106 protein-coding genes, 1 pseudogene and 1 riboswitch (1 of these 108 cut by a window edge) are annotated in these 112,788 nt (G+C 67.2%); of the genes and pseudogenes, 63 read left to right on the top strand and 44 right to left on the bottom strand.

The window, feature by feature from the left end:
* Both AC5P9N_RS09770 and AC5P9N_RS09775 read left to right on the top strand, forming a co-directional pair.
* A protein-coding gene (locus AC5P9N_RS09770) for a UvrD-helicase domain-containing protein (RefSeq protein ID WP_043035302.1) crosses the window boundary here: on the top strand, positions 1–883 show its end. The gene continues 1,094 nt to the left of window position 1, outside the view; only the last 883 of its 1,977 coding nucleotides appear in the window; the start codon falls outside the window, past its left edge; it ends in the stop codon at positions 881–883.
* A 260-nt stretch (positions 884–1,143) separates the two neighbouring features.
* The gene (locus tag AC5P9N_RS09775; RefSeq protein ID WP_005407495.1) at positions 1,144–1,668 is read left to right on the top strand and encodes a GNAT family N-acetyltransferase; all 525 of its coding nucleotides are present in this window, start codon (positions 1,144–1,146) and stop codon (positions 1,666–1,668) included.
* A 78-nt stretch (positions 1,669–1,746) separates the two neighbouring features.
* Here the strand turns inward: AC5P9N_RS09775 and AC5P9N_RS09780 are convergent, their stop codons facing one another.
* Positions 1,747–2,400, bottom strand: a complete 654-nt coding sequence (locus AC5P9N_RS09780; protein WP_005407496.1) for a YceH family protein — start codon at positions 2,398–2,400, stop codon at positions 1,747–1,749.
* 101 nt (positions 2,401–2,501) lie between these two features.
* Here AC5P9N_RS09780 and AC5P9N_RS09785 point away from each other — a divergent pair, with 101 nt between their 5' ends.
* From AC5P9N_RS09785 to plsB, 4 genes are all read left to right on the top strand, one after another.
* Positions 2,502–3,425 (top strand): 5'-nucleotidase, lipoprotein e(P4) family, encoded by a 924-nt coding sequence (locus tag AC5P9N_RS09785; protein WP_099485044.1) that lies wholly within the window; start codon positions 2,502–2,504, stop codon positions 3,423–3,425.
* Positions 3,422–4,147: an orotidine-5'-phosphate decarboxylase gene (gene pyrF, locus AC5P9N_RS09790; protein WP_005411820.1), complete on the top strand. Its 726-nt coding sequence runs from the start codon at positions 3,422–3,424 to the stop codon at positions 4,145–4,147. The genes AC5P9N_RS09785 and pyrF overlap by 4 nt, the downstream gene beginning before the upstream one ends.
* Positions 4,148–4,571: 424 nt before the next feature.
* On the top strand, positions 4,572–5,525 hold the full coding sequence (locus AC5P9N_RS09795; protein WP_043035303.1) for a hypothetical protein: 954 nt from the start codon (positions 4,572–4,574) through the stop codon (positions 5,523–5,525).
* Positions 5,525–8,161 (top strand): glycerol-3-phosphate 1-O-acyltransferase PlsB, encoded by a 2,637-nt coding sequence (gene plsB / locus AC5P9N_RS09800; protein WP_099485045.1) that lies wholly within the window; start codon positions 5,525–5,527, stop codon positions 8,159–8,161. Before AC5P9N_RS09795 ends, plsB begins: the two co-directional genes overlap by 1 nt.
* Before the next feature lie 88 nt (positions 8,162–8,249).
* On the opposite strand, the gene AC5P9N_RS09805 is transcribed toward plsB, so the two are convergent.
* Positions 8,250–8,453, bottom strand: a complete 204-nt coding sequence (locus tag AC5P9N_RS09805; protein ID WP_005411823.1) for a YdcH family protein — start codon at positions 8,451–8,453, stop codon at positions 8,250–8,252.
* A gap of 90 nt (positions 8,454–8,543) precedes the next feature.
* Between AC5P9N_RS09805 and ttcA the strand changes: the two genes are divergently transcribed.
* Genes ttcA through AC5P9N_RS09820 form a run of 3 tightly spaced genes read left to right on the top strand, consistent with a single transcriptional unit; the run spans position 8,544 to position 11,245 of the window.
* Entirely contained in the window at positions 8,544–9,464 is a 921-nt protein-coding gene (ttcA, locus tag AC5P9N_RS09810; protein ID WP_171956739.1) for a tRNA 2-thiocytidine(32) synthetase TtcA, read from the top strand.
* A gap of 36 nt (positions 9,465–9,500) precedes the next feature.
* A complete protein-coding gene (locus AC5P9N_RS09815) occupies positions 9,501–10,406 on the top strand; it encodes a recombination-associated protein RdgC (RefSeq protein WP_005411825.1) in 906 nt (301 codons plus the stop codon).
* Positions 10,407–10,465: 59 nt separating this feature from the next.
* On the top strand, positions 10,466–11,245 hold the full coding sequence (locus AC5P9N_RS09820) for a M48 family metallopeptidase (RefSeq protein ID WP_032128692.1): 780 nt from the start codon (positions 10,466–10,468) through the stop codon (positions 11,243–11,245).
* A 412-nt stretch (positions 11,246–11,657) separates the two neighbouring features.
* Here AC5P9N_RS09820 and AC5P9N_RS09825 read toward each other — a convergent pair whose 3' ends face one another.
* Complete coding sequence (locus AC5P9N_RS09825) at positions 11,658–12,524, bottom strand: methylglyoxal synthase (RefSeq protein ID WP_099485046.1); 867 nt, start codon at positions 12,522–12,524, stop codon at positions 11,658–11,660.
* A gap of 167 nt (positions 12,525–12,691) precedes the next feature.
* Here AC5P9N_RS09825 and AC5P9N_RS09830 point away from each other — a divergent pair, with 167 nt between their 5' ends.
* Positions 12,692–15,100 (top strand): response regulator, encoded by a 2,409-nt coding sequence (locus AC5P9N_RS09830; RefSeq protein ID WP_148239692.1) that lies wholly within the window; start codon positions 12,692–12,694, stop codon positions 15,098–15,100.
* Here AC5P9N_RS09830 and AC5P9N_RS09835 read toward each other — a convergent pair.
* The 3 genes from AC5P9N_RS09835 to AC5P9N_RS09845 form a co-directional block, all read right to left on the bottom strand.
* Positions 15,086–16,531 carry an FAD-dependent oxidoreductase gene (locus tag AC5P9N_RS09835; RefSeq protein ID WP_005407507.1) on the bottom strand — a complete coding sequence of 482 codons (1,446 nt, stop codon included), beginning with the start codon at positions 16,529–16,531 and terminating at the stop codon, positions 15,086–15,088. The genes AC5P9N_RS09830 and AC5P9N_RS09835 overlap by 15 nt on opposite strands.
* An 84-nt stretch (positions 16,532–16,615) precedes the next feature.
* Positions 16,616–21,070 (bottom strand): glutamate synthase large subunit, encoded by a 4,455-nt coding sequence (gltB, locus tag AC5P9N_RS09840; RefSeq protein ID WP_154329118.1) that lies wholly within the window; start codon positions 21,068–21,070, stop codon positions 16,616–16,618.
* A 174-nt stretch (positions 21,071–21,244) separates the two neighbouring features.
* Positions 21,245–21,634, bottom strand: coding sequence for an I78 family peptidase inhibitor (locus tag AC5P9N_RS09845; RefSeq protein ID WP_005407509.1), 390 nt, complete (start codon positions 21,632–21,634; stop codon positions 21,245–21,247).
* A 111-nt stretch (positions 21,635–21,745) separates the two neighbouring features.
* On the opposite strand from AC5P9N_RS09845, the gene AC5P9N_RS09850 reads away from it, so the two are divergent.
* Entirely contained in the window at positions 21,746–22,801 is a 1,056-nt protein-coding gene (locus tag AC5P9N_RS09850; protein ID WP_005407510.1) for a DNA topoisomerase IB, read from the top strand.
* Here AC5P9N_RS09850 and AC5P9N_RS09855 read toward each other — a convergent pair.
* Entirely contained in the window at positions 22,779–23,087 is a 309-nt protein-coding gene (locus tag AC5P9N_RS09855) for a putative periplasmic lipoprotein (RefSeq protein ID WP_005407511.1), read from the bottom strand. The genes AC5P9N_RS09850 and AC5P9N_RS09855 overlap by 23 nt on opposite strands.
* 215 nt (positions 23,088–23,302) lie before the next feature.
* On the opposite strand from AC5P9N_RS09855, the gene AC5P9N_RS09860 reads away from it, so the two are divergent.
* Positions 23,303–24,421, top strand: coding sequence for an SDR family oxidoreductase (locus AC5P9N_RS09860; RefSeq protein WP_099485048.1), 1,119 nt, complete (start codon positions 23,303–23,305; stop codon positions 24,419–24,421).
* On the opposite strand, the gene AC5P9N_RS09865 is transcribed toward AC5P9N_RS09860, so the two are convergent.
* A complete protein-coding gene (locus AC5P9N_RS09865) occupies positions 24,378–25,037 on the bottom strand; it encodes a hypothetical protein (RefSeq protein ID WP_229298702.1) in 660 nt (219 codons plus the stop codon). The genes AC5P9N_RS09860 and AC5P9N_RS09865 overlap by 44 nt on opposite strands.
* A 176-nt stretch (positions 25,038–25,213) precedes the next feature.
* Here AC5P9N_RS09865 and AC5P9N_RS09870 point away from each other — a divergent pair, with 176 nt between their 5' ends.
* A complete protein-coding gene (locus tag AC5P9N_RS09870) occupies positions 25,214–25,960 on the top strand; it encodes an XVIPCD domain-containing protein (RefSeq protein ID WP_239500688.1) in 747 nt (248 codons plus the stop codon).
* A 165-nt stretch (positions 25,961–26,125) separates the two neighbouring features.
* A complete protein-coding gene (locus AC5P9N_RS09875; protein WP_223846457.1) occupies positions 26,126–26,776 on the top strand; it encodes a hypothetical protein in 651 nt (216 codons plus the stop codon).
* Here the strand turns inward: AC5P9N_RS09875 and AC5P9N_RS09880 are convergent.
* A complete protein-coding gene (locus AC5P9N_RS09880) occupies positions 26,735–27,832 on the bottom strand; it encodes a serine hydrolase domain-containing protein (protein WP_099485051.1) in 1,098 nt (365 codons plus the stop codon). The two genes, AC5P9N_RS09875 and AC5P9N_RS09880, sit on opposite strands and share 42 nt — an antisense overlap.
* 191 nt (positions 27,833–28,023) lie before the next feature.
* On the opposite strand from AC5P9N_RS09880, the gene AC5P9N_RS09885 reads away from it, so the two are divergent.
* The gene (locus AC5P9N_RS09885) at positions 28,024–28,410 is read left to right on the top strand and encodes a BlaI/MecI/CopY family transcriptional regulator (RefSeq protein WP_019661969.1); all 387 of its coding nucleotides are present in this window, start codon (positions 28,024–28,026) and stop codon (positions 28,408–28,410) included.
* Positions 28,411–28,413: 3 nt separating this feature from the next.
* Positions 28,414–30,402, top strand: coding sequence for a M56 family metallopeptidase (locus AC5P9N_RS09890; protein ID WP_099594704.1), 1,989 nt, complete (start codon positions 28,414–28,416; stop codon positions 30,400–30,402).
* Positions 30,403–30,467: 65 nt separating this feature from the next.
* Here the strand turns inward: AC5P9N_RS09890 and AC5P9N_RS09895 are convergent, their stop codons facing one another.
* From AC5P9N_RS09895 to AC5P9N_RS09905, 3 genes are all read right to left on the bottom strand, one after another.
* Positions 30,468–30,782, bottom strand: coding sequence for an I78 family peptidase inhibitor (locus tag AC5P9N_RS09895; RefSeq protein ID WP_005407518.1), 315 nt, complete (start codon positions 30,780–30,782; stop codon positions 30,468–30,470).
* A 66-nt stretch (positions 30,783–30,848) separates the two neighbouring features.
* Positions 30,849–31,871 (bottom strand): ribonuclease H-like domain-containing protein, encoded by a 1,023-nt coding sequence (locus AC5P9N_RS09900; RefSeq protein ID WP_060380950.1) that lies wholly within the window; start codon positions 31,869–31,871, stop codon positions 30,849–30,851.
* Entirely contained in the window at positions 31,868–34,357 is a 2,490-nt protein-coding gene (locus AC5P9N_RS09905) for a DEAD/DEAH box helicase (protein WP_049395469.1), read from the bottom strand. Before AC5P9N_RS09905 ends, AC5P9N_RS09900 begins: the two co-directional genes overlap by 4 nt.
* Before the next feature lie 211 nt (positions 34,358–34,568).
* On the opposite strand from AC5P9N_RS09905, the gene AC5P9N_RS09910 reads away from it, so the two are divergent.
* Together AC5P9N_RS09910 and AC5P9N_RS09915 are read left to right on the top strand one after the other, a co-directional pair.
* Positions 34,569–35,087 carry a hypothetical protein gene (locus AC5P9N_RS09910; protein ID WP_062606887.1) on the top strand — a complete coding sequence of 173 codons (519 nt, stop codon included), beginning with the start codon at positions 34,569–34,571 and terminating at the stop codon, positions 35,085–35,087.
* A 40-nt stretch (positions 35,088–35,127) separates the two neighbouring features.
* A complete protein-coding gene (locus tag AC5P9N_RS09915; protein ID WP_033834590.1) occupies positions 35,128–35,802 on the top strand; it encodes a hypothetical protein in 675 nt (224 codons plus the stop codon).
* Between the two features lie 59 nt (positions 35,803–35,861).
* Here the strand turns inward: AC5P9N_RS09915 and AC5P9N_RS09920 are convergent, their stop codons facing one another.
* From AC5P9N_RS09920 to AC5P9N_RS09960, 9 genes are read right to left on the bottom strand one after another with little or no spacing between them, the layout of a single operon-like run.
* Complete coding sequence (locus AC5P9N_RS09920; RefSeq protein WP_099484011.1) at positions 35,862–37,670, bottom strand: hypothetical protein; 1,809 nt, start codon at positions 37,668–37,670, stop codon at positions 35,862–35,864.
* Positions 37,667–39,832 (bottom strand): hypothetical protein, encoded by a 2,166-nt coding sequence (locus AC5P9N_RS09925; protein WP_099484012.1) that lies wholly within the window; start codon positions 39,830–39,832, stop codon positions 37,667–37,669. Before AC5P9N_RS09925 ends, AC5P9N_RS09920 begins: the two co-directional genes overlap by 4 nt.
* Complete coding sequence (locus tag AC5P9N_RS09930; RefSeq protein ID WP_208180499.1) at positions 39,829–40,950, bottom strand: BatA domain-containing protein; 1,122 nt, start codon at positions 40,948–40,950, stop codon at positions 39,829–39,831. The genes AC5P9N_RS09925 and AC5P9N_RS09930 overlap by 4 nt, the downstream gene beginning before the upstream one ends.
* A complete protein-coding gene (locus tag AC5P9N_RS09935; protein ID WP_099484013.1) occupies positions 40,947–41,843 on the bottom strand; it encodes a DUF58 domain-containing protein in 897 nt (298 codons plus the stop codon). The genes AC5P9N_RS09930 and AC5P9N_RS09935 overlap by 4 nt, the downstream gene beginning before the upstream one ends.
* A 7-nt stretch (positions 41,844–41,850) precedes the next feature.
* The gene (locus tag AC5P9N_RS09940) at positions 41,851–42,834 is read right to left on the bottom strand and encodes an AAA family ATPase (protein WP_005407527.1); all 984 of its coding nucleotides are present in this window, start codon (positions 42,832–42,834) and stop codon (positions 41,851–41,853) included.
* Positions 42,835–42,850: 16 nt separating this feature from the next.
* A complete protein-coding gene (locus AC5P9N_RS09945; RefSeq protein ID WP_099484014.1) occupies positions 42,851–43,558 on the bottom strand; it encodes a DUF4159 domain-containing protein in 708 nt (235 codons plus the stop codon).
* Positions 43,558–44,892 (bottom strand): TldD/PmbA family protein, encoded by a 1,335-nt coding sequence (locus tag AC5P9N_RS09950; RefSeq protein ID WP_005407529.1) that lies wholly within the window; start codon positions 44,890–44,892, stop codon positions 43,558–43,560. Before AC5P9N_RS09950 ends, AC5P9N_RS09945 begins: the two co-directional genes overlap by 1 nt.
* A gap of 21 nt (positions 44,893–44,913) precedes the next feature.
* Positions 44,914–46,548 (bottom strand): TldD/PmbA family protein, encoded by a 1,635-nt coding sequence (locus AC5P9N_RS09955; RefSeq protein WP_099484015.1) that lies wholly within the window; start codon positions 46,546–46,548, stop codon positions 44,914–44,916.
* A gap of 30 nt (positions 46,549–46,578) precedes the next feature.
* On the bottom strand, positions 46,579–48,210 hold the full coding sequence (locus tag AC5P9N_RS09960) for a TldD/PmbA family protein (protein ID WP_164094171.1): 1,632 nt from the start codon (positions 48,208–48,210) through the stop codon (positions 46,579–46,581).
* A gap of 692 nt (positions 48,211–48,902) precedes the next feature.
* Between AC5P9N_RS09960 and AC5P9N_RS09965 the strand changes: the two genes are divergently transcribed.
* Positions 48,903–49,517 (top strand): DUF938 domain-containing protein, encoded by a 615-nt coding sequence (locus AC5P9N_RS09965; RefSeq protein ID WP_099484017.1) that lies wholly within the window; start codon positions 48,903–48,905, stop codon positions 49,515–49,517.
* A gap of 73 nt (positions 49,518–49,590) precedes the next feature.
* Here AC5P9N_RS09965 and AC5P9N_RS09970 read toward each other — a convergent pair whose 3' ends face one another.
* Entirely contained in the window at positions 49,591–53,277 is a 3,687-nt protein-coding gene (locus AC5P9N_RS09970) for an indolepyruvate ferredoxin oxidoreductase family protein (RefSeq protein WP_099484018.1), read from the bottom strand.
* A 171-nt stretch (positions 53,278–53,448) separates the two neighbouring features.
* On the opposite strand from AC5P9N_RS09970, the gene AC5P9N_RS09975 reads away from it, so the two are divergent.
* Positions 53,449–54,084, top strand: a complete 636-nt coding sequence (locus AC5P9N_RS09975; protein ID WP_005407536.1) for a tetratricopeptide repeat protein — start codon at positions 53,449–53,451, stop codon at positions 54,082–54,084.
* 120 nt (positions 54,085–54,204) lie between these two features.
* Here the strand turns inward: AC5P9N_RS09975 and AC5P9N_RS09980 are convergent, their stop codons facing one another.
* The gene (locus tag AC5P9N_RS09980; protein WP_005411847.1) at positions 54,205–55,689 is read right to left on the bottom strand and encodes an AAA family ATPase; all 1,485 of its coding nucleotides are present in this window, start codon (positions 55,687–55,689) and stop codon (positions 54,205–54,207) included.
* Between the two features lie 123 nt (positions 55,690–55,812).
* On the opposite strand from AC5P9N_RS09980, the gene AC5P9N_RS09985 reads away from it, so the two are divergent.
* From AC5P9N_RS09985 to AC5P9N_RS10025, 9 genes are all read left to right on the top strand, one after another.
* Positions 55,813–56,442, top strand: a complete 630-nt coding sequence (locus AC5P9N_RS09985) for a nucleotide-binding protein (protein ID WP_049419310.1) — start codon at positions 55,813–55,815, stop codon at positions 56,440–56,442.
* A 49-nt stretch (positions 56,443–56,491) separates the two neighbouring features.
* Positions 56,492–56,968: a SixA phosphatase family protein gene (locus tag AC5P9N_RS09990; RefSeq protein WP_005407539.1), complete on the top strand. Its 477-nt coding sequence runs from the start codon at positions 56,492–56,494 to the stop codon at positions 56,966–56,968.
* Positions 56,969–56,972: 4 nt separating this feature from the next.
* The gene (locus AC5P9N_RS09995) at positions 56,973–57,590 is read left to right on the top strand and encodes a YceI family protein (protein ID WP_099484019.1); all 618 of its coding nucleotides are present in this window, start codon (positions 56,973–56,975) and stop codon (positions 57,588–57,590) included.
* Positions 57,587–59,635: a phospholipase D family protein gene (locus AC5P9N_RS10000; RefSeq protein WP_099484020.1), complete on the top strand. Its 2,049-nt coding sequence runs from the start codon at positions 57,587–57,589 to the stop codon at positions 59,633–59,635. Before AC5P9N_RS09995 ends, AC5P9N_RS10000 begins: the two co-directional genes overlap by 4 nt.
* 10 nt (positions 59,636–59,645) lie before the next feature.
* The gene (locus AC5P9N_RS10005; RefSeq protein ID WP_099484021.1) at positions 59,646–60,080 is read left to right on the top strand and encodes a hotdog fold thioesterase; all 435 of its coding nucleotides are present in this window, start codon (positions 59,646–59,648) and stop codon (positions 60,078–60,080) included.
* A gap of 120 nt (positions 60,081–60,200) precedes the next feature.
* Complete coding sequence (locus AC5P9N_RS10010; protein WP_099484022.1) at positions 60,201–60,992, top strand: lysophospholipid acyltransferase family protein; 792 nt, start codon at positions 60,201–60,203, stop codon at positions 60,990–60,992.
* A 52-nt stretch (positions 60,993–61,044) separates the two neighbouring features.
* Complete coding sequence (locus AC5P9N_RS10015) at positions 61,045–62,034, top strand: YheT family hydrolase (protein ID WP_024956257.1); 990 nt, start codon at positions 61,045–61,047, stop codon at positions 62,032–62,034.
* Positions 62,035–62,090: 56 nt separating this feature from the next.
* Positions 62,091–64,160 (top strand): tetratricopeptide repeat protein, encoded by a 2,070-nt coding sequence (locus AC5P9N_RS10020; RefSeq protein WP_049449730.1) that lies wholly within the window; start codon positions 62,091–62,093, stop codon positions 64,158–64,160.
* A 10-nt stretch (positions 64,161–64,170) separates the two neighbouring features.
* The gene (locus AC5P9N_RS10025; protein ID WP_005407546.1) at positions 64,171–64,782 is read left to right on the top strand and encodes a YbhB/YbcL family Raf kinase inhibitor-like protein; all 612 of its coding nucleotides are present in this window, start codon (positions 64,171–64,173) and stop codon (positions 64,780–64,782) included.
* Positions 64,783–64,867: 85 nt separating this feature from the next.
* Here AC5P9N_RS10025 and AC5P9N_RS10030 read toward each other — a convergent pair whose 3' ends face one another.
* The 3 genes from AC5P9N_RS10030 to AC5P9N_RS10040 all read right to left on the bottom strand — a co-directional run bounded on the left by AC5P9N_RS10030 (position 64,868) and on the right by AC5P9N_RS10040 (position 67,173).
* Positions 64,868–65,335, bottom strand: coding sequence for an META domain-containing protein (locus tag AC5P9N_RS10030; protein ID WP_099484024.1), 468 nt, complete (start codon positions 65,333–65,335; stop codon positions 64,868–64,870).
* A 142-nt stretch (positions 65,336–65,477) separates the two neighbouring features.
* Positions 65,478–66,305 (bottom strand): META and DUF4377 domain-containing protein, encoded by an 828-nt coding sequence (locus AC5P9N_RS10035; protein ID WP_005407548.1) that lies wholly within the window; start codon positions 66,303–66,305, stop codon positions 65,478–65,480.
* 73 nt (positions 66,306–66,378) lie between these two features.
* Entirely contained in the window at positions 66,379–67,173 is a 795-nt protein-coding gene (locus tag AC5P9N_RS10040; RefSeq protein WP_014645490.1) for an undecaprenyl-diphosphate phosphatase, read from the bottom strand.
* Between the two features lie 223 nt (positions 67,174–67,396).
* Here AC5P9N_RS10040 and glnA point away from each other — a divergent pair, with 223 nt between their 5' ends.
* From glnA to AC5P9N_RS10145, 21 genes are all read left to right on the top strand, one after another.
* Entirely contained in the window at positions 67,397–68,806 is a 1,410-nt protein-coding gene (gene glnA, locus AC5P9N_RS10045; protein WP_005407550.1) for a type I glutamate--ammonia ligase, read from the top strand.
* A gap of 323 nt (positions 68,807–69,129) precedes the next feature.
* Positions 69,130–69,468, top strand: coding sequence for a P-II family nitrogen regulator (locus tag AC5P9N_RS10050; protein ID WP_004134334.1), 339 nt, complete (start codon positions 69,130–69,132; stop codon positions 69,466–69,468).
* A gap of 21 nt (positions 69,469–69,489) precedes the next feature.
* Entirely contained in the window at positions 69,490–70,920 is a 1,431-nt protein-coding gene (locus tag AC5P9N_RS10055) for an ammonium transporter (RefSeq protein ID WP_099485236.1), read from the top strand.
* Between the two features lie 206 nt (positions 70,921–71,126).
* A complete protein-coding gene (locus AC5P9N_RS10060) occupies positions 71,127–71,591 on the top strand; it encodes a hypothetical protein (RefSeq protein WP_143569547.1) in 465 nt (154 codons plus the stop codon).
* Between the two features lie 138 nt (positions 71,592–71,729).
* Positions 71,730–71,897 (top strand): hypothetical protein, encoded by a 168-nt coding sequence (locus tag AC5P9N_RS10065; RefSeq protein WP_154329121.1) that lies wholly within the window; start codon positions 71,730–71,732, stop codon positions 71,895–71,897.
* A gap of 51 nt (positions 71,898–71,948) precedes the next feature.
* The gene (locus AC5P9N_RS10070) at positions 71,949–72,455 is read left to right on the top strand and encodes a hypothetical protein (RefSeq protein ID WP_164212626.1); all 507 of its coding nucleotides are present in this window, start codon (positions 71,949–71,951) and stop codon (positions 72,453–72,455) included.
* Positions 72,456–72,987: 532 nt separating this feature from the next.
* Entirely contained in the window at positions 72,988–73,194 is a 207-nt protein-coding gene (locus tag AC5P9N_RS10075) for a hypothetical protein (protein ID WP_229298704.1), read from the top strand.
* Between the two features lie 248 nt (positions 73,195–73,442).
* Positions 73,443–73,676 carry a hypothetical protein gene (locus tag AC5P9N_RS10080; RefSeq protein ID WP_049459037.1) on the top strand — a complete coding sequence of 78 codons (234 nt, stop codon included), beginning with the start codon at positions 73,443–73,445 and terminating at the stop codon, positions 73,674–73,676.
* Between the two features lie 1,095 nt (positions 73,677–74,771).
* Positions 74,772–75,746, top strand: coding sequence for a VENN motif pre-toxin domain-containing protein (locus AC5P9N_RS10085; protein ID WP_099485234.1), 975 nt, complete (start codon positions 74,772–74,774; stop codon positions 75,744–75,746).
* Entirely contained in the window at positions 75,736–76,281 is a 546-nt protein-coding gene (locus tag AC5P9N_RS10090; RefSeq protein ID WP_143569549.1) for a hypothetical protein, read from the top strand. Before AC5P9N_RS10085 ends, AC5P9N_RS10090 begins: the two co-directional genes overlap by 11 nt.
* Positions 76,282–76,587: 306 nt before the next feature.
* Entirely contained in the window at positions 76,588–76,932 is a 345-nt protein-coding gene (locus AC5P9N_RS10095) for a DUF596 domain-containing protein (RefSeq protein WP_158230130.1), read from the top strand.
* Positions 76,933–77,168: 236 nt separating this feature from the next.
* Complete coding sequence (locus AC5P9N_RS10100; RefSeq protein WP_143569550.1) at positions 77,169–77,627, top strand: hypothetical protein; 459 nt, start codon at positions 77,169–77,171, stop codon at positions 77,625–77,627.
* Between the two features lie 94 nt (positions 77,628–77,721).
* Positions 77,722–78,114, top strand: a complete 393-nt coding sequence (locus AC5P9N_RS10105) for a hypothetical protein (RefSeq protein ID WP_099485231.1) — start codon at positions 77,722–77,724, stop codon at positions 78,112–78,114.
* A 146-nt stretch (positions 78,115–78,260) separates the two neighbouring features.
* Entirely contained in the window at positions 78,261–79,007 is a 747-nt protein-coding gene (locus AC5P9N_RS10110) for an N-acetylmuramoyl-L-alanine amidase (RefSeq protein ID WP_099485239.1), read from the top strand.
* Between the two features lie 67 nt (positions 79,008–79,074).
* Entirely contained in the window at positions 79,075–80,241 is a 1,167-nt protein-coding gene (mltA, locus tag AC5P9N_RS10115) for a murein transglycosylase A (RefSeq protein ID WP_049459771.1), read from the top strand.
* A 109-nt stretch (positions 80,242–80,350) separates the two neighbouring features.
* Positions 80,351–80,665, top strand: a complete 315-nt coding sequence (locus tag AC5P9N_RS10120; RefSeq protein ID WP_005407555.1) for a hypothetical protein — start codon at positions 80,351–80,353, stop codon at positions 80,663–80,665.
* 107 nt (positions 80,666–80,772) lie between these two features.
* Entirely contained in the window at positions 80,773–82,818 is a 2,046-nt protein-coding gene (locus AC5P9N_RS10125; protein WP_150359389.1) for a TonB-dependent receptor, read from the top strand.
* Between the two features lie 169 nt (positions 82,819–82,987).
* Entirely contained in the window at positions 82,988–84,049 is a 1,062-nt protein-coding gene (locus AC5P9N_RS10130) for a two-component system sensor histidine kinase NtrB (RefSeq protein ID WP_049459769.1), read from the top strand.
* The gene (gene ntrC, locus AC5P9N_RS10135; protein ID WP_012478733.1) at positions 84,042–85,490 is read left to right on the top strand and encodes a nitrogen regulation protein NR(I); all 1,449 of its coding nucleotides are present in this window, start codon (positions 84,042–84,044) and stop codon (positions 85,488–85,490) included. Before AC5P9N_RS10130 ends, ntrC begins: the two co-directional genes overlap by 8 nt.
* 93 nt (positions 85,491–85,583) lie before the next feature.
* Entirely contained in the window at positions 85,584–86,153 is a 570-nt protein-coding gene (locus AC5P9N_RS10140; RefSeq protein ID WP_099485229.1) for a superoxide dismutase family protein, read from the top strand.
* A gap of 31 nt (positions 86,154–86,184) precedes the next feature.
* Entirely contained in the window at positions 86,185–86,811 is a 627-nt protein-coding gene (locus AC5P9N_RS10145; protein ID WP_005411864.1) for a superoxide dismutase family protein, read from the top strand.
* Between the two features lie 321 nt (positions 86,812–87,132).
* On the opposite strand, the gene AC5P9N_RS10150 is transcribed toward AC5P9N_RS10145, so the two are convergent.
* Entirely contained in the window at positions 87,133–88,020 is an 888-nt protein-coding gene (locus tag AC5P9N_RS10150) for a hypothetical protein (RefSeq protein WP_005407588.1), read from the bottom strand.
* A gap of 93 nt (positions 88,021–88,113) precedes the next feature.
* Here AC5P9N_RS10150 and AC5P9N_RS10155 point away from each other — a divergent pair, with 93 nt between their 5' ends.
* Entirely contained in the window at positions 88,114–89,409 is a 1,296-nt protein-coding gene (locus AC5P9N_RS10155; protein ID WP_099485228.1) for an acetyl-CoA C-acetyltransferase, read from the top strand.
* A gap of 119 nt (positions 89,410–89,528) precedes the next feature.
* Here AC5P9N_RS10155 and AC5P9N_RS10160 read toward each other — a convergent pair whose 3' ends face one another.
* The 3 genes from AC5P9N_RS10160 to AC5P9N_RS10170 form a co-directional block, all read right to left on the bottom strand.
* Entirely contained in the window at positions 89,529–90,824 is a 1,296-nt protein-coding gene (locus tag AC5P9N_RS10160) for a heme biosynthesis HemY N-terminal domain-containing protein (RefSeq protein ID WP_099485227.1), read from the bottom strand.
* 6 nt (positions 90,825–90,830) lie between these two features.
* Complete coding sequence (locus tag AC5P9N_RS10165) at positions 90,831–91,808, bottom strand: uroporphyrinogen-III C-methyltransferase (RefSeq protein ID WP_012478740.1); 978 nt, start codon at positions 91,806–91,808, stop codon at positions 90,831–90,833.
* Positions 91,809–91,912: 104 nt separating this feature from the next.
* Positions 91,913–92,722 (bottom strand): uroporphyrinogen-III synthase, encoded by an 810-nt coding sequence (locus tag AC5P9N_RS10170; protein ID WP_065183497.1) that lies wholly within the window; start codon positions 92,720–92,722, stop codon positions 91,913–91,915.
* A 35-nt stretch (positions 92,723–92,757) separates the two neighbouring features.
* On the opposite strand from AC5P9N_RS10170, the gene AC5P9N_RS10175 reads away from it, so the two are divergent.
* The 5 genes from AC5P9N_RS10175 (at position 92,758) to AC5P9N_RS10195 (ending at position 95,842) form a co-directional block, all read left to right on the top strand.
* Positions 92,758–93,225: a YiiD C-terminal domain-containing protein gene (locus AC5P9N_RS10175; protein WP_005407593.1), complete on the top strand. Its 468-nt coding sequence runs from the start codon at positions 92,758–92,760 to the stop codon at positions 93,223–93,225.
* Positions 93,226–93,257: 32 nt separating this feature from the next.
* Positions 93,258–93,683 carry a hypothetical protein gene (locus tag AC5P9N_RS10180; RefSeq protein WP_005407594.1) on the top strand — a complete coding sequence of 142 codons (426 nt, stop codon included), beginning with the start codon at positions 93,258–93,260 and terminating at the stop codon, positions 93,681–93,683.
* A 57-nt stretch (positions 93,684–93,740) separates the two neighbouring features.
* The gene (locus AC5P9N_RS10185) at positions 93,741–94,178 is read left to right on the top strand and encodes a rhodanese-like domain-containing protein (RefSeq protein WP_060380899.1); all 438 of its coding nucleotides are present in this window, start codon (positions 93,741–93,743) and stop codon (positions 94,176–94,178) included.
* A 99-nt stretch (positions 94,179–94,277) separates the two neighbouring features.
* Positions 94,278–94,796 (top strand): protein-export chaperone SecB, encoded by a 519-nt coding sequence (gene secB / locus AC5P9N_RS10190; protein ID WP_004153553.1) that lies wholly within the window; start codon positions 94,278–94,280, stop codon positions 94,794–94,796.
* 20 nt (positions 94,797–94,816) lie between these two features.
* Positions 94,817–95,842: an NAD(P)H-dependent glycerol-3-phosphate dehydrogenase gene (locus tag AC5P9N_RS10195; protein ID WP_005407597.1), complete on the top strand. Its 1,026-nt coding sequence runs from the start codon at positions 94,817–94,819 to the stop codon at positions 95,840–95,842.
* Between the two features lie 152 nt (positions 95,843–95,994).
* Here the strand turns inward: AC5P9N_RS10195 and AC5P9N_RS10200 are convergent, their stop codons facing one another.
* Entirely contained in the window at positions 95,995–96,450 is a 456-nt protein-coding gene (locus AC5P9N_RS10200) for a YybH family protein (RefSeq protein WP_005411871.1), read from the bottom strand.
* Positions 96,451–96,586: 136 nt separating this feature from the next.
* On the opposite strand from AC5P9N_RS10200, the gene AC5P9N_RS10205 reads away from it, so the two are divergent.
* A complete protein-coding gene (locus AC5P9N_RS10205; protein ID WP_099485226.1) occupies positions 96,587–97,261 on the top strand; it encodes an Ivy family c-type lysozyme inhibitor in 675 nt (224 codons plus the stop codon).
* 60 nt (positions 97,262–97,321) lie between these two features.
* On the opposite strand, the gene AC5P9N_RS10210 is transcribed toward AC5P9N_RS10205, so the two are convergent.
* The 5 genes and pseudogenes from AC5P9N_RS10210 to AC5P9N_RS10230 all read right to left on the bottom strand — a co-directional run bounded on the left by AC5P9N_RS10210 (position 97,322) and on the right by AC5P9N_RS10230 (position 100,508).
* Entirely contained in the window at positions 97,322–97,696 is a 375-nt protein-coding gene (locus tag AC5P9N_RS10210) for a hypothetical protein (RefSeq protein ID WP_099485225.1), read from the bottom strand.
* A 481-nt stretch (positions 97,697–98,177) separates the two neighbouring features.
* The gene (gene arsB / locus AC5P9N_RS10215; protein WP_164212628.1) at positions 98,178–99,209 is read right to left on the bottom strand and encodes an ACR3 family arsenite efflux transporter; all 1,032 of its coding nucleotides are present in this window, start codon (positions 99,207–99,209) and stop codon (positions 98,178–98,180) included.
* A gap of 8 nt (positions 99,210–99,217) precedes the next feature.
* Entirely contained in the window at positions 99,218–99,721 is a 504-nt protein-coding gene (locus AC5P9N_RS10220; RefSeq protein WP_239498909.1) for an arsenate reductase ArsC, read from the bottom strand.
* A gap of 36 nt (positions 99,722–99,757) precedes the next feature.
* Positions 99,758–100,177: pseudogene (locus tag AC5P9N_RS10225) on the bottom strand (GNAT family N-acetyltransferase); the annotation flags it as partial.
* Between the two features lies 1 nt (position 100,178).
* Positions 100,179–100,508 carry an ArsR/SmtB family transcription factor gene (locus AC5P9N_RS10230; protein WP_099485222.1) on the bottom strand — a complete coding sequence of 110 codons (330 nt, stop codon included), beginning with the start codon at positions 100,506–100,508 and terminating at the stop codon, positions 100,179–100,181.
* A gap of 17 nt (positions 100,509–100,525) precedes the next feature.
* Between AC5P9N_RS10230 and arsH the strand changes: the two genes are divergently transcribed.
* The gene (gene arsH / locus AC5P9N_RS10235) at positions 100,526–101,254 is read left to right on the top strand and encodes an arsenical resistance protein ArsH (RefSeq protein WP_099485221.1); all 729 of its coding nucleotides are present in this window, start codon (positions 100,526–100,528) and stop codon (positions 101,252–101,254) included.
* 27 nt (positions 101,255–101,281) lie between these two features.
* On the opposite strand, the gene AC5P9N_RS10240 is transcribed toward arsH, so the two are convergent.
* From AC5P9N_RS10240 to AC5P9N_RS10255, 4 genes are all read right to left on the bottom strand, one after another.
* A complete protein-coding gene (locus tag AC5P9N_RS10240; protein ID WP_231098211.1) occupies positions 101,282–101,641 on the bottom strand; it encodes a hypothetical protein in 360 nt (119 codons plus the stop codon).
* 174 nt (positions 101,642–101,815) lie between these two features.
* Complete coding sequence (locus AC5P9N_RS10245; protein ID WP_062606371.1) at positions 101,816–102,514, bottom strand: L,D-transpeptidase family protein; 699 nt, start codon at positions 102,512–102,514, stop codon at positions 101,816–101,818.
* A 157-nt stretch (positions 102,515–102,671) separates the two neighbouring features.
* The gene (locus tag AC5P9N_RS10250) at positions 102,672–102,944 is read right to left on the bottom strand and encodes a hypothetical protein (RefSeq protein ID WP_005407606.1); all 273 of its coding nucleotides are present in this window, start codon (positions 102,942–102,944) and stop codon (positions 102,672–102,674) included.
* A 214-nt stretch (positions 102,945–103,158) separates the two neighbouring features.
* A complete protein-coding gene (locus tag AC5P9N_RS10255; RefSeq protein WP_099485220.1) occupies positions 103,159–104,109 on the bottom strand; it encodes a DUF2268 domain-containing putative Zn-dependent protease in 951 nt (316 codons plus the stop codon).
* Positions 104,110–104,315: 206 nt separating this feature from the next.
* On the opposite strand from AC5P9N_RS10255, the gene AC5P9N_RS10260 reads away from it, so the two are divergent.
* The 5 genes from AC5P9N_RS10260 (at position 104,316) to AC5P9N_RS10280 (ending at position 107,817) form a co-directional block, all read left to right on the top strand.
* Positions 104,316–104,891, top strand: coding sequence for an OmpO family porin (locus AC5P9N_RS10260; protein WP_005411880.1), 576 nt, complete (start codon positions 104,316–104,318; stop codon positions 104,889–104,891).
* A gap of 123 nt (positions 104,892–105,014) precedes the next feature.
* The gene (locus AC5P9N_RS10265) at positions 105,015–105,782 is read left to right on the top strand and encodes a helix-turn-helix transcriptional regulator (protein WP_062606367.1); all 768 of its coding nucleotides are present in this window, start codon (positions 105,015–105,017) and stop codon (positions 105,780–105,782) included.
* A 67-nt stretch (positions 105,783–105,849) separates the two neighbouring features.
* Positions 105,850–106,218 carry a VOC family protein gene (locus AC5P9N_RS10270; protein ID WP_062606366.1) on the top strand — a complete coding sequence of 123 codons (369 nt, stop codon included), beginning with the start codon at positions 105,850–105,852 and terminating at the stop codon, positions 106,216–106,218.
* A gap of 123 nt (positions 106,219–106,341) precedes the next feature.
* Positions 106,342–107,316: a Dyp-type peroxidase gene (locus AC5P9N_RS10275; RefSeq protein ID WP_024957753.1), complete on the top strand. Its 975-nt coding sequence runs from the start codon at positions 106,342–106,344 to the stop codon at positions 107,314–107,316.
* Positions 107,317–107,400: 84 nt separating this feature from the next.
* The gene (locus tag AC5P9N_RS10280) at positions 107,401–107,817 is read left to right on the top strand and encodes a hypothetical protein (protein WP_005407613.1); all 417 of its coding nucleotides are present in this window, start codon (positions 107,401–107,403) and stop codon (positions 107,815–107,817) included.
* Between the two features lie 104 nt (positions 107,818–107,921).
* Here AC5P9N_RS10280 and pnuC read toward each other — a convergent pair whose 3' ends face one another.
* The 4 genes from pnuC to AC5P9N_RS10300 all read right to left on the bottom strand — a co-directional run bounded on the left by pnuC (position 107,922) and on the right by AC5P9N_RS10300 (position 112,637).
* Positions 107,922–108,491, bottom strand: a complete 570-nt coding sequence (gene pnuC / locus AC5P9N_RS10285; RefSeq protein WP_005411885.1) for a nicotinamide riboside transporter PnuC — start codon at positions 108,489–108,491, stop codon at positions 107,922–107,924.
* Between the two features lie 8 nt (positions 108,492–108,499).
* The gene (locus tag AC5P9N_RS10290) at positions 108,500–110,689 is read right to left on the bottom strand and encodes a TonB-dependent receptor (RefSeq protein ID WP_099485219.1); all 2,190 of its coding nucleotides are present in this window, start codon (positions 110,687–110,689) and stop codon (positions 108,500–108,502) included.
* A gap of 71 nt (positions 110,690–110,760) precedes the next feature.
* Positions 110,761–110,856: riboswitch (TPP riboswitch) on the bottom strand.
* A 123-nt stretch (positions 110,857–110,979) separates the two neighbouring features.
* Complete coding sequence (locus AC5P9N_RS10295) at positions 110,980–112,104, bottom strand: phosphotransferase enzyme family protein (RefSeq protein WP_099485218.1); 1,125 nt, start codon at positions 112,102–112,104, stop codon at positions 110,980–110,982.
* Positions 112,105–112,229: 125 nt separating this feature from the next.
* Positions 112,230–112,637: a glycine zipper 2TM domain-containing protein gene (locus tag AC5P9N_RS10300; RefSeq protein ID WP_014645533.1), complete on the bottom strand. Its 408-nt coding sequence runs from the start codon at positions 112,635–112,637 to the stop codon at positions 112,230–112,232.
* Between the last annotated feature and the right edge of the window lie 151 nt (positions 112,638–112,788).

A 112,788-nucleotide genomic window follows, 5' to 3' on the forward strand; every position in this document is an offset into this window, starting at 1 on the left:
CCCTTACCACCTGACCGGCGGCACCGTGTTCCTGGAGCGCCAGGAAGTGAAGGACACGCTGGCCTGGTTGCGGCTGCTGGTCAATCCAGACGACGACACCGCGTTCATGCGTGCGGTGCAGTCGCCCAAGCGCGACGTCGGTGCCGGCACGCTGGCCAGGCTGGCCGAGCTGGCGCAGGAAAAGGACATGCCGATGGCGCAGGCTGCCGAGGCGATCGGCGCCCTGCAGCAGCTGCCGCCTCGCGCCGCCAACAGCCTGGCCCGCTTCACCGACATCCTGCGCGACCTGCGCGCGCAGATGCGCCAGGTCACCTCGGGCGACATGATCCGCAAGGTCGCCAAGGAATCGGGCCTGCTCAGCGAACTGCGCCAGCAGGCCAAGGAAGAGGCCAGCTACCAGCGCCGCGCCAACAACATCGAGGAACTGGCGCAGTGGTTCGAGGGCGGCCCGCGCGGCGCCACTGCCGCTGACCTGGCCGGCCAGCTGGCGCTGCTGTCACGCAGCGACAAGGACGAGGGTGGCAACCAGGTGCGCATGATGACCATGCACGCCTCCAAGGGCCTGGAATTCCCGTACGTGTTCATCGTTGGCTGCGAGGATGGCGTGCTGCCCCACCAGGTCAGCCTGGACGAGGGCAACCTGCAGGAAGAGCGGCGGCTGCTGTACGTGGGCATCACCCGCGCCAAGATCCAGCTGTGGATGAGTTACAGCAAGCTGACGCGCAAGTTCGGTGAGCATGTGCGGCTGAAGCCGAGCCGGTTCTTCGATGAGATCCCGGCCGAGGAGATCCAGCGTGATGGCGCTGATCCGGTGGCCGATGCGGCGCGCAAGAAGGAACGGGCGAGTGCGGGGTTGGCGGCGATCGAGGCGTTGTTCGACTGATCGGCGAACGGCGCAGCCCCTCGTGGTTGGCGCCGTTCGCAATGCACTCGTGGGGGGCCGGGCGGGTGGGCCGGTCGGGACACGCCGTAAACCCATCCATGGGGGCTCGGCCGCGGCATCCATGCCGCGGACGGTCCCGCCCAGCCCACCCGCCCGGCCTCTGACAGTTCCCGTGCGCGCCAGCCACGGAAAAGAAAAAGAAAATCAAAAGCAGCAGCTGGGGTTGAGGCAGAATCGGGGTTTCGGCTGGAGGTCCACCTGTGCAACCGATCGAGAGTGAACGCCTGCGCCTGCGTGCCATCGAGCCTGATCGCGATGCGGCTCCGATGCTGGCGCTGTTGAATGATCCGGGCTTCGTGCGCTTCATTGGCGACCGCAATGTGCGCAGTGAGGAGCAGGCGCGGGACTACATCGCGCTGCGTGTGCTGCACAGCTATGCGTTGAATGGCTTTGGCATGTATGCCATCGAGCGGTTGTCCGATGGTGCCTGGCTGGGCAATGCCGGGCTGGTACGGCGTGATGGGCTGCCGGGTCCGGACATCGGCTATGCGGTGCTGTCGGAATTCGCCGGGCAGGGCTATGCCGGTGAGGCGGCGCGGGCAGTGTTCGCGCATGCGCGCGCTGGGCTGGGCCTGCAGGATCTGTATGGCATCACCGATCTGGACAACGTGGTGTCCGGGAAGATCCTGCTGGGGTTGGGCATGCAGGAGCGGGGGGTGATCCAGCTGCCGGGCGTGGACAGCCCGAGCCGGTTGTATGCCACGCCGGGTGCGGCGCAGGTCTGACCCCTGATGTTGGTAGGTGCCGACCGTTGGTCGGCACGATTCAGATGCAGTGCCGACCAACGGTCGGCACCCACCCCCTCAGCCGCGCAGTTCGGCCAGCTGCGCCTGCAGCTCGGCCACGGCCGCTTCCAGCTGGGCCACGCGCTCGGCCAGGCCCGGGTCGGCTGCATCGCTGCTGCCACCGCCGCTGCTGGCGTACTTGGCCGCCAGCGCCGCACCGTCCACTTCACCGCACAGCAGGTGCATGTAGCGGTCTTCGCGCTGCCCACTGGCGCGCGGCAGCACCACCAGCAGCGCGCGCTGCTGCAGGCGCTCGATGGCGTGGCGGGCTTCGTCGGCGTCGGCGAAGCGGTGCAGGCGCTCGCTGCGCGTGATCAGTTCGCCCAGCGTCTGCGGCCCACGCAGCAGCAGCAGCGCCAGCAGCACGGTCTGCTGCCGGGTCAGGTCCAGCGCGGCCTGCAGGCGGTGCTCGTAGCGGTCCGCGCGCGAGGAGAAGTGCTGGCGGGCCAGGCCCAACGCCTCCAGCTGGCGCAGCGCGTGCTGCACGCTGCCGGCATCGATGTTCATCACCGGCTCGCGGGCAGTCTTCTGGTTGGCAGCCGACTGGGCGGCATTGACCGTCAGTGGATAGGTGTCCGGCGTGGTCGCCTCCTTTTCCACCAGGCAGCCCAGCAGGCGGGCCTGCACGGCGTCGAGCAGGGGGACGTCGGGGGTCTGGACGGAATCGGTCATGGCGGCCTCCGGAAGGGCAACGGGTCAACCGCCAAGCATAGCCGTCCCGGGGCCGCCTTTGCCGGTAAAATGCGCCGGTATATCTGATTGCCGGTGAATCCATGCGTCGTCCCGTTTCCCTGTCCCTGACCCTGCTCGCCACTGCGGCGCTGGGCCTGTCCGCCTGCAAGCGCGTGGATGCGCCTGCTGCCGAAGCCGCTGCCCCGGAGGCCCCGGCCGCCGCTGCCAAGGCTGATGGCGCGCTTGATGCGACCGCCAATGACAATCTCAACGCCGTGCTGTGGATGCAGCGCGCGCAGGAGTACAAGGCAATCACCGAGCAGACCTACCGCGCCGCCGCCGACCACCTGGACGCCGCGCTGAAGGAAACGCACTGGGATGCGCTGGTGCCGGAGGAACGCGGCAACGAGGCCAAGGGCCTGAAGCCGGCCGTGGTGCTGGACGTGGATGAGACCGTGCTGGACAACTCGCCCTACCAGGCGCGCCTGGTGCGCGACGGCAAGGAATACGACGAGCTGAGCTGGGACCAGTGGGTGGCCGAAAAGAAGGCCAAGGCCATTCCGGGCGTGGTCGATTTCGCCAAGGCCGCCAACGCCAAGGGCGTAACCCTGCTGTACATCTCCAACCGCGCCGTGCACCTGAAGGACGCGACCCTGGCCAACCTGCGCGAGCAGGGCCTGCCGGTGGCCGATGACAGCGTGTTCCTGGGCCTGGGCACCGTGGTCGAAGGCTGCGAGCAGGCCGGCAGCGAGAAGAACTGCCGCCGCCGCCTGGCCGGGCAGAAGTACCGCGTGCTGATGCAGTTCGGCGACCAGCTGGGCGACTTCGTGGAAGTGACCGCCAACACCAACGAAGGCCGTGACGCCCTGCTGCAGCAGTACCACGACTGGTTCGGCGAGCGCTGGTGGATGCTGCCGAACCCGACCTACGGCGGTTTCGAGCCGGCGCAGTTCAACAATGACTACAGCCAGTCGCGCCAGGCCCGCCACGACGCCAAGCGCGCAGCCCTGGACTACGCGCCGTGAGCCGCGCGCCGCTGCCGCTGCGCGATGACGAGCGCCTGATCTTCGCGCTGGACGTGCCTGATCGCGCGCAGGCGCTGGAGTGGGTCGACCGCCTCGGCGACAGCGTGGCGTTCTACAAGATCGGCATGGAACTGCTGGCGTCGGGCGAGTACTTCCAGGTGCTGGACGAGCTGGCCCGCCGCGACAAGCGCGTGTTCGTCGACCTGAAGTTCTTCGATATCCCGGCCACTGCCGCGGCGGTGATCAAGCGCCTGTCGCAGTGGCCGGTCAGCTACGCCACCATCCACGGCTGGCACCCGGCGATGATGGAAGCCTGCGCCGCCGCCAACAGCAGCGACATGCGCCTGCTGGCGGTGACCGTGCTGACCTCGATGGGCCGCCCGGACCTGGCGCAGATGGGCATCGACCGTGAACCGGTGGACGTAGTGGTCGAACGCGCGCTGGCCGCGCAGGCGGCCGGTATCGATGGCGTGATCGCCTCGGGCCAGGAAGCCGGCCCGATCCGCGCCGCTACCGGCGCCGGGTTCTCGATCGTCTGCCCGGGCATCCGCCCCGGTGGCCCGGTCGGCGATGACCAGAAGCGTACCGTTGGCGTGGCCCAGGCCTTTGCCGATGGCGCCGATGCCATCGTGGTTGGTCGCCCGATCCGCCTGGCCACCGATCCGCAGGCCGCGGCGCGGGCCATCCAGCAGGAAATCGCGTCGGCGCTGGCTGCGCGCTGAGATTCCGTTGCGCAGGCTGCAGGCCCGAACGCCATCCCGACCCGTGCGGGATGGCGTTTCTGCATCCGTCCAGCAAGCGGTTGTGCCCGAATCGCCGCAAAACCTGCCGTAGATTTCATTGCTTTTACGCCCATCATCAGGTGGATCAATAAAATCAATGATTTATACGACGATAGGTGAAGTGTTGCCTTAACTTGAACGGCAGCGTAGGATCGCCGCCATCCGGTCCTCGGACCGGACATGTGCCACAACACTGTCCATCGGCCCTGCGCCGGTTTGAAGAGCCTGTGATCCCCGTGATCCCGGCTCTTTTTTTATTCCCATCAGTGACTTGCACAAGCAACAGCGGAAACCGTGACGTCCCGGCTTGCCGCTGTCACGTCACAGGCCGCAAGATGCGGACCGGTCCGGGGAGTCCGAGTGCATGAGCGTGGCAGTGCGAGGAAGGTCTGCGCGTGGATGGGGGCTGGCAGCCATGCTGCTGCTGGCCGTGGCGGCGTGTCGTGAATCGGCCCAGGACCCGGCCAAGCCGGCGGCCGAGCCGGTCGCGGCGGTGCAGGCCATGGCGCTGCGCCTGGCCGAGGACGATCTGGTCGGCTATGCAAAGCTGTCGGTGCCGCCCAGCCAGTACCAGCGCCTGCAACAGGCCTGGACCGAAGGCCACAGCCAGTGGCCGCTGACCGAACTGCCGCTGGGCGACCAGCTGCTGCCGATGCTGGCCGCACTGCGCAAGCCCAACGCCAGCGCCGAACTGCAGCGCAGCTTCGATCGCCAGCTGGCCGGACAGGCCGGCGCGGTTCGCCAGGCCGCGCAATCGATGGGCAACTTCGGTGTGCAGTACCTGCGCCACCAGAAGGGCTATACGCCTGGCCAACAGGCGCATTACATCGCCCTGGTCGAAACCCTGGCCAGCTGGGCGCAGGGTGCCCCGATCAGTGACCGGGCCCGCGCACGCAGCACCATCGCCGCGCTGGTCGGCGCCGCCAACAAGGTCGGTTTCGAGGACGAAGCCGGCCTGCAGGCCGCGGGCATGGAAGGCAGCCTGGCGCAGCTGGCGCCGTTCATCCACACCCTCAAGGCGGTGCTGGGCAGCTACGGGCTGGGCGTGGACGACGCGTTGCGCAGCGTGCGCGGCGAACTGCTGTCAGTGGAGGGTGACAACGCCCTGGTACGCCTGCACTACGACCTAGCCGGTCGCGAGATGAGCCTGCAGCTGCCGCTGAGCCGCCGCGAAGGCCATTGGTACCTGACCCGCACCCTGGCCGATACCGACGCCCTGCTGCGCAAGGCCGATGCGGCCCGCGCCGCTGCGTCGCCGTCACCGGCTGAAGCCCCCGCCGAGGGTGGGGAAGCGGCAACGCCGCCGCCTAAGCCATAATGGCGCCGATGTCGAAACAGAACCCGCTGCCGTTCCCCGGCGAAGAATCCCAGTCGACGCCCGCCGATACGGTGCCGGCGTCCCCCTCGACCGGTACCGGCCCGAACCCGGTACCGCCGCCCGCGCACGCGCGTCCGGCCGGCCGACGCCCACTGTGGGCACGGTTGCTGGGCCGCCTGGTCGAGCCGTGGCTGTCGCTGAAGATCGAGCCGGAAGACCCGGGCCAGTACAACGATGGCCGCCCGGTCATGTACGTGCTGGAAGACTACGGCCTGTCCAACGCGCTGATCCTGGACAAGGCCTGCCGCCAGGCCGGCCTGCCGTCGCCGCTGGTGCCGCTGGCCGGTGACCCGACCGGCCGCAAGCGCGCCTACCTGGCGCTGTCGCGGCGCAGCTCCAGCAACTCGCTGATCCCCGAGCAGCGTGGCGCAAAGACCCACTCCGATTCGCTGGCCAAGGTGCTGCAGGCCCATCGTGTGCGCGATGACCTGGACGTGCACCTGGTGCCGGTGTCGATCTTCGTCGGCCGCGCGCCGGACAAGCAGAGCGGCTGGTTCGCCGTGCTGTTCTCGGAAAACTGGGCGCTGGTCGGCCGCTTCCGCCGCCTGCTGGCGGTGCTGCTCAACGGCCGCAGTACCATCGTCCGCTTCGCGCCGCCGATCTCGCTGCGCAGCACCGTGGACGAAGGCCTGGAGCCGGAGCGCACGGTACGCAAGCTGCAGCGCGTGCTGCGTACGCATTTCCGCCGCATCCGTGAATCGGTGATCGGCCCTGACCTGTCGACGCGGCGCCTGCTGGTGGACCAGGTGCTGGCCGCCGAACCGGTGCGCGAAGCGATCGCCTCGCAGGCCAAGCGCGACAACTCGAAGCCGGCCGATGCCTGGAAGAAGGCACACGCCTACGCCTGGGAAATCGCCGCGGACTATTCCAGCCCGGTGGTGCGCTCGGCCAGCTTCATGCTCAGCCACGTGTGGAACCGCATCTATGCGGGCGTGCTGGTGCACCACCTGGACAAGTTCAAGGCCGCCGCGCCGGGCCACGAAGTGGTCTACGTGCCCAGCCACCGCAGCCACATGGACTACCTGCTCCTGTCCTACCTGCTGTACGACCGTGGCATCGTGCCGCCGCACATCGTGGCCGGCATCAACCTGAACCTGCCGGTGGTCGGTACCCTGCTGCGCAAGGGCGGTGCGTTCTTCATCCGCCGCTCGATCCGTGGCAACGCGCTGTACTCGGCGGTGCTCAGTGAGTACGTCGCGCAGCTGGTGGCCGGCGGCTACTCGCTGGAGTACTTCGTCGAAGGCGGCCGCTCGCGTACCGGCCGACTGCTGCAGCCCAAGGGCGGCATGATCTCGATGACGCTGCGTGCGTTCCTGCGCCAGCCGCGCAAACCGGTGCTGTTCCAGCCCATCTACATCGGCTACGAGAAGCTGATGGAGGGCGGCAGCTACCTGGACGAACTGTCCGGCCGGCCGAAGGAAAAGGAATCGATCTGGTCGCTGCTGTGGGGCATCCCCAAGGTGCTCAAGCAGAACTACGGCCAGGTGGTGGTGAACTTCGGCGAACCGATAGCACTGAACGACGTACTGGCCGAGAAGGCGCCGGAGTGGAAGGGCGAGGCGGTGTCCGAGGACGAAAAACCGGCGTGGCTGTCGACCACGGTGGACACGCTGGCCGAACGCATCCAGGTGCGCATCAACGGCGCTGCCGACGTCAACCCGATCAACCTGCTGGCGCTGGCCCTGCTGTCCACGCCGAAGCACGCGATGGGCGAGGCCGACCTGATCGCGCAGATCGAGCTGTGCAAGACGCTGCTGGTCGAGATGCCGTATTCGGACCGGGTGACGGTGACCCCGCACTCGCCGGAGCGGATCATCGCCCACGCCGAGGAAATCAACGTCCTCACCCGCATCAAGCACCCGCTGGGCGACGTGCTCAGCGTCAGCGGCGATACCGCCGTGCTGCTGAGCTACTTCCGCAACAACGTGCTGCACCTGTTCACCGCCTCGTCGTGGGTGGCCTGCTGCTTCCAGAACAACCGCCGCATGAGCCGTACCGGCCTGGTCCAGCTGGGCCGCACGGTGTACCCGTTCCTGCAGGCCGAGCTGTTCCTGCCGTGGAGCGAGGACGAATTCGCACAGCGCATCGACCAGACCATCAACGTGTTCGTGCGTGAGGGCCTGCTGCAGAACGTCAATGACGACGACGGCGGCATCCTGGCGCGCAACACCGGGCAGACCGACGAGGTGTTCCGCCTGCGTGCGATCGGCCACTCGCTGCAGCAGGCGTTCGAGCGCTACTACATCGCCATTTCGGTGCTGGTGAAGAACGGCCCGGGCGTGCTGGGCGCGGCCGAGCTGGAAAGCCTGTGCCAGCAGGCGGCGCAGCGTCTGAGCCTGCTCTATGCACCGGCCGCGCCGGAGTTCTTCGACCGCACCCTGTTCCGCGGCTTCATCCAGAAGCTGCGCGAACTGCGCCTGGTGTGGCCGGACGAGAACAGCAAGCTGCTGTTCGACGAGCGCCTGGATGCCTGGGCCAAGGACGCCAAGTTCATCCTTGGCCGCGAACTGCGCCACACCATCGAACGGGTCAGCCCGGAAGCGGCACGCCCGGACGAGCCGGCGCCGCAGGATTGAAGGCAGCGCCGGGTCCTGCGGTGGGTGTGGACCTTGGTCCACACCTTCCAGCCGTGCCAACCAGGGTTGGCACCCACCAGGACGGTCTTTAGGCCGGTTCGTCGGGAATCTGCAGGCTTTCCAGCCTGGCAATGCAGTCCTTCAACTGCAGCTTGCGCCGCTTCAGGCGCTTGGATTCCAGCTCGTCCTCGCCGTTGGCGGCCATGCGGGTGATCTGTTCATCCAGCAGGCGGTGCTCGGCGCGCAGGGCGGCGAGGCGTTCGACAATCTCGGCGGGGTCGTAGGTATCCACGGCTTCGAGGATACACAGCGATGATGACCGCCGGGAGAGGGGAATCCCGACCCCCGGCCGTGGCCGCTCCGAGCCGTTAGAATGGAGCCCATGAGTGCCGTGATTTCCCTCCCTGATCCCCAGCCGCGCGCCGCCCGCGATCCGCGCGTGGCCGAGCGCGAGCAGCACAAGCTGGCCAAGCGCCTGCGCCGCCAGGTCGGCGAGGCGATTGCCGACTTCGGCATGATCGAGGCCGGCGACAAGGTGATGGTCTGCCTGTCCGGCGGCAAGGACAGCTACACCCTGCTGGACGTGCTGCTGCAGCTGCAGAAGAAGGCGCCGGTGCCGTTCGAGCTGGTGGCGGTGAACCTGGACCAGAAGCAGCCGGACTTCCCCGAGCACGTGCTGCCGGAATACCTGGCAGGCCTGGGCGTGCCGTACCACATCATCGAGCAGGACACCTATTCGGTGGTCAGCCGGGTCATCCCGGAAGGCAAGACCATGTGTTCGCTGTGCTCGCGCCTGCGTCGTGGTGCGCTGTACAACTACGCCGAGACCCACGGCTTCACCAAGATCGCGCTGGGCCACCACCGCGACGACATGGTGGCCACGTTCTTCATGAACCTGTTCCACCACGCCAAGCTGTCGGGCATGCCGCCGAAGCTGCGCAGCGATGACGGCAAGCATGTGGTGATCCGGCCGCTGGCCTACGTGCGCGAGAGCGACATCGTCGACTACGCGCAGGCACGCCAGTTCCCGATCATTCCCTGCAACCTGTGCGGCAGCCAGGAGAACCTGCAGCGCCGCCAGGTCGGCCTGATGCTGAAGCAGTGGGAGAAGGACCACCCGGGCCGCATCGAGCAGATCGCGCGCGCCATGGGCGAAGTCCGGCCCTCGCAGCTGGCCGACACCACCCTGTTCGACTTCATGGCGCTGGGCCGTCGCGACGACGCGCCGCTGCCTGACGCCCATGCCTGGCTGGCCGGTTCCCCGGCCGACGCCGACGCAGATCCCGAGACGCCCACCGTTTAAGGTCGGTCGCCCTTCCTCTTTGCCATCCGGAATTCCATGTTCTTTCGCAACCTGACGTTCTTCCGTTTCCCGACCACCACCGATTTTTCCGAAGTCGATACGCTGCTGCCGCACGCCCTGCTGAAGCCGGTCGGCGCACTGGAAATGAATTCGCGCGGCTTCATCTCGCCGTTCGGCCGCGAGGAGAAGGAACTGCTCTCCCACCGCATCGCCGAACACCTGTGGCTGACCGTGGGCGGCGAGGACAAGATCCTGCCGGCGGCGGTGGTCAACGACCTGCTCGAGCGCAAGCTGGAGGAGATCGAGGAGAAGGAAGGCCGCCGCCCGGGTGGCCGCGAACGCAAGCGCATGAAGGACGACCTGCTGCATGAACTGCTGCCGCGCGCCTTCGTGAAGTCCTCGCGCAACGACGCTTTCATCGACCTGCAGCACGGTTACGTGGCGGTGGATACCTCCAGCCGCAAGACCGGCGAGTACTTCATGTCCGACATCCGCGGCCTGCTCGGCAGCTTCCCGGCGATGCCGCTGAACGCCGAAGTGGCGCCGCGTTCGATCCTGACCGGCTGGATCGCCGGCGAGCCGCTGCCGACCGGGCTGAGCCTGGGCGAAGAGTGCGAGATGAAGGACCCGGTGGAAGGCGGCGCGGTGGTCAAGTGCCAGCACCAGGAACTGCGCTGCGACGAGATCGACAAGCACCTGGACGCCGGCAAGCAGGTGACCAAGCTGGCGCTGATCTTCGAGGACAACCTGTCGTTCGTCATCGGCGACGACCTGATCGTGCGCAAGCTGAAGTTCCTCGACGGCGCCCTGGACCAGCTGGAGCATGCCGACGAAGACGGCCGCCGCGCCGAGTTCGACGCTCGCTTCGCCCTGCAGAGCGCCGAGATCCGCCGTCTGTTCCTGTTGCTGGAAGAAGCCTTCAAGCTCAGCAAGGCTGACTGAACAGGCAGCCCGACGGCCGCCGGTCATCCGGCGGCCCGAAGCGGCGCTATGCTGGGCGCATGAGCCGTCTGCTGCGCCGCCTGATCAGCCCGACCCCGCCCGCCACCGTACAGCGCGACACCGTTCGCCTGCGCCTGGAGGATGCCGAGATCGAGGTACTGCGCGTGCGCGATCCGCGTGCGCGCCGCATCAAGCTGAGCGTGGACGAACGCGGCGCGCGCCTGACCCTGCCGCCGCGCGCAAGCCTGGTGATGGGCGAACGCTTCCTGGAACAGCACCGCGACTGGCTGGCACTGCAGCTGCGCCAGTACCAGGGCCAGGGCCTGCCGGCACCGCTGCAGCCCGGCGAAGACGGCGTGCTGCCCCTGCGCGGCGAACTGTTGCCGCTGCGCTGGCAGGAAGGCCGCTACGCGCGCCTGGAGATCGACGCGCATGGTGCCTGCGTGCAGTGGCCGACACGTGGTGGTGACGCCACCCTGCGTCGCCTGCTGCGCGAGTTCTACGAAGCACAGACCCGCGCCGACGTCGGCCGCTGGCTGCCGAAGTACCTGCCCACACTGCCGCGCGCACCCAGCCGCCTGCGATTGAAGGTGATGTCCTCGCAATGGGGCTCGCTCGCCCCCGATGGCAGCATGGCACTGGACCTGGCCCTCGTGCTCGGTCGTTCGGAAGCGTTCGAGTACGTGCTGGTGCACGAGCTCTGCCACCTGATCCAGCCCAACCACTCGCCCGCGTTCTGGCACGAAGTGGAACAACGCTTCCCCGCCTGGCGCGAACAGCGCGACTACTTCCAGCTGGAAGGCCGCCGACTGAAGGCGATGCTGCGGCAACTGCTGTAGCGCCAGCGCTACAGCAGTTGCCCACGTATTCTTCCTCTACCCCCGCCTTCGGCGCGCCCCTTCAACAGAAGGGGCTTTCCTCCAGAGAGTGGGCCGGTCAGTCGGGCAGGCTCGACGCTGCACAGGGTCTGCGCAGAGGATGAGCATTCCCCGCCCTGGCAACGCGCCATGAGCGCGCGCAGCGCGCGACCCGCTCCTGCTCTTCTTTTCTTTCTTCCGTGGTGGGCACACCGGAATCTGTCCGTGGCCGGGCGGGGTGGGTTGCGCAGGGGCGTGAGCCGCATGGATGCGGCAACCGAGCTTACAAGGACGTACTTGCAGCGACCCCTGCGCAATCCACCCCGCCCGGGCAAGCACGGCTTTGCCTTCGGATACCACCCACCACGAGGGGCTCAGCCGTTGGCCGAAATCCTCACCTCGCCCGCAACGCCGCCGCCGCCGCCCAGCGCGCCGCCACCCGCGGCGCCGTAATGCACACCGCCTGGTCGGTCACCGTCGTCACCGCGCGCTCCAGCAGCTGGATATCCGCCTCATGCTGGCGCGCCACGTGCGGATCCTCGAAGAAGATCGCGCGCTGGCAGCGCCCTTCCAGTACCCGGTCGGCAATCTGCGCATCGCCGCCCATCGGGCCGCTCTGGTAGCGCGTCACCCAGAGCGTATCGCTGGGCCAGCCACGGCTCCACGCCAGCTCGTTCAAGCGCTGGCCGGTGGTTCCGGTTGCCACCCGCTCACCGAACCGCGCCAGCACATCGAAGTGCTCATCGGCGAAGGCCAGCATCGCCGGCTTCATCGCGTCGTGCGCGATCAGCGCCAGCGTCTGTCCTTCGAACGCATGCAGGTCGTCGGCGCCAGCATCGGCAGCCAGTCCGGCATGGATGCGTTCCACCTCGATCCAGTCGCGCGCGGTGGCCACGGTGGAAATGAAAGGCTTGCCGTGGATCACGCACTGCCGCTTCAGCGCCGTGGCTTCCGGAAACACCGAGGATGGATCGACCGGATCGATCAGGTAGACCGCGCCATCCAGTGTCCGATCCGGCCCCATGCCAACCACCTCGGCCACCAGCTTCATCAAGCCACCCTCGCGACCATAGGGGTAGCGATGCAGGCCCGCGTATCCGGTCAGGAAGCCCTGTCGCTGTATCGCGTCATGGGTGCGGCCGACCGCGTGCAGCGACACGCCCAGCTCGCGCAGGCCGGGTTCGCTGGCGCGCAGCCAGCGGAACAGGGCGGCGCGCGCGTCGTGGTGATGGAGACGGTTGGCAGCCAGGCCGATGCGCATCGAATGCTCCGCAGATACGGGTGAAAGCGGCAGTGTATGTCGCCATTCACCTATCTTGGTGTTTTTACAACTTTCTTCATTGCGCCTAGTCCACGCGCCGCTAGCGTAATAGGCAGCGGTACCGCTGCGCGGCCGTTCATTCCGCCCGCCAGAAGAGGATGCCCATCGTGAACGCCGCTGGCCTGCGTGCCGCCACCGCGGTCGTGGCCGGCCTGCTGTTGCCTGCCCTGGCCGCCGCTGCGGGTTGCAGGACGCCGCTGCGCATTGCCTGGCCCGCCGACCGCGCGCCGTTGTCCTCCAGCGAGCAGGGCCAGCCGCGCGGGCTCAGTGCGCAGTACCTGAAGCTGCTGGGCGCGCAGCGACCACTGCAGATGCAGCCATTGCCAACCGCCGCCATCGCCGAGGGAACGGTGCCGCCCGACGTCCAGGCACTGCTGGGCTGGTCGCGCTCGCAGTTGCCGACGGGGTGGGTGGCCAGTGCGCCCTACGTGCAGCTGCCACAGGTCATCGTGCGGCGCCGGGATGCATCGCCGGTGCTGGGCCTGGAGGCGTTGCGCGGAGGCACCGTGGCCAGTCCCGACCCGCTGTCGCTGGTCGGGGCGCTGACCGAACAGGCGTCTGGCGTGCAGCTGTTGCCCCCCGCCCCCATCGACGACGCCCTGTCACTGCTGGGCACGGGCCTGGTCGATGCCGTGGTCGCCAATCTTGGAGAGGTCGAGGCCGCGTTGCGCCACTATCAGGGCGAGCCGCTGGTAATCGCTGCGCCGGCCGGAATCGACGACGCGCCGGTGCTGGCCACCGTGCCCGCCTGCGCCGACGTCATCCCGGCGTTCGAGCGGACCGTGTCGCAGCTGACCGCGAACGAACGCGAGGCGATCCGCACGTCCTGGCTGCCGAACCAGCCGCGACACCCACCCTCTGCGTCCCCCCTGCGCTGGCTGGTGCCGGCCTCGCTGACCCTGCTGGCGCTCATGCTGGTGTACGCCTTCGGCTACTGGCGCGTGCATCGCGAGAGCGAGCGTCGCCGCGTGGCTGCGCAACGCCTGCAGGAGGTGACCTCGAACCTGCCAGCGGTGGTCTATCAGGCGCGTCGCTCTGCCACCGGCCACTACAGCTTTCCCCAGATCGCAGGCGACGTGCAGGCGTTGTTCGGAATCAGCGTGGAAACCGCCCTGATCGATCATCAGCGCCTGCTGGCAGCGGTTCATCCCGATGATCGCTCGCGGCTGATGGACACCGTCGACGCCGCCGCCCTGGCGCGGGGCCCGATCGATGTCACCTTCCGCACGCGCTCGCCACAAGGCTGGCGCTGGGTCCACTCGCATGGACGGCCGCTGTCCCTGGACAGCGGCGACGTCGAGTGGAGTGGCTACTGGATCGACGTAAGCGGAGTGCAGGCGCGCACCCATGCGCTGGCCGAGGCGCGCCGTGCGGCCGAGCAGGCAGCGCTGGCCAAGGCCCACTTCCTGGCAACCATGAGCCACGAGATCCGTACGCCGATGAGCACCCTGCTGGGCATGCTCGAGCGGTTGGAGGGCAGCGATCTGGATCATCGCCAGCAACAGGTGCTGGTGACCGTGGGTGATGCTGCCCAGATGCTGCGGCAGATCCTGGACGACGTGCTGCACAGCCAACGGCTGCAGGCACTGCCGCTGCAGCTGCGACCCACGAACGTGGCGGCACTGGTGCGCGCGGTGCAGCAGTTGCTGATGCCGGTGGCGGCCAGCCGGGGCCTGCATCTGCGGATCCAACTTGATCCGGAATTGCAGGCCGGATCGCTGGCCGACGGCCTGCGCCTGCGCCAGATCCTGTTCAACCTTGCCGGCAACGCGCTCAAGTTCACCGAGCATGGCGGCGTGGATCTGCAGGTGCAGGTGCTGCAGCAGCACGATCGCGGCCAACGTCTTCGCCTGCAGGTCAGTGACAGCGGGGTGGGCATCAGCCCGGAACGGCAACAGGCGGTGTTCGCTGCCTACACCCAGGCCGAGGCATCGACAACGCGCCGTTTCGGTGGCAGCGGCCTGGGCCTGGCGATCTGCCGTGAACTGGCTGCATCGATGGAAGCAGAACTGTGCCTGCGCAGCGCGCCAGGCAAGGGCACCACCGTGTGGCTGGAACTGGATCTGGACGCCTGTGAGTTGCCTGCCGAGGCATTGCCGCTTCCGGCAGAGGCGGCGCGGCCACTGTCGTCGGCCCGGGTGCTGGTAGCTGAAGATCACCCCACCAACCTGCACCTGCTGGAGCAGCGCCTGCATGATCTGGGTCTGCAGGTGCACGCCTGCACCGATGGTCGCCAGGCCTTCGAGGCCTGGCAGGCGCGGGCGTTCGACCTGGTCATCACCGACTGCCACATGCCGCACATGGATGGCTTTGCCTTGGCACGGGCCATCCGCGCCGACGCCTGCGCGGTTCGCGCGCAGGTCCCGATCATCGCGCTCACGGCCAGCGCGCTGGATCGCACCCGCGAGGCCTGCCGCGAAGCGGGCATCGATCATTTCCTGGCCAAGCCGGTGGCGGCGCAGGAACTGCGGGGCTTGCTGGCCGTGCTGCTGGCGCCGGAATCAGTGCGCCAGTAGGCGGATGATGCTGGCGGCGGCGTCGCGGCCTTCGGCCACGGCGGTCACCACCAGGTCGGCGCCACGCACTGCGTCACCGCCGGCGAACAGGCGCGGGTGCGCGGTCTGGAATGGCAGGCGGTCCTTGCCGCCAGCCACGATGCGGCCGTTGGACCGGCCTTCCACGCCGTGCTCGGCCAGCCACGCCGGCACGGTTGGCGAGAAGCCGAAGGCGATGATCACCACATCGGCCTCCAGCAGCGATTCGCTGCCGTCGATCGGCACCGCATTCTGGCGGCCATTGGCATCGGGCTCACCCAGCCGGGTTTCGACCACGGTCACGCCGATCACCTCATCGTCGGCGCCGGCTTCGATCGACAGCGGCTGGCGGTTGAACAGGAACCGCACGCCTTCCTCGCGCGCATTGGCTACTTCGCGCGCGCTGCCGGGCATGTTGGCTTCGTCGCGGCGGTAGGCACAGGTGACCTTGGCCGCGCCCAGCCGCACCGCGCTGCGCACGCAGTCCATGCCGGTATCACCGCCGCCCAGCACCACCACGCGCTTGCCGTTGAGGTCGGGCAGGGCGATGCTGTCTTCCCAGCCGGCAATCGGCCGGCCCTTCGGATCATCGCCGCCGACGATGCGGCTGTTCTGCACCAGGAACGGCAGTGCCGGCAGCACGCCCTTCAGGTCCTGGCCGTCGAGGCCACCGTCGGTATAGCGGTAGGCACCGGTACCGACGAACACCGCATCGTGGCTGTCCAGCAGCTGCTGCACGCTGAGGTCACGGCCGATCTCCACACCGAGGCGGAACTGCACGCCCATGCCTTCGAGCACTTCGCGGCGGCGGTGGATCACATCCTTGTCCAGCTTGAAGCTGGGAATGCCGAACTGCAGCAGGCCGCCGATCTGCTCGTAGCGGTCGTAGACCACGGCGGCAATGCCGGCGCGCGCCAGACGGTCGGCACAGGCCAGCCCGGCCGGGCCGGCACCGATCACCGCCACGCTGTGGCCGGTCGGCTGCACCGCGCCCAGGTCCGGGCGCCAGCCCGTGGCCAGCGCGGTATCAACGATGTACTTCTCGACCGCGCCGATGGTGACCGCGCCGAACTCTTCCAGCGTGCAGCTGCCCTCGCACAGCCGGTCCTGCGGGCAGACCCGGCCGCACACTTCCGGCAGCGGGTTGGTGCTGTGGCACAGCGTGGCCGCTTCGTGGATGCGGTTTTCCTGCACCAGCTGCAGCCACTGTGGAATGGCGTTGTGCACCGGGCACTTCCAGCTGCAGTAGGGGTTGCCGCAGTCCAGGCAGCGACCAGCCTGGTACTGGGCATCTTCCTTACCGAACTTGCCGTACAACTCGCCCCAGTCGCCGGACGTGCGCAGTTCCACCGGAATGCGCTGCGGCATGGTGCGGGGCAGGTCGAGGAACTGGAAGGCGTGCTTGCGGCTCATGGCGGGCTCTGTGGTGTTTTGCGGTTGCCGGCCAGCGGCCGGCACTACGTGGTCCTGGGTTGCCGGCAGCGGCCGGCACTACCGTTACGCGGCGCGTCGCAGGGTTTCGGTCAGCGACTCGATGCTGGCGGCCTTCGGTTTGACCAGCCAGAACTTGCCGATGTAATCGCGGAACTCGTCCAGGATCTGCTGCGCCCAGATGCTGCCGGTCAGCTCGCGGTGGCGGCCGATCAGGCGGTGCAGGTGCTGGCGGTAGTTCTCGAAGCCCTCGGCGGAGACGCGATGGATGTCGATCAGCTCGTGGTTGTAGCGGTCGACGAAGTCGCGGTCGACGTCCAGCACGTAGGCCAGGCCGCCGGTGAAGCCGGCACCGAAGTTCAGGCCGACCTTGCCCAGTACCAGCACCACGCCGTCGGTCATGTACTCGCAGCAGTGGTCACCGGCACCTTCCACCACCGCCAGCGCGCCGGAATTGCGTACCGCGAAACGCTCGCCGGCGCGGCCAGCGGCGAACAGCTCGCCACCGGTGGCGCCGTACAGGCAGGTGTTGCCGATGATCGCGGTGCTGCGCGCTTCGAAGCGCGCGCCACGCGGCGGGCGCACCACCAGACGGCCGCCGGCCATGCCCTTGCCGACGTAGTCGTTGGCTTCGCCTTCCACTTCCAGATGCAGGCCGCCCACGTTGAACGCGCCGAAGCTCTGCCCGGCGCTGCCACGGAAGCGCAGTTCCAGCGGCGCCTCGGCCATGCCCTGGTTGCCGTGCGCGCGCGCCACCGCACCGGCCAGTCGGGTGCCGATGCTGCGGTCGGTGTTGTGGATCAGGAAGCGATGCTCGCCACCGCGCTTGTGCTCGATGGCCGGCGCCAGCAGGCCGTCCATCTGCGTGGCCAGGCTGTCCGGCGATTCGTACAGGCGCTGGGCGGCGCAGTGGCTGCCCTCGTAACGGGCATCGGCCAGCAGGCGCGACAGGTCCACGCGCACGCCGTCACGCGGCGCGGCCTCGATCTGCCGCAACAGGTCGGTACGGCCGACGATCTCTTCCAGCGAACGTGCACCCAGGTACGCCAGCCAGCCGCGCACTTCCTCGGCCAGCAGGCGGAAGAAGTTCTCCACGCGTTCGGGCTGGCCGGTGAAGTGGTTCTCGCGCAGGCGCTCGTCCTGGGTGGCCACGCCGGTGGCGCAGTTGTTGAGGTGGCAGATACGCAGGTACTTGCAGCCCAGCACGATCATCGGCGCGGTGCCGAAGCCGAAGCTGTCCGCGCCCAGCAGCGCGGCCTTGACCACGTCCAGGCCGGTCTTCAGGCCACCATCGGTCTGCAGCAGGGTGCGCCCGCGCAGGTCGTTGGCCAGCAGCGCCTGGTGCGCTTCGGCCACGCCCAGTTCCCACGGCACGCCGGCATAGCGGATCGAACTGACCGGCGAGGCTCCGGTGCCACCGTCATGGCCGGAGATGGTGATCAGGTCGGCACCGGCCTTGACCACGCCGGCGGCGATCGTACCCACGCCGGCATGGCTGACCAGCTTCACCGACACCAGCGCGGTCGGGTTGACCTGCTTGAGGTCGTAGATCAGCTGCGCCAGGTCTTCGATCGAATAGATGTCGTGGTGCGGCGGCGGCGAGATCAGGCCGATCCCGGGCCGGGCATAGCGCAGGCGCGCGATCAGTTCGTTCACCTTGTGGCCCGGCAGCTGGCCGCCCTCGCCGGGCTTGGCGCCCTGCGCGACCTTGATCTGCAGCACTTCGGCGTTGACCAGGTATTCGGCGGTGACGCCGAAGCGGCCCGAGGCGACCTGCTTGATCTTGCTGCGCTTTGCGGTGCCATAGCGGGCGGGATCCTCGCCGCCTTCGCCGGAATTGCTGCGGCCGCCGAGGCGGTTCATGGCAATGGCCAATGCTTCATGTGCTTCCGGCGACAGTGCGCCCAGGCTGATCGCCGCGGTATCGAAGCGCGGGAACAGGGTACTGGCCGGAGCCACCTCGTCCAGCGGTGCCGGCGTGGCCGCCGGCACCAGTTCCAGCAGGTCGCGCAGCGCCGACGGCGGCCGTGCATGCACGGCATCGCAGTACTGCTGCCAGGCACGCGGGTCACCGCTGCGCGCCGCGCGCTGCAGGGTGGTGACCACGTCCGGGTTGTACATGTGGTACTCGCCGCCGTGCACGTACTTCAGCAGGCCGCCCACGTCCACGTCCTGCTGCGCGTCCCAGGCCTGTGCGCACAGCTCGCGTGCGTCGGCATCCAGGCGCGCGAAGCCAGCGCCACCGATGCGCGAGGCCGTATCCGGGAAGCACAGGTCCACCACTTCCGGTTCCAGGCCGATGATCTCGAACAGCTGCGCGCCGCGGTAGCTGGCCACGGTACAGATGCCCATCTTCGAGATGATCTTCGACAGGCCCTTGTAGACACCCTTGCGGTAACGGCGGCCGATCTGCGACTGCTCACCGCCCTTGCTCAGCTTGAGGATGCCGCGGCGGCCCAGGTCGAACAGGGTCTGGTAGGCCAGGTACGGGTATACCGCGGTGGCGCCGAAGCCGAGCAGGCACGCCATGTGGTGCGGGTCGCGCGCGGTGCCGGTCTCGACGATGAGATTCACGTCGCAGCGCAGGCCCAGCCGCGACAGGTGGTGGTGGATGGCACTGGTGGCCAGCAGCGCGTGCACCATCGGCCGCCCGGCCACCGGGTAGCGGTCGGACAGCAGCAGCATCACCATGCCATCGCGCGCGGCCTGTTCGGCCTCGGCACAGATGCGCTCGATGCCGGCGCGCAGGCCCTCGTCCTCGCTGTAGGACAGGTCGAGCAGGCGGTTGGCCTGCACGTACTGCTCCATCTTCAGCAGCTGGCGCAGCTTGCGCTGGCTCAGCACCGGCGAGTTGAGGATGACGTGGTTCACCGTCTCCGGGCCGGCATGGAAGATGTTGGTCTCCTTGCCGAGCTGGGTGGACAGGGACATCGCGCAGTCTTCGCGCAGCGGATCGATCGGCGGGTTGGTGACCTGCGCGAAGGCCTGGCGGAAATAGTCGTACAGCGGGCGGCTGCGCTGGCTCAGCACCGCCATCGGCGTGTCGTCGCCCATCGAGCCGGTGGCTTCCTGCTCGGTCTCGGCCAGCGGCCGCAGCACCTGCTCCACTTCCTCGCTGCTGAGCTGGTAGAGCTTGTGGTAGCTGCGCAGGGTGGCTTCGTCGAACGGCTCTTCCACCAGCGACGGGTCGATCAGTTCGGTCTGCAGGTAGGTCACGCCCTGCTGCAGCCACTGCTTGTACGGCGCGCGGCCACGGTTGATGCGGTCCACCGCGTCGGAGTCGAGCAGGTCGCCGCGCTTGAGGTCGATGGCGATCATCTCGCCGGGGCCGAGCTTGCCCTTGCGCACCACGCGCTCGGTTGGCACTTCCCACACGCCGGCCTCGGAGGCGACCAGGAAGTGGCGGTCGGCGGTCAGCATCCAGCGCGCCGGGCGCAGGCCGTTGCGGTCGAGGGTGCAGACGGCGTAGCGGCTGTCGCAGGCAACGATGCCGGCCGGGCCATCCCACGGCTCGCTGTTCAGGCCGTGGAACTCGTAGAACGCGGCCAGGTCCGGGTCCTTGAACTCCAGCGACTGGGTGGCCGGCGGCACCAGGATGCGCAGCGCCTGGATCAGCTCCATGCCACCGGCGACCATCAGCTCCAGCATGTTGTCCAGGCTCTGCGAATCCGAACCGTGCATGGAGATGACCGGGTCGAATTCACCAATATCGAAGCGCGGCGTCTTCCACACCTTGCTGCGCGCCTGCGCCCAGCGACGATTGCCCTCGATGGTGTTGATCTCGCCGTTGTGGGCGAGCATGCGGAACGGGTGGGCGAGCGGCCAGCGCGGCAGCGTGTTGGTCGAGAAGCGCTGGTGGAACACGATCGCGCTGGAGGCCAGCTCGCGGCGCTGCAGGTCCGGGAAGAAGCGGCTGAGCTTGTCCGGCAGCACCATGCCCTTGTAGCTGATCGCATCCGGGGTGAGGGTGGCGACGTAGAAGTCGGCGTGTTCGCGCAGCTGCTGTTCGCTGCGGCGACGGGCCAGGAACAGCGCCAGTGCGAAGCCGGCATCATCCTGGCCAACCCCGGCATCGACGAACACCTGCTCGATGCGCGGCAGCGTGTCGCGCGCCAGTTGGCCGCAGACGCTGTCGTCGGTCGGTACCTCGCGCCAGCCAGCGACCTTGCAGCCCACCGCTTCCACCTGCGCCTGCAGCTGCGCGCGGCAGGCCTGCGCCGCGTCGGCGTCATGCGGCAGGAACACCAGGCCGGCGGCGAAGCGTGCGGCGACGGCAATGCCGGCCTCACTCGCCAGCAGTTTCAGGAACGCATCGGGGCGGCGCAGCAGCAGGCCGCAGCCATCACCGGTCAGGCCATCGGCGGCGACACCGCCACGGTGGGTCATGCGCGAAAGCGCGGCGATGGCGGTATCAACCAACAGGCGCGATGGTTGATCGTCGAGCTGGGCGACCATGCCAAATCCACAGGCATCGCGCTCGGAGCGCGGGTCGTAAAGCCCTTGGCGGTTGCGGGGGGCCATCTCTACCTCGATGCGTATAGGGTTGGCGGCGACACTCGTCCCCGCTCATTCCCTGGAGCGCATCGTGAGGCCACCGGATGCCTCGACTAGATCACAGGTTGCTGCAACGCCGCAATACACGGTTGCAGGTGCAACGGAACGCGCCGGCAACCCAGTGCCGGCGCGGGGCGGGACTCAGCCGCAACGCACGCCGCTGACGGCGCCCTTGTCGTCCACTTCGATGTTCAGGCGGTCGCCGAGGAACTCCATCGTGGCCACATCATTGGGCTTGAGCACGCGCACCTGGCTGGCACCTGCATCTTCCTGTGCCTGCTTGCCGAGGGCATCGGTGTAGGCCTGGCCGACCAGGCTCTGTACCTGGCTGGCATCGCAGGTGCCGACCGGCGGAGCCTCGGTGGCCTTGCCGGCGTCGTCGGCCGGCGCCTTGGCTGCTTCGGCGGCCTGCTGGGCGTGGGCGGTGGCCGAATCCTGTTCATCCAGCGCCGGTGCCTGGCAGGCGGTCAGGGCCAGCACGGCCGGCAGCAACAGGGCGGAGAGCGAACGGGCGCGAATCGGGAACGACATCATGACTCCGGAAGGGGTTGTGAAGACCCGAGCATAGCGGCGAACCGGCCCTCACGTGTTTGTCTTGTGTTATCGACAGGATCGCGGCATGGCGACGGCGACACTGGAGACATGCCAACTCCCTCCACCCCCGAACGACAGGCAGCGCGCGCGGCCGGCCTGCGCTATGTCGACGACACCCAGCCGGGCATCAGCCGGCGCCGCGCCGGCAAGGGCTTCAGCTACCGCGATGCTGATGGCCACGCGATACGCGACGCCACCACCCTGCAACGCATCCGCGCACTGGCGATCCCACCGGCCTACACCGCGGTGTGGATCTGCGCCCACGCCAACGGCCACCTGCAGGCCACCGGTCGTGATGCGCGCGGTCGCAAGCAGTACCGTTACCACCCCGATTGGGCCAGGGAGCGCGATGCCGGCAAGTTCGATCGCATCATCGCCTTTGGCGAGGCGTTGCCTACGCTGCGGCGGCGGCTGTCGCGGGATCTCAAGCGCCCCGGTTTCCCGAAGGAGAAGGTGCTGGCCATGGTGGTCGCACTGTTGGCGGACACGCTGGTGCGGGTCGGCAATGAGACCTATGCGCAGCAGAACCGTTCGTTCGGACTGACCACACTGCGAAACCGGCATCTGGAGCTGCTGCGCGGTGGCCGCGTGCGCATGCGCTTCCGCGGCAAGTCCGGGCAGCTGCAGGAGGTCACCGTGGGCGACCGCAGGCTGGGGCTGCTGGTGCGGCGCCTGCAGCAGCTGCCGGGGCAGGCCCTGTTCCAGTACCGCGATGACGACGGTGCGCTGCAGCCGGTCGACTCCGGCGCGGTGAACGACTACCTGCGCGAGGTGATGGGCGAGGACTTCACTGCCAAGGATTTCCGCACCTGGGGCGGGACGGTTGCGGCGGTGCAGGCGTTTGCCGCCACCGAACTGCCGGAACCGGCCAGCCAGCGCGCACTGGCGCAGGCGCAGCGCGCGGTGGTGTGCGAAGTGGCGTCGCTGTTGGGCAATACCCCGGCGGTGTGCCGCAAGGCCTATATCGACCCCTGCGTGTTCGCCGGCTGGGAGCGCGGCGAACTGGCCACGCTGGCCGGCCTGCGTGGGCCGCGCCAGTGGGAACAGGCGACCCTGCGCGTGCTGCGCAGGGCGCGCCGGCTCAGCCGCAGTAGATCGCGGTGATGTTGTTGGTGCGTCCCTTTTCGATGGTCAGGCGGTCGCCGCCTTCGCTGGCCGGCGGCACCCGCGGGCCGTCGTGGCGCAGTACCCGTACGTGCAGGCTGTCGCTGTCCACCCGTGCGCGTGCGACGGTGGCGTCCGACGCGGCCAGGCCAAGTGCGCCGCGCACCCTGTCGCTGTGGCACTGGCCGGAAATCACACCGTCGATCGGCTGTACCTGGGCTACCGGTGTGCTGCTGCAGGCGGCCAGGGCAAAGCAGACGGCGGCGGTGGCGATGGCGTGTTTCATGGAGGCGTTCCTTGTGTGATTGCGTGCAGGGTGCGACGGCGCACGTGGTGGCGGAATGAATGCCGTGCACATCATGGACACGGCGCGCTCACTGCCGCCAACAGCAGGGGTGGAGACACTGCAGGAGCGGCGGATGCCGCCCCCGGTACTGCGGCGCATGCGCCCGGTAGTGCCGGCCGCTGGCCGGCAATCCCATTCCCCCCGAGGAGACCTCCATGGCCACCACCAGGAAAACCCCCGCCCGCCGCAAAGCCTCACCCAAGGTGCGCAAAGGCAGCACTGCAACCAGGACCATCGCCGACCCCGATCGCCCGCGCGTGGTGAAGACTGCAACCCGCAAGGCCGCCGCCAGCGATCCCCGCGCCGCCCGCGTTGCGGCACGGCAGCGGCGCCTGCAGGACCAGGAGAAGGCCAAGGACGCCCGCGCGGCCAAGAAGGCAACCAAGAAGGCAACAAAGAAGACCGCGACCCAGGCCGGAGCACGACGCCAGCCGGAGGCGATGCCGGCGCAGCAGCTGGCCAAGCCCGGGCACGAACACGAACTGGAGCTGGCGCCGCGTTTCCTTGCACCCGACTACACCGGCAGCGGCAAACTGCAGGGCATGCGTGCGATCGTCACCGGTGGCGATTCCGGCATCGGCCGCGCGGTGGCGGTGCTGTTCGCACGCGAAGGTGCCGACGTGGCCGTGCTGCACCTGGACGAGGCCGAGGACGCGGACATCACCCGCCAGCACGTGGAGCGCGAAGGCGGTCGCTGCGTGGTGATCGCCGGTGACGTGCGCGATCCGCGCTTCTGCAACAAAGCGGTGAAGCAGGTGGCCAAGGCGTTCGGCGGCATCGATATCCTGGTCAACAACGCCGCGTTCCAGCTGCACTGCGAGCGGCTGGAAGACCTGGAAGACGCGCACCTGCAGGAGACCCTGCAGACCAACATCGGCGGGTACATCCAGATGGCGCGCGCGGTGCTGCCGCATCTGGGCGAGGGCGCCAGCATCATCAACACCGGTTCGGAAACGGGAATCTTCGGCAGCAAGGCGCTGATCGATTACTCGGCGACCAAGGGCGCGATCCACGCGTTCACCAAATCGCTGGCCAGCCAGCTGCTGCCGCGCGGCATCCGGGTCAACTGCGTGGCGCCGGGGCCGGTATGGACGCCGCTCAACCCGGCCGACAAGCCGGCGCAGGACGTGGCGGAATTTGGCAAGGACAGCGACATGGGCCGGCCTGCACAGCCCGAGGAACTGTCGCCGGCCTACGTGTTCCTGGCCTCGCCGGCCTGTGCCAGTTACATCAGCGGGGTGATCCTGCCGGTGATGGGCGGGCCACGAGGGTGAACAGCACTACGGCGTGGCGTCTGCTGAACGGGGCTTCGCGCAGGTGTGTGGCGTGTGTCAACGGCTGCGCCGGTGCGGTGGGGGTAGGCTGGACTCCCATACCGATCGCGTTCAGGGAAAGATCATGCCGGAGATGGATATCAGCGCAGCGGCCGATGAAGTCGTCGCCCTGTTGCGGCAGAACGATGCCCGTGGCGCGGCCGCCCGCCTGGCGGCCCTGCACAACGGCCAGCGTGCGGTGGTGCAGGAATCGCTGGATCGCTACATCGCGGCGCGGGGCGCCACCGAGCTTGAGGCGCTGCGACGGAGCGGTGGCGTATCCGCCACCGACGCGGCCACGGTCAACCCGATGCTGGATCGCCTGAGCGACGCGACGCGCCCACCGCGCATGCCCGACGCCGCGGAGACTGCTGGCCTGAGCCAGGCCCAGCAGTACGACGTGTATGGCAGCATCGTGGCCCAGCGCGGCAACGCCGCGGCGAACGATGCGATGGCCACGCAGGATCGCGTGGTGCTGGGGCTGCGCGACGAGAACCGCACCACCGAGGCGCGAGGACGTGGTGTCTACGACGACCGCATCGTGGTGCTGTGGAAGGATGCGCAGGGCCACGGCCATGTGCGCGAGTTCAACCAGGCCACGACAGAACCGACCGCCCAGTACGACGGACACGCCAAGACCACGCCACGCAGCTCTGGCTTCGGCAACGTGGCGCCGCGTACCAAGACCGAGGGCGAGGACGTCAACGGCGACCGGGTCAAGGATCTTGGACGGTTGGCGAAGGCACCACCGAGATGCGCGCGACCACGCATCCGCGCAACGGCCATCCCGATGAGTTCGCGTTGCGCCCTTCGCAGGCGGCCATCACCGCCGGCGCTGGACGGGTGGAGCGCGACAGCAATGGCGATGGCTGGTTCGATGCGCGCGATACCCAGGGCGTGCAGGACCTCAACGACACCTTCAAGATCCATCGTGGCAGCCGGTCCAATACCGATTCGGCGGGCTGCCAGACCATCGGCGGCGGTGAGTACGACGACTTCGTGGCGACGGTACGCGGCACCCCCGGGCAGAACCGCTGGCAGTATGTGCTGACCTCGGTTGCGCCGGGCCAGGCGCGCGGGCTGGGACAGGACACGCCGCTCGCGGCCAATGACGATCCCCGGCAGCCGCAGCACCGCGACCATGCCCTGCGGCAGCAGATCAGCACGCACCTGCAGGCCTTGGGTGGGCGCTACGCCGAGCACGCCGATGACTACAGCCTGGTGATGCTGCGCGAAGCGAAGGCCGCAGGCATCACCCGGGTCGACCAGATCGTGGCCAGCAATCCCAGTGGCGGCCGCGCTGCGGGTGAGACACTGTTCCTGGTGCAGGGCAGTCCGGGCGATCCGGCGGCCGTGCGCGCAGGCGTCAACGCAGCCGAGGTGCGCGAGACTGCGGTGGAAACCAGCCTGCGCCAGCTGCAGCAGCAAGCGCGCGAACAGGGTGCACCCGTGCCCGCGCCGGCACAGCAGCACGAAGCACCCGCGATGGGAGGACGTTGAAGGATGGTCCGTCTACCCTTGATGTCCGGTTTGCCGTGGGTGTTGCTGCTGGCGTGCAGCGCATGCGCACCCGCCGGGGAGCACACCGTGCCGGTCGCACCCGCTGCGAAGCCTGAGGCGAAACCGGAGACCTTGCCTGCGCAGGCAGGACCCACTGAACGCGGATTGCCTGCGTTACCGGAAGCTTCCGGCAGCGCCCATTCCGGCGGCCGCTACGCTGCGCTGCCCGAACCGGCCAGGCGGGTGCTGGCGCAGTTGAAGTGCAACGTGGAGAGTGCCGGCAATGCGCAGGTGCTTTCCATTCCCGCGCAGGGTGGCCAGCAGGATTTCATGGTCACCGATCGCAGCGGACCGCGTTTCCGCTACTGGATGCGCTCGTTCTCCAGCAGTGGCGGTACCACCGGGTATCTCGTGCAGCTGCAGGACTGCCCAGCAACCACCACGGGCATGCGCGCCTACATCGCGCAGGGAGCCGCACCGCTGCAGGATGTCACCGCGTCGTTGCTGGCGCAGGCCGAGCTGCCTGATGCGGCGACGATGACGGCTTACCAGGACAGGGGCGCGGGCGATCTGTTCGCCTTCATCGGGCAGCTGGACAAGGTGCCGGTGGTGCGCTGGGTGGCCGAAGCCGACCCCGAGCAGCCATTGGCCGACGCTGCGCGCAGCTTCGACCATGGCAATGTCATCCACGGCGGTTTCCTGCGCTGGAACCAGGATCACTTCGAAGTGGCCAGGACCGTGCCGGCCGGGCTATGGCCCTGCGATGACAGCCCGCTATTGCCGTGCAGGGGCGACCCGTTCGTGACTGGGCGTTGAGGCATCGCGCGCATAGAAATCGGCAATGCGTGGAATGAACTGCTGCGGATTGGCACCGACAAGATTGGTCAGCACCACCACCGCCACGCCGCGCTCGGGATAGACCACGAACGCCGAGCGCGCACCGCCGATACCGGCCACTTGAAGGTCGGGCGATGCGCGCAGTACCGGCCAGCCCCCCGCCCACGGGCCGGCACGGCCATCCGCCAGGCGCTCTGCGCTCCACATCCGCCGCAGGGCGGTCTCCGGCAGCAGGCGACCTTCGGTCAGCGCGACCAGCCAGCGCGCGGTGTCGTCGGCGGTGGTGAGGATGCCGCCACCGGCCCACAGCGAAGGCGGTATGTCGTAGAACCAGTGCGACAGGCGGGACGGTGCATCCGCAGCGTCGGTGGCACGCGGGGCCAGGCTGTACATCGTCGCCGCATCCGGAATCAGGTCGTAGCTGTCGCCGAAGGTGGTGCGGGCCATGCGCGCGCTGCTGAACTGGCCGGTGGCGAGGAAACGTTCGTAGGGCATGCCGGATTGCTTTGCGATGATCCGTGCCAGCAGTACGTAGTTGGTCTGGTTGTAGGCGAAGCGCTGCCCGGGTTCGGCTTCGAGCGGCTGCGCAGTGACGGCCGCCCACGCCTGCGCTTCTGAGCCACCGCCCAGCAGTCCCTTCGCATCAAGGATGTCCGGAAGGCCGGAGGTATGCGCCAGCAGCTGGTGTACGCGTACGTCGCTCCACGCTGGCGGAAGATCATCCAGGTAGCGCGAGGCCGGCGCGTCCAGATCCAACTGGCCCTGCTGGGCCAGCTGCGCGGCGGCCACGCCGGTGAACGCCTTGGTGGCCGAATTGAGCGGGAAACGGGTGTCGCGCGAGGCAAGCACACCGTTCTCCACGTTGGCCAGCCCGTAGGCCTCGGACAACACCGTCTGCCCGTCCTTGACCACCGCGATCTGCAATCCCGGGATGCGCTGCTCCAGCATGATCTGGCGGATCAGGCGGCGGGTCTGGTCGTTGGCCTGGTCCTGGCTGGCAGAGACGGCGGCGAAGGGCAGTGCACTGATGAGCATGAGCAGGACTCGGAGCATTGGGCGGGACATGCGGAATTCCAGCGGGGCGTTGCGGATCGGATGCAGCGGGCGGGTCAAAGGTTTAAGCGCTCGGTGGTGCCTACCGTTCGTCGGCCCATGACTTCCGGGGGGTTGACTACAGTTGTCGTCAAGCTGACAGTGACGACACGTGTAGTCAAGGGAGTGGTGTCATGCGTGGCAAGACCATCGGGGACCAGGAACTGGCCCTGCTGCAGTACATCGATGAACATGCGCCGGCCAGCGTCGGCGAGGTTGCCAGTGGCTACGGCGAGGCCCGCGGCCTGGCCCGTTCCACCGTGCTGACGATGATGGAGCGGCTGCGGGCGAAGGGGTATCTTCAGCGCCGGCAGCAGGACGGCGTCTACCGCTACCAGGCCACTCGTGGCCCGCAGAGCGTGCTGCAGGGTGCCGTGGCCCAGTTCGTCGACAACACCCTGCAGGGCTCGGTGTCGCCGTTCGTGGCCTACCTGTCGCAGCGCCAGCAGGTCAGCGACAACGAACTGGCCGAGCTGGAAGCGCTGGTCGCCCAACTCCAATCGCGTCGCCACGAGGGCTGAGCCATGGACACCACGATGCTGATCCCGATGCTGGAACGGTTGGGCTGGACCAGCCTGCAGACCGTGCTGCTGGTGGCGCTGGTGTACGGCCTGTGCCGCGCGCTGCCGTCGCTGTCGGCGGCGACCCGCTGCCGCCTGTGGTGGCTGGTCTCGCTGCAGGCCGTGCTCGGCCTGTTCTGGAGCCAGCCGTTGCAGTTGGCCTGGCTGCCGGCGCCGCAGGCGGTGGCGATGACCGCGACCGACGTGGCCGCTGACATCGTCTACCCGCTGGCCCCGGAGGCCTCTGCACAGTTGCTGGCCGCGATGCCGCTGCCCGCGGCCGAAGTACCGGCAGTTGCGTGGTGGGCGGTCGCACTGTCCGCGCTGTGGCTGTCCGGCGTGCTGGTGATGGCGCTGCGCACCTTCGGTGAGTGGCGCCGCTGCCGCGCACTGCTGGCTGCGGCGTATCCCTGCGAGGACGAGGCGCTGGTGCAGGCCCTGCAGCTGGCCTCCGATGCCCACGGCGTGCGCCGTGCGCCGCGGCTGTGGATGAGCACGCAGGTGGACGCACCGCAGCTGGTCGGGCCGTTCCGCCCGGTGCTGCTGCTGCCGGCCGGCGACAACGTCCTGCAGGGCGATGCGCTGGACCTGGCACTGACCCACGAACTGCAGCACCTGCAGCGCCGTGACCTGCAATGGGGCCTGCTGCCCGCGCTGGCCCAGCACCTGTTCTTCTTCCACCCGCTGCTGCGCCTGTCGGTGCGCGAATACGCGCAGGCCCGCGAGGAAGCCGTGGATGCGGCGGTGGTCGGCCAGCATGGCGCCAGCCGCCAGGCCTATGGCCGCCTGTTGCTGCAGCTGGGCGTGGCCCCGCAGCCGCATCTGGGCGTGGCCAGCGCCGCACCGAGCACCACCAGCCTCAAGCGTCGCCTGCTTTCGCTGCAGTCGCACCGGTCCTGCCCGCGTCTGCTGGCGGTGGCGCTGACCGCTGTGGTGGTGGTGGTGGGCGTGGCGCCGATGCGGCTGGTCGCAGCGCCGGTGCCGCCGGCCCCGCCCGCACCTCCGGCCGCCCCGAAGGCCGTGGTGCCGCCCCCGCCGAAGGCTCCGGAAGCCCCGCCCGCACCAGCCTCGGCCGCGCGCGTTCCGGCCGAGCCGGTGGCTCCCGCACCGCCCGCAGAACCGGCCGATATGGAAGAACCCTCCGGTCCTGACGATGCCGATGTGGCCGATGTCGACGATGCCGCTGGCATGGATGAGGACCATGACGGCACGACCACCACCTCCTCCATCACGACCTACGGTCGCCTCGATCTGGGCAAGTCGCCCCGGGAGGCCTTCGTGCTGGTCGATGGTGATTCGACCTTCGCCAACGGCGGCATGGACGACGTGATGGTGGCCCGCAGGCAACTCGGCAAGGGCCCGGCGCTGTGGTTCCGCCAGGGCGACAAGCGCTATGTGGTGCGCGACCCGATGTTGATCCAGTCGCTGCAGCGCGCCTATGCCGGTGCGGCGGACCTTGGTCGCCAGCAGAGCGAACTGGGCCGCCAGCAGAGTGCGCTGGGCCGCCAGCAGGGCGACCTGGGCAAGCAGATGGGTGAGATGGGGCGTCTGCAGGGTGAAGAGGCGCGCCGCCTGGCACTGGCCGCAGCGGAGGCCGCGCGCAGTGCGATGGCCGCGCATGACATCAACCGCGAAGCGGCGGCCGAAGCGGCGAAGGCGGCGCGGGGCGCGACCAACGACGCGGCGGTTGCACGTGAGGCCGCACGTGAGGCTGCCGCCGAGGCGCGTCGTGCGATGCAGGAAGTGGACAACGAAACCGCGCGTGCCAGCCGCACCCGCGCCATGCAGCGCCTGGCCAGCCAGCAGTCTGAACTGGCCAGCCGCCAGGCGACGCTGGGCAGCCAACAGGCCGCGTTGGGCGAGCGCCAGGCACGCGTGCATGCGCAGGCATCGCAGCAGGCGCAGCAGGTGATCGCGCGCGCACTGGCCAGTGGCAAGGCCGAGCGACTCTGATCGGTAGTGCCGGCCGCTGGCCGGCAATGGGGGTGCCGGCCAGCGCCGGCACTACCCTGGGAACATCAACCGCAGCTGGCGCGCTCGATGCGGTTCTGCGCATCCACCTGCACGGTCACGCGGTCCTGGCGGAAGTCCATGGTCACCGCCATGCCCGGCTTGACCACCCGTGCATTGCGCGCACCGCTGTCAGCCACCAGTTTCTTGATCGTGGCTTCGTCGGCGGTCCTGCCGGTGAAGGCGTCCAGCGCCTCCGGTTTGCATTCGTGCGCGGCATCGGCCACGGGCGCTGGCGCGGGATCACGGGAGGTGCTGCTGCCGGCATGACTGCAGGCGGCCAAGGGCAGGATGGCGAGCAGGACCAGGGGATTGAGGCGCATCGTCGGGCTCCAGGCGTGGATGGTGGCGGCAGTGTCACCGCTGCCACCGTCAGGCCGCGTCAAGGCCTATTGACCGACCAGCGCCAGCGTCTCGCGCTCGCGCTGCTCCTCGTGCACCAGCCGTTGCAGCAGCAGGGCCAGGGTCACCACGTCCTGATGGTTGTGGTCGGCCACCCGGCGCAGGTTCACCGCGTCGCCGCCGCGCAGGAAGCGCAGCCATGCGCCCGGCGCTTCCGAGCCGGGCAGGTCGTCCTCGCGCACCACGCGCAGCAGCTGGCGCTCGATGGTGGACAGCCTGCAGTTCTCCCAGGTGCCGCGATAGCGGCGACGGGTGGGGTAGAGCAGGTCCACATGGTCCAGCGCGGTGATCGGATCGCGTTGGCGCGCCAGCCGGTAGCGCGCCTTCAGCAGCGGCGCATCGTAGCTGCGGCCGTTGTAGCTGCAGAACACGGTGGAGGGCTGCAGCCAACTGGCGAAGGTGGCCAGCATCGCTTCTTCCGCAGCCATGGTGGACATCAGCAGCTGGCGGATGCGCAGGCCTTCGCCACGTTGCGGGCACACGTGCCAGTCGGCCGCGCCGATCATGAAGGCACGCGTACCGGTGCCACCGGCCAAGCCCGTGGTCTCGGTATCGAAGAACAGCAGGTCGCGCGCAGCTACATGCTGGTCCTCGCGCTTGGCGAAGGCCAATGACAGCGGGGCGGTCGGGATTGGTTGCGGCTGCAGCGATTCGATCAGGAACAGGCCCGGCGCGATCTCCTCGCCGGGCAACTGACGATCCTGTGCACTGGCGCGTGCCGGCGCGGCTCCACCGCGCGAACGCAGGCCGAGCAGGCGATGCAGACCGCCCACTTCCGGCCGACGCAGCGGTGCGGGTGCCGGTGTGGAGACCGCAGCGCCGGTCGGCTTGTGGCGGATCTCCTGTTCGACCCAGGCGAACACCGAACGTTCGGCCGGTGGTTGCCGCGCATCGTTCGCGGCCACGGGTGCCGGTGGCGCAGGGGGCACGTCCGGCGCGGCCGGTGTGCTCGCCTTCGTGTCGCCGGCCTGCCTGCGCAGCAGGCGCAGCTTGTCCAGGCTCAGGCTCACGGTGCCAGCAGCTCCATCGGGTCGCGCGTGGTCACCACCACGTCGGGCACGTGCTGGCAGGCGTCGGCATCGAACAGGTCGAGCACGCGCAGCGCCAGCGCGCGCGGCGAAGTCTCATCGTCTTCCTGCGCGGCCAGCACCGGGCCCACGCAGGCCGGGCAGCCGGCCCTGCAGTCGCAGCGCTGCACCAGTTCGCGCGCGCGCTGCACCAATTCGGCCTGGCGCTGCCACAGCGGTTCGCTGAGGCCGACGCCGCCGGGGAAGTTGTCGTACAGGTAAACGGTGGGCACGAACTCCTGCAGCAGCTCCACCCCACCGGGATCGCCCTCGCTGCCGCGCAGCTGGCCGCGGCCGCTCTGGTCGGCGATCGCGAACCAGGAACCATCGCCGTTGCCCACCGACTTCTGCAGGTCGCGCGCATCGGCCATCACCGCCACGGTGGCGACGATGTGCAGTGCATACGCGGCGCCGAGGAAGCCATCCAGCGCATCCTGCTTGCTGGCGAACGCGCGCAGCAGCAGCGCCTGCGGCAGCTGCCACCACACCGCAGTGGTGTGCAGTTCCTGGTCGGGCAGGTTCACCGGTCCGTAGCCGATGTTCTCGTGGGTGTAATACCGGATCTTCTTGTAGCCGGCCACGCGGCGCACCACGTGCACTTCGCCATGATGCGAATCGCCACGGCCGGCCACGCCGCCATCGAAACGGTCCAGCACCTTGAGCTTGGTGAAGTCGATGCTGTCGGTGTAGTAGTCCACGTGGGTGCGGGTGACGTAGGCCTTGCGCCCCTCCCAGTCCAGCGTCTCCACCTGGTACGGGGTGGACTGCACCATGTGGATGGCGCCCTCGTACAGGGTGAGCGCGGCGGCGGAATAATCGACCTCGGCGATGATCTGCTGGCGGCCATCGCTGCGGTCGACCACCACGAAGTTGCCGTCGGCCACCGCACGCAGGCTGACCGCGTTGGCCGGATAGCTGTCGGCGATCCATTCCCAGCGCTCGCCTTCGCGGTGGATCACTTCTGTCTCTGCCAGCGCTTCCAGGAACACCTCCGGATCGATCGGGCCGAAGCCATCGCCGACCCGGAACGGCAGCTCGAAGGCCGCGCAGCGGATATGGTCGAACAGGATCAGCGGCTGGTCCGGCGCGATGCGCGCGTGCTCGGGCGAGGCCTCGGCGAAGAAGTCCGGGTGGCGAACCACGTACTGGTCCAGCGGCTGCGAGCTGGCCACCATCACTCCCAGTGCGGGTTGCTGGCGGCGGCCGGCGCGGCCGAAGCGCTGCCAGGTGGCGGCCACGCTGCCGGGGTAGCCGTTGAGGATGACCACGTCCAGACTGCCGATATCCACGCCCAGTTCCAGTGCCGACGTGCTGACGATGCCGTCGATGTTGCCGGCACGCATCGCGCGCTCGGTCTCGCGCCGCTCGGTGGGCAGGTAGCCACCGCGGTAGGCGCGGATGCGCGGCGGTTTGCGCGGGTCGTGGTCGAAGATGTCCTTCAGGTACTTGGTCAGCACTTCCACCATCAAACGTGTCTGCGCGAACACCAGGGTCTTCAGCCCGGACTTGATCGCGATGCGCGCGATGCGGTTGCTCTGTGAGCGCGCCGAGGCGCGCAGGCCCAGGTCCGGATTGATCACCGGCGGGTTCCACAGCAGCACCTGTTTCGGCCCGCTGGGCGCACCGGATTCAGTGATGGCAGTCACCGGGGCCTCGATCAGCGCCTCGGCATGCGCCTGTGGGTTGCCGATGGTGGCCGAGCACAGGATGAACTGCGGTTGCACGCCGTAGAACGCGCAGATGCGCTTGAGCCGGCGCAGCACGTTGGTGACGTGGCTGCCGAACACGCCGCGGTAGGTGTGTACCTCGTCGATGACGATGTAGCGCAGGTTCTCGAAGAACTGCGCCCACTTGGTGTGATGCGGCAGGATGGCCTGGTGCAGCATGTCCGGGTTGGACACCACGATGTCGCCATGCAGGCGGATGGCCTGTCGTGCATCGCCGGGCGTGTCGCCATCGAAGGTGAAGGCCTTTACGCCCAGATCGCCGGCGCGGTTGAGTTCCAGCAGCTCGGCCACCTGGTCCTGGGCCAGTGCCTTGGTCGGGAACAGGTACAGCGCCTTGGCCTTGTCCTGCATTGCCGCGCTGACCACCGGCAGGGTGTAGCACAGCGACTTGCCGCTGGCGGTGGGGGTGACGATGGCCACGTGCTCGCCGCGCTGGCTGGCCTCCCAGGCTTCGGCCTGGTGGCTGTAGAGCTGTTCGATGCCACGCGCCTTCAGCGCAGCGGCCAGGGCAGGCGGAACTGAATCGGGAATGGGCGCATAGCGGCCTTCGCGGCCGGGAATGGCAAAGCTGCCGGTGATGCGGTCCTGGTAGCGGCGCTGCAGGCGCGCGCTGAGCAGGGCGCCGTCGCGGGCGGGCAGGCCGTCGCGCGTGGCGAGCTTCTGCTCGGCATCGGCGGTGCGCTTGGCGAGTTCGTAGGCCATGGAAGATGGAGCCGGGACGGATTGCGAGGGGTCACATGGCACCACACTCACGTCTCAGGATGTGAGACACCGCACACGGAGGGCGTGAACCGTTCAGTGCCCGCGTCCCGTGGCGTCGCCGCATCTCCCCTGGCTGAACAGCTGCCAGTGCAGCAACGAAATCTGAAGCCGGCATCCGTATCCTTGGGCGCTGGACGCAACCAACAGGTGGATGGCTGTGGCACGACGTGGAACGCAGGGAGCCCTCCTGGCCGGCATGCTGCTGGCCGGCATCGCGCAGGCGCAGCAGGCCACGCCGGTGGCGGTGCCCGATCCTGCGCCCGTTCCCCCGGTGGATGCTTCGGCGGCAACCACCGCACCGATCTCCACCGCTCTGCCGCAGGACAACGTCACCACCCTCGGCGAAGTGCGTGCGCTCAAGCCGGAAGACGAGCCGCTGGATCTCTACCGCTTCAAGAACCCGGTGAAGTTCGGCGACAACCGCTTCAGCCGTGACTGGAGCGAACCGCCATCGCCGGAGCAGGTGAGCATGGGCGGCGGCTACATCATGATGGGCGTGGTCAAGGGTGTGATGGCGGCGGCCAAGGGCGTGAACAAGCTCACGGGTGGACCTTCGCAGATCCAGGCCGCCGTGGCGCGGCCGCCGCCGGAACTCAGTGCGGAACAGCAGCGGCGCGCGCTGCTGTTCTCCCAGGAACAGAATGCTGGCGACGCGCCGCCGGTGAAGTAGGCCGGTATATCCTGCCGGCTTCCCCACCAATAGTGCTGCCATGTTCCTGCGTTCGATCTGCCTGATGGCCGCGTTGCTGCCGGCCTCCGCCTTCGCTTCCGGCATCGCCGATGACGGCGCCTGCCGCAACGGCGCGTTCCCGTCCGAACAGAGCCGGTTCGCACTGGCGCGGGTGGTCGATGCACCGCGCCTGTACCTGCTTGGCGACATGGACGGCTGCCCGGCCAAGGGCGAACCGGCCTGCCGACAGCGCAGCTATGTGGTCAACGGCGATACGGTGGTGACCGGGCGCGACCTGGGCGCTTATCGCTGCGCGTTCTTCCCGAACAGGGTGGGTGGCAGTGCCGGCTGGGTGGACCGCAGCAAGCTGCAGCCATTGCCGGTGGCCGTGCCGTCGCTGCAGGACTGGGCGGGCAACTGGAAGGACGGCGACAACGGCCTGCGCATCACCGTGCAGGGTGGGCAACTGCATGTGGAGGGGGACGCCTACTGGCCCTCCGCCAACCCCACGCCGGAGCAGCGTCCCTACGGACCGAACATGGGCCAGGTGGAAGCGCGCGCCGCGCCGCGCGGTGCCGACGTCGAGTTCGTCGAGGATACCTGCAAGGTACGCGTGCATTCGCTGGGCGAGGTGCTGATCGTGGCCGACAACAGCGAATGCGGTGGCATGAACGTGCGCTTCAACGGCGTGTACCGGCGCGCGGGCTCGCGTTGAAGAACGCCTGACGGAGGGGGTCAGAGCCCTTTCGCGGGCGAAAGGGATCCGACCCCGGGTCAGCGCCGCCGTTCCAGCCACCACAGCAGCGATGCGCACAACACGAACGCCAGCCACCACGGCCAGCGTGAGCCCGGCACGGGCTGCATCACCGACGCGTTCGCCGACGTGCTGGAGGCCAACGCCTGCGTGGTCGCATCGATCATCGCCTGCCGATGCAGTGCAGGTGCGTCCTTCGGGTCGAATGCATAGCGCCAGACGATACTGTCGCCATGCCGCAGGCGCTGCCAGCCTGCCTCACGGGGCCACCAGCCGGCGCAGCGCAGCGCCGACGTTGCACCATCGGCGATCAGCGGCACGCTGTCGCCACGCGGGTTGAAGGCCTGCAGCGGCGCCTGCACGCCGCACAGCGCCTGCCGTTCGCCTGCCCAGCTGATCGGCTGTGGTGACCACAGCGCATCACCGCTGCCCTGCGCGCGTGCCAGCGTGGCAACCACGTCGCTCCACAGTTCGCCGTGGCGGTCATCACGGCCTGCCAGCACCCAGCGCCAGCTGTCGGTCAGCGGCAGCAGGCCGATGCGGCCCTTGCCGACCGCGCGCCAGCCGCCGACGGCCTGGCCGCCCCGATCGTGCAGCAGCGCGTTGCTGCCCGGCGCATGCAACGCCAGTGCTTCCAGCGAAGGCAGCGCGGCACTGTGCGAGCTGCGGTCGGCCTCTTCGCCGTAGCCGGTCGGCAATGTGCCAGCGGCGAGCGGGCCACGGCGTGCGGCGAGGATCGCGCTTTCGCCATCGCCGGGAAGTTCGAGGGGGTGGCTGCTGCCATCACCCTGCACTGGCAGGCCCAGATCGCGAAGGCGTTGCCGCGCGCTGGCCGAAGGTGCGCCCGCACTGCGCACCAGCACGCCCAGTCCATCGCGCAGCGCCTGGCGCACGGCGGCCAGCTGGCCCGCACTCAATGCCGCCAGGCTGCGCTCGTCCAGCAGCAACAGATCGCTGCGCGTGAGCGATGCTGCATCGATCGACACCGCGCCATCGCCGATGCTGAGTCCGGCCCCGGTATCCGCCTGCACCTGCACACGGATGCCTGCATCGGCTGCCCAGCGCCGCAGGTACTTCAGCTCTGGACCCGGCGCGCCGGCGCGCACCAGCAGGCGCAGCGGTGCGGACGGCAGGGTCTGCTGCGGCACCGGTACGCTGTCCACCACATGGCCGTCGGCATCGAGCAGGCGCAGCTGGAACACGCTGCGGCCTTCGGCGCGGGCGATGCCACTCAGCTGCACGCGACCGTCGTCGGCAACGTCCGTGCGATCGACCACGCTGTCGGCCGGGTCGAGCAGTTCGGCCTTCGCCTTGGCCGCGCCACGCGCCTGCGCCAGCACGTCGAAGCGGGCACCGGGTGCGACATCGGCCGGCGGCTGCAGCGCGATCCAGCCGCGCGGCTCCGGTGCAGCCTGCCAACGCACATCCGGCGGCAGCACCGCGTCGCGGTCACGTGCGACCAGGCCCGCACCGACCAGCGTCAGCGTGGCGGCCGGATGCTGGCGCAGCGCGATGGCCAGGTCGGGTACGCGCTGTGCGCCGGGCACATCGGCAGCTTCCGGCAACAGCAACAGCGGGCCTTCGCTGGCCGGGAGTGCGCCGGCCTTGCCCGCATCGACGCCAAGCACGACCAGCCCGCCTGCGGGTTGCTGGCGGGTGGGGGGCGCCAGGCAGAAATACAGCAGCGTGGCGACGATGATCTGCAGTGCGATCACGACCCACCGGCGGCCGGGGTGCGCAGTGTCCGCACGCAGCTGGCGCACGCTGGCGATGACCACGATCAGGGCGAGTGCCGGTGCAATCCACAGGTTCACAGCGGAGGCGTTCATGGCTGCGCCTCCAGCGCGTCGAGGTAGCGCTGGCCCATCGCATCGGCGGCACTGCGCCGCATCGCCTGTGGCAGCGGCCGCTGCAGCGCCCGCCACAACTGTGCGCGCAGGCGCTGGCGACAGTCGCCGCAGTCGGGCTCGATGCGCAGCTGCTCGATGGCCGCAGCCAGATCGAGTGCATCGGGCAGGTAGGCGGCGTTGCGCTGCTGCCAGGCCGCCAGCGCATCGAGATCCGGTGCGCCGTTGTCATCACCGAGGCGTTGCCAGGCTTCAACGATGGCCGGGTCCGGCGGGGTTCGCGCGGCCAACGGCAGTTCACGACTGGCCAGTCCGGCGCGATCACCGCCCAGCCGGCGGCTTTCATCGATGGGTGGCAGCTCCGGCCCGACCCGGGCCAGGTAGATGCGCTCGGCCTGCTGCACCTGCTTGATGAAGCCCAGCGCCTTGTAGGCAAATGGCAGCGCCTGCTCCGGGCGGCCCTGGCGCAGCTCGCCTTCGGCCGACCACATCTGGTCCAGCGCGGCCTTCAACGTGGCGCGGGTCTGCGGATCGAGCAGGGTGGTCGCCTCGGCGTGGTCATGGGTGTGCCCGTATTCGGAAAGCACGTCGGTCTCGCTGCCGAACACCGGCGGGATATCTGCGTTGGCTGTACTGCCATGATCGTGGCCATGGTCGTCTTGCGCGCCGGCCTGCGCGCCATGGTCGTGTTCGTGATCGTCGTCGTGGCCGTCTGCGGTCGGCGCATCGCTGGTGGGCAGGTCGCTGGTCGACGGCGGCTTCGGCGCACCTTCGCTTTCCTCGCCCAGGAACTGGCCGTAGCGCAGGCGCAGGATGCGCTGGTCGACACCGATCGCATCGCTGCGCTTCACGAAGTCCTCGGCGGCCAGGCTGCGTCGCTGCCGGATCAGCGCTTCGGCATCGATGATGATCTGCCGCTGGCTGCGGAAGTACGCAGGCAGGGTCTTCTTGATGCGGCCCTCGAGCTCTGCACCGAGCGCGACTTCGGCGCTGGGCAGGCGCAGGATCACGCTGCTGCTGCGCCCGGTCTGCGGGGTGGGTGCATGATTGTCGCGTACCTCCAGCTGGGCGATCACATCGTTGCCAGGCTGCGCGCCCAGCGTAGCCAGATCAAGGGTGTGGGCGAAACGCCGCGCGGTGGCTTCGCCGCTGCCGGCAAGTGTGACGCTGCGCTTCACGAAGGTGATGTTCTCACCGCTGCCCTGGGTAGTGGTGATCGACAGCGTTGCCTGCGCCGCGACACCGTAATCGTCGCTGGCCTCGAAGCGCAGTGCCCACTGCCGTTGCCCCGGCGTGCCCAGCACCAGGCTGGCCGTGGGCTCCAGTACGCGCACGCTGGGTGCACGGTCGGCCACCACATCCAGCCGATGCAGGCGGGTCTCTGCCAGTGCCGGTTCGCTCACCACGCGGTACAGCAGCGGCATACGTGCCACATCCTGCGCCTGCCACTGTCCTTCGCGCTCGCTCAGTGGCAAGCGGCGACCATCGTGGAACTGCAGCCACGCCTTGTCCGGGGCGCGGTCGAAGCGCAGGGACCAGGACAGCCGGCTGTCGGCGGCAACCTTCGCATCCAGCGTATTCTGGGTGAGCGTGGCCTGGCCGGTATAGGCCGGCGCGTCGATGCGCAGGCGGGTGGACTGCAGGCGCAGCGGGCCCGCAGCAGCAGCGCTGCCAGGCACCGGCGTGCGGACAGGCACGGAGCCGGGGCTGGAACGTGGCCAGCCGAATGCCAGCACAACAATGGCCAGGCCTGCGATCCAGCACAGCGCCAATGCCCCACGCGGCCAGCGTGGACGCAGCTCCGGCATCGCGCATTCCAGCATGGCCAGCACATGCGTGCGCTGGCGCTGCTGCAGCGGATTGAGCGTGGCGGCATCGGCGAACAGCAGATCGGCACTGTCCTCGCTGGCACCGCTGCCATCGAGCTGGCGCTGCAGCCACTGCCGGTCCAGCTGGCGGGCACGCGCAGTAGCGAAGGCCGCACACGCGAGCAGACTGACCGTGCCGACGACGCAGGCGATATCGAAGCCCGCAAGACGCAGGGCCGGCACCGTGGCGGCCAGCGCCCATGGCAGGCCCAACAGCAGGGTGATGAGCGCACGGCGGCGGCGTGCGCGTTGCCAGGCGTGCTGCAGGGTGTTCATGCGGCCACCCTGCGCCGGGCGCTGCTGGCCATCCAGCGTTCCAGCGCGAACAGCAGCACGACGGCCAGCAACAGCCAAGGCGTGGGCTCACGCAGCGGTGGTGTTGCAGCAGGCAATGCGGCCCGCTGCGGTGCCTGGTCACGTGCATCGCCCAGGCGCGGGGCCGTAGGCGGCTGCAGCGCCAGCAGCAGGGCACGTGGCAGGCGCGGATCGCGCAGCGCAGGGTTGCTGGCGGCATTCCAGTCACCCGGCAGCGCCAGCAGATAGCCGTGGCCGATGCGTTGCTGCCACAGCAGCGGTGCGCCCTCGGCATCGCGCAGCAGGATGCGGGCGCTGGCAGCAGGCTTGCCGGCAGTCATGACACGACCGCCGCCGCGCAGCCACGCCTGCCAGTTCGCCGGCAGTGCATCGCTGCGGCTCCACACGCCGATCTCACCGCGCTCCGGAAGGGCATCCGCCGGCAGCGGAGCAAGCGGTGCCTGCACGCCCCACGCGCGCTGCAGTGCGTTCAACCAGCGCTGGGCAGTGGCCGAAGCATCGCTGTGCACGCGCAGGCGCGGCGACGTCGCGGCACTCGGCTGCGCAGTGACCGGTATCGGCTGCGTGTGCCACTGCACGTCGCGCGACAGCTGCAGGCGGGCACCATCCAGGCCGGGCAGGGGATCGGGAACGTGCACGGTCAATGCGGTGCCGACGGGCAGCTGCGCGTCCAGTTCGCGCAGCAGGCTGGGCAGGGAGTCGGTGGCTGCAGGGGGTGCCTGATCAATGGCGGGGAAGCCGGGTGCCAGCCAGTGCCAGTTGCCATCCTCGGCCGTTCCACGCAGGGTCGTAGCATCCAGTCCCGGCGCTACCACGGTCCATGCAGCGGGAGGCGCCGTCGGGCCAGTCAACACAGGTCGTGCCAGCAGCAGGGCCAGTGCGGCCAGCAACAGCAGGCGCACCAGCAGCAACGGCCAGTCATCGAAGCGGATGCGCTGGCGTGGCCGTATCTGCGCGCGCAGCCAGCGCAGCGCGGCGAAATCCAGTGGCATGTACGGATGGCGGCGGGCCAGGTGGATCAGCAGCGGCAGCAACCCTGCAGCGAGCGCGGCCAGGCCGAGCGGGAACAGCAGGGTCATGCATCGCCCCCACGGCCAAACAGCGCCTGCAGCGCCTGGTCCAGCGGCTGGTCGAGCCAGCCGGTGGCACTGGCAATCCCGTTGGCCTGCAGGCGCGCATGCAATGCGCTGCGTGCGTCGGCGAAGCGCTGCAGGTAGTCAGCGCGGATCGCCGCGCCATCGCCCAGCAGTTCCTCGCCGGTCTCCGGGTCGCGGAAGCGGTGGCCGGCGTCGAACGGGAAGTCGCGCTCGTCGGCGGTGAGGATCTGCAGCAGTGCCACTTCGCGGCGCGCGCTGGCCAGTTGTTCCAGCAGCACGATGCCGGCATCGTCGAAGCCATCGCCGATTGCCAGCAGCAGGTCGCCCGGGCGCACGCGCTCCCACAGCGGCCGAAGGCGATCGGCCGCAGGCCAGGCGCCGCGCGCCTGCAGGGCATGCAGTTGCAGATGCACGCGATCACGCTGGCGTGCGCCGTTCGCCGCGGGGACCAGCTGCAGGCCATCGCCATTGATTGCCAGCAGGCCGAAACGGTCACCCTGCTGCAAGGCCAGCTCAACCAGGCACGCGGCCACGCCGCGCATATGGTCCAGACGCGAGTGCTGCGGTACCGCGCGATCCGCCTGATTGGCCGAAGCGGTGGCGTCTAGCAGCAGCCAGACCGTGATCGGGCTTTCCCGTTCGGACTCGCGCACGAAGAAGCGGTCCGAGCGTGCATACAGCTTCCAGTCGATCTGGCGGAGTTCGTCTCCCGGTTCGTAGGCACGGTACTGGGCGAATTCGAGGCCGGCACCGCGGCTGCGGCTGGCGTGCTGGCCGATGTCACTGGCACCGCTGGCCAGGCGCGGCCGCAACCGCAGCAGGCGCAGGCGCGCACGCAGTTCCGGCGGCAGGGTCAACGGCGTACCTGCGTTCACGCGTGGCTCAACCCGGGAAGGGCACGGCCTGCAGCAGCGCGGCGACCACGTCGTCGGCACGCTTCTGCTCGGCCTCGGCGGCGAACGACAGCAGCAGGCGATGGCGCATCACCGGCGCGGCCAGCGCCTGCACGTCCTCGCGGGTGGCGGCGAAACGGCCCTGCAGCAGTGCGCGTGCCTTCGCTGCCAGCACCAGCGACTGGCCGGCACGCGGGCCGGCGCCCCACTTCACCCATTGGTTGATCGCCGCCGGAGCACCGTCGCCGGGCCGGCTGGCGCGCACCAGGCGGGTGATCCAGGCCAGCACATCCGGGCTGACATGCACCTGGCGCACCGCGGCCTGCAGCGCGATCACCGCGTCGGCATCCATCACCTTCGGCACCGCGTCGGTGGCACCGCCGGTGGTCTGTTCCAGGATCTGCCGCTCCTCGTCTTCGCTGGGGTAATCCACCAGCACGTGCAGCAGGAAGCGGTCCAGCTGCGCTTCCGGCAGCGGGTAGGTTCCGGCCTGCTCGATCGGGTTCTGCGTGGCCAGCACGAAGAACGGCGCGGGCAGCGCGTAGGTGGTACCAGCGTAGCTGACCGTGCGTTCCTGCATCGCTTCCAGCAGTGCGGCCTGGGTCTTGGGCGGGGTGCGGTTGAGTTCGTCGGCCAGCAGCAGGTGGGTGAAGATCGGGCCCTGCTGGAAGCGGAAGTGGCGATGGCCGGTGCCGTGGTCTTCCTCCAGCAGCTCGGTGCCGAGGATGTCGCTGGGCATCAGGTCGGGGGTGAACTGCACGCGCCGGAACTGCAGCTCCAGTGCCTGGCCGAGCGAGCGCACCAGCAGGGTCTTGCCGAGCCCGGGTGCGCCTTCCAGCAGGCAGTGGCCGCCGGCCAGCAGGCCGATCAGCAGCTGCTCGACCACGGTGTTCTGGCCCACCACTGCGCGTGCGAGCGCGGCGCGCAGCTCATCCAGGCGCGGCAGCAGGGAATCGAGGTCGGGGGAGGTCATGGGCGTGCAGGTCCTATCAGTTGTTCAACGCGTACATCACGATGTTGACGCCGAAGCGGGTGTTGTCTTCGGCCAGGAAGCGCTTGTTGCGCCAGTCGTAGTCCCACTCGCAGCCGTAGTCCTTGTTGCTGTACAGCAGGCCCAGGCGGCCGTCGACCTCGATGCCCTTCAGGTAGTCGTGCACCAGGTCGTCGCCCCAGCCGTTGAGTTCGAAGCTGGTGGCAGGCGGGCCATCCGGGAAGCGGAAGAAACTGCGGTACAGCGGGTGGCTGTTGGGCAGCTTCTGCAATGCCCTGGGCCCGAGCAGGCGACCCATCTGCGCCTCGAACGAGGTAGCGAACAGGCCGTCGATATCGTGGTTGCAGTCGTCGACGAAGACGAAGCCGCCATTGCGCACGTAGCGCACGAAGTTCTGCCGCTCGGCGGCGTTGAATTCCACCAGCGTGTGCCCGGCCAGGTAGCAGAACGGCGCTTCCAGCATGCGTGGGTCGGCCAGCGCCACCACGTGTTCCTGCGGGTCCACGCGCAGCGAGGTGTAGTCGATCAGCGAGGTGATCAGGTTGGACGGCATGCGCGCGTCCACGTCCCAGTCACCGGAGTCGTACTGAAGGCGGGTGAACCAGAAGTCGTAGCGCGAACTGCGCGGGCCTGCCTGTGCCCAGGCTGGCAGCGCCGCCGCCGAAGCGGCAGCGGCCAACCAGCGCAGGCAGGCCCGGCGATCCATCAGACCGCGTCGGACAGCGAAGTGAAGGTGAAATCGCGCAGCTTCATCGGCGGGATCATCATCACGTAGCTGGATTCATCACCGGCCACGCGCACCGGCTTGCCCAGCTCTTCGATGTTGTTGAGCATGATCACCGGCGATTCGTTGAAGCGGAAGTTCTTCACCGGATGCTTGATCTGGCCGTTCTCGATGTAGAAGGTGCCGTCGCGGGTCAGGCCGGTCAGCAGCACGGTCTGCGGATCGACCATGCGGATGTACCAGGTGCGGGTGACCAGGATGCCCTTCTGGGTGCCGCGAACCAGTTCGGCGGTGCTCTTGTCGCCACCGCTCATCAGCAGGTTGCCCGGCGACGCCTTGGCGGTCTTGCCCTGCTTCTGCGCCCAGAAGCGCGAGTAGTCCAGGTTGGCGATCCTGCCGTTCTCGATGATGGCCATGCGCTCGCGGGGCAGGCCCTCGTTGTCCCAGGGCAGCACCGGTGCGTCCGGATGCCAGGGGTCGGCGATCATGGTCACGCGCGGGTCGTAGACCTGCTCGCCCAGCTTGTTGCCGCCGCCCTTCTTGGACAGGAAGCTGCGGCCTTCATCGGCCGAGCGTGCGCTGAAGAAGTTCATCATGAAGCTGATCAGGCCGGCCGCCGCAGCCGGCTCCAGGATCACCGTGTACTTGCCCGGTTCCAGCGCTTTGGCTTCGGCCGATTCGGTGGCCTTGCGCATGGCGATGCGGATGTCCTGGTCCGCCTTGAAGTCAGCCGCATCCTTCAGGTTGCGGCCGACCCAGCCCGAACCACGGCCATCCTCGGTGCGCACGGTGCAGGTGTAATTGAAGTTGGTGGTGCGCTGGTAGGCGAAGTTGCCGTTGCTGTTGGCGGTGGCCTGGAAGCCCTGGCCGTCTTCGAGGAAGCCGGCGGCGATCAGGCCATGGCCACGGCACGGCGCGATTGAATCTGCGGCAACCTTGGCACGGAAAGCCGGATCGATCGCGGCAGTGGATTCGCTGAAGGTGGGGCTGGCGCGGTAGGTCTGCTTGCCGATGGCCGGCATGAACTCCGGGTTTTCCGGGGCCAGGCGGGCCAGGTCTTCGGCACGGCGCACCACGCGTTCCAGCGCGGCATCGTCGAACTCGTTGATCGAGGCCGTGCCGACGCGCTTGCCGAAGGCAACGGTGACCGCCAGTTCGGTGTTGTCGACGATGCCGCTGGTGGAGACATTGTTCAGTGCGAAACGGATGTTGCCGTCGATCGCGCCGGCCAGCACGGCGGTGCATTCGTCGGCCTTGGACAGGGCGATGACCTTGTCGAGGATGGCCTTGGCCTGGGCTTCGGTGAAGATACTCATGGTGTAAGGGCTCCTGACCGATCAGCCGAGGCTGCGTGCGGTGTTGATGACGTTGATGCCGTTGAAGCGCGCGGTGGACGAACCGTGCGAGACCGCCGAGACCTGGCCCGGCTGGCCCTTGCCGTCGAAGAACGAACCGCCCAGGCGGTAGTCACGCTCGTCGGCCACGGCGGTGCAGGCGTTCCAGAACTCCGGCGTGCGGATCTGGTAGGCCACGTCTTCCAGCATGCGGGTGATCTGGCCGTTCTTGATCTCGTAGAACAGCTGGCCGCCGAACTGCGCGTTGTAGCGCTGCTGGTCGATCGAGAACGAACCATCACCGATGATGTAGATGCCGTTCTCCACGTCCTTGATCAGGTCCGGCACGCTCAATGGCTTCTTGCCCGGTGCCATCGACACGTTGGCCATGCGCTGGAACTGCACGCTGGACCACGAGTCGGCATAGCAGCAGCCGTCGGATTCGGTCTTGCCGAGGATGTGGGCCTGGTCGCGGATGGTCTGGTAGTCCACCAGCTTGCCGTTGCTGATCAGGTCCCAGCGCTTGCACTTCACGCCTTCATCGTCGTACGCCACCGCGCCGAGGCTGCCCGGCTGGGTCTTGTCGGCGAAGATGTTGACCAGTTCGCTGCCGTACTGGAAATGCTGTTCGCGCTTGTCCAGGGTGGCGAAGCTGGTGCCGGCGTAGTTGGCCTCGTAGCCAAGCACGCGGTCCAGCTCCAGCGGATGGCCGATCGACTCGTGGATGGTCAGCCAGGTGTGCGACGGGTCGAGCACCAGGTCGTACTTGCCCGGCTTCACCGACGGTGCCTTCAGCTTTTCCTGCGCCTGCCTGGCAGCGGCGATGGCGTCTTCCTTCATGTCGTAGGAAGAACTGTAGTTGACCACGCCATTGGGGCCGACCACCTTGCCCGCGGCGGCGCCATCCAGGTACTCGTAGCCCAGGCCCATCGGCGAGGACAGGCCTGAACGGGTGCGGAACTTGCCGCTGGACTTGTCAATGGCGGTGACCGTCATCGGCGCCCAGATACGGTGCATGTCCTGGTCGATGTAGGAGCCGTCGGTGGAGGCGAAGTACTTCTGCTCGTTGACCAGGAACAGCATCGAGTTGACGAAGCTGGCACCGGCGCCCATTGCGGCGGCGTTGACGTCCAGCAGCAGGCCGACCTTGTCCTTGATCGGCACCTCCATCGCATTCTTGCGGATCGGCGTGCGCCAGCTCACCTCACCGACGCCCGGCGCCTTGGCCAGCTGCACCGGCGCGGTCTGCACGCCGGCATTGGCCTTGGCGATCGCCGCCGCCTGCTGCGCGGCCTTGGCCACATCGGCCGTACCCAGCGCATTGGTGGCGGCAAAGCCCCAGGCACCGTTGACGATCACGCGGATGCCCACGCCGGTGGACTCGGTGTTCACCACGTTCTGCACCTTGTCCTCGCGGGTGATCACGAACTGCCGCAGGTAGCGGCCGATGCGCACGTCGCAGTAGGTGGCGCCGGCCTGGCGGGCGGCGGCCAGCGCCGCATCGGCCAGGCGCTTCTTCAGCCCCAGGTCCAGCGAGCTCTGCAGCTGTTCGGCGGCGATCACCTTGCCGAAGAAGGAGGGCACGATCAGCCCGCCCGCGGTAAGCCCGGTCAGGGCCAGGAAGTCACGTCTTTGCAAGGCTGCTCTCCATGTCGAAGGATGGGTGGCTCAAGCGCCGAGACTGCGCGCGGTGTTGATGATGTTGATGCCGTTGAAGCGGGTGGTGGACGAACCGTGCGAGACCGCCGAGACCTGGCCGGGCTGGCCCTTGCCGTCGAAGAACGAACCGCCCAGGCGGAAGTCGCGTTCATCGCAGATGGCGGTGCAGGCATTCCAGAATTCCGGCGTTTGGATCTGGTAGGCCGCATCCTCGACCATGCCGGCGATCTTTCCGTCCTTGATCTGGTAGTACAGTTGGCCGCCGAACTGCGCGTTGTAGCGCTGCTGGTCGATCGAATACGAACCGCGGCCGTGGATCCAGATGCCGTTCTCCACGTCCTTGATCATGTCCTCGACGCTGAGCGGCTGCTTGCCCGGCGCCAGCGAGACATTGGCCATGCGCTGGAACTGCACGCTGGACCAGGAATCGGCATAGCTGCAGCCATGCGATGCATCGCGGCCGAGGATATGGGCTTCATCGCGGGTGGCCTGGTAGTCAACCAGGATGCCGTCGCGCACCAGGTCCCAACGCTGCGTCTTCACCCCTTCATCGTCGTAGCCGACGGCGCCGAGGCTGCCCGGCTGGGTCTTGTCGGCGAAGAAGGTGACGATGTCGCTGCCCCAGCGGAAGCCAGCATCGCGCTTGTCCAGCGTGGCGAAGCTGGTGCCGGCGTAGTTGGCTTCGTAGCCGAGCACGCGGTCCAGCTCCAGCGGGTGACCGACATTCTCGTGGATGGTCAGGAACAGGTTGGACGGGTCCAGCACCAGGTCGTACTTGCCGGGCTTCACCGACGGCGCCTTCAGTTTCTCGCGCGCGTGGCGGGCGGCCGCGATGGCGTCCTCGACCGGGTCGTAGGAGTCGCGGTAGGCGGTGATGCCACCCGGCAGATGCACCTTGCCGCGCGCATCGCCATCAAGGAACTCATAGCCCATGCCCATCGGCGAGGACAGACCGGCGCGGGTGCGGAACTTGCCGCTGGCCTTGTCGATGGCAGTGGCGGTGAACGGCAGCCAGATGCGATGGATATCCTGGTCGATGAACGAGCCGTCGCTGGAGGCGAAGTACTTCTGTTCGTTGACCAGGAACAGGGTGGAATTGATGTAGTCAGCACCCGCATTCAGCGCGGCGGCGTTGAGCGCCAGCAGCAGCTCGATCTTGTCCTGGATCGGCACCGCCATCGCGTTCCTGCGGACGGGCGTCTGCCAGCGCACCTCGCCGACCGACGGCGTCGGCGCCAGCTGCACCGGCCGGGTCTGGATGCTGGCGTTGGCGCGTGCGATCGCGGCCGCCTGCTCGACTGCGGCGCGCACGGCGGCCTCGGTCTGCTGATGGGTGGCGGCGAAGCCCCAGGCGCCGTTGACGATCACGCGCACGCCCACGCCGGACGACTCGCGGTTGGTCACATTGCCGACCTGGTGTTCGCGGGTGATGACCGACTGGTTGAGATAGCGGCCGATGCGGACATCGCAGTAGCTGGCCTTGGCGGTGCGTGCGGCGGCCAGCGCCACGTCCGCCAGGCGCCTGCGCTGGGCGGTATCGACCGGGGCAAGCAGCTGCTCGGCGGCGATGGCACGGGAATGCGGCAGCAGCAGGCCCGCCAGGCCCAGACCGGAAAAAGCCAGGAACTCACGTCGTTGCACAGCGTTTCTCTCTCTCGCTTGCGTGCGGTTGGCAATGGGCCGGACCGATCACGTCAACTCCTCGACTTTCGCCAGCGCGGGGCGTGGGGACAAGTGACTGCAGTCATGGTTGGGAGGGTTTCGGCAGGGCTGCGCCCTGCACCTGCTCAGAGCCGGAGCAACAGCAACAGCAACAGCAACAGCGGGCTTGCCGAGGGATGGCGGGGCCGTGTGGGTGGGCAGGACACGCCGTAAACCCGTCCCTGGGGGCTCGATGGGGCCATCCATGGCGCCAACGGTCCTGCCCACCCACACCGCCCCACCTCTGACAGCTGGCCGGTGGCTGTTGGTGGGTGCCGACCGTTGGTCGGCACATCTGTCAGATATCGAATGAAATTCGGGGTCAGATCCGTTTTCCTGCGGAAAACGGATCTGAACCCAGGAGCCGTTCCAACAGATCGCAGAAAACTGTCGAAGGCGGGGTGGGTCCGGTTGCGGGGGTGTCCGCGGCATGGATGCCGCGGCCAAGCCCCCACGGACGGGTTTACGGCGTCCCCCGCAACCGGACCCACCCCGCCATCCCACAGGAAGCCCGCTGTTGCTGTTGCTTTGGCTGTTGCCGTTGCTCCGGCTTCTGCGGGTGCAGGGCGCAGCCCTGCCGAGCAACACCCCCTCGTGCACAATGGGGCCGACCCCGCCCGGACACCGTCCTGATGTCGAGCAAGCCGTATTCAGAAGCCTGCGAGCGCAACCGCGAACCCATCGCCACCGCACTCGACCCGTGGATGGGCGACCGCCGTCGGGTGCTGGAGATCGGCAGTGGCACCGGCCAGCATGCGGCCTTCTTCGCCGAGCGCTGGCCGTGGCTGCGCTGGCAGCCCAGTGATCATCCGGACCATCTGCCCGGCATCGAGGCCTGGCGTGCAGAGGCCGCGCTGCTGAACCTGTTGCCGCCGCTGGCGCTGCAGGTGGAACTACCGCCAGCGCCCGGCCTGTCGCTGCCCGAGGGCACCACGTTTGATGCCGCATTCAGCGCCAACACGCTGCACATCATGAGTTGGGAACGCGTGCAGGCACTGTTCGCCGCGCTGCCACCGGTGCTGCGTCATGGTGCGCTGCTGGCGGTGTATGGCCCGTTCAACTACGGCGGCTGCTACACCAGCGACAGCAACGCGCAGTTCGATGCCTGGCTGAAGGCACGTGATCCGCGCAGCGGCATCCGCGATAGCGAAGCGGTGCAGGCGCTGGCCGCCGACCACGGATTCACCCGACTGGGGGATGTGGCGATGCCGGCCAACAACCGCCTGCTGCTGTGGCGGCTGGGCTGAACCGCCGGTAGTACCGGCCGCTGGCCGGCAACCGATTGCCAGGAGGGATGCCGGCCAGCGGCCGGCACGACCATCAGGCCACCTGCACGATGTGCAGTGCCTTCGGGTTCCGCCACTGCGCAAGCAGGGCAGCTTCGCGCGCCTTGGCCTGCGTGAAGTGGGCTTCCTTGACGTGGCCGAAGCCGCGGATGTGCTCGGGGATGCTGGCAATCTCCACCGCCAGCGCCAGGCGGTCGTCATCCAGGCCATCCAGCAGCACCTGCACGGTCGCCTCGTAGTCACCGATCAGCTTGCGCTCCATGCGGCGTTCCTCGGTGCGGCCGAACACGTCGAGTCGGCCGCCACGCAGGAACTTCAGCTTGGCCAGCAGGCCGAAGGCCTTGAACATCCACGGGCCGTACTCCTTCTTCAGCAGCCGGCCCTGCTCGTCCTTCTTCGCGAACAGCGGCGGCGCCAGGTGGAAGCGCAGCTGGTAGTCACCCTCGAACTGCTGCTGCAGGCGGCGCTGGAAGTCACCGCTGGTGTACAGGCGGGCCACTTCGTACTCGTCCTTGTAGGCCATCAGCTTGAACAGGTAGCGGGCGACGGTCTCGGTCAGCGCAGTGGAACCGCCGATGCGCTCGGCCTCGGTGGCGCGCACGCGTGCCACCAGATCACGGTAGCGCTTGGCATAGGCAGCGTCCTGGTAATCGACCAGGAAGGCGGCGCGACGCTCGATCATTTCGTCCAGCGAACGCGACAGGCGTGCGTCGTCCAGCGGCAGGAATGCCACGTCGCCACCGTGCGAGGGCAGGCCACGCAGCTCGCGTTCGTCGCCGGTGTTGCGCGGTGCCGCGGTCGCACCCCATTCATTGCCTTCCCACTCGCCCGGCGGCAGCGGGTGCAGCGGGCCGGGGGTGGACTCGGTATCGGTGTGGCGGTTGCGCACCAGGCCGGCGGCCTGCTGCACGGCCTGCGGGTCGACCACGGCCAGGCGGCCCCAGGCGAAGGCCTGCTGGTTCATCGCCACCGCGGCGCCATTGAGTTCGATGGCGCGCATCAGCGACTCGAACGACAGCGGCACCAGGCCCTGCTGCCAGGCGTAGCCGAGGATGAACAGGTTGGCGGCGATGGCATCGCCCAGCAGCGCGGTGGCCAGCTGGGTGGCATCGAGCAGCAGCGGCTCCTGGCCGCCCAGGGCTACGCGCACACCGGCGATGATGTCGGCGGCGGGGAACTGCATGTCCGGACGGGTGGTGAACGTGCCCGGCATCGCTTCGTAGGTGTTCAGCACCACCTGCGAACGGCCGGCGCGCACCTTCGAAAGCGCCCAGTAGTCGTTGACCACCACCATGTCGCAGCCCAGCACCAGGTCGGCTTCACCGGCGGCGATGCGCACGGCGTGGATGTCATCCGGGCGGCGTGCGATGCGGATGTGCGTGGTCACCGCGCCACCCTTCTGCGCCAGGCCGGTCTGGTCGAGCACAGTCGCGCCCTTGCCTTCCAGGTGGCCGGCCATGCCCAGCAGTGCACCGATGGTCACCACGCCGGTACCGCCGACGCCGGTGATCAGGATGTTCCAGGGTTGTTCCAGCGTGCCGCGGATGGTTGGTGCCGGCAGATTGTCCAGCAGCGTGGAGGCATCGCGCTTGCTGCCCTTGCGCGGCTGGCCACCGTGTACGGTGACGAAGCTCGGGCAGAAGCCGTTCACGCACGAATAGTCCTTGTTGCAGTTGGACTGGTCGATCTCGCGCTTGCGCCCGAACTCGGTTTCCTTCGGCAGCACCGACACGCAGAAGCTCTTCTTGCCGCAGTCGCCGCAACCTTCGCAGACCAGCGAATTGATCAGCACCCGCTTCTGCGGATCTTCCAGCTTGCCGCGCTTGCGGCGGCGACGCTTCTCGGTGGCGCAGGTCTGTTCGTAGATCAGGATCGAAACACCCTTCACTTCGCGCAGGCGCTTCTGCACCTCCTCCAGTTCGCTGCGGTCGTGGAACTCCACGTCGCTGGGGAAGTGCTCGCGCTGGCCGGTCCACTTGCCGATGTTGTCCGACAGCACCACGATGGTGTGGATGCCTTCGGCGCGCATCTGCCGTGCGATGTCGGGCACGCTCAGCGGGCCGTCCACCGGCTGGCCGCCGGTCATCGCCACCGCGTCGTTGTAGAGGATCTTGTAGGTGATGTTGACGCCGGCCGCGACCGCCTGGCGGATCGCCAGCGAGCCGCTGTGGAAATAGGTGCCGTCGCCCAGGTTCTGGAACACGTGCGGGGTATCGGTGAACGGCGCCTGCCCGGCCCAGGTCACGCCTTCGCCGCCCATGTGGGTGAAGGTGTCGGTGCTGCGGTCCATCCAGGTCACCATGTAATGGCAACCGATGCCGGCCAGTGCCCGCGAGCCTTCCGGCACCTGGGTGGAGGTGTTGTGCGGGCAGCCCGAGCAGTAGTGCGGCACGCGCGGGAAGCTGGCGCGCGGCAACGCAAGCTCGGCTTCCTTCTGCTGCATCCACTGCAGGCGTTGTTCAATGGATTCGTTGTTGAAGAACTTCTGGATGCGGCGGCCGATCACGCCGGCAATGGTGGCCGGGGTCAGTTCACCGGTGGACGGCAGGATCCATTCGCCACTCTCGTCGTACTTGCCGACGATGGACGGGCGCTGGCCCCAGCTGGCCGGCCAGTTGAAGAACTGTTCCTTCATCTGGCGCTCGATGAAGGCACGCTTCTCCTCCACCACGATGATGTCTTCCAGCCCCTGCGCGAAGCGCGCGATGCCCTGCGGTTCCAGCGGCCAGGTCATGCCGACCTTGTACACGCGGATGCCGATGTCGGCGCACGCGGCTTCATCCAGGCCCAGGTACTCCAGCGCCTGCAGCACGTCCAGGTAGCTCTTGCCGGTGGTGACGATGCCCAGCCGCGCGCGCGGCGCATCCATCACCACCTTGTCGATGCCGTTGGCGCGGGCAAAGGCCTGCGCGGCCTTCACCGCATAGCGGTGCAGGCGCATTTCCTGGTCCAGCGGCGGGTCCGGCCAGCGGATGTTGAGGCCGCCCGACGGCATCTCGAAGTCTTCCGGCAGCACGATGCGGCGCGCCATCGGATCGACCTGCACCGACGCCGACGATTCCACCGTCTCGGCGATCGTCTTGAAGCCGACCCAGCGGCCGGTATAGCGGCTCATCGCCCAGCCCAGCAGGCCCATGTCGAGGATGTCCTGCACGCCGGCCGGGTTCAGCACCGGCATCATCGCGCTGACGAACTCGTCCTCGCTGCCATGCGGCAGGGTCGAACTGCGGCAGGCATGGTCATCGGCGGCCAGTGCCAGCACGCCACCATGGCGCGAGGTGCCGGCCGCATTGGCATGCTTGAACACGTCGCCGCAGCGGTCCACGCCCGGTCCCTTGCCGTACCACATGCCGAACACGCCCTGCACGTTGGCGCCGGGGAACAGGTTGGTCTGCTGGGTGCCCCATACCATGGTGGCGCCCAGGTCCTCGTTCAGGCCGGGGGTGAACTTCACCTTGGCCGCTTCCAGATGCTTGCGCGCGCGCCACAGTTCCAGGTCGAAGCCACCCAGCGGGCTGCCACGGTAGCCACTGACGAAGCCGGCGCTGTCGATGCCTTCGGCGGCATCGCGCAGGCGCTGCATCAGCGGCAGCCGCACCAGCGCCTGCACGCCACTCAGGTAGATCCGCCCCTCGTTGCGGGTGTACTTGTGGTCGAGCGTGTAATCACGGTCGAGCAGGTCGGCGGAGGAGGGCGAAGTGAGTTGCGCGGTACTGGTCATGGCTGGCCCGGTAGGATCGGCTGGCACCGGCCGCGTGCGGGCACGCGGCGGGAAAGGCGCGAATTGTAGCAGCGGGGCCGTGGTGGACCCGGCACTCGCGCCCGCGCCGCTGCTGGGGTTAGGATCGGGGCGAGAGAGGGAGGCTGCGGTTGTGCAGCCTGGGGAGAAGGGATGTCAGTTCCAGGAAAGATCCTGGCCAGCGTGCTGCTGGCCTCGGGAGCGGCCACGGCGTGGGCCGCGCCGGCCATGCCGGCACCACAGGAGTTCTACTTCGACAGCGACCTGGCGGCGGCACCGATGGTGGCGATGCAGGGCGAGGGCGATGAGCTGGTCACCCAGCTGGTGAGGTTGCGCGAGCGCGGCCGGCGCGCGGTGGAAGCCACCGTGCAGCTGGCTTCGGTGGCCAGCACCCAGGGCCGTGCCGAGCTGGCCGACCAGCTGTATGGCGAGGCCCTGAAGGAGGCGCCGGCACAGAGCAGTGCGGGCCGCAGCGTGCGTTGGAACTATGGCTGGGACCTGCTGCGCCAGGGCAAGCCGGAGGCGGCGCTGGAGCAATGGTTGTCGTCGGCCGGCAATGCGCGCAGCAAGCCCAGCTGGGTGCCACCCACGTACGCGCTGGCCCTATGGCGGATGGGGCAGAAGCAGGAGGCCGTGCAGTGGTATGCCGCAGCAGTGCGTACCGAGCCGTCGCAATGGAGCACCAGTGCCAATTACGCGCAGCTGCTGCCGCAGTGGCGCGAGGATGAGCGCGCGTCGTTGGCCGAAGTGCAGCAGGCCTGGGCGGCGGCCCCGCCTGCGTGGCCCTGAGGGAGGGGTTCGGCCGGGTTCACGGCGTCCCCCGCGAATCCACCCCGCCCGGCCAAGCGTGGCTTTTGATGTTCACAGCCAACCAGCCGCCACGAGGGGCTGCGCCGTTCGCGGGAAACCTCAATCGTCCGCGGAAACCGTCCGCCCCGACGCCCACGCCCGCAGCGCCTCGACCTGCTCGGCCATCAGTACCGACAGCGGTCGCGTCGCACGGATCTCGTTCATCAGCAGCTCGGTATCCAGCGGCCGCCCTTCGGCGTGCGCCGCATACAGCCCGGCCACGATCGCCTGCTCGATCTCCGCACCTGAGAAACCATTCGCCGCGGCCGCCAGCGCTGGCAGCGCGAAGTCGTCGGCATTGAGCTGGCGCCGACCCAGGTGCAGCCGCAGCAGTTCCACGCGCACCTCCGGCGAAGGCAGGTCAACGAAGAAGATCTCGTCGAAGCGGCCCTTGCGCAGCAGCTCGGCAGGCAGCTCGTGCACCTGGTTGGCAGTGGCCACGATGAACACCGGTGCCTTGCGCTCGGCCATCCAGGTCAGCAGATGGCCCAGCACGCGGCGTGACACGCCACCGTCCTCGCCACCGCTGGCCAGGCCCTTCTCGATTTCATCCATCCACAGCACGCAGGGCGCCAGCTGCTCGGCCGAGGCCAAGGCCTGGCGCAGGTTGGCCTCGGTCTCGCCGTGGTACTTGTTGTACAGCGCGCCCACGTCCAGGCGCAGCAGCGGTACGCCGAAACCGGCGGCGGTGGCCTTGGCCAGCATCGACTTGCCGCAACCCTGCACGCCCAGCAGCAGCATGCCGCGCGGTGGGTCCAGCCCGGCCGGTGCCGAGCCAGCGATGAACGCCACACGCCGCTGGTTGATCCAGCGCTTGAGCCGGTTGGCGCCGGCCACGTCGCCGAACCGCGCGCTGTCATGCTCGAAGAACAGGTGGCCGCTGCGGTTGAGCAGCTCGAACTTCAGCCGTGCCAGCTGCGGCAGGTCGTCGTCGCGCAGCGCGCCGTCGGCGTAGATCAGCTGCCGGGCGATGCGCCGGGCATCGACCAGGCTCAGGCCCTGCAGGTTCTTCAGGATCTTCTTCACCGCCTCGCTGTCGACTTCGACGCGGCGGCCGCCGTGTTCGCGGGCGTAGGCATCGGCCTCCTCGCGCAGCATCTTCAGCAGGGCGTTGGCATCGGGCAGGCGCGGGTTGAAGCGGACCGCCAGCGCTTCCAGCTCGGCCGGCAGTTCGACCTTGGCGCCGATCAGCACCAGCACGTGCGGTTCGCTGTGACGGCGCTGGATCAGGTCGCGCAGGGCGCGCTGGTGGCTGGCATAGCCCAGGTAGGGGTGGAAATCGAGCAGCAGGTAGACCCCGCGCTGCCCGGCCTGGCGGATCATCTGCAGGGCCGCGCTGGCGTCGGGTGGCCCGGCCGGCGGATCTTCGCTGTCCAGGTCGATGCGGCGCAGGCCCTCGGTGATCGACCACCGGTGCAGCGCCCGCCAGACGTGCATCAGCGTCTGCCGGAACAGGTCGACGATGCGACCCTCGTCCTGGGTCTCGATCACGATCAGGGGGGTGTTGGCGCGGATCAGTGCGCTCAGGTCCTGCAGCTCGCTCATGCCGGTTCGATCCTTCGGGGGCGCCACGATAGCAAAGGCGATGGCCGCAGGTTCAGCGCGGTGCTACCTCCCGTCACCACCGCCGGTGTACGCTCGGGGCACGTACCCGGAAGCGAGGCTGGCATGAAGACGATCCTGGTGGCCGGTTCCAAGGGCGGGGTGGGCAAGACCACCGTCGCCACCCACCTGGCCGCGTACGCGGCATTGCAGGGCAGGGCCACGGTGATCGCCGACGCCGACCCTCAGGGCTCCAGCACCCGCTGGGCGCAACGGCGGGCCGGGCTGGAAAGCGCGGTGCTCCCCATTGATGTGCATCGGAAGAAGCAGTGGGCGCAGAAGCTGCCCGATGGCACCGAAACCGTCATCATCGACGCACCGGCGGGCGCGTTGGCCGACGATATCCCCCATTTCCTTGACGCTGCCGACGCGGTGGTGGTGCCGGTGCTGCCCTCGGCGCTCGACATCGAAGCCATCGTCGGCTTCCTCAACAGCCTGGCCCAGAACCCGCGGGTGCACAGCCGCAAGCTGCCGGTGGGGCTGGTCCTCAACCGCACCAAGCCCTGGACCCAGACCTCGCAGCAGGCGTTGCAGATGCTGGCCGAATGGCCGTACCCGGTGGTCGCGCAGCTGCGTGACAGCCAGAGCTACGTGGTCATGACCGGCCTCGGCCGCAGCCTGTTCGACTACCGCTCGGCCCAGGTGCGGGAGCATCAGGCCGACTGGGAGCCGCTGCTGTCCTGGCTCAAGCTTTGATGCCTGCGTCACTCTTTCTGCTGCATCCTCTTCTTCATGGAAACCCGCGATGCGTGAACTGATCCTGCTGCGCCATGCCCATGCCGAACCGGCTACCCCCGGCCAGGCCGACCTCGACCGGCCGTTGTCGCCGGTGGGGCTCGCCGAAGCCGAAGCCGCCGGCAAGTGGCTGAAGGAGAACAACCTGCTGCCGGACTGCGTGCTGTGCTCACCGGCGCGGCGTACCCGCGAAACCCTGGAAGCCGTGCTCGGCACCATCGGTTACGTGGAAAAGCGCCTGGAAGACCGCATCTACGAAGCCACCCCCGGCACCCTGGCGGCATTGGTGGACGACCGGCGTGATCTCGACCGGGTGCTGATCGTCGGCCACAACCCGGGCCTGGAGCGGCTGGTGGCGTTGATGACCGAGGGCACCAGCAGCGACTACCGCGGCATGCCGCCGGCCGGCATCGCCGTGCTCGGCTTCCCGCGCGAGGCCTCGATCGAGCCAGGCGTGGCCAGCCTGAACGCATTCTGGTGGCCGTGATCCGATGAGCCTGGCGCGGCGCAGCCGCTATCTGCTGCCCGCGCTGCTGGCACTCGGCCCGGCCTGGGCGGCCGTGCCCACGCCGACCACCCTGCCACCGGTGGTCGCCGAAGCGCACCGGGTAATGCGCCTGGATACCCAGCGTTCGCAGATCGGCTTCGAGGTGCGCACCCGTTTCGGGCAGCGTATCGAAGGCCTGTTCCCACACTTCGAAGGGCGCATCGAGATCCTCTCCGACGGCCGCCACCAGGTGCACCTGAAGATGTTCACGCGCTCGGTCGAGATCCCCGGCAAGGCGCGCTATACCGGGTGGATGCGCGGCGAGGAGTTCTTCGATGCCGGCCGCCATCCGGTGGTCGAGTTCGACTCGCTGCCGTACTGGCCGGAAACCGTGGAGAGCGGTGGCGACATCAACGGCCGGCTGACCCTGCGCGGGATCAGCCACCCCGAGACACTGAAGGTCGAGAAGGCGGAGTGCGTCCGACCCGGCTATGATTGCGACGTCGTCAGCCGCGGTACCGTGCAGCGAGGCCGGTATGGCATGGACAGCTGGCAGCTTGCCTTGAGTGACCGAGTGACTTTCGTATTGCGTGCGCGCCTGAGCGAGGCGCCGAAACCGTGAACCTCCTGCTGCGTGTACTGGCGCTGGCAACCGTGTTGCTGGGCAGCGGTTGTGCATCGCTGTCGAATGCCGAGCGCGACCGCGCCGAGGCAATCGCCGTGCAGGCACGTTCGACCGTGGTCGACTGCCAGCGTGCAGACCGCTGTGCACAGGATTCGCCGCTGCGGGCGCTGGCCGGCCGGGCGTTCACCGAATCCACCCCGGAACGACCGCGCCACTACGCCACCCTGCTCGATGAGGGCGAGGGCGCCCTGGTCGCACGCCTGAACCTGCTGCGCAGCGCCACCCGCAGCATCGACCTGCAGACCTACATCTTCGACAAGGACGACAGCGCCCGTCTGGTCATCGACGAACTGCTGGCCGCATCGCGGCGCGGGGTGAAGGTGCGGCTGCTGATCGACCAGCTCTCGGCAATCTCCGACCTGCAGATCCTCGGCGCCCTGTCCGGCGCCCACCAGAACTTCCAGCTGCGGGTCTACAACCCGACCTTCGGCAAGGCCCGGCTGAACTACTTCGACTATGCCGGCAGCGTGCTGTGCTGCTTCCGCCGGTTCAACCAGCGCATGCACAACAAGCTGCTGGTGATCGACGATGCGATCGGCGTGGTCGGTGGCCGCAACTACCAGGACGACTATTACGACTGGGACCGCGAGTACAACTTCCGCGACCGCGATGTACTGATCGCCGGCCCGGAAGCACGTGCGATGGCGGCCAACTTCGACGCGTTCTGGCGCGCACACCGCAGCGTGCCGGCCGAGCGCCTCAACGACGTGGGCCGCACGTTGCTGCGCGAGGGCGTGCCAACGCTGCCGCCGGCCAGCTTCCGCCGCCCGGAACGGGTACAGCGGGTCAGTGCCGAAGCCAACGACACCGAGTTCGTCACCCGTTCCTTCGTCGATGCCGCGCTACCGGTGGCTTCGGTGCGCTACGTGGCCGATCTGCCACGCAAGCATCGCCGCGAGAAGGCCGATGCACCGCTGGCCGGCCAGCATGTGACCGAGCCCCAGCTGGATGCGCTGATCGCCAGTGCGCAGAAGGAAGTGATCCTGCAGACGCCGTACCTGGTGCTGTCCAAGCCGGCGCAGAAGCTGTTCCGTGAACTGCGCAAGCGCCCGCAGCCACCGCGCGTGGTGGTGTCCAGCAACAGCCTGGCGGCGACCGACAACCCGATCGTGTATGCGTTGTCGTACAAGTACAAGCGGCGCAACATGCGCGAACTGGGCTTCAACATCTTCGAATACAAGCCGTTCCCGCTGGACGCGCCGGTTGACTACCGCAACCTGCTGCCCGACCCGATCGCTGCGCCCGGGGGGGAAGACGAAGGCGGTCGCAATCCGCTGATCGGTGGCAGTGCTGCCGGCAGCAACGCACGCGGTGGCAGCAGCAGTGGTTCGGATGCCGGCAGCAGGCAGGGCCCGTTGAATCGCCACAGCGATGGTGCCTACGACAACGCACGCGCACGCCGTCGCGCCGCCGGCAGCGAGGTGGAAACGCGCCTGCTGCGCACCGAGACGCGGCCGTCGTTCCTGGGCAGCAAGGCGGTCAACAAGCCGTTGCCGGTCACCCGCAAGGGCGCGCGCATGGGCCTGCACGCCAAGTCGCTGGTGGTCGACCGCCGCATCGGCGTGGTCGGCACCCACAACTTCGATCCGCGCAGCGAGAACTACAACACCGAAGGCGCGGTGATCATCGACGACCCGGTTTTTGCCGAGGAACTGGCGCAGAGCATCCTGCGTGACACCCACCCACAGAACTCCTGGACGGTGGCGCCACGGGCCAAGCCACGGGTGCTGTCGGGGCTGAACTACAGCGTCGGCAAGGCCTCCGAAGCGCTGCCCATCCTTGATTTCTGGCCCTGGCGCTACGCCACCGACTACGAGTTCAAGCCCGGCCCGGAGTGCCCGCAGCCGCTGCCGCGGCAGGATCCTGATTTCCATCGCTGCTACGTCGCCGTCGGCGACTTCCCCGAAGTCAACGTCGGCCCGAAGTGGCTGCTGGTGCGCATGCTGACTGCATTCGGCGCCGGTCTCGTTCCCATCCTCTGAAGGTACCCGCATGGCCCAGGTGTTCCGCGAAGACGTTTCCATCGAGCAGCTCAACGCGCTCAGCCGCAACACGGCGATTGAATCCCTGGGCATCGTCTTCAGTGCCGCCGGCGAGGACTGGCTGCAGGCCACCATGCCGGTGGATGAGCGCACCCGCCAGCCCTACGGCATCCTGCACGGCGGTGCCTCGGTGGTGCTGGCCGAGACCCTGGGCAGCAGCGCCGGCAACCTGTGCGTGGATACCGGCAAGCAGGTCTGCGTGGGCCTGGAAATCAATGCCAACCACGTGCGTGCCGTGCGCTCTGGCACGGTCACCGGCACCGCCCGCGCGCTGCACGTCGGCCGCAGCACCCAGCTGTGGGAGATCCGCATCGAGGACGAGCAGGGCCGCCTGGTATGCATCTCGCGGCTGACCCTGGCGGTGGTGGCTGCCGGTCACGGCTGAGACCCCCTGGGCCTCGTTGACGGCAGCGGAACCCAGCGTTCCCCGCCGATTGCCCCGGTCGATGGCGGTTATGGCCTAAATCGGCTGGCAGCGATGACGGCCCTCGGGTATCGTGCGCGGATGACTTCCCCCACTCCGGCCCCCCGTGGCGGCGTGGCGCGTGTGTGCCGTTACCTGTACCGCGTACCGCTGCTGTTGGTCCACATCATCGTGTTCCTGCCGCTCATCCTGATCGGCATGCTTCCGCCGTGGGGCGAACTGCGCGTGGGCGAGGCGACCTTCGGCGCCAAGGTGGTCAACTGGTGGCAGGGCGGGCTGATGTGGATCTTCGGCTTCCGCCTGGTGCAGGTCGGCGCGCCGCTGCCCGGTGCCGTGCTGTTCGTGGCCAACCATGTCAGCTGGGTCGATATCTGCATCCTGCACAGCCAGCGCATGATGGGCTTCGTCGCCAAGCGCGAGATCGCCAGCTGGCCGCTGGTGGGCTGGCTGGCCGCGCGCGGCCAGACCATCTTCCACCAGCGTGGCAACACCGAATCGCTCGGTAGCGTGATGCAGGTGATGGCCGACCGCCTGCGCGAGGGCAAGGCCGTGGGCGTGTTCCCGGAAGGGCGGACCCGCGGCGGTCACGAAGTGGGCCCGTTCCACGCCCGCATCTTCCAGGCCGCGGTCGAGACCGGCGTGCCGGTGCAGCCGGTGGCCCTGGTGTACGGGGCGAAGGGCGACGCGCAGACCATCGTCGCGTTCGGCCCGAACGAGAGCTTCTTTGCCAATTTCCTGCGCCTGCTCGGCGAGCCGGCGCGACGTGCCGAAGTGCACTTCCTGGCGCCGATCGGTGCACAGGACCTGGAAGGCCGTCGGCGCATCGCGGAAACCTCGCGCGCGCGCATCGTGGCGGCCATGAGCGCCGGGTGAGGCTGCGGTGGCCCTGATCCCGCCACCTGTCCTGGACGCCGGTACGCCGACGCTGCATGCGGCTGACTATCAGCCGCCGCGCTGGCTGCGCAATCCGCACCTGCAGTCGATGCTCAGCTCCAGCCGCATGCGCCTGCAGCGCGGCCTGCTGCTGCTGGCGGCCACCGGTGCGGTCAGCGAAGAGCTGATCCTCGATGGTGGTGATGGCGTGCGCCTGCAGGGCTGGCACAGCCATGTCGAAGGCCGCGAGCCCAAGGGCATCGCGCTGTTGCTGCATGGCTGGGAAGGCAGTGCCGAATCCAGCTACATGCGCATGGCCGCCGCGCGCATGATCGAGCAGGGCTTCGACGTGGTGCGGCTGAACTTCCGCGACCACGGCAACACCCATCACCTGAACCCCGGCATCTTCCACTCCAATCTCATCGATGAAGTGGTGCACGCCGCGGGTGATATCGCCCAGCGCTGGCCGCAGCTGCCGCTGGTGGCCGCCGGTTATTCGCTGGGTGGCAACTTCGTGCTGCGCCTGGCCCTGCGCGCGCCGGCGGCCGGCGTGCCGCTGCTGCGCGTCGCCTCGGTGTGCCCGGTGCTGGACCCGGCGCTGACGATGGAGAGCATCGAGAACGGCCCGGCGATGTACGACTGGTACTTCCGCCGCAAGTGGGCCGGCTCGCTGCGCCGCAAGCGCGATCTGTTCCCCGAGCTGAGCGACTGCGACGACCGCGTGCTGAAGCTGGACATCCGCGCGCTGACCGCCTGGCTGGTCGAGCGCCACACCAGCTTCGGTTCGCTGCAGGCCTATTTCGACGGCTACTCGATCGCCGGCGACCGCCTGTCGTCCCTGCAGGTACCGGCCGACATCCTGATGGCGCAGGATGACCCGGTGATTCCGTACGCGACCTTCAGCAACTGGCAGCTGCCGGGCCAGGCGCGCCTGGAAACCGCCTGCTGGGGCGGCCACTGCGGGTTCATCGAAAACTGGCGCGGCGACGGCTTCTCCGAGCGCTGGGTCGCCCAGCGCCTGCAGCGGGTCCTGCAGGCCTGAACCGGCGACAGCGCGCAGCCCGCTACAATGCGGCTTTGCACTTGAACCGGACTGCCATGCAAGACCAGATCATCCAAGCATTGCGCCAGAACCAGGCCGACCAGGCCGTGCAGCTGGCCCAGGCGTGGACCCGTGACGAACCCGGCCAGGCCAACGCCCACCGCTGGCTGGCGCTTGCGCTGCAGCAGCAGGGCAACGCCGAGGAGGCGATGGAGGCCCTGCAGCAGGCGCTGCGGCTGGCCCCGGACGACGCCCAGCTGCACCTGCAGCATGCCGGCCTGCTGCTGGCACTGCGCCAGTTCGAGGGTGCCGACGAAGCACTGGTGCGCACCACCGGCCTCGATCCGAACTCGTTCTCCGCCTATCTGATGCAGGCGCACCTGGCGATCGGCCGCAATGACTTCGACGAAGCGCAGCGCATCTCCACCCTGGCCGCGCGCGTGGAGCCGGACCATCCGGAACTGCTGACCATCGACGGCATGGTTGCACTGCGCCGCGGTGACGCCGACCGCGCACTGGCGCTGCTGTCGGCTGCCAGCAAGGCACTGCCGGACGATACCCGCGTGCTGTACGCGCTGGGCTTTGCCTACCTGGGCAAGGACATGCTGGCGTTTGCAGAGCAGTCGTTCCGCCGCGTGCTGGAACTCAATCCGTCGCTGTCCTCGCTGCATGGGCTGGTGGTGCAGCTGGCACTGCGCCAGGGCAACGTACCGGCCGCCGCCGAAGCGATGCAGGTGGCCCTGCAGCAGCCGGAGATGGACGTACCGTCGATGCGCCGCCTGGCGGGTGAACTGTCGCTGCGCAATGGCCAGCCGCTGCAGGCCCTGGACTACCTGCTGCCGCTGCTGGAGACGCAGCCGGAAGACCGCCAGGTGCTGCAGCTGCTGCTGATGTCATGGCAGCGCCTGGGGCGCGAGGATGAAGCACGTGCGCGCCTGGATGCGGTACTGGATACCGATGACCAGCTGCACGATGTGTGGCTGGCACGCCTGGCCATCGAGCAGGTGGGCAGTGAAAGCGCCGTGACCGCGGTCGAGCGCTGGATGGCGGCGATGCCCGCGCATCTGCCGGCCCTGGAGGCGCGCCTGCGCCTGCATGACATGGTCGGCGAACATGCTCAGGCCGAAGCGATCGCCGAACGCATCGTCAGCCTGGAACCGGGCCGCGTCAGCGGCGAGACCCGGCTGGTCGAAGGCCTGCTGCAGCGCGATCCCGCCGCCGCCGTGGCCCGCGTGCAGGCGCTGATCGAGCTGGCGCCGGAAGAGCATCGCGCCGACCTGCGGACGTGGATGGGCGAGATCCAGGACCGCGCCGGGCAGCCGCAGGACGCCCTGCGCACCTGGCTGTCGCTGCAGGCTGACCAGGCGCCGCAGCGCTTGCCACTGCCGCCACAGGCCAAGTCCCCGCCGAGCTGGCCGGACAAGGGCAGCATTGACGGCGATGCCAGCTCCGCGCCGATCTTCCTCTGGGGCCCGCCGGGTTCGGGCGTTGAGCGGGTAGCGACCGGCCTGGCTGCTGCCAGCCCGGTGCTGCGCAGCGACCGCTACACCAACACGCCGCCCGATGATGCGTTCCAGAACTACAACACGCTGCAGGACCTGGCCTCAGGCGTGCTGACGCCGGAGCGGCTGGTGCAGCGCTGGCGTGAACAGCTGCCGGCACGTGGCCTGCAGAGCGACACCGTGATCGACTGGCTGCTGTGGTGGGACAACGCCCTGCTGTGGGCGCTGCGCCCGCAGCTGCCGCAGGGCCGCCTGGTGCTGGTGCTGCGCGACCCGCGCGACATGCTGCTGGACTGGGTGGCCTACGGTGCCGCCGCGCCGCTGGCGATGACGTCGCTGGCCGAAGCCAGTGAATGGCTGACCCGCGCGCTGACCCAGATCGCCACGCTGCATGAGGACGACCTGTACCCGCACGTGCTGCTGCGCATCGACCAGATCGGCAACGATCCGCAGGCGATGGCCGAACTGCTGGGCCGCCTGTTCGAGCGGCCGATGCCGCCGGCGGCACAGCTGGGAGCCCCGCGCCTGCCGGCCGGCCACTGGCGCAACTACCGCGACGTGATGAGCGCCGCCTTCGCCCAGCTCACCCCGGTTGCGGTGCGTCTGGGTTACCCGGAAGAGTGAGGAGAGTCCGATGCAGTTGACCAGCCACAGCCTGACCAACGGCGCACCGATCGATCGTGAGTTCGCCGCGGGCGACGCCAACGGTTTCGCCCCGGACCGCAACCCGCACCTGGCCTGGAGCGGGGCGCCGGCCGGCACCCGTTCGTTCCTGCTGGTATGCGTGGACCCGGACGTACCGACCGTGCCGGAAACGGTTGGCCGCAGCGACATGAGCGTGCCGCGCGACCAGCCGCGCTGCGATTTCGTGCACTGGGTGATGGCCGATATCCCGGCCACGGTGCAGGAGATCGCCGCTGGCAGCTGCAGCGACGGCTTCGTGGTGAAGGGCAAGCCCGCACCCGCCGGCCCGGCCGGCAGCCGCCAGGGCCTGAACGACTTCACCGGCTGGTTCGCGGGCAACCCGGACATGGCCGGTGATTACCTGGGCTATGACGGCCCGTATCCGCCGTTCAACGACGAGCGCATGCACCGCTATTTCTTCCGGGTATTCGCGCTGGACGTGGCGTCGCTGGACCTGCCGCAGCGCTTCACCGCCGCCGACGCGTACCGCGCCATGCACGGCCACGTGCTGGCCGAAGCCGCACTGCACGGCACCTACACGTTGAACCCGGCGCTGGGCTGAGCAGCACACAGGGTAGAGCCGGCCGCGGGCCGGCTGCTGCAGGCAACGGCGGCAACACAGGGAAGATGCCGGCCAGCGGCCGGCGCTACCTTCCATCCGCTTGCAGCGCCGCCGGTTCGAACACTGCGGTGTCGCCCCTCGCGTTGCGCAGCACCAGCGCGCCGCGGTCGTCAAGCGCAAGCGTCGGTGCCGAGCCTTCGCCGTGCATCAGCTTTCCGGCGAGCTTCTGCTGCGTGGGCAGTCTCTGATCGATGCATAGCGCTGTGGTCTGCACGCTGTTGCGCAGGATCAGCAGGTTGCCCTGCAGCCGGTACTCGTTGCTGACGTGGTTGCACAGGTTCAACTCGCTCATGAAACCGGACTGGAAGCGCAGTGTGTAGGGCGCGCGACCGCGGACGAACAACGCGTCGATGCGCTTTCCTTGCGCGTTGGTGGCACGCACCAGTTGCCACAGGTGCGCTTCAAGCTGATCGGTGCTGGGCGTGCTGGCAGCGGCCACATTCGCGGACATGGCCAGCAGCGCAGCAATGATGAGGACGGGGACGTGCTTCATGCCGATCTCCCGATGCATCCGGGTAGTGCCGGCCGCTGGCCGGCAGCATCCGTGTGTTGGCAGTGCCGCGCAGGGCAGCCGGCCAGCGGCCGGCCCTACCGACCATGAAGAAGGGCGGCCTCTCGGCCGCCCTTCCATCGCTTTATTTCTTCTCGATGGCCGACTCGACCACCATGTCCAGCACGTACGCCTGCGACGGCGCATCGGCCGGCGGGTTCTTCACCTCGTAGCGCTTCACGCGCACCACGTTGCGCACGCCGTCTTCGTGGGTGTAACCCTCGATGTTGCCGTAGAAGTTCTCGAACTTGCCCGGCTCGCCCTGCTTCAGGCCCTTGTCGTCGAACTTCACTTCGCGCACCTGCAGGCACTGGTAGTCCGGGATCAGCGGGTGCGAGCACTTCTCGGTCTTCGCAGCCACTTCCAGGAACACGGTTTCGCCGGCGCCGCCGTAGCGGGTTTCAGCGGTCGGTTCCGGATTGAACACCAGCACGTCGCCCTTGGCGGTGGTCAGGGTCAGCTTGCCATCGGCATCCTGCTCGGCCTTCAGCTCGCCCTGCAGGCGGCTCGACACGGCCTCGTCCAGCGCCATCAGCGCCTTGTCGGTGCAGGCCATCATGGTCGAGGCCATCGCACTGACCGTCAGCTTGCCGTCGGCCAGGGTGTAGCCGCCACCCATGTGGTTGCAGGCGTTGCTGACCGACAGGCGGCCATCAGCGAAGTCCAGGGTGACCGGCTTGTCTTCGCGGGCGAACAGCGCGTCGATGCGCTTGCCGTCGGCGCCGGTGGCCTGCTGCAGCAGCCAGTGCTGGCTCTGCAGGCGCTGCGCATCCAGGTGCGCCAGCGTCTGCTGGTCTGCTGCCTTGGCCGCGGCCGGGGCCACGTCGTCGCCGCCGGTGCCGGCCGGGGCCGGGGTCTGGCTGCAGGCGGCCATCAGGGCCAGCGGGAGGAGCAGGGTGAGCTTGCGGTTCATGGTGATTCTCCTTGGGGAACCGTGGGGGAAACGGGGTGGGGCCGGCAACGGGGTTACCGTACCCCGGCGCTGTTCAGCTGCCGGAGGGCAACCACAGCAGCAGCGCCGCGCCCAGTGCGATGCGGTAGATCGCGAAGGCGGTGAACCTGTGCGACTTGATGTAGCCCATCAGCCACTTCACTACGACGAAGCCGGTGATGGCCGCGGCAAGGAAGGCCACGCCCACGTCGGCCCAGTCCTCGCTGCCCAGCTGCCCTGCCTTGGCCATTTCCAGGAAGGTGTAGGCGCTGGCGGCAAACATGGTGGGAATGCCGACCAGGAACACGAACTCGGCGGCGGCGGCGCGGCGGCTCAGGCCCAGCAGCATGGCCAGGAAGATCGCCGAGGCCGAGCGCGAGGTGCCGGGGAACACGCCGGCCACGACCTGTGCCAGGCCCACGCCGATCGCCACCGTCCAGGTCACCTGGTCGCGGTCGGGCAGGCGCGCGGTGTAGGCCTCCACCAGCAGCATCCAGACACCACCGATGATCAATGCCCAGGCCACCGGGCTGACCGTCTCCGGCAGCGACCAGCCGGCCTTGCGCACCACCAGGCCGACCACGGCGGTGACCAGAAAGGCGGCGCCCAGCTTGAACACGTACTCACGGTTCTCGCGCTGGTTGAAGCCGGTGGCCAGCTGCAGCAGGCGCTGGCGGAACACCAGCACCACGGCCACGATCGCGCCGGCCTGGATGACGATGTTGAAGAAGTCCGAGCGGGCACCCAGCCAGTGCTGGGCGATGAGCAGGTGGCCGGTGCTGGAGATCGGCAGGAATTCGGTCAAGCCTTCGAGGATGCCCAGCAGCAGGGCGGAGAGCAGGTCGGACATGGACGGTGCGTGCACGCGCGGCGGAAGGAAGAAGGTCGAGAGGATAGACGATCCCTGCCGCACCAAACGGGTGCGTCTGGTGGCGGGTGCACCCGTTTGGTGCGCACCGTTCTGCACCGCCACGGAGCGCCCTTATTGAAATCAATGACTTGCGGCCAGCGAAAAGTTGGCACGGTCGTTGCTCTACCTCAGCAGGCATTCATCCCCATCCGAGGTCGTACCGATGTCCGTGGAAAACGTTGAGAAGCTGATCAAGGACAACCAGATCGAATTCGTCGATCTGCGCTTTGTCGACATGCGTGGTGTCGAGCAGCACGTGACCTTCCCGGTCAGCATCGTCGAACCGTCGCTGTTCGAAGAAGGCAAGATGTTCGATGGCAGCTCGATCGCCGGCTGGAAGGGCATCAACGAGTCGGACATGGTGCTGCTGCCGGATACCGCCAGCGCCTACGTCGACCCGTTCTACGCCGATCCGACCATCGTGATCAGCTGCGACATCCTCGACCCGGCCACCATGCAGCCGTATGGCCGTTGCCCGCGCGGCATCGCCAAGCGCGCCGAGGCCTACCTGAAGTCCTCCGGCATCGCCGAAACCGCGTTCTTCGGCCCGGAGCCGGAATTCTTCATCTTCGACTCGGTCCGTTTCGCCAATGAAATGGGCAACACTTTCTTCAAGGTCGATTCCGAAGAAGCCGCCTGGAACAGCGGCGCCAAGTACGACGGCGCCAACAGCGGTTACCGTCCGGGCGTGAAGGGGGGCTATTTCCCGGTTCCGCCGACCGACACCCTGCACGACCTGCGCGCCGAGATGTGCAAGACCCTGGAACAGGTCGGCATCGAAGTGGAAGTGCAGCACCACGAAGTGGCCACCGCCGGCCAGTGCGAGATCGGCACCAAGTTCAGCACCCTGGTGCAGAAGGCCGACGAACTGCTGCGCATGAAGTACGTGATCAAGAACGTCGCGCACCGCAACGGCAAGACCGTCACCTTCATGCCCAAGCCGATCGTCGGCGACAACGGCAGCGGCATGCACGTGCACCAGTCGCTGTCCAAGGGCGGCACCAACCTGTTTTCCGGTGACGGCTACGGCGGCCTGAGCCAGCTGGCGCTGTGGTACATCGGCGGCATCTTCAAGCACGCCAAGGCCATCAATGCCTTCGCCAACTCGGGCACCAACAGCTACAAGCGCCTGGTGCCGGGCTTCGAAGCGCCGGTGATGCTGGCCTACTCGGCCCGCAACCGTTCGGCCTCGTGCCGCATTCCGTGGGTGTCCAACCCGAAGGCGCGCCGCATTGAAATGCGCTTCCCGGATCCGATCCAGTCGGGCTACCTGACCTTCACCGCGCTGATGATGGCCGGCCTGGACGGCATCAAGAACCAGATCGACCCGGGCGCACCGAGCGACAAGGACCTGTATGACCTGCCGCCGGAAGAAGAGAAGCTGATCCCGCAGGTCTGCTCCTCGCTGGACCAGGCGCTGGAAGCGCTGGACAAGGACCGCGAGTTCCTGAAGGCCGGTGGCGTGATGAGCGATGACTTCATCGACGGCTACATCGCGCTGAAGATGCAGGAAGTGACCAAGTTCCGCGCGGCCACCCACCCGCTGGAATACCAGCTGTACTACGCCAGCTGACCGGATGCGATGGCGGTGGGCTTCCCCCTCCCACCCGCCGCCATCGCTTCCGTTTTCGCGGCTGGGGAGCCGCGGTCAGATCGGGGTCGGATCCCGTTCGTTTACGAATGGGCTCTGACCCCTGATCCAGGGGCAAGAGAGAGACCGGATACGCGACCAGGGCCGCCCTCCCTCCCGCGTCGGTCGTGCAAGGAGAGAGGCACGGCCGTCCCGGCCCTGTACGTGTCCGGTGCAACAGCCACGGTCATCATCCTGATGACCCGTAGTTGCCTGATGCCAACGCGCGCTGGCGTGCTGGCCCCATCCACCATCGGGACATGCGCATGAAACTGATCTCCGCCATCATCCGGCCGTTCAAGCTCGACGAGGTCCGCGAGGCCTTGTCCGACGCAGGCGTGTCGGGCATTACCGTGACCGAAGTGAAAGGCTTCGGCCGCCAGAAGGGCCACACCGAGCTGTATCGCGGCGCCGAGTACGTCGTCGATTTCCTGCCCAAGATCAAGATCGAAACCGTAGTCACCGACGAGCGTGCCGATGCGGTGATCGAAGCGATCCAATCGTCGGCAGGCACCGGCAAGATCGGTGACGGCAAGATCTTCGTCACCGCCGTCGAACAGGTCATCCGCATCCGCACCGGCGAAATCGGTGCCGACGCGCTGTAACCCCCTTCCGGAGACTCCCCCATGAAGATGCGCCTTCTCACCGGGTGGCAAGCCCGGTTCCAAATCGTGTGCCTGTTGATGCTGCTGAGTGCGCTGGCTGCGGGTGCCTGGCCGGGCAATGCCCACGCCCAGGCGCAGGTGTCGCCACTGCCGAGCGAAAGCGTGGCCGTTGAACCGCTGCAGGACCCTGCAGCGGCAGCCGCGGCGCCGGCCGTGGCCGAAGCGGCCGCCGCCTATGATCATGGCGACGTGGCCTGGATGCTCACCTCCACCCTGCTGGTGCTGCTGATGGTCGTGCCGGGCCTGGCCCTGTTCTACGGCGGCCTGGTGCGTTCGAAGAACGTGCTGTCGGTACTCAGCCAGATTCTGGTGGTGTTCTCGCTGGTGCTGCTGCTGTGGGTGGCCTATGGCTACAGCGCGGTGTTCAGCGCCGGCAATCCGTTCTTCGGCTCGTTCACCGAATTCGCCTTCCTCAAGGGCTTCACCCCGGAGTCGGTGGGCAACACGCCGATCAAGGGCCTGCCGGATTACCTGTTCGTCGCCTTCCAGTCGACCTTCGCCGGCATCACCACCGCACTGATCGTCGGCGCGTTCGCCGAGCGCATCAAGTTCCGCGCGGTGCTGCTGTTCTCGGCGCTGTGGTTCACCCTCAGCTACATCCCGATGGCCCACATCGTCTGGGGTGGCGGCTACCTGGGGGAGCTGGGTGCCATCGACTTCGCCGGCGGTACCGTGGTGCACATCAACGCGGGCGTTGCAGGCCTGGTTGCCGCGTGGTTCGTCGGCAAGCGCCTGGGCTATGGCCAGACCGCGCTGAAGCCGCACAACGTGCCGTTCACCTACATCGGCGCGATGCTGCTGTGGGTGGGCTGGTTCGGCTTCAACGCCGGTTCGGCCGCCGCCGCCGATACCGTGGCCTCGCTGGCCTTCCTCAACACCGTGCTGGCCACCGCCGCAGCGGTGCTCGGCTGGACGCTGGTGGAAGCAATCAGCAAGGGCAAGCCGTCGGCACTGGGCGCGGCCTCGGGCGCGGTGGCCGGCCTGGTCGGCATCACTCCGGCCTGCGGCACCGTGGGTCCGCTCGGCGCGATCGTGATTGGTTTCGTGGCCGGCGTGGTCTGCGTCTGGGGCGTCACGGGCCTCAAGCGCCTGCTGAAAGTGGACGACACCGCCGACGTTTTCGGTGTGCATGGTGTCGGCGGCATCGTCGGCGCGATCCTTACTGGTGTGTTCAGTGCACAGTCGCTGGGTGGTACCAAGGCGGATCTGGATATCGCGCACCAGGTCTGGGTGCAGGTGGTCAGCGTCGGTCTCACCGTGGTGTGGTCGGCGGTGGTGACCACGCTGATCCTGCTGGTAGTGCGCAGCGTGGTCGGCCTGCGCGTGACCGAGGAAGCAGAGCGCACCGGCCTGGATGTGACTTCGCACGGCGAATCCGCCTACGAGGCCTGAAGTAGCGGCAGAGCTATTGCATTGATGTTGTGGGTGCCGACCGTTGGTCGGCACTTCTACTGTTCTGGTGGGTGCCAAGCTTGCTTGGCACTGTCGGCGACTCAGCCACGCATGGCGTGGCTCTACCGTCCCTGCTTCAATGGTTGTCTGCGGGTGTGCGTGTACGCGCCACCAACGACTTCGATGGACTACAGAACGGAGTAGGCGTGATTCAGGCGACTTCCGCCGCAGTGATGGAAGACATCGAATGGTATGTGTACCTGCTGACCCTGGACGAATACAGTCCGCATGCGCTGGTGGGTAGTGTGGCCGGCGCAGCAGATCGAGAACACTGGAGCTTCGCGGTGGAGCTCACCTATCGCTGCCTTTCCTCCGGTCTGTGGCGGCTCTCCTACGGCCTGCCTGCGGAGCTGGGGCTTTCCAGCATCGATGCCTTCTGCCACAAGCTCTCGGTTGTCCGTCCGGATCAGCTTTCCGACGAGGGGCAGGTGCTGTGGCTGGATACCTACATGGAAGCGACGGAGCTGTGCCTGGATCTGGTCTCGCGTTACCTGCGTTCGCAGTCGAGCGGTGAGACGACATTTCATCCAGGATTCCAGGATGAGATCGAACGGATGTTCTCCGATGCCGGCGTGGCCTGGGGCCGTGGGCCGGTATTCCCCATCGGCTGAAGTGTCTTTTGCGGAACGGCTTCTCGTAGAAGGTGCCCTTTTCCTTCAAGCTATGCTCTGGATCAGGACGACCTGTCCCGTTGTCGGGGCGGGTGTCGCCCCAGATTCCGGACGGCGACCAGCGCGCAAGGAGCAGGCGTGAACTATTTCAGACTCCGTCCATGCAGCGGCATTGGCAGCAAATGGGTGCTGGGTGATGTGGATCATGTGGACAACTTCGGTGCTGCGCTGATCGTCAGTGAGGAAGTGAAGTCACGCCTTGAGCGGGCAGGCGTGATTGACGTGATCTTTGATCAGGTTGGGTAGACTGGAAGTGGGACAGGGGTTTCCGTTGCGGCACCAGGGAGTGGGTTTCGAATGACTATCCGTGTAGTTCTTTTCCCCTACTGGACCGGCGATTGCCACGTTCCTTCCGGAGAAGAGAAGATCGGTGACGCGCCGGTCGTCCGCCATGGGCAGGGACGGGGTGTCGGTGAAATCGCAGCGTGGCTGGATGGAGACTTCGGCCATCTCGGCCCCGATAGCGAACTGCGAACCCGGAGCGCCTTTGCCGCGCCTACAAATGGTGGCGATGGCAGCACGTGCGTCCATTGTGGAGAGGGACATGCTGTCCTTCGGATAGCCGATTTCTTCCTGGTGTACTCGCGATGGAACCCCCAGGACGTTGTCTTGTTGACGCGGCCTCAGATACTGGCTGTGCTTGAGGGCTATGCCGCGTTTCGAAGCATGAATCCGAGAAAGAAGCATCGTCCGCCGATGCCGTTTGCCATCGAGTACGAGGCCGAGGGTGAAGAGGCGATCCGATGGTTCACACAGGCCGGGGGCTGCTTCGACCCGGAGATGGATGCTGGCCCGGAGTACTGAATGACAGCTATGCGGCCTCAGCACCCTGATACGCCCGCGCATGTGCGCTACGCGAAGGAACGGCATGGCGGGCATGAGGCATGGATCGCGGAAATCTGCCCGGGCAGCGTATGCATAGGTCATTGATCGGTACGGATTCAGTCAACTCGAACGGAGACGGGAATGAGTAGCGCCGGTAGGTGGACCTTGCTTCTATCAGGCGTCAGCGCACTGGCCTGGCTTTTCCTGCTCGCCCTTTGGGGTGTGGTCACTTTCAATCGGAACACCGACAACTCCCTCGGAATCTACGGGTTGTCCACTCCGGGTGTAGAAGCGCTCTTCTGGGTCTGCTTCTTCGGGCAGCCCATGCTGACCGTGGTGATGTTCATCCGGATGGCATTGCGGCACCGTTCCGCGATCTACGAGATCCCACTCGCGATCGCGGTCTGGGGCCTTTTCTGTACAACCTGTCGTTCTTCAGAAGCTGAGCGGCATGCCGGCTGGCCGAGCTTCGGCCTGACCAGGTCGCGCAGTCCATGGTTACAATCTGCCCATGATCAGCTCCCGCCTTCTGGTTACCGCACTGCTGGCGCTGACGGCCTGCACCGCCACCGCGCAGCACAACCCGCTCGCCACCTCGGTGCCATCGCCCAACCACAACGCGCGCACGCCGATCATCAAGGTTGCGGCCGAAGCTCACTACTTCATCCGACAAAGTGGTATGGACGATGTGATTTCTGTAAGGATCAGGAATCAGTGAGTACCGAGCGCATTGCAATCCATCTTCAGGCATGGCCTGACAGATCCATCTCGATTGCCGAGAGGCATCTCCATGTCATGGATAGGATGTCGGTAATCGAGTGCCCACTGGGATTCCGTGGTCTCGAGCTGCCCCCTGTACCCGACGTGGAGAAGAACTGCTGGCAAGCTATGAGATCAAGACTGGACTGAAAGGTCTGTCGATCATCGGTACAGGGGCCCAGGTGGGGGTACGCGGATGTGGCTGCGTTGGACGAGATCATTCTGTATGGGTTCAGAAGCAGCAACAAGGCACTGGACTATCCGGGCGTTCTGAGGAACGGCGTCGCTTCTGTTGCCGAGGCGTTCGGTGCGTACAGAGTGAAGGTCACGTACGGTATGTATTCGATGGACTATCAGGACGGTGTGGGCCGAGAGGGGCCAACCCTTGAGGATCTGAAAGCTGCTGGAGTCAAGATGTCGATGGGAGGAAGAACATCCTGACGATGTACCCTGCCCAGTTCTGGGATGCCGGTTTTGCAGCGACGCGCTTGGGTTCGGACCGGAGGAGGTTTTCTCCAGGCTTGAAGGCAAGGTTGATAAGGTGGAACTGACAGCGAGTGGTGTCCACATTCTCCTGAGTTACAGGGTTGATCTTTCCTATGGGGAGTATCTGGAGTTCAATCGCCGCACAAAAGCGCTTCTGGGTTTGCAATAGTCCGGAGCGTGACGGGATGACCCGACTGGTTACGTAACGCGCCTCGTCGATCCGAGCACCAGCAGTCTGATCAACATCATGGTGCCTGGAGCACATGCATTGGATCCGGGCTTTGTGATCCGACAGGTGCTTCCGGATGGATTCGGTGGATTCTCAGTCTCAACCAGAGGCTGGGGTACGGGTTCGCGTCCAATGTGCAACTTGAATTCGTGCCGATAGACAAGTGTGGAGTCCCAATACGCGCGATATTGGTAGCGAAGTTGGCAAGTTGCAGTGGCCTTGGAGTACTTTTCCCTCAAGGCAGAAATGGATGAGCTACCGGGGCCCTGATGGAAAGATGGTGGAGGTTTGCCAGTGAGTGAGCGTGAGTTGGGGGCAAAGATTGTGTCTGTGATTGCCAGTTCCGTGCTTGGAGCGGCTCTATTCATAGGCATTCCGCTGAGTTCTCGGATAGGCAGCTTTTCGCAGGCTGCAATTTTCACGTCGCTGGTTTGCGCCATAGCCGCCGTGTTGGGCCTCATCTTCGGTGTGCCCGGGGTTATGCTTGTGGATAAATTTCTTCCGCGGTTCAAAGCTCGTCATGTTGTAGCTGCACCAATCTGTGCCTTGTTGGCGTGGCTCGCGTTCGAGGGTGCCTTCTCTCCTGGCGCTTGGATAAAGGTCTGGACCAGTCCTTCCTTTTGGTTTGGGTGGGCTCCCAGGCGCGCTGGCATCATGCTTTTCATCGGGTTGGCCGTGGGTGCCTTCTACATGTTGATCTGGCCGCGGATTGGACGAATGTTGAAGGTCAACACGGCCTTGTGACTGAGGGCGATGGAATCGGGCGCCTGTGCGCAGCAAGGTGCGGCGGCAAATAGCCAGGCATACAGCGGCGCGGGGAAGTGGGGCGCCTCGATGAGTACAACCGTGCACTGAACGCAGTGACGACGGAGCTGGTGGGTGGTGTGGCGGGACAGGGCGCTGGTCAGGTCGCGTCCAATGCACTGGCGGCCTATGTCGCTTACTTCATCGGCAGCAAGCTGGACCCGAACCAAGGCAGCGATCCCAATGCGACTCTGCAATTGCTGTCGCATGCGATGTTGGGTGCGCTGCTGGCGGAAGCCAATGGTGGCAATGCGGGAACCGGGGCGGAGTCCGCGGCCGGTGGCGAGTTGGCCGCGAAGGTGCTGACCAATACGTTGACCGGCGGAGACCCCTCCAAGCTGAGCCCGGAACAGAAGGAGCTGGTGCTGGCGCTGTCGCAGGTGGTGGGTGCGCTGGCGGGTGGGCTGTTGGGTTGGTGCCTTGGCTGGCGGAATACCAGCGGGCATGCGTCTTGCAGGCAGGAATCGTTTGGAAATGGCGGTGTTGGATCCTGTCTCTGCAATGCCCAGCATGCTTCTACGCTCGGGGGGCAAGTCCGGAAACAATTCCCGCAACCAATCAAATTGGATCCCTTGCATGGGATGTGGTGGAGCTGCGGTCGCATTGGCCCGAAATCAACACGCTCTCGAAGTGGGGTGACAAAGGACCCGGCAGCAGTGGGGCGAGGCGTTCCTCAGCCCAAGCTTGTGACATTGTGGGAAAATCTACTTCTGACCGATGTCAAGTTCTCAAAGGGTCAGGCCAGATATAGTGCGGATCAGACGCAAACAGACGTTTCCGTTGGTGATGCGATCGGAGCTCTTTATAGTAATGAATATTCCAGGGCCGTTTCCAAGGATGGGGCAGTGGCCGTTTTGCAGAAAGGTGACGATATCTACAGGACCTATCCGAGTTCTTCTTCCGATGGTGTCCCATCTGCATCGCTCACCATTTCTGACCGGAAACAGCCTGTTCTGAAGATTGGTTTCGTCGGGAATGAAAATGGAAAATGATTATCTTCTTGAAATAAAAGAAAAGGTGGCGGCATTCGTTCCTCGTCTGGTTGATCTTGAAATGGATCTTCCGCAAATGGTTTTTAGGGGGTCTGGCTGGCGCTTCAGGTTCTTTGAGAGGCCAGTTCTGTTGGACGATGACGTTATGTCAAATTTAATTGAAAGTTCATCAAGAACTTTTGGTTCAGGTATTTTTGTAAAATTCTCTCGATCGTCTGATTTGAATTCAGTTTTGGTGATTGATAATTCTTGCGTCGGGCGGGCATTTGATTCGGCCGCTGATGCTTATGAAGATAATTTGATGGACCTAGGATATCCCGTCATCTTTGGGGATCTGGAGGGGCGTTGGATCGGCTTTGAAAGTGTTTGCGAGGAGCTGGGTGTCCTTGCAGTTAGAGATTCGATCCAAGCGCATGAGTTTATATCGAATCTTGGTGAGGGATTGATTTCGGTTCGTGATTTGCAGGCGTGGGCCGTGGATGGAGGCGACCTTGAGAAGGCCGCAAGAGCTTTCTTGGCAGCCTACAATGATTGAATTTTAATGGTTGATGGCCGTGTTATCTTCGGCGCCTTCGCACGGGTTAAGTCGCCCTTGACCGATCCGCTCAACAGCGTCGACGCCGCGCAAGTCTGACGGTCGCCTGCAGAAGATGCAGTGGCTTGCCGCCGAACGAGAAGTGGAATCTGGCAGATGTGTCTACGTTGCAACTCGGCCTGACGGTTCAAAGTTTACTCTGCGAAGCTTCTCTTCATCAGCCCAGCAGACAGGCGCAATGTGGACTACTGAAATCAGGTATCCTCTGATTAGCAACAATGGAATCGTGGAGATCAGGTTCAAATGATGACTGACGCGATCAGGAATGTTCTTCATTACTCCTATGGATACTCCATGGGAGTCCTATGGAGAAATATGAATATGGAAGTTGAGGGGGGCGATATCAGTTTTGGGCAGCAGACGGAAGAGTTCTTCTCGATGCTTAGGATGTTGATGGAGGAAGGGAAGCTGAAGCTTGCCTCGGATGGTGTCTTCGCCGATGGCGATATCGATGCGCAATTGGGTGTTCTGCGTCACGCTTGGCCTGCTGCAAGAGATCAGGAAGATCTCGATGAGGATGGATTATGGTTTCTTACGGATGCTCCATTTGGATTGGTTTGGATCACGCCTGAGGGAGACGTCTGGACCTGATTTGAGCGTGGACTTCATCGGATACAGCCCTTGAATCAACTCGCTTGGCGTGAACAAAATCGGGGTAGTGCTTTGAAGCCAAAGTCCACTTTTGCTAGTGACTTTTCAGGATTCCGGATCGCGATGGCGCGGTGATCTGAGTGCCAGGTGGTGTATGTATCTACTGTCGAAGGATGATTGCTACCCACATGCGCTGTTGGGCGCCCTCGCAAAGGAGGGGGCACAAATAGCAGTTGATGCCGAAGCCGGGGAATGAAGCAATCTACAACGAGGCAATCATCAAGCCGGGCTGCAGATCTATGGATGAAAGAATTAGAAAGCTCTGCGCTGAGATGTCTGCAATGGACGCTACGGCCGCATCAGAGTGGCTGATGAGTTACGCGCCATTGAAGTCGGACAATTATCGGGATGCATTTGTTCTGATGAAGTGCCGCTCTTGGCCAAGGGTAGAGCAGAAGAAGCTGGCAAACTACTATCTGCACGGCGTTCCTTTTGCGAGTTCATATCCCTATGCGGTGTTTCTTTCGTTTATGTCGGTGAGGTCGTTCTTGAGTTGTCTTGATGCTTTCATTCCAGAGGCCGGTGCCTATCGTGATCTTCTTGCCTACCATCTTGGTCCAGTTCTGGATCGGGCTGGAAAGAATGATTCTGATCGGGTGCTGATCGCGGAATTTATGGGTAGGATCAGCGGATGAAAGGATCACTACATCCGCGTGCCCGATACGCGGATGAGAGCGCTCTGCCGCAGCACATGACCTTTGATGATGACGCCGCTGTAAAGGTTCGACGATGAGCATTTCGTTGTTTCTCGAAGTCGAGGTCGGTTCCAGCTTCGAGGCCGTGCTACAAGCCTTGGATTCCATCCAGGTCGCGTATTCCGATGATCTGGACAAGCTGCAGGGGTATCTCCCGGCGTCCAACACGGGATTCGGTTTCCGCATCGTTGAACCGCCGGAGGCTGTTGTCGCGGAAGGACTGGAGGCCGAGTGGCGTGTGGGGTTGCTGGGTTCGTTCCATTTCCGCGCAAGCGGATTTGAATGCGCTTGGGAGGAAATTTGCCGTTTCATCAAGCGCTATGCTGCGTCATGTGAATCGCGGTTCGTGCTTTCCTTCCAGTTCGAGAGCATCTATGCCGCAAGATTTGGACAGGATCTGATCTTTCCGGGTCCTGCTGCCCCTTAGTGCCGCTTCGCTCTTTTCATCTGATCCGCTACACCTTCATGATCAGGCACGGCCATCAGCACGCGGACTGCGAAGCCACGGGCGATGTCGTTCGGCGCGCTGCGTCGAACCACGGCTGCGGTCCGGTCCATGGTTACAATCTGCCCATGATCAGCCCCCGCCTTCTGGCTTCCACACTGCTGGCACTGGTCCTGGCGGCCTGCACCGCCAGCGCGCCCGTGCAGCACAACCCGCTCGCCACCTGGGTGCCATCACCCAACCAGAACGCGCGCACGCCTGTCATCATCGTCATCCACCACACCGAGCAGAAGTCGGTGCAGCAGAGCCTGAATACGCTGCGCACGGCCAACAGCGGTGGACCGGTCAGTGCACATTACCTGGTCGGTGCCGACGGCCATCGTTACCAGCTGGTCGCCGATGAGCGCCGTGCCTGGCACGCCGGCGCCGGGCGCTGGGGCACCATCACCGATCTCAATTCGGCCTCGATCGGCATCGAGCTCGACAACGATGGCCGCAGCCCGTTCAGTGCGGCGCAGATCGAATCGCTGATCGTGCTGCTGCGCGACCTCACCTCGCGCCTGAACATCCCGCCGCGCCAAGTGATCGGCCACGCCGACCTGGCGCCGACGCGCAAGCAGGATCCGAGCCGCTTCTTCCCGTGGCAGCAGCTGGCCGAGGCCGGCTTTGGCGTGTGGCCGCGCGCGGCCGACGGTGCTGCGCCAGAGGGTTTCGACGCGTGGAATGCGCTGGCCCGCTTTGGCTATCCGCTGGACAACCGCGAGGCCACCGTCGCCGCCTTCCACCGCCGTTTCCGTGGCCGCGACGACCTGCCGAAGACGCTGGATGCCGAAGACGCGCGCATCCTGTACTCGCTGCTGCTGCAGACGCCGTGACCCCGCGCATGAACGCTTGACCCCGCGCCGGGTTGCCGCCCAGCGGCCGGCCCGCCACCATGGCGGCATGATCGATTCCGCCACCTTCTTCAAGCGCAGGCACTGCATCCTGCTGGCAGCGGCCGTGCTCGCCGGTTGCGCCACCACCGCCCCCCGCACCGGATCTGAAGTGCCGACGCCGGTCACGCCGCCCGCGGCCACCTATGCCAAGGCTGCATGGAGCGCGCTGCCATCCGTCTCCGACAACGATCTGCAGGCCGGTTTCGTCGCCTGGCGCAGCAGCTGCACCCGCCTGAAGAACGATGCGGTCTGGGCAAAACCCTGCACCACCGCCGCCGCGGTATCAGACAAGGACCCGGCCGCGATCCGCCAGTTCCTGCAGCGCGACCTTGATGTCTATGCGCTGCGTGCCGGTGGCCACCAGGCCGACGGACTGATTACCGGCTACTACGAGCCGATCTATGCCGGCAGCCTCACCCGCACCGACAAGGCGACGGTGCCGGTCTACGGCACTCCCGATGATCTGGTGGTGGTGCAGCTGGACAGCCTCTACCCGGAACTGAAGGGCAAGCGCCTGCGCGGGCGCGTCGAAGGCAAGGTGCTCAAGCCCTATGACGACGCCGGCACCATCGCGTCCAAGGGCGCCAACGCCCCGGTGCTGGCCTGGCTGACCGACCCGATGGACCTGCAGCTGCTGCAGATCCAGGGGTCCGGCCGCGTGCGCCTGGCCGATGGCAAGCAGGTGCGTCTGGCCTATGCGGAACAGAATGGCCACCCCTACCGCGCCATCGGGCGCTGGCTGGTGGACCAGGGCCAGCTGAAGAAGGAAGACGTCACCATGGACGCGATCCGCGCCTGGGCACGGGCCAATCCCGCGCGCGTGCCGGAACTGCTGCGCAGCAACCCCAGCTACGTGTTCTTCGTGCGCAACCCGGACAGCCCGGAAGGCCCGCGTGGTTCGCTGAACGTGCCGCTTACCGCCGGCTACAGCGTGGCGGTGGACCGCAGCGTGGTGCCGCTGGGCAGCCTGCTGTGGCTCTCCACCACGCGTCCGGACGGCACCCCGGTGGTGCGCCCGGTGGCCGCGCAGGACACCGGCGGCGCCATCGCCGGTGAGGTGCGCGCCGACCTGTACTGGGGCAGCGGGGATGCCGCCGGCAAGCTGGCCGGCGACATGAAGCAGAAGGGCAATATCTGGATGCTGTGGCCGAAGGGCGTGCCCCTGCCGAACTGAACCAGCAGGGGGTCGGATCCCTTTCCAAAGGGAAGGGCTCTGACCCCGGATGCCTGATAATGGCGCCATTCCGAACTTTCCGGCCGCGCCTGCGGCCAGGACCCCTGCAATGACCTACGCAAAGCACAACGCAAAACCCGGCGCGAAATCCGCCGCAAAGAAGTACTACAAGCACTGGGCCGAATCGGGCCTGGGCAAGGGCAACGTGCTGATGGAAGCCCGTGGCGAGAAGATCGTGCGCCAGGTGGAAATCTACGGCACCAAGATGGTCTGGGCCGACGAGCATGCCCACAGCGACGACCGCTTCCTGCTGGCCGACCAGCCAGTGTCGTTCCTGGATTTCGACGAGGACGACGAAATCTCCGCGCGTGAATTCGAAGCCGCCTGGAAGAAGGCACGGGAAGCCACCGGCTACCCGGTGTAATCCCAGCCCCCGGCACCCGCCCTTGTAGCGCCGAGCCTTGCTCGACGCTGCAAAAGTGGGCAGTTGAAATGTTATATGATTACATTTCACCGCAGCCGCCCCTTCCCATGAAGACTCCCACCCTTGTGGCCGCCCTCGCGGCCGCTCCGTTCGCCCCTGAAGCTTTCGCACAGTCCGCCGATGCCGCGCTCACCCTCGGCAAGGTGCAGGTGCACCAGCATGGCGAAGGCCAGCTCAGCGCGCACCAGGTGCTGACTTCGGTGGACGTGCTCGGCGCGGACCAGATCGAAGACCGCAACGTCTCGCACAGCTGGGAGCTGCTGGGGCAGATGCCCGGCATCCAGCTCACCGAAACGCGGCAGGGTGCCGAATCGGGCAAGGTCAGCTTCCGCGCCTTCAACGGCGAGGGCTACCTCAACGCCATCAAGACCCTCATCGACGGCATCCCCAGCAACGTCAACAGCGGCAACCAGCGCTTCATCGACATGCTGTTCCCGCTGGACATCAGCTACATCGAAGTGGTGCGCGGTACCAACGACCCGCGCTATGGGCTGCACAACATCGGTGGCAACGTGAACTTCGGTACGCGCCAAGGCGGCAGCTACACCGATGCGCGCCTGGCCTACGGCAGCTACAACACCCGTGATGCACAGCTGGCGGTTGGCCGCGAAGCCAATGGCTTCGCGCAGAACTATTTCGTCGGCACCCAGGCCAGCGATGGTTATCGCGACCACGACACCTCCAGGAAGTATTCACTGGGCGGCAAGTGGTTCTTCGGCACGCTGGACGAAGGGCTGCGCGTGGGCCTGACCGCGCGCGCCTATCACCATGAGGCCGACGAACCCGGCTTCATGACCGCCGAGGAACTGCGCACGCACCGCCGTGGCAGCGAGCTGCGCAACGGCAATGATGGCGATGACCGCGACATGCGGCAGATCGCCGCGCACGTCGACCTGAAGCTGTCCGACGCACTCACCTTCGGCACGCGGCTCTACTACAACCGCTACGAAGACGACCGCCGCGTGACCTTCAGCGACCTGCCCACCGGCAACCTGCCGCGCCAGCGCCGCATGTGGGACGAGCGTCAGGCCGGACTGCTCAGCACCCTGACCTGGCAGGCCAGCTCCGCGCTTACTGTCGAGGGCGGCCTGAACTACGAGCAGCAGGACAACGGCTATATCCGCGAGCGCTACGCCTACGCCGAACCGACCGATTACAGCCAGCCGCCGGCGCGCGTGCAGAACGACGACCGCCACAGCTTCGACAACTGGGGCGCCTACGTGCAGGCCATCTACCGGCCCGCCGAGGCGTGGAAGATCGTGCCGGCCTATCGTATCGATCGCTTCAGTGGCAGCACGCACCTGATGAACGGCGTCCGCGGACGCCTGCAGAACTACGGCACCATCGGTCAGCCCAAGCTGAGCGTCATCCACAGCCTGGGCCAGACCACCCACGTCTATGCCAACTGGGGCCGCACCTTCCAGGTGCTGACCGGCTCCACCGCACCGGCCTATCTCACTCCGGGGCAGGCGCCGCTGCAGCCGTCCACCAATACCGGCATGGAGCTGGGCCTGAAGTTCCAGCCGTTCCAGGGCGCCCAGGCGCGCCTGGCGGTGTGGCAGCAGGACGCGGAAAACGAGGTATCCAACATGCCGGCCACCGGCACCACGGTCACCCTGGGCAAGACCCGCCGACGCGGCGTGGATGCGCAGTTGAGCCTGCAACTGGGCGACGACTGGACGGTATGGGCCTCGCACGCCTACCAGGAAGCGAAGATCACCCGCGACGACCGCGATGCCGGCATTTCCCTGCAGGGCCGCGAAGTGGCTGCCACCCCGCGCCATATCAGCAATCTGGGTGTGGATTACCGCGCCAGCGACGCGCTGCGCCTCGGCCTGCAGGCGCGTGCACAGGGCGATTACTATCTGGAAGAACGCAACGTGGCCGGCAAGTTCGGTGGCTTCGCCGTGCTCGACCTCAGTGCTGCCTATCAGCTCACCCCGCGTTTCAGCGTGGACCTGCAGCTGAAGAACGTCACCGGCCGCCAGTACGCCTACGTCTGGTACGACAGCTTCTTCTGGAACAGCGCCCGCCCGATGTTCTCGCCGGCCCCGGGCCGCAGCGTGTTCGTCGGCCTGAACATGAAGCTGTAACCGGCCACGCATCTGGTAGTGGTCGAGCTTGCTCGACCTGCGGCAGGGGTCAGGGCCCTTTCCTGACGGAAGGGATCCGACCCCGGACCCCGCAGCGCAAGGGGTCAGATCCCTTTCCGCGCGGAAAGGGCTCTGACCCCACACCAGCGTTTTGCACTACATTGGTGCAATGTCCGACCCCTCTCCCCCGCCGTCCCTCGATGCCCTGGGCACGCCGCTGGCCTGGGCCGGGGCCGATGGCTGCATTGCCGGCTGCAATCCGGCCTTCGCCCGCTGGCTGGGCGTCAGCGTCCGGCGCCTGCTGGGTCGGCCATTGGCCGCCCTGGAAGTGCAGGGCGAGGCGTTGGCCCATTTCCTGGCCCGCGACGAGCGCGACAGCCTGCGCCTGAACCGGCTGGCGCTGGCGGTGCCCGGCGAGGCGCCGCGCTTCGCCGAGGGCTGGATGAGCCGCCGCGACGATGGCGGCTGGCTGCTGGAGGCGCATCCGGTCGATGAGTTCCCAGGACTCGATCCCACCCAGGCGCTGCCCAGCGCGCTCAGTGCGGCGCTGAAGGGCCTGGCCCACGAGCTGCGCAACCCGCTGGCCGGACTGAAGGGCGCGGCCCAGCTGCTTGCCCGGCGTGCGGCGCAGCGCGACGCCAGCGAACGTGAGCTGATCGAACTGATCGGCTCGGAGATCGAGCGCCTCAACGGCCTGCTCGACCAGCTGCTGTCGCCGGCCCCGGCCGCGCCGCATGCCGAACTGAACATCCATGCCGCGCTGGAACGCGTGCTGCGCCTGGCCGAGAGCGAAGCCGGCTGGGCGGTGCGCCTGCAGCGTGACTACGACCCCAGCATCCCCGAATTCCATGGTGACGCCGACCGCCTCACCCAGGCGGTCTGGAACCTGGTGCGCAACGCGATCCAGGCCGGCGCCGGCAACATCACCCTGCGTACCCGCGTGGAGCATGGCGTGCGCATTGCCGAGCAGCTGCACACGCTGGCGTTGCGCCTGGAAATCGCCGACGACGGCCGTGGCGTTCCCGAGGAACTGGCTGAACACCTGTTCCTGCCCTTGGTCAGTGGCCGTGCCGAAGGCACTGGCCTGGGCCTGGCGCTGGCCCAGCAGGTGGCGCGCGAGCATCGCGGCACGCTGACCTACCGCTCGCGCCCGGGCCATACCGTGTTCACTCTGCTGCTGCCGATCGTCAGCGGCGCTGCCCCGGCCGAGGAGGCCCCGCGCGATGTCTGAGTCCTCTTCGTCCCCGCAGCGCATCTGGGTGGTCGATGACGATCGGGCCGTGCGCTTCGTGCTGTGCACCGCGCTGCGCGAGGCGGGCTACCAGGTCGTCGATTTCGACAGCGCCGCACCCGCCCTGCAGGCGTTGAGCGAAGGCCCGCCACCGGCGCTGCTGTTCACCGATGTGCGCATGCCCGGCGACGATGGCCTGGTGCTGCTGGACAAGCTCAAGGCCGCGCTGCCGCAGCTGCCGGTGGTGGTGATGTCGGCCTATACCGATGTAGCCAGCACGGCCGGCGCGTTCCGCGGTGGCGCGCATGAATTCCTGTCCAAGCCGTTCGATCTGGACGATGCGGTGGCACTGGCGCAACGGGTGCTGCCGGCCGTCGCACCGGCATTGGCGGCGGCCACACCTGCGGCCGAAGCGCATAGCGACCAACCGCCGCAACTGGTGGGCGATACCCCGCCGATGCGCGCGCTGTTCCGCGCCATCGGTCGCCTGGCGCAGGCACCGCTGGCGGTGCTGATCACCGGCGAGACCGGCACCGGCAAGGAGCTGGTGGCCAATGCGCTGCATCGCGAATCACCGCGCGCGCAGGGGCCCTTCGTCGCGCTCAATACCGCTGCAATCCCGTCCGAGCTGCTGGAAAGCGAGTTGTTCGGCCACGAAGCCGGCGCCTTCACCGGCGCGCAGCGCCGCCATATCGGCCGCTTCGAGCAGGCCGATGGCGGCACACTGTTCCTGGATGAGATCGGCGACATGCCGCTGCCGTTGCAGACCCGGCTGCTGCGCGTGCTGGCGCAGGGCGAGTTCTTCCGCGTCGGTGGCCGTGAACTGATCCGCGTCGACGTGCGCGTGGTCGCCGCCACCCACCAGGACCTGGAAGGGCTGGTTGCACAAGGAAAGTTCCGCGCCGACCTGCTGCACCGCCTCGACGTGGTGCGCCTGCAGCTGCCACCGCTGCGCGAGCGCCGCGAGGACATCGCACAGCTGGCCAGTACGTTCCTGGCCGCCGCCGCGCGCAAGCTGGATACGCCGCCGAAGCGCCTGACCGCGGCCGCACTGCAGGCGCTGCGCGAACACGACTGGCCGGGCAACGTGCGCGAACTGGAAAACGTGTGCTGGCGGATGGCGGCGTTGGCGGCCGCCGACACCATCGGCGTGGCCGACGTCGATACCGCGCTCAACCGTACGCGCGGTCGTCGCAGCAGCACCACCAGCGCCGATCCAGGGCAGTGGGAAGCGCTGCTGGCCGAATGGGCACGCCGTCAGCTGGCCGAAGGCGTGGAAGGGCTGCACGCGCAGGTGCGCGAGCGGGTCGACCATGCCCTGCTGGAGGCCGCACTGCAGATCACCCACGGCCGCCGTGCCGAAGCCGCGGCCCGCCTGGGCCTTGGCCGCAATACCCTTACCCGCAAGCTGGGCGCCGGACGCCGCCGCGGGGGCCATTGAACGGCCCCTGCACGCGATCCTCGCGCCCGCTTGCCGAACTGTTGATCGTTCATGGACGATGCAACGCTTAGTGTCATCTGCGAGGAGTCCTTGATGCGTCTGTCCTTTGCCATCCTGCCGTTGTCCGCCGCCGTGCTGCTGTCTGCCTGCGGCAGCGCGCCGAAAAAGACCGAACCTACTCCGCCGCCGACGACCGTGGTCAGCGCAGCGAAGCAGGGCGAGGCCAATCTTGCGCCGGCCTCGGCCAGCATTGTCAGTGGCCGCATCGCACTGATGGTGGAGCCCGGCGGTATCCACATCACCGGCCTGATCGGTGGCCTGCAGCCGATGCAGCAGGCCGGCTTCCACATCCACGAGCGCGGCGACTGCAGTGCGGTGGATGCCAGCAGTGCCGGCAATCACTTCAATCCCGGTGGCGCTGCGCATGGCCGCGCCGGCACCGGCAAGCACCACCTGGGCGACATGGACAATCTGCGTGCCGACGCCCAGGGCCGCGCCAACGTCGATATCCACCTCAAGGGCGTTACCCTTGGCGGAGGCGCCGCCACCGATATCGCCGGACGTGCACTGGTCGTGCATGCCAACGCCGACGACTATCGCAGCCAGCCCGCCGGCAATGCCGGCGTCCGCATCGCCTGTGGCGTGATCCGGGTTGTCCGCTGATCACTGCAGGCATCATCCAGGGAGAGATTCCATGCGCTTGATCCACACTTCGCTGTTCGCAGCCATTGCTGCGCTGGGCCTGGCGGCCTGCAACCAGCAGCCCGCCGCGCCGCAGGCTGAAACCCCTCCGGCCGCGCCGGCCGACGGTGCCACCACCGAACCGGCTGCAACGCCGGCCCCGGCGGCTGCACCGGCTGCCGATGCTACGGCCAGCGCCGAGCTGGCACCGACCCAAGGCAACGAGACCAAGGGCAGCGTCACCTTCAAGGTGGTCGATGGCAAGGTCCACGTGACCGGCCAGATCAGCGGCCTGAAGCCGGGCAGCGAGCACGGCTTCCACATTCACGAGAAGGGCGACTGCAGCGCCCCGGACGGCATGAGTGCCGGTGGCCACTTCAACCCGGGCAAGCAGGATCACGGCAATGTCGCCACCGATCCGCACCACGGCGGCGACATGCCCAACATCAAGGCCGACGACAAGGGCGTGGCCACCATCGACGGCCCGGTGTCGAGCAACGTCAACATCGGCAAGGGTGATGACTTCGACATCATCGGCCGTGGCCTGATCGTCCACGCCGATGCGGATGACTACAAGACCCAGCCGACCGGCAACGCCGGCGCGCGCCTGGCGTGTGCGGTGATCCAGAAGGCGCCGTAAGCGCGCTTTTGCTGGAAACGGAAAACGCCGGCGCAAGCCGGCGTTTTTCTTGATCGGTCGTGCCGGCCGCTGGCCGGCAATCGCAGATCCGGATGTTGCCGGCCAGCGGCCGGCACCACCAACGGATCACCCAATGATCAGCGCGCCAGCAGTTCGCGCGCGTCCTGGCCGGCCTCGCAGTGCACGAACAGCACTGCGGCCATTTCTGCTGAAACGGAAAACGCCGGCGCAAGCCGGCGTTTTTCCTGATCGGTAGTGCCGGCCGCTGGCCGGCAATCGCAAATGCGGAGGTTGCCGGCCAGCGGCCGGCACTACCCGTCTTCAGCGCGCCAGCAGCTCGCGCGCGTCCTGGCCGGCCTCGCAGTGCACGAACAGCACCGGCACGCCATGCGCTTCCAGCACGGCGGCCATCTGTCGCTGGCGCATCAGGAACTGCTCGTAGATGCCCTTCAGGCGGTCGCAATCGTTCTTGCCGTGATCGTAGTGCGCGCACCAGCCGGCCGGATCGAACAGCGCCATGCGTGCTTCGCCATGCGTGTAACGCAGCAGCGGCTCGGGCGCGGCGTTGAGCCATTCGTCTTCACCGGGGGCCATGATCGCGGTCTCGATCAGCGGCCACAGTGCGGCCAGGCCCTGGTTGTCGTACTGCATCGACATCATCGCGGCCAGATCATTCACAGTGAAATAGCGCGCGTGCTCGATGCGGGCACCGAAGGTGTTCTGCGCCATCAACGCGGTATCGGCATGGGCCATGCCGTTGGCCAGCAGCGTGTCTTCCAGCGCCTCGGCCACCGCATTGGTCGTCGCCACGTCGCTGCCGGTCAGCAGGAACGGCACCACGCGCAGGCCGCCGCCCACCAGGCTGGCGTCGGCCTGGAACGGTAGCGGCACGTCGCCCTGGGCGTCGGTACCAAAGGCCAGCAGGCGCGGGCCCTGGTTGCGGCCCGGGGCACGCATCTGCAGTTCTTCCAGGCGGCGGTGGATCGGCCAGCCCGGGCGCAGCACTTCGGCCGGGTCGAAATGGGCGGCGGCGAACACCAGGTCCAGCTCGGCCACCTGCGGCACCAGCTTGGACAGGTCGCGGCCGACGCGATCGGCCAGTTCACCGGCCTGTTCGGCGCTGAGTACCGCCTGGCGGGGGATTTCACCGCCGGCCAGTTCCAGGGCCAGCACGCCAAGGGCATTCATCGCGGGGTCGGGTTTGCTCATGGTTCCACGGTTGGCCCATCACAGGGCGGCAGCTACACTTGGCTCCATTATGCCTGCTCCGCCGTGCAGGCCATGTTGCAGACACCCTCATCCATGCCAGGTATCTCCATGCCCAACGCTCGTCCCGTCGCCATCCTCGGTGGCGTCCGCATTCCGTTCTGCCGCCAGAACACCGCGTATTCGGATGTCGGCAACCTCGGCATGTCGGTCCGTACGCTGGGCGCGCTGGTCGAACGGTTCGGCCTGCACGGCCAGCAGCTGGGTGAAGTGGCGATGGGTGCGGTGATCAAGCACTCCAGCGACTGGAACCTGGGCCGTGAAGCCACGCTGTCGTCCGGCCTGTCGCCGCTGACCCCGGGCATCACACTGCAGCGCGCCTGTGGCACCTCGCTGGACAGCATCATCACCGTCGCCAACAAGATCGCGCTGGGCCAGATCGAATCGGGCATCGGCGGCGGTTCGGACACCACCTCCGACGTGCCGATCGTCTACGGCAAGAAGCTGCGCGGGCGCCTGCTGGCCGCCAACCGTGCCAAGAGCACCGGCGACAAGATCCGCGCGCTCACTTCCGGCTTCAAGTTCTCCGAGCTCAAGCCCGAGTTCCCGGGCGTGGCTGAGCCGCGCACCGGCAAGAGCATGGGCGACCACTGCGAGGACATGGCCAAGGAATGGAACATCTCGCGCGACTCGCAGGACGAGTGGGCGGTGTCCTCGCACAAGAAGCTGGCCGCTGCCTATGAGCGCGGTTTCTTCAACGATCTGATCGCACCGTTCCGTGGCGTCGAGCGCGACAACATCCTGCGTCCGGATACCTCGCTGGAAAAGCTGGCCACGCTGAAGCCGGCCTTCGACAAGGTCTCCGGCCGTGGCACCCTGACCGCCGCCAACTCCACGCCGCTGACCGATGGCGCCGCTGCGGTGCTGCTGGCCAGCGAAGAGTGGGCGCGTGCGCACGGCCATGAGCCGCAGGCGTACCTGCGCGATGCGCACGTCTCTGCGGTGGACTTCGTGCATGGCGAAGGCCTGCTGATGGCACCGACCGTGGCCGTGCCGGAGATGCTCAAGCGCAACGGCCTGACCCTGCAGGACTTCGACATCTACGAGATCCACGAGGCTTTCGCTGCACAGGTGCTGTGCACCCTGCGTGCGTGGGAGAGCGAGGATTACTGCCGCAACCGCCTGGGCCTGGATGCGCCGATGGGCCGTATCGACCCGGACAAGATCAACCTGCTGGGCTCGTCGCTGGCCACCGGTCATCCGTTCGCCGCCACCGGTGCACGTGTGATTGCTACCGCAGCCAAGCAGCTGGCCGAACGCGGGGGTGGCCGCGCGCTGGTGTCGATCTGCACCGCCGGCGGCATGGGCGTGGTGGCGATCGTCGAACGCTGATCGTTGCGACCGCGCGCCAACCAAGGTTGGCGACTACCGGGTTCCACACATGAAAGCGCCGCCCATTGGGCGGCGTTTTTTTGTTGCTCCGGTGGGTGCCGACCGTTGGTCGGCACGCCTCACGGCAACCGCGGGTTGCCGAACTCGTCGCGCTCTTCATTGGCGTCATATACCGGGGGCTGCACCGTGATCGGCTGCTCTTCCACCGTGGCACGCAATGGTGCCTCGCTGCCGCGCACCAGCGCCACGCTGTCCTCGCCGCGCTGCAGTCGCAGCGCATTGGCCAGGCACTGCGCTGCCAGCGCGTGCTCGCCACGCTGCGCGAACAGTTCACCCAGTGCCTCCCACGCCGGGGCACCGGCGCCGGCGGCGATGGCCTCGTGCAGGAACGTATCGGCAGCATCCCACTGCTGCTGGGCCAGGGCGACGCGGCCCTGCGCCAGATGCAGTGCGGCCGAGCCATCATGCACATTGCGCCAGCGCGCCAGGTTGGCCTGGCGGGTTGCCAGGCGCTCGGCCGGCAGGCGGCCGTACAGCGCCACCAGTTCGTCGTCCCAGCGCTGGTCCAGCGCCTGTTCCAGCGCCAGCAGCGCCGGCTCATCCCAGTTCAGGGCCACCGCACGGCTGGCATAGGCGCCCACCACGTCCGGGGTCGGCCGCAGCGCCTTCGGCGTGGCTTCCCACTGTGCGGCCAATGCGTTGACATCGGCCGCTTCCAGCAGCGCCTGTGCGGCCAGGCGGGCTTCCAGTTCGCTGTTCGATTCGGCCGGCAGTACCTTGCTCTGGCGCAGCGCACCCAGCTGGCCATAGGCCTCGTGTGCGCGGCCGGCACGCGCCAGCGCTTCGGTACGCAGCCACAGGCCGCGCGGCGGCAGCGGCTGGATCGCCGCCACGTCCAATGCGTTGATCGCATCCACCGGCAGATCGCGCGCCAGCAGCTGTTCGGCGCGCAGCAGCGCCTGCAGGGTGGCATCGCTCTCGCCAAGACGCTGCAACAGCGCTTCACCGGCGGGGCCGTCAGCACGTGCCTGTGCGCTGCGCACGGCATTGGCCAGCGCCACCGCACTCACTTCCGGGTCCTTGGCAGCGCCATCCAGCAGCTTCTCGGCACGCTGCCACTGGCCGTGCTCGTAGGCCTGCAGGCCGTCGATCAGGCGCACCCGGCCCTGCTTGCGGCGGTAGCGGCCCCAGGCGCGGAACGGTGCGGCAATCAGGCTCCACACCAGCCACAGCACCAGCACTGCGATCACCGACAACAGCGCCACCTTCGGCAGGTTGCTGTGGTAGTCGTAACCGCCGTAGCGCAGGGTCACTTCACCGAAACGGTTGAGGTCATCGGCGCCCAGCCATTGCGCGGCCACCACGCCGATGGCCACCGCCAGCAACAGCACAACCAGGGATTGCAGGGGTTTCATGCGGGATTACCTCCGGTCGGTCTGGGTGCGCAGTTGCTGCAGGGTGCTGCCAAGCACGGTGTTGCTGGCCTGCAGCGGAAGCTCGCGCAAGGCCTTCAGTTCAGCACGTTGCGCGCGCAGGGCCGGTGAATCCGGCCAACGCCGCTGTGCCCAGTGCTCTACGCGTTCCAGTGCGGTATCGCGGCCCGTGCGGTCGCCGCGTTCGATCGCGGCGCGCGCCAGGGTCAGTTCCAGCTGCAGGGCGTCGTCGGCATTGCGACGTTCGGCGGCGGTCAGCGGGCCATTCTGGCGGCTCGGGGTGATGTCCACGAACGGGGCCAGCGTCGATTGCCACCACGGTTTTGCGGTGTCGGTTGCAGCGTTGCCGGTCACCTGCGACGGCAGCCCCTGCAATGCCCTGGCCAAGGCATCCAGCCGCTGCAGCGACTGCACGCGCGGGCCGGCGCCCAGCGCATCGAGTGCATCGCGCTCCTGCACCAATGCCTGGCGCAGGTTCAGGCCATCGCTGTCGGGCAGATCGGCCAGCGCGGTGGCGGCCTGTGCATACAGGCGGCGCGCGCCTTCCACATCGTCGGCATAATTCAGCCGTTGCGCCGCCTGGGTCAGCAGCAGTTCGGCCTCATCGCGCTGTACCGCCTGGCGGCCCTGGTTGGCGCTGTCGGCCAGCTTGGCCAGGTTCTCTTCCAGCAGCGCACTGCGCTGCGAAAGGCCCAGCATCTCGTCGCGCAGCACGCGGTTGGTGGTCGCCGCATCCTGCAGCCGCTGGCTGGTCGCGCGCTGGTCGCGGCGCAGTGCATCCAGCGTCGCCTCCAGGCCCTGCAGCTGCACGGCCATGGTCTGTGCCTGCGCTTCCTGTTCGTGCTGTTGCTGCTGCCAGACGTACCAGCCGGCATAGCCGCCCACGCCAAGCACGACCACCCCGGCCAGCGGCAGCAGCCAGCGCACGGGTCGACGGGGCGGGGAAACGGGCGGAGTCTCGTTCATGGGGCTTCCTTGTCGGCAACGTCGCCGGTCAGGATCCGGCAGGCCGCGTTGTGCACAGCATCACTGTTGCCGACCACAGCGGCAAGCGTGACCCACGTCCCTGTTCAGGTCGCTGCCGGGACGGTGAGCGTGGCGTGTGCAGCGGCCACCAGCTGTGCCGTGGTGGGCCCGGCCGCGCGCACCACGCGCTGCAGCCCCAGTGCATGCGCCTGATCGCCCAGCCGTTCGCTGGCCACGACGACGGTGGCCTGGGCCTGCAGGCGTTGCTGCAATGCCGGCGGAAGCTGCTGCCAGAAATGCAGCAACGCCTCACCACTGCTCACCGCCAGCACCCACGGCTGCGCTGAATGCGCCAATCGAACCAGCGTGCGGGGCGACAGGCGCAGCAGGCGGCGCTGGTAGACATCGGCACGTTCGATCGTGGCGCCTGCGGCCTGCAGGTGTGCAGCAATCAGCCCGCGTCCGCCGGGCGCGGTGACCAGTCCGATGCGCAGGCCCCGCGCCTCGGCCAGCACCGGCAGCGCCAGCAGGCCCTCGCTGTCCATCCGCTGCGGTGCATGCACCTCGCCGACGCCCTGCGCCCGCAGCGCGCGCGCGGTGCCTTCGCCCACGGTCAGCCACGGGCTGCGTTGCGCCTCGGCCAGTGGCAGCAGGGTGGCGGCCGCGGTCACGGCGGCCGGGCTGGTGAACACCACCCGATCGCAGTTCAGCGCGCGTTGCAGCTGACGCACCACTGGCATGCCGTTCAAGCGCTGCAGGCGCCAGGGTGGCAGGGCCACCACATGCCCGCCCAGCCCAGCAACGGCGCGGCGCAGCGCGGAATTCTGGCCCTGCGGTCGCAGCGAAATGAAGGTCCAGCCCGGCTCGGAACCGGCGGCGCCAGTGGGTATCGTATGGTCGGCCATTGCCTGCATTATGCGGGCCCTTCGTTGTCGTGGTCTCTGCTCCGATGTCCGTTGATGCTCTGACTTCCTCGCTGGCCGCCCTGCAGGACGTGCTGGACTGCATGCCGGCGGTCCGCGCCATGCAGATCCAGCTCGACGGCTATGCCGATGGCGTGCTGCGCATCACCGCGCCGCTGGCCGCCAATGTCAACGACAAGGGCAACGCCTTCGGTGGCAGCCTGGCCTCGGTGCTGACCCTGTCCGGCTGGGCGCTGGTCAGCCTGCGCCTGCGCCTGGCCGGCCACGATGCCGAGGTCTACGTGGCCGACAGCAACCTGCGCTACCTGGCGCCGGTCTACGAAGACCTGCACGCCCACGCCGAAGCGGCCGAGGCCACCGGCTGGGACGCCTTCCTGAACACCTTCCGCCAGCGCCGCAAGGCCCGCATCAGCATCATCGCCACCCAGCCCGGTGCCGATGGCAAGCCTGCCGCAGAGTTCAGCGGTCGCTTTGTTGCCTTCGCCAAAGGGTAGGATGGCAGGCTGACGTTCTGGGGAAACCACCGATGCGCCGCCTCATCCAGTTCCTGATGTGTTCCCTGCTGCTGGTCAGCGCCGTGGCTTCGGCCGACGACCTGAGCCGCAAGCAGCGCAAGCTGCTGGAAGAGACCCAGATCGCCTACGGCGCCACCATCCGCTGGGGCAGCATGGACGATGCCATCGGCTATCTGGACCCCAAGCTGCGCAAGGAAAAGCCGCCTACCGAGTTCGAGCTCAACCGCTACGCGCAGCTGCGCGTGTCGTCCTACCGCGAGCGCAGCAGCGCGGCGCTGGAAGGCGGCCTGGTCGAGCGCCGGGTCGAAATCGGGGTGATCAACCAGAACACCCAGGCCGAACGCACCGTGATGGTGGTCGAGCGCTGGCGCTGGGATCCGGAGGCCAAGCGCTGGTGGCAGACCGCCGGCCTGCCGGACCTGTGGAAGGGGCAGTGACGGGCCGCGTCCGGCTTGTGCGACAATCGGCGCCCGCTTAATCGACCCGTGACCTGAGTGAATTACGAAGAGTTGCTGGCCTTTGCAGGCCGAAACCCGATGCTGTCCGCGGCCCTGGTCGGCCTGACCGTGGCCATCATCGTCACCGAGATCCGCCGCCTGTTCCGGGGCTTCAAGGGCATCAAGCCCGCCGAACTGACCCAGCTGATGAACGCGGGCGGCACGGTGGTGGTCGACCTGTCGGCCAGCGGTGACTTCGAGAAGGGCCACATTGCCGGCAGCCGCAACGCCCAGGCCAGTGCCTTCGGCCCGGACAACAAGCTGGTGGCCCACGCCAAGCAGTCGCCGGTGGTGCTGGTGTGCCGCAGCGGCAACGCCTCGGAAACCGCCGCCAAGGCGCTGAAGAAGGCCGGCTTCGAGAAGGTCTACGTGCTCGACGGCGGCATTCCCGCCTGGCAGCAGGCCGAGCTGCCGCTGGTCAAGGGCCGCAACTGATTGCCGCAGGTGGCGGATCCGGCCTTGTATGGGCCTGATCCCGCCCCCATCGCAGTAATTCGACCATCGTTTTCATTGCATTCATTGGAGTTACTGGAAATGTCCGAAGAGATCACCAACGGCGCTGCTGCGCCGGTCGATGCCGCCACCGGCCCCGCTTTCACCGTCGAGAAGATCTACGTCAAGGACGTCTCCTTCGAGTCGCCGAACGCCCCGACCATCTTCAATGACCAGGTGCAGCCGGAGCTGCAGCTGAACCTGAACCAGCAGGTGCAGCGTCTGGGTGAGAACGCCTTCGAAGTCGTGCTGGCCGTGACCCTGACCTGCCAGGCCGGTGAGCGCACCGCCTACGTGGCCGAAGTGAAGCAGGCCGGCGTGTTCGGCCTGGTCGGCCTGGACCCGCAGTCGATCGACGTGCTGCTCGGCACCCAGTGCCCGAACATCCTGTTCCCGTACGTGCGCCAGCTGGTCAGCGACCTGATCCAGGCCGGCGGCTTCCCGCCGTTCTTCCTGCAGCCGATCAACTTCGAAGGCCTGTACGCAGAAACCCTGCGCCAGCGCCAGGAGCAGGGCGACGCACCGTCGCTGGCTGACTCCGAGCCGGCTGGCAACGCCTGATTCCTGCCGCGACGTCACGGATGAGCACTACCGCTGACAAGATCGCCGTGCTTGGCGCCGGTTCCTGGGGAACCGCGCTGGCCAGCCTGCTCGCACGGCACGGTCATCCGACCGTGCTGTGGGGGCGCGATGCTGCCGTGGTCGAAGCCATCGACCAGCGCCACGAGAACCCGCGTTACCTGCCGGGCATCCCGCTGCCGGACAGCCTGCGTGCCACCACCGACCTGGCGTCGGCGGTGGAGGGCGCGGCCTGGATCCTGGTGGTGACCCCCTCGCATGCCTTCGGCGAAACCGTGCGTGCGCTGGCGCCGCTGCGCCCGGCCGGTGCCGGCGTGGCCTGGGCCACCAAGGGCTTCGAACCCGGTTCGGGCCGCTTCCTGCATGAAGTGGCGCGCGAAGTGCTGGGTGAGGACGTGCCGCTGGCCGTCGTCACCGGGCCGTCGTTCGCCAAGGAAGTCACCCAGGGCCTGCCGACCGCGATCACCGTGCACGGCGACGTGCCCGAGTTCGCGCAGACGGTGGCCGAGGCGATGCATGGCCCGGCGTTCCGCGCCTATACCGGCGACGACATGGTCGGTGCCGAGCTGGGCGGCGCGATGAAGAACGTGCTGGCCGTGGCCACCGGCGTGGCCGATGGCATGCAGCTGGGCCTCAACGCCCGTGCCGGCCTGATCACCCGTGGCCTCAACGAGATGCTGCGCCTGGCCGCTGCCATCGGTGCCAAGCCGGAAACGCTGATGGGCCTGGCGGGCCTGGGCGATCTGGTGCTGACCTGTACCGGCGACCTGTCGCGCAACCGCCGCCTGGGCCTGGCCCTGGGCCGTGGCCAGACGCTGCAGGATGCCGTGCGCGAAATCGGCCAGGTGGTCGAATCGGTGCAGACCGCCGACGAAGTGATGCGACAGGCGCGCCGCCATGGCATCGACCTGCCGATCTCCGACCGCGTGCGTGCCGTGCTGCATGGTGAGCAGACGCCGGAAGAAGGCCTGCGCGCATTGCTGGCGCGGGAACAGAAACCGGAATACCCGGACACGCTGTTCAAGTGAATCGAAAAACCCCGGCTACGTGCCGGGGTTTTTTCATCTGGGAGTACACATGCGGGTGCCGGACGGGAGACAGGCGTTGGTGGGTGCCAAGCTTGCTTGGCACCACGCGCGCTGCATATCCACGCATGGCGTGGATCTACTGCAACGCCCGATCACCGCGCCCGTGGCGGCGCGCTGGTGTTGTCCATGTCCGAAAAGATCAGCCACGGCCCATCCCCCACGCGCTTCAACGTGAGCGTGAACTTGCCGGTATCGCCCACGTTGTTGCCGTAGCTGTACGCACCAATGATGTAGCCCGTATTCCCCTCCCCCGCATACGCCAAGGCACGCAGCCGCAACGGACTGCTGCCCTGGCCGGCATACGCGGCCTCGATCGCACTGCGGCCGCGCACCGGCGGCTGGTTGCTCTGCAGCACAAAGCCATCCTCAGCGAACAGCGCAGCCAGCGCCTTGGCATCACCCGTGCGCCACGCCTGCTCGTAGTCGCGCAGTACACGGTCCAGCGGTGCGGGCAGCGCGATATCGGGAAGCGGCTGTGCGGGCTTCGCGCCTTCTGCATCGTGGGCAATTGCCGGCGATGCCATCAGCAGGGCACTGCAGAAGATCATGGCGAGTCGTGTGCGGCGCATGCGTCCAGGCCCTGGCGATGATGGGAAGGCTTCAGACGCATCCTAGCGCGCCGCTGGTTAGAATCACGCGGCCGCCGATTCGGCGGACGCAGCGCAGATCAGACAAGGACACGGAATGAAGATGCGAATCACAGGGATGGCGATGATGGCCGCGCTGCTGGCAGCCTGCGGACAGGCACCGGAAAAGACTGGCGAGACTGCACCTGCTGTGGCGCCAGCGCCGACCGCCGAAGCACCGGCCGCCGTGGCGACGGTGGTCGAGAAGGAACCGTCCGCCGAAGACGGTGTGGACCCCTCGGTGTCGGACAACGAAGGCGAACCGGAAGACCCGAGCGCCGGCGGGGAACTCACCTGCGCGGACAACCCGCTGGCGACGCATTTCTTCACCCTGGTGGGCGGCAATACCGTGGACGACTGCGGCCGCAAGGATCCGAAGGTGCTGGCCGCGTTCAACACCCTGATGAAGAACACGGCCGCAGCCGAATCCGCTGACAAGGAGATTCCATCGCTGCGCGAACGCCTGTTGAGCGGGCCCAGCGGTCCTGGCGAGCTGGTGGTGCTGCAGGGCGAGCCGTGGTGGTTCTATACCGCCTGCCAGGCCCACGACTGCCCCGGCACGGCGTTGGCGATGCTGTATTCGCCCGATCAGTCGAAGATGGTTGGCCGTCTTACCGCGCGCTGCCGTGTATGGTGGCTGGGCGAGCCGACGGCGGAACAACGTGCGCAGATCGAACAGCGCCAGCCACTGCAGGACGCCGCGTTGAAGGAAGACAGCGCACTCTGCGAGTGATGTGGCGCGCGCCGCAGCGCCGGGCCGTGCCCGGCGTTGCAGTGAGCGTTGTTCCCCGTATCACCCTTCCGGCCGCATGCGTGCGCTGACCTGTGCTGTCAGCGACAGACTGACCATCATCAGGCCCTCCATCACCCGGTCGCCCACGTACTCCTCGTCGGGTCCGTTCTGGCGCACGCGCTCGGCAGCCAGCAGCATTTCCAGCGCCACGCGCAGGCCGGTCAATGCGCAGTCCGCGTCGGCCAAGGCCACGCGGCGGCCGGGCATCTGATGACGTTCCGGCCAGGGCTGGCCGTCGGCGGCGGCGCCCTTGCTAATGCGGTCGAGGGTGGCGATGAAACCGTGCGGATCGTGCGGGTGCGGTGCTTCCGAAGGCGCGTCCGCGTTGGCGGGCACGTACTGCGCGCGTAGTCGGGAGGATTCGGGGGTGCTCATGGCAAAGGCTCCGTGCAGGACAGACGGCAGCCGCCACGCAAAGGTGGCGGGCGGAGACGTGGCTCGAAAACCGGGCGCTTGTTGAAACCGGCAGGCACAGGGCCTCCACGCTCCGCCCGCCATAGCCGGCAGACGGATTGCCCGCCGGCGCCACGAGGGGTGACGCCGGCGGGCAAGCGTTGTCAAACAAGCGCACGGGTTTTCGAAGCCCGGCCATCCTTTTTCGATGGCACGTCATCTGTACGCGTGCTGCTGCGCGGTGCCAATCAGAACAGTTGCATTCAACGCTTGATCAAAGACGCTTTTGGCATTTTTGCATGCTGTTAAGCCGTCGCAGACGCAGGCGCCGCAACGTCCGTAGCGGCATGAGGAATATGCGACATGGGTCGAAGTTGATGACGTGGCGTACGGGTACCCCACCAGGCCGATGACGACAGTGCGGGGCGAAGAACGTAAATCGACTTCGGCGCACTCCGGTGTGTCAGTGCTCTTCGCGTCTCTCGTACCAGGCTTGAGTACGGTTCACGATCCGCACCACAGACAACATGACCGGCACCTCGATCAGTACACCCACCACCGTCGCCAGCGCAGCCCCCGAATGCACGCCGAACAGTCCCACCGCGGTGGCTACCGCCAGTTCGAAGAAATTGCTGGCACCAATCAACGCCGAAGGGCCGGCCACGCAATGCGCCACGCCCAGGCGACGATTGAGCAGGTAGGCCAGGCCGGAAGTGAAATAGACCTGGATCAGGATCGGCACCGCAATCAGTGCGATCACCAGCGGCTGCTCCACGATCTGTCGGCCCTGGAAGCCGAACAGCAGGACCAGTGTGAGCAGCAGCGCGCACAGCGAGACGGGCGCCAGCTTGCGAAGCACCCGCTGCAACGCCGCCTCGCCACGATGCAACAGGATCCAGTGCCGCAGCAACGCCGCCACCAGCACCGGCACCACGATGTAGAGGCCCACCGACAGCAGCAGCGTATCCCAGGGCACGGTGATCGCCGACAGGCCCAGCAGCAGTGCAACCACCAGCGCGTAGGCAACCACCATGATCGCGTCGTTCAACGCCACCTGGCTCAGGGTGAAGTTGGCATCGCCACGGCACAGGTTGCTCCACACGAACACCATGGCGGTGCAGGGCGCGGCCGCCAGCAGGATCAGCCCGGCGATGTAGCTGTCGATCTGTGCTGCGGGCAACCAGTCGCCGAAGGCGTGGCGCAGGAACAGCCAGCCCAGCAGTGCCATCGAGAATGGCTTCACCGCCCAGTTGATGAACAGCGTCACGCCGATGCCCTTCCAGTGCTGCTGCAACTGGCGCATCGCAGTGAAGTCGACCTTCAGCAGCATCGGGATGATCATCAGCCAGATCAGCAGTGCAACCGGCAGGTTGACCTTGGCCACTTCGGCGGAGGCCAGCACCGCGAAGGCACCGGGTAGGAAGTGGCCCAGCAGCGTGCCGACCGCAATGCAAAGCCCGACCCAGAGCGTCAGGTAGCGCTCGAACAGATTCATGGGGGTAGTCACGGCATGCGATCAGTCGGCTGCAGCTGTCCGATCCGATCCAGCGTGTGCTGCAGCGCGTCGCGGTCGGACCACAATGATTCGGGCAAGGCGAGCAATGTACGCAGGCGCGCTTTCACGATGGCATGGGCCAGCGCGAACGCCGCGGCTTTGTCGGCATCGCTGCCCGCCACGGCCGCTGGATCGGGCAGGCCCCAGTGGCTGCGGATGAAGTCACCGAACACCACCGGACAGGCCTCCGCTGCGGCTGAGTCGCATACGGTGATGACCAGATTCATGGGCGCTGCATCCACGAACTCATCCCACGACTTGCTGCGCAGCCCTTCAATGGGCATTCCTTCGGCCTGCAACTGGGCCAGCGCGAATGGATTGACCTGACCGGTGGGCTGGCTGCCGGCACTGAAGGCGGTGAAGTGATCGCCGCCCCATGCACGCAGGGTGGCTTCGGCAAGCACGCTGCGGGCGCTGTTGCCGGTGCAGAGGAACAGGACATTGCGCTTCATGTGGCTTCCATGATCAGTGAGCGGCTTGGACATGCAAAGCGCGCTGGCCGGGCAGAGACGGGTGAACTCGGCAGAGCTGCGGATCGGCGCCGCAACGTGGGCGCGATCGCATCCGGCATAACCGTGCCGCGCTAACCACGGACCTGCCGACGTTGTCAGCAGCACCAGTTCCCTGACCTGCATGCGGCGGGCCATGTTTTCGGCCGCTGACAGCAGTGCGCGCCCAAGGCCGTTACTGCGCCGGTCATCGGACACCACCAGAGAGCGCAGCAGGGCCGAGGCGCCGAAGATCTGCAATCCAACGGCGCCCACGGGAACGCCATCGAGGTCTGCGACGAGAAACACCACCTCGCTGCTTTCCAGGTCGGCCACGGGCAACTGCCCCTGCTGCAGAAGGTCTCGGATGGAGTCCAGGTCGTCGCGCGTGCCGGCACGAATCACAGGGTCGGGTTTCATCTCAGCACCCGCATGCCGGTTCGCTCACCGCGCACCGCTCATCCGGGGAGCCCGCGCAGCAGTTGTGCGTCAGGTACTGGATCAAGCTGTTCATCGCATCGAAGTTGGCGCGGTAGCAGACGTGGCGGCCTTGGCTTTCGCTCTCCACCAGCCCGGCCTGCACCAGCTCCTTCAGGTGGAAGCTGAGCGTGGCTGGGGGCACCTGCAGGGCCGTGGCGATGTCGCCCGCCATGCGCCCTGCCGGGCCAGCCTCCACCAGCAGGCGGAAGGCAGCCAGGCGGGTGGCATGGCCGAGGGCGGTGAGGGCGGCGATTGCATTCGATGTTTCCATATTTCTAGAATAGTCGAATGAATAAGCCAATCACAAGTGCCCACCTGCCGAACCTGGTAGACGCCTCACTGCCCCAGCCCGATCACCGCCAGCTTGCCGCCGCAGATCTGGGGCCACCACGCATCCTCCTGCTCTACGGCTCGCTTCGGCCGCAGTCGTTCAGTCGCAAGCTGGCGCTGGAAGCCGAGCGATTGCTGCGTCACCTGGGGTGCGAGACCCGCGTGTTCGATCCGCATGCGCTGCCCATGCTGGACAGCGTGCACCCGCACCACCCTGAAGTGCAGCGACTGCGCGAATGGTCGCAGTGGTCGGAAGGCCAGGTCTGGGTCAGCCCCGAGCGGCACGGCACGGTCACCGGCGTGTTCAAGAACCAGATCGACTGGTTGCCGCTGGAAGATGGCAGCGTGCGGCCCACGCAGGGCAGGACGCTGGCGCTGCTGCAGGTGAGTGGCGGCTCGCAGTCGTTCAATACGGTCAACACGTTGCGCGTGCTCGGCCGTTGGATGCGCATGCTGACCATCCCCAACCAGTCGTCAGTGGCCAAGGCCTGGCAGGAATTCGATGACGATGGGCGCATGAAGCCCTCGCCGTACTACGACCGCGTGGTGGATGTGATGGAGGAGCTTGTGAAGTTCACGCTGCTGACGCGAGGGCGGTCGGACTACCTGGTGGACCGATACAGCGAGAGGAAGGGCGACACGCATGCCGCGGTATTGGCGCGGGCTGGAGGGGCTACGGCTTCCTGATGCTCATGGGTGCCTACCGGGGCACGATCACCCGCGCAGCCTCTTCATCCTTGAACCTGCAAGGCGGATGATCACCACATAGGCCAGCAACATGCCGGCGCCGATGCCCATTACTTCGATTTCCCAGTTGTGGCGGTAGGGCGAAGGGCCCATGAAGGCCCACGCCAGAAGCACCGCCGCAATCAGCAAGGCGCTGCGATTGGCCTTCGAAATGAGCTCATCTTCGGTCGCGTGCCCCATGTTCGGATCCCAGGAACCGAGCAGCCATCCCAAGCCACGCAGGTACTCGCGCGCCACGAAGAACAGGAAGACGAATACGCCACCCATCGTGCTCAGCAGAAACTGGAAGAGTGGGTCCACCGGCGGCCTCTTGGACGAGGCAGACATTGCCTCGCAGGATCATCAACGGGCGCAGTATGCCAGCGTGCTGGCCCCCAAGGGATGGCGCCTTGCCTCAGCCGCAGGCGACTTTCCAGCAGCCGACGGTGCATCGCAGCTGCCCGGGCGGGCAGGCTCGGTCAAGGCGTGCGCCGCAGCGACAAAGGCGGATGCAGGAACGCTCTACTCGCCGGCATGCTGTGCGGTCTTCTTCTCGTCGCCATCTGCGGCGGCACGGCTCTGCGCGAACTCCGGGAACGTCTTCGCGATCGAATCCTTGTCCGGCAGGATGTAGAACACACCGCCCTTCTCGAACGTGGACTGCACGATCTGCTCGTAGAACGCGGGCGAGACGTTGATGCAGCCGTGGGTGACGCGGTTGTCGTCCGGCGTCGGCGTTGCCAGCCGTTGGGCGCGTTTCTCTTTCGGGGTGCCTGGCGGCAGCGGGTGCATCGAGACGGCGGAATCGTAGTCCACCCACAGCACGCGCCCGGCATCGTCGGAGGGGCCGTAGCCACCAATGAAACGGCCGGCAGGGGTGGTGCGGTCATGGCCGGGAATCGCGCTCAGTGCGAGCTTGGCAACACCAGGGGCCGAGTGATCACCGATGGCCGAACCGAACAGCGCCGGTGCCGCGCCGCGCAGCTTACCGTCGCCGCCGAAGATCAGGACCTGCGCGGCGGCCTTGTCCATGATTGCGAACGGGTAGCCCTGGTTGTCCTTGCTGGCAACCACCCAGCCGGCCAGCTCGATCACTGTTTCGGACACGCTCTGGTCGGGTGGAAGTTCATCAACGGCAGCAATTCGCTGTTCAGGCGCTTCCTTGTCCTTGTCCTTGCCCTTGGCGCTGGCTGCGCCGCTGCACGCAACGGCCAGTGCCATCGCCAGTGCGGCATGGAGGACGCGGCGTGCAGGGGAGGAGGAGGTACGAATGGGACGGCTCCTTGCAATGCAATCCTGGGTGGAAGGATGCCAGTGGCCGGCGAAGGCCACTGGTTCCCGATACAGAGGTGGATCAATTCAAAGGATGAGGGAGCTATCAGCCGCGCGGCTTGCGACCGGCCGGTGCCCTTTCAAGCTGCTGTACGCGGCCTTCGATCTGGTCCAGACGCTGGTTGGCCTGCTGCGCCGACTGGTTGGCGGACTCGGCACTCTGGGCAGCGCCCTGCACCTTTACGTCGAGCTGATCGAGGCGCGAGTTGATGGTTGCGAACTCGTCCTTGTAGGTGGCGCAAGCGCCGAGGCTTACGGTGGCCACGATGGCGACGGTGATGGCGCGTGCTGCGTTGATGTGCTGCTTGGTCAGTTTCATTTCCAACTCCCTCCTTCGTCTGGGGAAGCTGGAATATAGCGGCGTTTGTTCCCGGCGCTAGCCCGTGCTTTCAGCTGGAATTTGAGTACGTGGATGGGCTGTGAAGGCCTGTAGATCAACAAACCTTAACAAGCGGGATCAAGCGAACTGATCTGCATCGGCGGGGCGCCTTGTGCCTGTTAAACCTTACCCATTCACCTGCATGAAGCCGGCATCACGGCATGCGCGTCTGCGTGCTTCCGCCTGCTCCGCACGCAGGTTGCCATCCACTTGCTTCCAGCAGCGCTGCAGCGTTCCCAGGCTGGACATCCAGCAGTTCGGCGACGCCGCTGCGCGTGTCGGCCGCGCGCGCAACATAGGCATGGGCGATGCGATAGCCGATCCAGTAGCCGAGATCTCCGCGGCGCGCATCGTCGCCGGGACCGTTGTACAGCCACCTCGAAAGATCGGTACCCATGCTGTCCTGCAGGAACGCGCGCTCCAGCGCACACTCGCGACCCTGTGTCCAACGCTGCAGATGCGCGTTGGCCGGTTGCCCGGAGATCCGTTCGGCCACGTATTCGGCGCCCCCTTCCAGCAGGGTCTGATAGAGCAGGGTGGGCTGCTCGATGTCCACGCGTGCACCGGGCTGTTGCACGTGCACATACTCATGCGCGATCAGATGCACGAAGCGGTCACCTACGTCGGTCTGCATCCAGTCGGCGTTGCACAGTGCTTCCAGTCCGATGACCACACCTGCTTCGGTAGTCACGCCACCACTGTTGCCGCGGCCCACCAGTACGGTGACCGGAGGAAAGCGCGCAGACGGCAACAGGGCGCCAAGTCGATCGACGGCAGCGGCGACGCGCGTGCGGATCGATGGCAATGCGGTCGCGCAGGTTCTCGCTTTCGCAAACAATGCCGGCTTGTCCTGGATGGCCCTGGCCAGCCGCTCCATCGAGCCGATACGGCGGTCGGTGAAGCTGCGCAGGGCATCCGTACCCGCATCCAGATAGCCGTGTTGCAGATCATCGGCGCTTGGGCGCCCTTGGTTGGCGTCCAGCACCTTGAAGAAGCGCGTGACATCGTCTGTCTGTACGACGATGTGCCTGGCAGAAGCGATGCGCTCAGCGGCCTGTGCCTGCAGCAGCGCAACCGGCGAGGCGATCAGGATCAGTGACCGCATCAAGCATCGAGCGTGGTGCGCGCAAGAAGCCGACAGCGGTCCCATGCAGAGTTCCCTGAACGCCAGCCTTATTTATACACCAGTCAGTTCAATATTCAGGGTTGATTAGACCCCCTAACGGATAATTCACACCTGTCGACCGTCTCTTCTCTCTCCCCCTCCCGGGAGGCGGCCGACGAAACCAAAATAATTAAAGGTGTGTCCCGATGAACAAGAATTCGCTGCTTGCCCTGGGTCTTCTGGCTGCTCTGCCGTTCGCTGCATCGGCAACCGATGGCCTGTCGTACAACTACGTTGAAGGCGGCTACGTGAACACCGATGCCAAGGGCGGCGACGCCGACGGCTGGAAGGTGAAGGGTTCCGTGGCGGTGCACCCGAACTTCCACATCTTCGGCGACTACAGCGCGCAGGAGACCGACAAGTTCAAGAATGACGTCGACCAGTGGCGCATCGGCGCCGGCTACAACTACGGCATCGCACCGAACACCGACCTAGTGGCTCGCGTTGCGTACCAGAAGTTCGACATGAAGCATGGCCTGGACTTCAACGGCTACTCGACCGAAGTTGGCGTGCGCACCGCGTTCAACCCGTACGTGGAAGGCTACGTGATGGCCGGCTACGAGGACTACACCAAGAAGCACGGCATCAACCCGGACGGCGAGTTCTATGGCCGTGTCGGCGCTACGGCCAAGTTCAACCAGAACTGGGGCCTGAGTGGCGAAGTGAAGCTGGCCAAGGCCGGCGACCGCGAGTGGTTCGTGGGCCCGCGCTTCACCTGGTAACAAACGCCTGTCGTTAGTGCGTGTTGTGCTGGCGTGTGACTCTCTCTCTCTCCCACACGCCAACCGAAGCCCGGCCTCGCGCCGGGCTTCACTTTTATGGGCCCCGTGGCGCCACAATGCGGCATGGGCGACCCTTCCTCTCTTGCAGGCACCGGCACGACCTACCAGGAGCATCTGGCGCCTGCGCCGCTGCGCGGCCACTTTGGCCAGCTGTGGCAGAGCCAGCTTCCTGCCGATGCCGATGGGCACATCACCGTATTGCCCGATGGCTGCGTGGATATCCTCTGGCGCGACGGTGCGCTGTTCGTCGTCGGCCCGGACCGCGTGGCCGCGCACCCGGCGCTGGCGCCCGGTGCGCAGGTGCTGGGCGCACGCTTCCGTCCCGGCCAGGCATTGGCCGCGCTGGGCCTGCCCTTGGCCGGGATCATCGGCCAGGCCGTGCTACTGGCCGACCTGAAGGGCGCGTGGGCGAACAAGGCAGCGGCCTCCATTGGCGACACCGCGCCTGCACAGCGCCTGCAGCGAATGGCGCATTGCCTGCAACAGCACATGGGTGCGGCCGCGCTCGATACGCCGGCGCAGCGCGCCCATGTCCTGTTCCAGGCGCTCGCCGCGGGTAATGCCACGCTGGATACGCTGGCGGCGCACCTGGGCCTGAGCCCGCGCAGCCTGCGGCGTTTCAGCCAGGCGCAGTTCGGCTACGGCGCCAAGACGCTGGAGCGGATCCTGCGGCTGCAACGTTTCCTGCGCCAGAGTCGCGCGCTGCCACTGCATTCGTTGGCGATGCTGGCCGCTGATGCCGGCTATGCCGACCAGGCCCATCTCAGCCGCGAGGCGCGTGAACTGGCGGGCATGACCGCCAGCGAGCTGCGCCTGGAGTGGGGACAATGATGGCCGTTTTGTTCAAGACCACTGTGCTGCATTGATCGATGCTGGGCTCCCACCACGGAGCCTCGCCATGAATCCTGCCGCGCCCCACGATGCCGAACGCCGCATCGACAACATCGAATTCAACGTCGCCGACATTGACCGTAGCAAGCGCTTCTACGGCGAGGTGTTCGGCTGGCGCTTCACGGACTACGGCACGGCCTACACCGAGTTCGACGACGGCCGTCTGAAAGGTGGCTTCGTGTCTGACGTGCCGGTGCGCGCCCAGGGAGGACCGCTGGTGATCCTCTACTGCGCGGACCTGGCCGATGCCCAGCAACGCGTAGTGGCCGCCGGTGGCGAGGTGGTGCAGGCGGTGTTCGCCTTCCCGGGTGGTCGCCGCTTCCACTTCCGCGATCTGGATGGCTACGAACTGGCGGTCTGGAGTGATGTGGACTGAGGCCTTCGTAGCTTCGCCGGTGGACGGAACGAGAACCGCTCCGTCCCCGGTCAGGCGGTTCCGCTATGATCGCCCGCACATCGCCACACGCGATGCGTCCGCCTCAAGCCAGCAGGAACCGCCGTGAACTCCCAGCCCGCACCGATCACCGCCGTCAACCACACGCTCGACAACGAGCCGCAGCAGATCACCGCGCCACTGACCCATTCGGCGGCGTTTCTGGTGCTGAAGGTGAAGGATGACGAGGCGTCGATCGCCAAGGCACGCGAGGTGCTGGCCAGCACCGACGACCTGATCAAGAACACCGCCATCCGCGAGATCGAACGCACCTTCACCTGCAACGTGGCCATCGGCCACCGCGTGTGGAAGCCGCTGGTGGGCACCACGCCACCGCGTGAGCTGCAGCCGTTCCGCGAGATCAAGGGCGCGACCCATACCGCTGTGTCCACGCCGGGCGACCTGCTGTACCACATCCGCGCACGTACCATGGACCTGATCGTGGCGTTCGAGCGCAACCTGCTGATGGCCTTTGGCGATGCGGTGGAGACGGTCGATGACGTGGCCGGCTTCCGCTATTTCGATGGCCGCGACCTGCTCGATTTCGTTGACGGCACCGCCAACCCGGAAGGGCTGTCACTGCCGGAAGCCACCATCGTGGGCGAGGAAGACCCGGAGCATGCCGGCGGCAGTTACGTGGTGGTGCAGAAGTACCTGCACAACCTCGATGCCTGGCGCGCGCAGAAGACCGAAGCGCAGGAAGCGATCATCGGCCGCACCAAGCACGACAACATCGAGCTGGACGATGCGCCGGCCGATGCGCAGAAGTCGCACAAGACGCTGTGCACCATCGAGGATGCCGACGGCGAGCACGAGATCCTGCGCGACAACATGCCGTTCGCCAACCCGGGTCGCGGCGAGTACGGCACCTACTTCATCGGCTACACGCGCCGCCTGTGGGTGATCGAGAAGATGCTCGAGCGCATGTTCATCGGTAATCCCGCACCGCTGCATGACCGCATCCTTGATTTCTCCACCGCCACCACCGGCGTGACCTTCTTCGCGCCCTCGCGCAAGGTGCTGGCCGACCTGGGCGACTGATCGCGCCGGGTAGCAGCGGCCGCCATCTGCCTGTCATCTACCGCGCCGACCATCAGCCGTTGGATGAGAGCGCAGGGGCGGGCGATGGCGATGGCAAGGAACACAACCGGTGCACGCCGCTGGTGGCGGCCACTGGCCGCGTTGTTCGGCGCGTTGGCACTGGGGAGTGCCAGCGTTTCCGCGCAGGAAGCTCCTGCACACTGGATGGCCTATGCCGCCGCCGTGGGGGGGCAGCTGCAGCAGCGCCTGCAGCAGGAGCAGGACCCGCAGGCGCAGCGCGTGCTGGAATGGCTGCAGGCACATCCGGACGCACCGACGCCGCTACCGGTGAGCGTGTGGATCGCGGCGGATGGCCGCATCTCGAAGCTGGAATTCGACAGCCTGGGCGATGCCCAGGTCGACGCCGACCTGCGCGCGACCCTGCAGAGTGCACCCCTGCAGGCCGCGCCACCGGCCGACATGCGCCAGCCGCTGCGGCTGGGTTTGGTGCTTACCCAGTAGATCCACGCCATGCGTGGATGTTCTGGGTAGATGCCGACCTTGGTCGGCACGCACGCCAGCCAAGGTTGGCGACTACCGGTAGCCCAGCCACGCATGGCGTGGCTCTACTGCGTTGCCACCTGTGGCTCGCGAGCGGCGGCGCTCCATGCGCGCAGGCCGAACACGGCCAGGCCGAGGAAGAACACGTACAGCGCGGCGGTCACGTGCAGCGACTTGAACAGGTACGCACCCACATAGACCACGTCCACTGCGATCCACACCCACCAGCAGGCCACGTGGCGGCGGGCCTGCCACCATTGCCCGACCAGGCTCAGACCGGTCAGCAGCGCATCCAACCACGGCAGGGCAGCGTCGGTGAAGCTGTGCATGGCTGCACCCAGCGCCACGCCACCGCACAGGCCGATGGCCAGGTCGCGCAGCAGCGTGCCGCGTGCCAGCGGCACGATGCGGATGCTGCCCTCATCGGCGGCATGCTGTCGCCAGTTGAGCCAGCCATAGACCAGGAAACCACCGAAGGCGATCTGCAGCAGGGTGTCCGAGTACAGCTTGGCCTCGGCGAACACCAGGCCATACAGCGCCACCGACAGCAGGCCCACCGGCCACGCCGCCAGCCGGCGCCGGGCCATCAGCCAGACGCCGAGGATGCTGCACAGTGCGGCGGTCCACTCGAGCATCACGCCGCTCACAGCGCGAACGTCACCGACAGGCCGGCCTGTCGCGGTGCGCCGGGGAACAGGTAGTAGTCACCGCCGCTGCTGCCGGTATCGCGCCAGTAGAAGCGGTTGAACACGTTGTCCACCGACAGGTTCCAGGTCACCGCGCGTTCGTGCAGGCGATGCTGGAAACGCAGGCCGGCATCGAACACCGAGTAGTCCGGTGCGCGTACGCCGCCGTCGGCGCGGGCCACGTTGGCACCGGCATAGCGCCAGCCGCCGGTCACGTCCAGGCCCTGCACGAACGGGAGCGCATAGGCCAGGTGCACGCTGGCGCGCACCTTCGGCACGTTCACCAGCTGATGGCCTTCATAGGCCGGGGTGCCGGTGTCGCGCGCGCGCGCCTGCAGCACGCTGGCGCTGGCCACGATCTGCAGTGCGTCGGTCAGCTGGCCGTTGGCGGTCAGCTCCAGGCCGGTGTGGGTCTGCGTGCCTTCCTCGACGAAGGTGTAGCCAACGTCGCTGCTGTCTGGCCTGGCGTACTGGTACGGCTGCGAAATGCGGAACACGGCCGCGCCCAGGGTCAGCGCTTCGACCGGCACGTACTTCACGCCCACTTCCAGCTGCCGCGACTGCACGGACGGCAGGAAGGTGTCGGCGTTGCTGGTCCAGAACGGCGCTTCCTGGCCCAGCGAAATGCCGCGCACGTAGCTGGCATAGGCATTGAGCTGGTCGGTGGCCTTCCACACCACCGCGGTCTGCGGCAGGAAGCGCGACAAGCGGCTGTGCCGCTGCGGGGTGCCACGCTTGTCGTAGGCGCGCTCATCGAGGCGCACGAAGCGGCCACCGGCCAGCCACTGCCAGTCATCGCCGAAGCTCATCCGGTCCAGCGCGAAGAACGCGGTCTGGCGGCTGTCCAGGCGACGTGCGGACGGTCCCGGCATCTTCGGCGACGGCGCGAATACCGGCACCGGTGCTTCGTGGATGTTGCTGGTGCCGACGTACTCGTTGACGCTCGGGCGCTTGTCCACGGTGCGGCGGAAGTAGTCGGCACCGACGGTCAGCTCATGGCCGACGCTGCCGGTCTCGAAGCGGCCACGCAGCTCGGCACGGGCCTGCTGGTTGCGGCGGGTGTCGTCCGGGCTGCGGTAGTCGTAGACGTCGTAGTCGCCGTTGGGCGCGAAGTAGTTGCCCGGCACGCTGCCATCGGCGCACTGCACGGCGTAGTAGCAGCCGTAGGCGAAAGCGACGTTGTCATCGATCACCGAACGGCTGTGGCCGACCGAGACGCGCGACTGCCAGGCCTCGTTGAAGTCGTAGGTATGCAGAACGGTGATGTTGGTGCTGGCGATATCCACCGGGCGCTGCCACGGCTGGTAACCCAGCAGGTGTTCGCGGTCGACGCCACGCGGCAGGTCGCGTGCGCCCAGCAGTTGGTAGCCGGACACCGAACGCTGCGAGCTGGTCTGGTAATTGGCATCCACTTCCAGCTTGCCGCGCTCGCCAATCAGCCAGTCGGCGGCCAGCGAGTAGAAGTTGCGGCGACCGTCGGCGTGCTCGACATAGGAGGTGCTGGAATCCCATGCGGCATTCAGGCGCAGGCCGAAACGCGGGGTGATCCAGTGGCCGACATCGACGGCGACGTAGCGCGAGCCTTCCGAATCGGTACTGAGCGTGGCGGTGCGCACTTCGGCCGGGCGCTTGCCGATGTAGTTGATGATGCCGCCCGGCGCCATCACGCCTGCGGCCAGGCCGGCTTCACCCTTGAGGATCTCCACCGACTGCACGTTCTCCAGCGCCAGGCGCTGTTCGCCGGCGATGGACAGGCCGTTGAAGCGGTAGCCGGTGGCGGCGTCCAGGGCGAAGCCACGGATGGCGATGTTCTGGTAGTAGCCCACTGGCGCATAGGCATCACCCAGCGAGGCATCGTTGCTGGCCAGCTCTGACAGCGAACGCACCTGGCGACGGTCGAGGTAATCGCGCTCAAGCACGTTCACCGAGGCCGGCGTGTCCTTCCAGCTGCCCCCACCGAAGGCGTTCACGCGTGAGGTATCGGCCTTCGGTTTGCCGGCCTGCACGCGTACCGCCGCCAGTTCGGTCGGCGAGCGCTCGGCGCCGGTGGCAGCCGCATCAGGGGACGCATCGGCCTCGCTGGCGTGCAGTGGCAGCGCAGCGCAGAGGGCGAGGGAGAGCAGGGTGGGGCGCAGGCAGCGGTTCATTCGGTTCGTCTTCGGACAACAAGGGAGACGAAGCGACGGCGCGCAGGTGCACAGGGCCCGTGATGGGGGTGTGGCTGCGGCTCAAAGCTCCCTACGCCGGTGCAAACCGGATCAGGTTCCAAGGGACTCTCTCAGCCTGGCAGATCCAGGCACCCCCGCTTCAGGTGACCATTTCACTACAAATGGTACGGATTTGCGAGCCGGCGTCCTTCAGGCTGCGGGGTCCAGGCTGCGGGGTCAGATCCCTTTCCGCAGGAAAGGGATCTGACCCCAATGGTGCGCCAACCGGGTCACGCCGCCGCGTGCAGCGCCTGCAGCAGTGCCTGTCCCGGCGCGCTGTGGAACCACGCCGGATGCCCCAGCATGAAGGGCTGCCACGCGACGTCGGCATTGGCGGTCGAGCCGGTGACGCCTTCGAAGTACTCCACTTCGGACAGTGCGAAGTCGAAATGAACCATCGGCAGCAGGTCGGCCAGCAGGTGCACGCGTGCCGCCGACAGCGGCAGCACCTGGCGGTAGCCGTCGAGCAGGGCCAGCGCGATATCGATGCGCACCGCCTCCATGCCGCGCTCCAGTTCCAGCCACGCCACCGCGTTGCGCTCGATCGCCGTGGCGAGGTCGAACAGCGCACTGGTGGGCGAGGCCAGGCCGAAATCCAGCACGGTACTGATCTGCCCATCGCGCCACAGCAGGTTGGAAACGTGCCAGTCGTTGTGCGCCCACAACCGTGGCTCATCGCGCAGGCGCTCGGCCAGGCCGGCATGCCACGGCAGCACGTCGCGCTGCAGCTGCGCTTCCCATGGAATGCGCGCGAGGTAGCGGGCCAGCCCGGGACGCTCGTGCAGCCCTGCCTTGATGGCCGCGATCGGATCGTCGGCACGGATCAGATCGTCGCGCGCGACCAGCACATGGGTGCTGCGCTGGGGCGCGTGGTAGCTGGCGGCGGCCCGGTGCAGCTGCGCGAGTGTGCGCCCGCCTTCGCGGGCCTGCGCGACATCGGTCAGCAGCGACCACGACACGGCGTCGCGGTACAGGTCCTCGCCGACGCCGATCGCATGCAGCTCGAACGTCCATTCGCCATGTTCGGCCGCCGTGTGGCCATCGGCCGCTGGCAGCACCTGCACCACCGGTACGCCCGCTGCGGCGAGATGGGCGATGAAGTGGTGCTCTTCTTCCAGGCAGGCCGCACTGCGCACGCTGTGGTGATGGCGCTTGACGAACACCGCTCCGTTCGCGCCGTTGACGATGGCGGCAGCCGACAGCGGCCGCGGGCTGTGCCAGTGCGGTTGGCTGCGCTCGTCCAGCTGCGGGTAGTGCTGGCGCAGCCACGCGATGTCCGCCGCGCTGATCGGTGGCCAGTCGGCAGCGACCTCGTCGTTGTTGAGGCCCTGCACGCGGTGGGAGGAAGACGTCATGCCGAAGCCCCAGTGGGGAAAGTCACATCCAAGGCTGCGCATTCAACGCCATGCACGCGGCCAACGCAAACGGGCGGGTCATCGACCCGCCCGTCCGTGCATCGGCATGGGAGATGCCGCGCTGCTTACCAGCCGCGATGGCGACCGCGGTCGTGGTAGTAGCGGTTGTCGTAGTAGCGCTCGCGCTGCCAGCGACGGTCATCACCGCGGTCGTAGTAGCCGCTGCGGTAGTAGCCACGGTCGTAACGGCGATCGTAGCGGTCGTCGTAACGGCGATTGTCGTAGTAACGGCGGTCGCGGCGGTCGGAGGTGGTCAGGTTGCCGATCGCGCCGCCGGCCACGGCACCACCGACGGTGGCCGCAGGATCGCCGTTGGAGAGCAGGTTGCCGGCCACGCCACCGACCACGGCACCGACCAGGGTACGCTTGTCCTTCCTCGACATCGCGCTGGCATCGCTGACCACGGCGACACCGGCCACCAGTGCCAGGGCCATCGCCAGACCACGGAAGCTGAGTGTGGAAGTACTGAGCATGTTCGTTCTCCTGTGAGGTGCATGCCACGCTGGGCAGGGAGGGCGCGGGCGCCCCGGCTGCCGTGGAGACCACGCTGACGTTCCAACATTGCCGGAACATTGCCTGGTCCACCGTGCGGCTTGCGCATTCATCTAGCGGCAGGCGGCATGA

It is taken from the genome of Stenotrophomonas sp. YJH_SMC_6 (genome assembly GCF_059371335.1).

Coding starts and splice junctions, on each gene's coding strand:
- ttcA (WP_171956739.1), top strand. CDS start 8,544: ATGAGTGCCGTGATTTCCCTCCCTGATCCCCAGCCGCGCGCCGCCCGC.
- AC5P9N_RS09940 (WP_005407527.1), bottom strand. CDS start 42,834: ATGACCTCCCCCGACCTCGATTCCCTGCTGCCGCGCCTGGATGAGCTG.
- AC5P9N_RS09815 (WP_005411825.1), top strand. CDS start 9,501: ATGTTCTTTCGCAACCTGACGTTCTTCCGTTTCCCGACCACCACCGAT.
- mltA (WP_049459771.1), top strand. CDS start 79,075: ATGATCGATTCCGCCACCTTCTTCAAGCGCAGGCACTGCATCCTGCTG.
- AC5P9N_RS09910 (WP_062606887.1), top strand. CDS start 34,569: ATGGCTGTGGCACGACGTGGAACGCAGGGAGCCCTCCTGGCCGGCATG.
- AC5P9N_RS09945 (WP_099484014.1), bottom strand. CDS start 43,558: ATGGATCGCCGGGCCTGCCTGCGCTGGTTGGCCGCTGCCGCTTCGGCG.
- AC5P9N_RS09785 (WP_099485044.1), top strand. CDS start 2,502: ATGCGTCGTCCCGTTTCCCTGTCCCTGACCCTGCTCGCCACTGCGGCG.
- AC5P9N_RS10180 (WP_005407594.1), top strand. CDS start 93,258: ATGCGCCGCCTCATCCAGTTCCTGATGTGTTCCCTGCTGCTGGTCAGC.
- AC5P9N_RS10260 (WP_005411880.1), top strand. CDS start 104,316: ATGAACAAGAATTCGCTGCTTGCCCTGGGTCTTCTGGCTGCTCTGCCG.
- AC5P9N_RS10160 (WP_099485227.1), bottom strand. CDS start 90,824: ATGAAACCCCTGCAATCCCTGGTTGTGCTGTTGCTGGCGGTGGCCATC.
- AC5P9N_RS10090 (WP_143569549.1), top strand. CDS start 75,736: ATGGAAAATGATTATCTTCTTGAAATAAAAGAAAAGGTGGCGGCATTC.
- AC5P9N_RS10050 (WP_004134334.1), top strand. CDS start 69,130: ATGAAACTGATCTCCGCCATCATCCGGCCGTTCAAGCTCGACGAGGTC.
- AC5P9N_RS09780 (WP_005407496.1), bottom strand. CDS start 2,400: ATGACCGATTCCGTCCAGACCCCCGACGTCCCCCTGCTCGACGCCGTG.
- AC5P9N_RS09855 (WP_005407511.1), bottom strand. CDS start 23,087: ATGAAACACGCCATCGCCACCGCCGCCGTCTGCTTTGCCCTGGCCGCC.
- AC5P9N_RS09985 (WP_049419310.1), top strand. CDS start 55,813: ATGAAGACGATCCTGGTGGCCGGTTCCAAGGGCGGGGTGGGCAAGACC.
- AC5P9N_RS10280 (WP_005407613.1), top strand. CDS start 107,401: ATGGCGATGGCAAGGAACACAACCGGTGCACGCCGCTGGTGGCGGCCA.
- AC5P9N_RS09825 (WP_099485046.1), bottom strand. CDS start 12,524: ATGCGCATCGGCCTGGCTGCCAACCGTCTCCATCACCACGACGCGCGC.
- AC5P9N_RS09865 (WP_229298702.1), bottom strand. CDS start 25,037: ATGGCCGTGGCCCTGCGCATCCTTCCACAGCACCACGATGCGGTCGTC.
- AC5P9N_RS10110 (WP_099485239.1), top strand. CDS start 78,261: ATGATCAGCCCCCGCCTTCTGGCTTCCACACTGCTGGCACTGGTCCTG.
- AC5P9N_RS10020 (WP_049449730.1), top strand. CDS start 62,091: ATGCAAGACCAGATCATCCAAGCATTGCGCCAGAACCAGGCCGACCAG.
- AC5P9N_RS10140 (WP_099485229.1), top strand. CDS start 85,584: ATGCGTCTGTCCTTTGCCATCCTGCCGTTGTCCGCCGCCGTGCTGCTG.
- AC5P9N_RS10105 (WP_099485231.1), top strand. CDS start 77,722: ATGAGCATTTCGTTGTTTCTCGAAGTCGAGGTCGGTTCCAGCTTCGAG.
- AC5P9N_RS10220 (WP_239498909.1), bottom strand. CDS start 99,721: ATGAAGCGCAATGTCCTGTTCCTCTGCACCGGCAACAGCGCCCGCAGC.
- AC5P9N_RS09860 (WP_099485048.1), top strand. CDS start 23,303: ATGGCCACCACCAGGAAAACCCCCGCCCGCCGCAAAGCCTCACCCAAG.
- arsB (WP_164212628.1), bottom strand. CDS start 99,209: ATGAATCTGTTCGAGCGCTACCTGACGCTCTGGGTCGGGCTTTGCATT.
- AC5P9N_RS10040 (WP_014645490.1), bottom strand. CDS start 67,173: ATGTCCGACCTGCTCTCCGCCCTGCTGCTGGGCATCCTCGAAGGCTTG.
- AC5P9N_RS10205 (WP_099485226.1), top strand. CDS start 96,587: ATGAAGATGCGAATCACAGGGATGGCGATGATGGCCGCGCTGCTGGCA.
- AC5P9N_RS10025 (WP_005407546.1), top strand. CDS start 64,171: ATGCAGTTGACCAGCCACAGCCTGACCAACGGCGCACCGATCGATCGT.
- AC5P9N_RS10250 (WP_005407606.1), bottom strand. CDS start 102,944: ATGAAACTGACCAAGCAGCACATCAACGCAGCACGCGCCATCACCGTC.
- AC5P9N_RS10200 (WP_005411871.1), bottom strand. CDS start 96,450: ATGATCTTCTGCAGTGCCCTGCTGATGGCATCGCCGGCAATTGCCCAC.
- AC5P9N_RS09970 (WP_099484018.1), bottom strand. CDS start 53,277: ATGACCAGTACCGCGCAACTCACTTCGCCCTCCTCCGCCGACCTGCTC.
- AC5P9N_RS09820 (WP_032128692.1), top strand. CDS start 10,466: ATGAGCCGTCTGCTGCGCCGCCTGATCAGCCCGACCCCGCCCGCCACC.
- AC5P9N_RS10055 (WP_099485236.1), top strand. CDS start 69,490: ATGAAGATGCGCCTTCTCACCGGGTGGCAAGCCCGGTTCCAAATCGTG.
- AC5P9N_RS10010 (WP_099484022.1), top strand. CDS start 60,201: ATGACTTCCCCCACTCCGGCCCCCCGTGGCGGCGTGGCGCGTGTGTGC.
- AC5P9N_RS10075 (WP_229298704.1), top strand. CDS start 72,988: ATGATCAGCTCCCGCCTTCTGGTTACCGCACTGCTGGCGCTGACGGCC.
- AC5P9N_RS09965 (WP_099484017.1), top strand. CDS start 48,903: ATGTCGAGCAAGCCGTATTCAGAAGCCTGCGAGCGCAACCGCGAACCC.
- glnA (WP_005407550.1), top strand. CDS start 67,397: ATGTCCGTGGAAAACGTTGAGAAGCTGATCAAGGACAACCAGATCGAA.
- AC5P9N_RS10265 (WP_062606367.1), top strand. CDS start 105,015: ATGGGCGACCCTTCCTCTCTTGCAGGCACCGGCACGACCTACCAGGAG.
- AC5P9N_RS10035 (WP_005407548.1), bottom strand. CDS start 66,305: ATGAACCGCAAGCTCACCCTGCTCCTCCCGCTGGCCCTGATGGCCGCC.
- AC5P9N_RS09990 (WP_005407539.1), top strand. CDS start 56,492: ATGCGTGAACTGATCCTGCTGCGCCATGCCCATGCCGAACCGGCTACC.
- AC5P9N_RS10230 (WP_099485222.1), bottom strand. CDS start 100,508: ATGGAAACATCGAATGCAATCGCCGCCCTCACCGCCCTCGGCCATGCC.
- AC5P9N_RS09870 (WP_239500688.1), top strand. CDS start 25,214: ATGCGCGCGACCACGCATCCGCGCAACGGCCATCCCGATGAGTTCGCG.
- AC5P9N_RS10170 (WP_065183497.1), bottom strand. CDS start 92,722: ATGCAGGCAATGGCCGACCATACGATACCCACTGGCGCCGCCGGTTCC.
- AC5P9N_RS09880 (WP_099485051.1), bottom strand. CDS start 27,832: ATGCTCATCAGTGCACTGCCCTTCGCCGCCGTCTCTGCCAGCCAGGAC.
- AC5P9N_RS09920 (WP_099484011.1), bottom strand. CDS start 37,670: ATGAACGCCTCCGCTGTGAACCTGTGGATTGCACCGGCACTCGCCCTG.
- AC5P9N_RS09925 (WP_099484012.1), bottom strand. CDS start 39,832: ATGAACACCCTGCAGCACGCCTGGCAACGCGCACGCCGCCGCCGTGCG.
- AC5P9N_RS10290 (WP_099485219.1), bottom strand. CDS start 110,689: ATGAACCGCTGCCTGCGCCCCACCCTGCTCTCCCTCGCCCTCTGCGCT.
- AC5P9N_RS09850 (WP_005407510.1), top strand. CDS start 21,746: ATGCCAACTCCCTCCACCCCCGAACGACAGGCAGCGCGCGCGGCCGGC.
- AC5P9N_RS10165 (WP_012478740.1), bottom strand. CDS start 91,808: ATGAACGAGACTCCGCCCGTTTCCCCGCCCCGTCGACCCGTGCGCTGG.
- pnuC (WP_005411885.1), bottom strand. CDS start 108,491: ATGCTCGAGTGGACCGCCGCACTGTGCAGCATCCTCGGCGTCTGGCTG.
- AC5P9N_RS09905 (WP_049395469.1), bottom strand. CDS start 34,357: ATGGCCTACGAACTCGCCAAGCGCACCGCCGATGCCGAGCAGAAGCTC.
- AC5P9N_RS10195 (WP_005407597.1), top strand. CDS start 94,817: ATGAGCACTACCGCTGACAAGATCGCCGTGCTTGGCGCCGGTTCCTGG.
- AC5P9N_RS10120 (WP_005407555.1), top strand. CDS start 80,351: ATGACCTACGCAAAGCACAACGCAAAACCCGGCGCGAAATCCGCCGCA.
- AC5P9N_RS09795 (WP_043035303.1), top strand. CDS start 4,572: ATGAGCGTGGCAGTGCGAGGAAGGTCTGCGCGTGGATGGGGGCTGGCA.
- AC5P9N_RS10095 (WP_158230130.1), top strand. CDS start 76,588: ATGACTGACGCGATCAGGAATGTTCTTCATTACTCCTATGGATACTCC.
- secB (WP_004153553.1), top strand. CDS start 94,278: ATGTCCGAAGAGATCACCAACGGCGCTGCTGCGCCGGTCGATGCCGCC.
- ntrC (WP_012478733.1), top strand. CDS start 84,042: ATGTCTGAGTCCTCTTCGTCCCCGCAGCGCATCTGGGTGGTCGATGAC.
- AC5P9N_RS09890 (WP_099594704.1), top strand. CDS start 28,414: ATGGACACCACGATGCTGATCCCGATGCTGGAACGGTTGGGCTGGACC.
- AC5P9N_RS09845 (WP_005407509.1), bottom strand. CDS start 21,634: ATGTCGTTCCCGATTCGCGCCCGTTCGCTCTCCGCCCTGTTGCTGCCG.
- AC5P9N_RS10175 (WP_005407593.1), top strand. CDS start 92,758: ATGTCCGTTGATGCTCTGACTTCCTCGCTGGCCGCCCTGCAGGACGTG.
- AC5P9N_RS09915 (WP_033834590.1), top strand. CDS start 35,128: ATGTTCCTGCGTTCGATCTGCCTGATGGCCGCGTTGCTGCCGGCCTCC.
- AC5P9N_RS10130 (WP_049459769.1), top strand. CDS start 82,988: ATGTCCGACCCCTCTCCCCCGCCGTCCCTCGATGCCCTGGGCACGCCG.
- AC5P9N_RS10150 (WP_005407588.1), bottom strand. CDS start 88,020: ATGAGCAAACCCGACCCCGCGATGAATGCCCTTGGCGTGCTGGCCCTG.
- AC5P9N_RS09975 (WP_005407536.1), top strand. CDS start 53,449: ATGTCAGTTCCAGGAAAGATCCTGGCCAGCGTGCTGCTGGCCTCGGGA.
- AC5P9N_RS10240 (WP_231098211.1), bottom strand. CDS start 101,641: ATGTCTGCCTCGTCCAAGAGGCCGCCGGTGGACCCACTCTTCCAGTTT.
- AC5P9N_RS10125 (WP_150359389.1), top strand. CDS start 80,773: ATGAAGACTCCCACCCTTGTGGCCGCCCTCGCGGCCGCTCCGTTCGCC.
- plsB (WP_099485045.1), top strand. CDS start 5,525: ATGGCGCCGATGTCGAAACAGAACCCGCTGCCGTTCCCCGGCGAAGAA.
- AC5P9N_RS09930 (WP_208180499.1), bottom strand. CDS start 40,950: ATGACCCTGCTGTTCCCGCTCGGCCTGGCCGCGCTCGCTGCAGGGTTG.
- AC5P9N_RS09835 (WP_005407507.1), bottom strand. CDS start 16,531: ATGAGCCGCAAGCACGCCTTCCAGTTCCTCGACCTGCCCCGCACCATG.
- AC5P9N_RS10100 (WP_143569550.1), top strand. CDS start 77,169: ATGCCGAAGCCGGGGAATGAAGCAATCTACAACGAGGCAATCATCAAG.
- AC5P9N_RS10255 (WP_099485220.1), bottom strand. CDS start 104,109: ATGCGGTCACTGATCCTGATCGCCTCGCCGGTTGCGCTGCTGCAGGCA.
- AC5P9N_RS10270 (WP_062606366.1), top strand. CDS start 105,850: ATGAATCCTGCCGCGCCCCACGATGCCGAACGCCGCATCGACAACATC.
- AC5P9N_RS10155 (WP_099485228.1), top strand. CDS start 88,114: ATGCCAGGTATCTCCATGCCCAACGCTCGTCCCGTCGCCATCCTCGGT.
- AC5P9N_RS10210 (WP_099485225.1), bottom strand. CDS start 97,696: ATGAGCACCCCCGAATCCTCCCGACTACGCGCGCAGTACGTGCCCGCC.
- arsH (WP_099485221.1), top strand. CDS start 100,526: ATGAATAAGCCAATCACAAGTGCCCACCTGCCGAACCTGGTAGACGCC.
- AC5P9N_RS10300 (WP_014645533.1), bottom strand. CDS start 112,637: ATGCTCAGTACTTCCACACTCAGCTTCCGTGGTCTGGCGATGGCCCTG.
- AC5P9N_RS10070 (WP_164212626.1), top strand. CDS start 71,949: ATGACTATCCGTGTAGTTCTTTTCCCCTACTGGACCGGCGATTGCCAC.
- AC5P9N_RS09950 (WP_005407529.1), bottom strand. CDS start 44,892: ATGAGTATCTTCACCGAAGCCCAGGCCAAGGCCATCCTCGACAAGGTC.
- AC5P9N_RS10245 (WP_062606371.1), bottom strand. CDS start 102,514: ATGGCACTGGCCGTTGCGTGCAGCGGCGCAGCCAGCGCCAAGGGCAAG.
- AC5P9N_RS10005 (WP_099484021.1), top strand. CDS start 59,646: ATGGCCCAGGTGTTCCGCGAAGACGTTTCCATCGAGCAGCTCAACGCG.
- AC5P9N_RS09885 (WP_019661969.1), top strand. CDS start 28,024: ATGCGTGGCAAGACCATCGGGGACCAGGAACTGGCCCTGCTGCAGTAC.
- AC5P9N_RS10145 (WP_005411864.1), top strand. CDS start 86,185: ATGCGCTTGATCCACACTTCGCTGTTCGCAGCCATTGCTGCGCTGGGC.
- AC5P9N_RS10030 (WP_099484024.1), bottom strand. CDS start 65,335: ATGAAGCACGTCCCCGTCCTCATCATTGCTGCGCTGCTGGCCATGTCC.
- gltB (WP_154329118.1), bottom strand. CDS start 21,070: ATGGCCCCCCGCAACCGCCAAGGGCTTTACGACCCGCGCTCCGAGCGC.
- AC5P9N_RS09895 (WP_005407518.1), bottom strand. CDS start 30,782: ATGCGCCTCAATCCCCTGGTCCTGCTCGCCATCCTGCCCTTGGCCGCC.
- AC5P9N_RS10295 (WP_099485218.1), bottom strand. CDS start 112,104: ATGACGTCTTCCTCCCACCGCGTGCAGGGCCTCAACAACGACGAGGTC.
- AC5P9N_RS09980 (WP_005411847.1), bottom strand. CDS start 55,689: ATGAGCGAGCTGCAGGACCTGAGCGCACTGATCCGCGCCAACACCCCC.
- AC5P9N_RS09995 (WP_099484019.1), top strand. CDS start 56,973: ATGAGCCTGGCGCGGCGCAGCCGCTATCTGCTGCCCGCGCTGCTGGCA.